This is a genomic window from Streptomyces sp. NPDC001093, assembly GCF_040298985.1.
Lineage (GTDB): Bacteria > Actinomycetota > Actinomycetes > Streptomycetales > Streptomycetaceae > Streptomyces.
This window is the reverse complement of sequence record NZ_JBEPBF010000003.1, coordinates 1-97098: the sequence shown is the minus strand read 5'-3', so window position 1 is coordinate 97098 and position 97098 is coordinate 1. Positions and strand designations below refer to the sequence as shown.

The 97098-nt window shown below is 68.3% G+C and carries 97 protein-coding genes and 19 pseudogenes; 50 read left to right on the top strand and 66 right to left on the bottom strand.

Going from position 1 to position 97098, the window contains the following annotated elements:
* Window positions 1-132: 132 nt before the first annotated feature.
* From ABT288_RS03040 to asnB, 7 genes are all read right to left on the bottom strand, one after another.
* Window positions 133-1170, bottom strand: a complete 1038-nt coding sequence (locus ABT288_RS03040; RefSeq protein WP_351602099.1) for a C-terminal binding protein — start codon at window positions 1168-1170, stop codon at window positions 133-135.
* 33 nt (window positions 1171-1203) lie between these two features.
* On the bottom strand, window positions 1204-2421 hold the full coding sequence (locus ABT288_RS03035) for a phosphonoacetaldehyde reductase (protein WP_351602096.1): 1218 nt from the start codon (window positions 2419-2421) through the stop codon (window positions 1204-1206).
* Complete coding sequence (gene aepY, locus ABT288_RS03030) at window positions 2421-3545, bottom strand: phosphonopyruvate decarboxylase (protein WP_351602093.1); 1125 nt, start codon at window positions 3543-3545, stop codon at window positions 2421-2423. The genes ABT288_RS03035 and aepY overlap by 1 nt, the downstream gene beginning before the upstream one ends.
* A complete protein-coding gene (locus tag ABT288_RS03025; protein WP_351602090.1) occupies window positions 3542-4435 on the bottom strand; it encodes an isocitrate lyase/phosphoenolpyruvate mutase family protein in 894 nt (297 codons plus the stop codon). Before ABT288_RS03025 ends, aepY begins: the two co-directional genes overlap by 4 nt.
* A gap of 11 nt (window positions 4436-4446) precedes the next feature.
* Window positions 4447-5805: a hypothetical protein gene (locus ABT288_RS03020; protein ID WP_351602087.1), complete on the bottom strand. Its 1359-nt coding sequence runs from the start codon at window positions 5803-5805 to the stop codon at window positions 4447-4449.
* Window positions 5806-6270: 465 nt separating this feature from the next.
* Complete coding sequence (locus ABT288_RS03015) at window positions 6271-7263, bottom strand: diiron oxygenase (RefSeq protein WP_351602084.1); 993 nt, start codon at window positions 7261-7263, stop codon at window positions 6271-6273.
* On the bottom strand, window positions 7263-9434 hold the full coding sequence (gene asnB, locus ABT288_RS03010; RefSeq protein WP_351602081.1) for an asparagine synthase (glutamine-hydrolyzing): 2172 nt from the start codon (window positions 9432-9434) through the stop codon (window positions 7263-7265). Before asnB ends, ABT288_RS03015 begins: the two co-directional genes overlap by 1 nt.
* 410 nt (window positions 9435-9844) lie before the next feature.
* On the opposite strand from asnB, the gene ABT288_RS03005 reads away from it, so the two are divergent.
* From ABT288_RS03005 to ABT288_RS02995, 3 genes are read left to right on the top strand one after another with little or no spacing between them, the layout of a single operon-like run.
* Window positions 9845-10633: a nucleotidyltransferase domain-containing protein gene (locus ABT288_RS03005; RefSeq protein ID WP_351602078.1), complete on the top strand. Its 789-nt coding sequence runs from the start codon at window positions 9845-9847 to the stop codon at window positions 10631-10633.
* A complete protein-coding gene (locus ABT288_RS03000; RefSeq protein ID WP_351602075.1) occupies window positions 10630-10911 on the top strand; it encodes a PqqD family protein in 282 nt (93 codons plus the stop codon). Before ABT288_RS03005 ends, ABT288_RS03000 begins: the two co-directional genes overlap by 4 nt.
* A gap of 28 nt (window positions 10912-10939) precedes the next feature.
* The gene (locus ABT288_RS02995) at window positions 10940-11854 is read left to right on the top strand and encodes an ArsR/SmtB family transcription factor (RefSeq protein ID WP_351602072.1); all 915 of its coding nucleotides are present in this window, start codon (window positions 10940-10942) and stop codon (window positions 11852-11854) included.
* A gap of 64 nt (window positions 11855-11918) precedes the next feature.
* Here the strand turns inward: ABT288_RS02995 and ABT288_RS02990 are convergent, their stop codons facing one another.
* From ABT288_RS02990 to panB, 10 genes are all read right to left on the bottom strand, one after another.
* Window positions 11919-12845 carry an NAD(P)-dependent oxidoreductase gene (locus ABT288_RS02990; RefSeq protein WP_351602069.1) on the bottom strand — a complete coding sequence of 309 codons (927 nt, stop codon included), beginning with the start codon at window positions 12843-12845 and terminating at the stop codon, window positions 11919-11921.
* Window positions 12832-13869, bottom strand: coding sequence for a TauD/TfdA family dioxygenase (locus ABT288_RS02985; protein WP_351602066.1), 1038 nt, complete (start codon window positions 13867-13869; stop codon window positions 12832-12834). The genes ABT288_RS02990 and ABT288_RS02985 overlap by 14 nt, the downstream gene beginning before the upstream one ends.
* Window positions 13856-14614, bottom strand: a complete 759-nt coding sequence (locus tag ABT288_RS02980; protein ID WP_351602063.1) for a hypothetical protein — start codon at window positions 14612-14614, stop codon at window positions 13856-13858. The genes ABT288_RS02985 and ABT288_RS02980 overlap by 14 nt, the downstream gene beginning before the upstream one ends.
* On the bottom strand, window positions 14614-15960 hold the full coding sequence (locus ABT288_RS02975) for an aminotransferase family protein (RefSeq protein ID WP_351602060.1): 1347 nt from the start codon (window positions 15958-15960) through the stop codon (window positions 14614-14616). The genes ABT288_RS02980 and ABT288_RS02975 overlap by 1 nt, the downstream gene beginning before the upstream one ends.
* Window positions 15953-16822 carry a pantoate--beta-alanine ligase gene (gene panC / locus ABT288_RS02970; RefSeq protein WP_351602057.1) on the bottom strand — a complete coding sequence of 290 codons (870 nt, stop codon included), beginning with the start codon at window positions 16820-16822 and terminating at the stop codon, window positions 15953-15955. The genes ABT288_RS02975 and panC overlap by 8 nt, the downstream gene beginning before the upstream one ends.
* A 2-nt stretch (window positions 16823-16824) precedes the next feature.
* Window positions 16825-17442: a dTMP kinase gene (locus ABT288_RS02965; RefSeq protein ID WP_351602055.1), complete on the bottom strand. Its 618-nt coding sequence runs from the start codon at window positions 17440-17442 to the stop codon at window positions 16825-16827.
* The gene (locus ABT288_RS02960; protein WP_351602337.1) at window positions 17439-18572 is read right to left on the bottom strand and encodes a serine hydrolase domain-containing protein; all 1134 of its coding nucleotides are present in this window, start codon (window positions 18570-18572) and stop codon (window positions 17439-17441) included. Before ABT288_RS02960 ends, ABT288_RS02965 begins: the two co-directional genes overlap by 4 nt.
* Entirely contained in the window at window positions 18572-19645 is a 1074-nt protein-coding gene (locus ABT288_RS02955; RefSeq protein WP_351602052.1) for an alcohol dehydrogenase catalytic domain-containing protein, read from the bottom strand. Before ABT288_RS02955 ends, ABT288_RS02960 begins: the two co-directional genes overlap by 1 nt.
* On the bottom strand, window positions 19642-21126 hold the full coding sequence (locus ABT288_RS02950) for an aldehyde dehydrogenase family protein (RefSeq protein ID WP_351602049.1): 1485 nt from the start codon (window positions 21124-21126) through the stop codon (window positions 19642-19644). Before ABT288_RS02950 ends, ABT288_RS02955 begins: the two co-directional genes overlap by 4 nt.
* A gap of 137 nt (window positions 21127-21263) precedes the next feature.
* A complete protein-coding gene (gene panB / locus ABT288_RS02945; RefSeq protein ID WP_351602046.1) occupies window positions 21264-22112 on the bottom strand; it encodes a 3-methyl-2-oxobutanoate hydroxymethyltransferase in 849 nt (282 codons plus the stop codon).
* A 602-nt stretch (window positions 22113-22714) separates the two neighbouring features.
* On the opposite strand from panB, the gene ABT288_RS02940 reads away from it, so the two are divergent.
* The 4 genes from ABT288_RS02940 (at window position 22715) to ABT288_RS02925 (ending at window position 24832) form a co-directional block, all read left to right on the top strand.
* Entirely contained in the window at window positions 22715-23908 is a 1194-nt protein-coding gene (locus tag ABT288_RS02940; protein ID WP_351602043.1) for an MFS transporter, read from the top strand.
* 135 nt (window positions 23909-24043) lie between these two features.
* Window positions 24044-24382, top strand: coding sequence for a type 1 periplasmic-binding domain-containing protein (locus ABT288_RS02935; protein WP_351602040.1), 339 nt, complete (start codon window positions 24044-24046; stop codon window positions 24380-24382).
* Entirely contained in the window at window positions 24339-24605 is a 267-nt protein-coding gene (locus ABT288_RS02930) for a hypothetical protein (RefSeq protein WP_351602037.1), read from the top strand. Before ABT288_RS02935 ends, ABT288_RS02930 begins: the two co-directional genes overlap by 44 nt.
* Window positions 24602-24832 (top strand): hypothetical protein, encoded by a 231-nt coding sequence (locus ABT288_RS02925; RefSeq protein ID WP_351602034.1) that lies wholly within the window; start codon window positions 24602-24604, stop codon window positions 24830-24832. Before ABT288_RS02930 ends, ABT288_RS02925 begins: the two co-directional genes overlap by 4 nt.
* A gap of 93 nt (window positions 24833-24925) precedes the next feature.
* Here ABT288_RS02925 and ABT288_RS02920 read toward each other — a convergent pair whose 3' ends face one another.
* Window positions 24926-25834, bottom strand: coding sequence for a LysR family transcriptional regulator (locus ABT288_RS02920; RefSeq protein ID WP_351602032.1), 909 nt, complete (start codon window positions 25832-25834; stop codon window positions 24926-24928).
* A gap of 125 nt (window positions 25835-25959) precedes the next feature.
* Here ABT288_RS02920 and ABT288_RS02915 point away from each other — a divergent pair, with 125 nt between their 5' ends.
* Window positions 25960-26769, top strand: coding sequence for an inositol monophosphatase family protein (locus ABT288_RS02915; protein WP_351602030.1), 810 nt, complete (start codon window positions 25960-25962; stop codon window positions 26767-26769).
* Between the two features lie 41 nt (window positions 26770-26810).
* The gene (locus ABT288_RS02910; protein WP_351602027.1) at window positions 26811-27407 is read left to right on the top strand and encodes an NADPH-dependent F420 reductase; all 597 of its coding nucleotides are present in this window, start codon (window positions 26811-26813) and stop codon (window positions 27405-27407) included.
* Window positions 27408-27443: 36 nt separating this feature from the next.
* Here ABT288_RS02910 and ABT288_RS02905 read toward each other — a convergent pair whose 3' ends face one another.
* On the bottom strand, window positions 27444-28046 hold the full coding sequence (locus ABT288_RS02905) for a hypothetical protein (protein ID WP_351602024.1): 603 nt from the start codon (window positions 28044-28046) through the stop codon (window positions 27444-27446).
* 169 nt (window positions 28047-28215) lie between these two features.
* On the opposite strand from ABT288_RS02905, the pseudogene ABT288_RS02900 reads away from it, so the two are divergent.
* Both ABT288_RS02900 and ABT288_RS02895 read left to right on the top strand, forming a co-directional pair.
* Window positions 28216-28503, top strand: a pseudogene (locus tag ABT288_RS02900) (transposase); the annotation flags it as partial.
* 47 nt (window positions 28504-28550) lie between these two features.
* Window positions 28551-29234, top strand: coding sequence for a GNAT family N-acetyltransferase (locus ABT288_RS02895; RefSeq protein WP_351602021.1), 684 nt, complete (start codon window positions 28551-28553; stop codon window positions 29232-29234).
* A 257-nt stretch (window positions 29235-29491) separates the two neighbouring features.
* On the opposite strand, the gene ABT288_RS02890 is transcribed toward ABT288_RS02895, so the two are convergent.
* On the bottom strand, window positions 29492-30253 hold the full coding sequence (locus tag ABT288_RS02890) for a DUF1648 domain-containing protein (RefSeq protein WP_351602018.1): 762 nt from the start codon (window positions 30251-30253) through the stop codon (window positions 29492-29494).
* A gap of 309 nt (window positions 30254-30562) precedes the next feature.
* On the opposite strand from ABT288_RS02890, the gene ABT288_RS02885 reads away from it, so the two are divergent.
* A complete protein-coding gene (locus ABT288_RS02885; RefSeq protein ID WP_351602015.1) occupies window positions 30563-30889 on the top strand; it encodes a hypothetical protein in 327 nt (108 codons plus the stop codon).
* A 125-nt stretch (window positions 30890-31014) separates the two neighbouring features.
* Here ABT288_RS02885 and ABT288_RS02880 read toward each other — a convergent pair whose 3' ends face one another.
* The 8 genes and pseudogenes from ABT288_RS02880 to ABT288_RS02845 form a co-directional block, all read right to left on the bottom strand.
* The gene (locus ABT288_RS02880) at window positions 31015-31497 is read right to left on the bottom strand and encodes a DDE-type integrase/transposase/recombinase (RefSeq protein WP_351602335.1); all 483 of its coding nucleotides are present in this window, start codon (window positions 31495-31497) and stop codon (window positions 31015-31017) included.
* A 51-nt stretch (window positions 31498-31548) separates the two neighbouring features.
* Window positions 31549-32669, bottom strand: a pseudogene (locus ABT288_RS02875) (IS3 family transposase).
* A gap of 164 nt (window positions 32670-32833) precedes the next feature.
* Window positions 32834-33142 (bottom strand): annotated as a pseudogene (locus ABT288_RS02870) (helix-turn-helix domain-containing protein); the annotation flags it as partial.
* Window positions 33143-33185: 43 nt separating this feature from the next.
* Window positions 33186-33521, bottom strand: coding sequence for a hypothetical protein (locus ABT288_RS02865; protein WP_351602014.1), 336 nt, complete (start codon window positions 33519-33521; stop codon window positions 33186-33188).
* A 125-nt stretch (window positions 33522-33646) separates the two neighbouring features.
* Window positions 33647-34093: an IS3 family transposase gene (locus ABT288_RS02860; protein WP_351602012.1), complete on the bottom strand. Its 447-nt coding sequence runs from the start codon at window positions 34091-34093 to the stop codon at window positions 33647-33649.
* Window positions 34030-34404: a transposase gene (locus tag ABT288_RS02855; RefSeq protein ID WP_351602010.1), complete on the bottom strand. Its 375-nt coding sequence runs from the start codon at window positions 34402-34404 to the stop codon at window positions 34030-34032. Before ABT288_RS02855 ends, ABT288_RS02860 begins: the two co-directional genes overlap by 64 nt.
* Window positions 34405-34472: 68 nt before the next feature.
* Entirely contained in the window at window positions 34473-35318 is an 846-nt protein-coding gene (locus tag ABT288_RS02850) for an SDR family oxidoreductase (RefSeq protein WP_351602007.1), read from the bottom strand.
* A 109-nt stretch (window positions 35319-35427) separates the two neighbouring features.
* Window positions 35428-35621 (bottom strand): annotated as a pseudogene (locus ABT288_RS02845) (IS630 family transposase); the annotation flags it as partial.
* Window positions 35622-35690: 69 nt separating this feature from the next.
* Between ABT288_RS02845 and ABT288_RS02840 the strand changes: the two are divergent.
* Both ABT288_RS02840 and ABT288_RS02835 read left to right on the top strand, forming a co-directional pair.
* Window positions 35691-35873: a transposase gene (locus ABT288_RS02840; protein WP_351602004.1), complete on the top strand. Its 183-nt coding sequence runs from the start codon at window positions 35691-35693 to the stop codon at window positions 35871-35873.
* Between the two features lie 116 nt (window positions 35874-35989).
* Entirely contained in the window at window positions 35990-36448 is a 459-nt protein-coding gene (locus ABT288_RS02835) for a hypothetical protein (RefSeq protein WP_351602001.1), read from the top strand.
* A gap of 15 nt (window positions 36449-36463) precedes the next feature.
* On the opposite strand, the gene ABT288_RS02830 is transcribed toward ABT288_RS02835, so the two are convergent.
* Both ABT288_RS02830 and ABT288_RS02825 read right to left on the bottom strand, forming a co-directional pair.
* Window positions 36464-37150: a GAF and ANTAR domain-containing protein gene (locus ABT288_RS02830; protein WP_351601998.1), complete on the bottom strand. Its 687-nt coding sequence runs from the start codon at window positions 37148-37150 to the stop codon at window positions 36464-36466.
* A 39-nt stretch (window positions 37151-37189) separates the two neighbouring features.
* Complete coding sequence (locus tag ABT288_RS02825) at window positions 37190-37339, bottom strand: hypothetical protein (protein WP_351601996.1); 150 nt, start codon at window positions 37337-37339, stop codon at window positions 37190-37192.
* A 306-nt stretch (window positions 37340-37645) separates the two neighbouring features.
* Between ABT288_RS02825 and ABT288_RS02820 the strand changes: the two genes are divergently transcribed.
* Window positions 37646-38578, top strand: coding sequence for a hypothetical protein (locus tag ABT288_RS02820; protein ID WP_351601993.1), 933 nt, complete (start codon window positions 37646-37648; stop codon window positions 38576-38578).
* A 449-nt stretch (window positions 38579-39027) separates the two neighbouring features.
* The gene (locus ABT288_RS02815; protein ID WP_351601990.1) at window positions 39028-39270 is read left to right on the top strand and encodes a DUF5133 domain-containing protein; all 243 of its coding nucleotides are present in this window, start codon (window positions 39028-39030) and stop codon (window positions 39268-39270) included.
* An 88-nt stretch (window positions 39271-39358) separates the two neighbouring features.
* On the opposite strand, the pseudogene ABT288_RS02810 reads toward ABT288_RS02815, so the two are convergent.
* Window positions 39359-39550: pseudogene (locus tag ABT288_RS02810) on the bottom strand (hypothetical protein); the annotation flags it as partial.
* Window positions 39551-40160: 610 nt separating this feature from the next.
* The gene (locus ABT288_RS02800) at window positions 40161-40370 is read right to left on the bottom strand and encodes a hypothetical protein (protein WP_351602348.1); all 210 of its coding nucleotides are present in this window, start codon (window positions 40368-40370) and stop codon (window positions 40161-40163) included.
* A gap of 722 nt (window positions 40371-41092) precedes the next feature.
* Here ABT288_RS02800 and ABT288_RS02795 point away from each other — a divergent pair.
* From ABT288_RS02795 to ABT288_RS02785, 3 genes are all read left to right on the top strand, one after another.
* A complete protein-coding gene (locus tag ABT288_RS02795; RefSeq protein WP_055705189.1) occupies window positions 41093-41263 on the top strand; it encodes a DUF5670 family protein in 171 nt (56 codons plus the stop codon).
* A 506-nt stretch (window positions 41264-41769) separates the two neighbouring features.
* Window positions 41770-42096, top strand: coding sequence for a plasmid stabilization protein (locus ABT288_RS02790; RefSeq protein ID WP_351601987.1), 327 nt, complete (start codon window positions 41770-41772; stop codon window positions 42094-42096).
* Between the two features lie 105 nt (window positions 42097-42201).
* Window positions 42202-42882: a diguanylate cyclase gene (locus ABT288_RS02785; protein ID WP_351601984.1), complete on the top strand. Its 681-nt coding sequence runs from the start codon at window positions 42202-42204 to the stop codon at window positions 42880-42882.
* 116 nt (window positions 42883-42998) lie between these two features.
* Here the strand turns inward: ABT288_RS02785 and ABT288_RS02780 are convergent, their stop codons facing one another.
* On the bottom strand, window positions 42999-43445 hold the full coding sequence (locus ABT288_RS02780) for a transposase (RefSeq protein ID WP_351601981.1): 447 nt from the start codon (window positions 43443-43445) through the stop codon (window positions 42999-43001).
* Between the two features lie 215 nt (window positions 43446-43660).
* Here ABT288_RS02780 and ABT288_RS02775 point away from each other — a divergent pair, with 215 nt between their 5' ends.
* Entirely contained in the window at window positions 43661-43969 is a 309-nt protein-coding gene (locus ABT288_RS02775; RefSeq protein ID WP_351601978.1) for a hypothetical protein, read from the top strand.
* Between the two features lie 234 nt (window positions 43970-44203).
* On the opposite strand, the gene ABT288_RS02770 is transcribed toward ABT288_RS02775, so the two are convergent.
* Complete coding sequence (locus ABT288_RS02770; protein WP_351601975.1) at window positions 44204-44587, bottom strand: helix-turn-helix transcriptional regulator; 384 nt, start codon at window positions 44585-44587, stop codon at window positions 44204-44206.
* Window positions 44588-44779: 192 nt separating this feature from the next.
* Here ABT288_RS02770 and ABT288_RS02765 point away from each other — a divergent pair, with 192 nt between their 5' ends.
* Together ABT288_RS02765 and ABT288_RS02760 are read left to right on the top strand one after the other, a co-directional pair.
* Complete coding sequence (locus ABT288_RS02765; protein ID WP_351601972.1) at window positions 44780-45139, top strand: STAS domain-containing protein; 360 nt, start codon at window positions 44780-44782, stop codon at window positions 45137-45139.
* Window positions 45140-45152: 13 nt separating this feature from the next.
* Window positions 45153-45461: an ANTAR domain-containing protein gene (locus ABT288_RS02760; protein ID WP_351601970.1), complete on the top strand. Its 309-nt coding sequence runs from the start codon at window positions 45153-45155 to the stop codon at window positions 45459-45461.
* 232 nt (window positions 45462-45693) lie between these two features.
* On the opposite strand, the gene ABT288_RS02755 is transcribed toward ABT288_RS02760, so the two are convergent.
* Both ABT288_RS02755 and ABT288_RS02750 read right to left on the bottom strand, forming a co-directional pair.
* Window positions 45694-45945 carry a replication-relaxation family protein gene (locus ABT288_RS02755; protein ID WP_351602333.1) on the bottom strand — a complete coding sequence of 84 codons (252 nt, stop codon included), beginning with the start codon at window positions 45943-45945 and terminating at the stop codon, window positions 45694-45696.
* Window positions 45925-46323: pseudogene (locus tag ABT288_RS02750) on the bottom strand (IS701 family transposase); the annotation flags it as partial. The gene ABT288_RS02755 and the pseudogene ABT288_RS02750, both read right to left, overlap by 21 nt.
* A 53-nt stretch (window positions 46324-46376) precedes the next feature.
* Here ABT288_RS02750 and ABT288_RS02745 point away from each other — a divergent pair.
* Window positions 46377-46805 carry a DoxX family membrane protein gene (locus ABT288_RS02745; protein ID WP_450864188.1) on the top strand — a complete coding sequence of 143 codons (429 nt, stop codon included), beginning with the start codon at window positions 46377-46379 and terminating at the stop codon, window positions 46803-46805.
* 356 nt (window positions 46806-47161) lie between these two features.
* On the opposite strand, the gene ABT288_RS02740 is transcribed toward ABT288_RS02745, so the two are convergent.
* Window positions 47162-47419, bottom strand: coding sequence for a hypothetical protein (locus ABT288_RS02740; protein ID WP_351601967.1), 258 nt, complete (start codon window positions 47417-47419; stop codon window positions 47162-47164).
* A gap of 1462 nt (window positions 47420-48881) precedes the next feature.
* Between ABT288_RS02740 and ABT288_RS02735 the strand changes: the two are divergent.
* Window positions 48882-49184 (top strand): annotated as a pseudogene (locus tag ABT288_RS02735) (DUF6417 family protein); the annotation flags it as partial.
* On the opposite strand, the gene ABT288_RS02730 reads toward ABT288_RS02735, so the two are convergent.
* Complete coding sequence (locus ABT288_RS02730) at window positions 49107-49553, bottom strand: SsgA family sporulation/cell division regulator (protein ID WP_351601961.1); 447 nt, start codon at window positions 49551-49553, stop codon at window positions 49107-49109. The pseudogene ABT288_RS02735 and the gene ABT288_RS02730 sit on opposite strands and share 78 nt — an antisense overlap.
* A 692-nt stretch (window positions 49554-50245) precedes the next feature.
* On the opposite strand from ABT288_RS02730, the gene ABT288_RS02725 reads away from it, so the two are divergent.
* The 3 genes from ABT288_RS02725 to ABT288_RS02715 all read left to right on the top strand — a co-directional run bounded on the left by ABT288_RS02725 (window position 50246) and on the right by ABT288_RS02715 (window position 51677).
* Complete coding sequence (locus ABT288_RS02725) at window positions 50246-50542, top strand: hypothetical protein (RefSeq protein ID WP_351601958.1); 297 nt, start codon at window positions 50246-50248, stop codon at window positions 50540-50542.
* Between the two features lie 214 nt (window positions 50543-50756).
* Window positions 50757-51179: a hypothetical protein gene (locus tag ABT288_RS02720; RefSeq protein ID WP_351601955.1), complete on the top strand. Its 423-nt coding sequence runs from the start codon at window positions 50757-50759 to the stop codon at window positions 51177-51179.
* 27 nt (window positions 51180-51206) lie between these two features.
* On the top strand, window positions 51207-51677 hold the full coding sequence (locus ABT288_RS02715; protein WP_351601952.1) for a hypothetical protein: 471 nt from the start codon (window positions 51207-51209) through the stop codon (window positions 51675-51677).
* Between the two features lie 122 nt (window positions 51678-51799).
* Here the strand turns inward: ABT288_RS02715 and ABT288_RS02710 are convergent, their stop codons facing one another.
* Window positions 51800-51979 (bottom strand): hypothetical protein, encoded by a 180-nt coding sequence (locus ABT288_RS02710; protein WP_351601949.1) that lies wholly within the window; start codon window positions 51977-51979, stop codon window positions 51800-51802.
* 996 nt (window positions 51980-52975) lie between these two features.
* On the opposite strand from ABT288_RS02710, the gene ABT288_RS02705 reads away from it, so the two are divergent.
* Window positions 52976-53572 (top strand): SMI1/KNR4 family protein, encoded by a 597-nt coding sequence (locus ABT288_RS02705; protein WP_351601946.1) that lies wholly within the window; start codon window positions 52976-52978, stop codon window positions 53570-53572.
* Between the two features lie 28 nt (window positions 53573-53600).
* Here ABT288_RS02705 and ABT288_RS02700 read toward each other — a convergent pair whose 3' ends face one another.
* Window positions 53601-53978: a transposase gene (locus tag ABT288_RS02700; protein WP_351601943.1), complete on the bottom strand. Its 378-nt coding sequence runs from the start codon at window positions 53976-53978 to the stop codon at window positions 53601-53603.
* Window positions 53979-54017: 39 nt separating this feature from the next.
* Between ABT288_RS02700 and ABT288_RS02695 the strand changes: the two are divergent.
* Window positions 54018-54477 (top strand): annotated as a pseudogene (locus tag ABT288_RS02695) (DDE-type integrase/transposase/recombinase); the annotation flags it as partial.
* Between the two features lie 389 nt (window positions 54478-54866).
* On the opposite strand, the gene ABT288_RS02690 reads toward ABT288_RS02695, so the two are convergent.
* Window positions 54867-55640 carry a bestrophin-like domain gene (locus ABT288_RS02690; RefSeq protein WP_351601940.1) on the bottom strand — a complete coding sequence of 258 codons (774 nt, stop codon included), beginning with the start codon at window positions 55638-55640 and terminating at the stop codon, window positions 54867-54869.
* 941 nt (window positions 55641-56581) lie between these two features.
* Window positions 56582-58375 carry a flavin monoamine oxidase family protein gene (locus ABT288_RS02685; RefSeq protein WP_351601937.1) on the bottom strand — a complete coding sequence of 598 codons (1794 nt, stop codon included), beginning with the start codon at window positions 58373-58375 and terminating at the stop codon, window positions 56582-56584.
* A 365-nt stretch (window positions 58376-58740) separates the two neighbouring features.
* Between ABT288_RS02685 and ABT288_RS02680 the strand changes: the two are divergent.
* A pseudogene (locus tag ABT288_RS02680) lies at window positions 58741-58944 on the top strand (transposase); the annotation flags it as partial.
* 17 nt (window positions 58945-58961) lie between these two features.
* Here ABT288_RS02680 and ABT288_RS02675 read toward each other — a convergent pair.
* Window positions 58962-59351, bottom strand: a pseudogene (locus tag ABT288_RS02675) (transposase); the annotation flags it as partial.
* A 111-nt stretch (window positions 59352-59462) separates the two neighbouring features.
* Between ABT288_RS02675 and ABT288_RS02670 the strand changes: the two are divergent.
* The 3 genes and pseudogenes from ABT288_RS02670 to ABT288_RS02660 all read left to right on the top strand — a co-directional run.
* Window positions 59463-59855: pseudogene (locus ABT288_RS02670) on the top strand (DUF2267 domain-containing protein); the annotation flags it as partial.
* A 72-nt stretch (window positions 59856-59927) separates the two neighbouring features.
* On the top strand, window positions 59928-60299 hold the full coding sequence (locus tag ABT288_RS02665) for a DUF2267 domain-containing protein (protein WP_351602329.1): 372 nt from the start codon (window positions 59928-59930) through the stop codon (window positions 60297-60299).
* A gap of 117 nt (window positions 60300-60416) precedes the next feature.
* Complete coding sequence (locus tag ABT288_RS02660; protein WP_351601934.1) at window positions 60417-60683, top strand: hypothetical protein; 267 nt, start codon at window positions 60417-60419, stop codon at window positions 60681-60683.
* A 256-nt stretch (window positions 60684-60939) separates the two neighbouring features.
* On the opposite strand, the gene ABT288_RS02655 is transcribed toward ABT288_RS02660, so the two are convergent.
* Entirely contained in the window at window positions 60940-61203 is a 264-nt protein-coding gene (locus ABT288_RS02655; RefSeq protein ID WP_351601931.1) for a hypothetical protein, read from the bottom strand.
* Between the two features lie 218 nt (window positions 61204-61421).
* On the opposite strand from ABT288_RS02655, the gene ABT288_RS02650 reads away from it, so the two are divergent.
* Together ABT288_RS02650 and ABT288_RS02645 are read left to right on the top strand one after the other, a co-directional pair.
* Window positions 61422-61979: a hypothetical protein gene (locus ABT288_RS02650; protein WP_351601928.1), complete on the top strand. Its 558-nt coding sequence runs from the start codon at window positions 61422-61424 to the stop codon at window positions 61977-61979.
* 58 nt (window positions 61980-62037) lie between these two features.
* Window positions 62038-62502, top strand: a complete 465-nt coding sequence (locus ABT288_RS02645; RefSeq protein WP_351601926.1) for a hypothetical protein — start codon at window positions 62038-62040, stop codon at window positions 62500-62502.
* A 282-nt stretch (window positions 62503-62784) separates the two neighbouring features.
* Here the strand turns inward: ABT288_RS02645 and ABT288_RS02640 are convergent, their stop codons facing one another.
* Together ABT288_RS02640 and ABT288_RS02635 are read right to left on the bottom strand one after the other, a co-directional pair.
* Window positions 62785-62997, bottom strand: coding sequence for a Helicase associated domain protein (locus ABT288_RS02640; RefSeq protein ID WP_502972717.1), 213 nt, complete (start codon window positions 62995-62997; stop codon window positions 62785-62787).
* 147 nt (window positions 62998-63144) lie between these two features.
* Window positions 63145-63588, bottom strand: coding sequence for a hypothetical protein (locus ABT288_RS02635; protein ID WP_351601923.1), 444 nt, complete (start codon window positions 63586-63588; stop codon window positions 63145-63147).
* 387 nt (window positions 63589-63975) lie between these two features.
* Here ABT288_RS02635 and ABT288_RS02630 point away from each other — a divergent pair.
* The 3 genes and pseudogenes from ABT288_RS02630 to ABT288_RS02620 all read left to right on the top strand — a co-directional run bounded on the left by ABT288_RS02630 (window position 63976) and on the right by ABT288_RS02620 (window position 66318).
* A protein-coding gene (locus tag ABT288_RS02630; protein ID WP_351601920.1) for an IS5 family transposase occupies window positions 63976-64793 on the top strand; the annotation gives its coding sequence in 2 pieces (ribosomal slippage) (window positions 63976-64318 and window positions 64318-64793; 819 coding nt in all).
* Between the two features lie 82 nt (window positions 64794-64875).
* A pseudogene (locus ABT288_RS02625) lies at window positions 64876-65477 on the top strand (transposase family protein); the annotation flags it as partial.
* Window positions 65478-65925: 448 nt separating this feature from the next.
* Window positions 65926-66318, top strand: coding sequence for a hypothetical protein (locus ABT288_RS02620; protein ID WP_351601917.1), 393 nt, complete (start codon window positions 65926-65928; stop codon window positions 66316-66318).
* Between the two features lie 718 nt (window positions 66319-67036).
* Here the strand turns inward: ABT288_RS02620 and ABT288_RS02615 are convergent.
* Complete coding sequence (locus ABT288_RS02615) at window positions 67037-67597, bottom strand: hypothetical protein (protein ID WP_351601915.1); 561 nt, start codon at window positions 67595-67597, stop codon at window positions 67037-67039.
* A gap of 216 nt (window positions 67598-67813) precedes the next feature.
* Here ABT288_RS02615 and ABT288_RS02610 point away from each other — a divergent pair, with 216 nt between their 5' ends.
* Window positions 67814-68329 carry an EF-hand domain-containing protein gene (locus tag ABT288_RS02610; RefSeq protein WP_351601912.1) on the top strand — a complete coding sequence of 172 codons (516 nt, stop codon included), beginning with the start codon at window positions 67814-67816 and terminating at the stop codon, window positions 68327-68329.
* A 187-nt stretch (window positions 68330-68516) separates the two neighbouring features.
* Here ABT288_RS02610 and ABT288_RS02605 read toward each other — a convergent pair whose 3' ends face one another.
* From ABT288_RS02605 to ABT288_RS02550, 12 genes are all read right to left on the bottom strand, one after another.
* Window positions 68517-68942: a DUF3052 domain-containing protein gene (locus tag ABT288_RS02605; RefSeq protein ID WP_351601909.1), complete on the bottom strand. Its 426-nt coding sequence runs from the start codon at window positions 68940-68942 to the stop codon at window positions 68517-68519.
* Window positions 68939-69289: a VOC family protein gene (locus ABT288_RS02600; protein WP_351601906.1), complete on the bottom strand. Its 351-nt coding sequence runs from the start codon at window positions 69287-69289 to the stop codon at window positions 68939-68941. Before ABT288_RS02600 ends, ABT288_RS02605 begins: the two co-directional genes overlap by 4 nt.
* The gene (locus ABT288_RS02595) at window positions 69286-69612 is read right to left on the bottom strand and encodes an ArsR/SmtB family transcription factor (protein ID WP_351601903.1); all 327 of its coding nucleotides are present in this window, start codon (window positions 69610-69612) and stop codon (window positions 69286-69288) included. Before ABT288_RS02595 ends, ABT288_RS02600 begins: the two co-directional genes overlap by 4 nt.
* A gap of 101 nt (window positions 69613-69713) precedes the next feature.
* Window positions 69714-69896, bottom strand: coding sequence for a DUF8839 family protein (locus ABT288_RS02590; RefSeq protein WP_351601900.1), 183 nt, complete (start codon window positions 69894-69896; stop codon window positions 69714-69716).
* 29 nt (window positions 69897-69925) lie between these two features.
* Complete coding sequence (locus tag ABT288_RS02585; RefSeq protein WP_351601897.1) at window positions 69926-70504, bottom strand: hypothetical protein; 579 nt, start codon at window positions 70502-70504, stop codon at window positions 69926-69928.
* A 370-nt stretch (window positions 70505-70874) separates the two neighbouring features.
* A complete protein-coding gene (locus tag ABT288_RS02580; RefSeq protein WP_351601894.1) occupies window positions 70875-71837 on the bottom strand; it encodes a PDR/VanB family oxidoreductase in 963 nt (320 codons plus the stop codon).
* A 56-nt stretch (window positions 71838-71893) separates the two neighbouring features.
* Window positions 71894-73243, bottom strand: coding sequence for an SCP2 sterol-binding domain-containing protein (locus tag ABT288_RS02575; RefSeq protein ID WP_351601891.1), 1350 nt, complete (start codon window positions 73241-73243; stop codon window positions 71894-71896).
* A gap of 19 nt (window positions 73244-73262) precedes the next feature.
* Window positions 73263-73931, bottom strand: coding sequence for a lipoyl(octanoyl) transferase LipB (gene lipB, locus ABT288_RS02570; RefSeq protein ID WP_351601888.1), 669 nt, complete (start codon window positions 73929-73931; stop codon window positions 73263-73265).
* Between the two features lie 14 nt (window positions 73932-73945).
* Window positions 73946-74968, bottom strand: coding sequence for an NmrA family NAD(P)-binding protein (locus tag ABT288_RS02565; RefSeq protein WP_351601885.1), 1023 nt, complete (start codon window positions 74966-74968; stop codon window positions 73946-73948).
* Between the two features lie 276 nt (window positions 74969-75244).
* On the bottom strand, window positions 75245-76276 hold the full coding sequence (locus ABT288_RS02560) for an alpha/beta fold hydrolase (RefSeq protein ID WP_351601882.1): 1032 nt from the start codon (window positions 76274-76276) through the stop codon (window positions 75245-75247).
* Between the two features lie 30 nt (window positions 76277-76306).
* A complete protein-coding gene (locus ABT288_RS02555; protein WP_351601880.1) occupies window positions 76307-77008 on the bottom strand; it encodes an SDR family oxidoreductase in 702 nt (233 codons plus the stop codon).
* A gap of 719 nt (window positions 77009-77727) precedes the next feature.
* A complete protein-coding gene (locus tag ABT288_RS02550; protein ID WP_351601877.1) occupies window positions 77728-78360 on the bottom strand; it encodes an alpha/beta fold hydrolase in 633 nt (210 codons plus the stop codon).
* On the opposite strand from ABT288_RS02550, the pseudogene ABT288_RS02545 reads away from it, so the two are divergent.
* From ABT288_RS02545 to ABT288_RS02530, 4 genes and pseudogenes are all read left to right on the top strand, one after another.
* Window positions 78320-79199: pseudogene (locus ABT288_RS02545) on the top strand (IS5 family transposase). The gene ABT288_RS02550 and the pseudogene ABT288_RS02545 sit on opposite strands and share 41 nt — an antisense overlap.
* A complete protein-coding gene (locus ABT288_RS02540) occupies window positions 79153-79773 on the top strand; it encodes a CocE/NonD family hydrolase (protein WP_502972716.1) in 621 nt (206 codons plus the stop codon). Before ABT288_RS02545 ends, ABT288_RS02540 begins: the two are co-directional and overlap by 47 nt.
* Before the next feature lie 364 nt (window positions 79774-80137).
* Window positions 80138-80833 (top strand): SDR family oxidoreductase, encoded by a 696-nt coding sequence (locus ABT288_RS02535; protein ID WP_351601875.1) that lies wholly within the window; start codon window positions 80138-80140, stop codon window positions 80831-80833.
* A gap of 53 nt (window positions 80834-80886) precedes the next feature.
* Window positions 80887-83349 carry a SpoIIE family protein phosphatase gene (locus ABT288_RS02530; protein ID WP_351601873.1) on the top strand — a complete coding sequence of 821 codons (2463 nt, stop codon included), beginning with the start codon at window positions 80887-80889 and terminating at the stop codon, window positions 83347-83349.
* 139 nt (window positions 83350-83488) lie between these two features.
* On the opposite strand, the pseudogene ABT288_RS02525 reads toward ABT288_RS02530, so the two are convergent.
* From ABT288_RS02525 to ABT288_RS02515, 3 genes and pseudogenes are all read right to left on the bottom strand, one after another.
* Window positions 83489-84207, bottom strand: a pseudogene (locus tag ABT288_RS02525) (TrmB family transcriptional regulator); the annotation flags it as partial.
* A gap of 158 nt (window positions 84208-84365) precedes the next feature.
* On the bottom strand, window positions 84366-86573 hold the full coding sequence (locus ABT288_RS02520) for a SpoIIE family protein phosphatase (RefSeq protein WP_351601871.1): 2208 nt from the start codon (window positions 86571-86573) through the stop codon (window positions 84366-84368).
* Between the two features lie 128 nt (window positions 86574-86701).
* Window positions 86702-87371: pseudogene (locus tag ABT288_RS02515) on the bottom strand (enoyl-CoA hydratase-related protein).
* 255 nt (window positions 87372-87626) lie between these two features.
* On the opposite strand from ABT288_RS02515, the gene ABT288_RS02510 reads away from it, so the two are divergent.
* From ABT288_RS02510 to ABT288_RS02500, 3 genes are all read left to right on the top strand, one after another.
* Window positions 87627-87938, top strand: coding sequence for a hypothetical protein (locus ABT288_RS02510; RefSeq protein ID WP_502972715.1), 312 nt, complete (start codon window positions 87627-87629; stop codon window positions 87936-87938).
* Window positions 87939-88090: 152 nt separating this feature from the next.
* A complete protein-coding gene (locus tag ABT288_RS02505; protein WP_351601868.1) occupies window positions 88091-89389 on the top strand; it encodes an SNG1 family protein in 1299 nt (432 codons plus the stop codon).
* Between the two features lie 203 nt (window positions 89390-89592).
* Window positions 89593-90162 (top strand): TetR/AcrR family transcriptional regulator, encoded by a 570-nt coding sequence (locus tag ABT288_RS02500; protein WP_351601865.1) that lies wholly within the window; start codon window positions 89593-89595, stop codon window positions 90160-90162.
* Between the two features lie 81 nt (window positions 90163-90243).
* Here ABT288_RS02500 and ABT288_RS02495 read toward each other — a convergent pair.
* Both ABT288_RS02495 and ABT288_RS50070 read right to left on the bottom strand, forming a co-directional pair.
* A pseudogene (locus tag ABT288_RS02495) lies at window positions 90244-90775 on the bottom strand (TetR/AcrR family transcriptional regulator).
* 421 nt (window positions 90776-91196) lie between these two features.
* A pseudogene (locus ABT288_RS50070) lies at window positions 91197-91466 on the bottom strand (DUF3631 domain-containing protein); the annotation flags it as partial.
* Between ABT288_RS50070 and mptB the strand changes: the two are divergent.
* Window positions 91435-92889, top strand: a pseudogene (gene mptB, locus ABT288_RS02490) (polyprenol phosphomannose-dependent alpha 1,6 mannosyltransferase MptB); the annotation flags it as partial. The pseudogenes ABT288_RS50070 and mptB sit on opposite strands and share 32 nt — an antisense overlap.
* 10 nt (window positions 92890-92899) lie before the next feature.
* Here mptB and ABT288_RS02485 read toward each other — a convergent pair.
* Both ABT288_RS02485 and ABT288_RS02480 read right to left on the bottom strand, forming a co-directional pair.
* Window positions 92900-93961 carry a lysylphosphatidylglycerol synthase transmembrane domain-containing protein gene (locus ABT288_RS02485; protein WP_351601862.1) on the bottom strand — a complete coding sequence of 354 codons (1062 nt, stop codon included), beginning with the start codon at window positions 93959-93961 and terminating at the stop codon, window positions 92900-92902.
* A complete protein-coding gene (locus ABT288_RS02480; RefSeq protein WP_351601859.1) occupies window positions 93955-94758 on the bottom strand; it encodes a PIG-L family deacetylase in 804 nt (267 codons plus the stop codon). The genes ABT288_RS02485 and ABT288_RS02480 overlap by 7 nt, the downstream gene beginning before the upstream one ends.
* Between ABT288_RS02480 and ABT288_RS02475 the strand changes: the two genes are divergently transcribed.
* The 3 genes and pseudogenes from ABT288_RS02475 (at window position 94741) to ABT288_RS02465 (ending at window position 96983) form a co-directional block, all read left to right on the top strand.
* Window positions 94741-95937, top strand: a complete 1197-nt coding sequence (locus ABT288_RS02475) for a glycosyltransferase family 4 protein (RefSeq protein WP_351601856.1) — start codon at window positions 94741-94743, stop codon at window positions 95935-95937. The genes ABT288_RS02480 and ABT288_RS02475 overlap by 18 nt on opposite strands.
* A gap of 55 nt (window positions 95938-95992) precedes the next feature.
* Window positions 95993-96187, top strand: a pseudogene (locus ABT288_RS02470) (IS5 family transposase); the annotation flags it as partial.
* A 199-nt stretch (window positions 96188-96386) separates the two neighbouring features.
* Window positions 96387-96983: an alpha/beta hydrolase gene (locus ABT288_RS02465; protein ID WP_351601853.1), complete on the top strand. Its 597-nt coding sequence runs from the start codon at window positions 96387-96389 to the stop codon at window positions 96981-96983.
* Window positions 96984-97098 lie beyond the last annotated feature (115 nt).

Genomic DNA, 97098 nt, shown 5'->3' with positions numbered 1-97098 from the left:
TCGCTGGCGGGGTCTGGGCCCGGGGGTTGTGGCTCCAGCCGTCGACCGTGCGGGGGGTGATGTGTTGTGGGGTGTCGTGTGCCCCGTCGGTGGGGCGGGGCCCGCCGTTGTGGGCCCGGCACAACACTGCGGTCACCGGCCTGATTCCGGTGCGGTCACCCTTCCGACCAGTCCGTGAGTGCGCCCGTCCAGGGCGGCGCCGACCAGTTCGGCGACTCGGCGCCGACTGCTCGCCTCCGCCTCGGCGGACAGAAACGCCCGGTGGCTCGTGACGACCACCGACGGGTGCGCGAGGACCGGGTGCCAGCGGGGGTCCTGGTGTGGGTTCTCGGGCGAGAAGACGTCCAGGCCGGCTCCGGCGATCCAGCCTTCCCGAAGTGCCCGGTGCAGGCCTTCCGGTTCCACGAGCCGGCCCCGGGCAGCGTTGACCAAGTAGGAGCCGGGCTTCATCCGGCTCAGCGCCGCCTCATCGAGCAGCGCGTCGGTCTCCGGGGTCAGGGGGCAGTGCAAGGTCACCATGTCGGACTGCGCCAGCAGCTCCTCCAGGGTGTCGACGGAGCGTGCGCCGTAGCCCTCGGCAAGGTCGCGGCCCACGTACGGGTCGTAGACCAGGACCTGGCCGTAGAAGGCTCCCAGCCGCCGGGCGACGGCCCGGCCGATCCGGCCGAAGCCGACGATGCCGAGGGTGCGGCCGTTGGTCCGGTGGGGTATGCCACCGGCGTAGATGTCGAACTTCCCGCCGGCGAGGGTACGGTGCTGCGGCACCAGCTGCCGTTCGAGCGCAAGGGCCAGCGCGGATGTGTGGGTCGACACCTCGTCCACGCAGTAGTCGGGGACGTTGTAGGCAGGCAGTCCACGTCGCGCCAGCAGACCGGCGTTGAGGTTGTCGACGCCCACTCCCTGCCTGACCACCACACGCAGGCCCTTGCCCGCCGCGTCGAGCAGTTCCTCGGTGACCTGCGTGCGGTAGACCACGAGGACATCGATCCCGGCCGCCCGCTTCAGCATCTCAGGACTGGTGATCTGGTATTTGCCGTCTTCGTGGGGACCGAAGACCAACTCCACGTCCGGGCCGAGGACTTCTCGCTCCACAGTGGCCAGTGAGGGGTCAAGGTGTCCATCCTCGACGAGCCACGGCGGGTCGGTGTAAAGCACGCGGGGTCGGGTCACAGGGGTTCCTCCTTGGCGGCGGGAACGGTCGGTTCAGACGAGGAATCGAAGAATGTCGTTCTCGGTGAGGGCGCACGGGTTGTTCCACGCCCGCTCCGAGGTGAGTGCCGCGGTCAGTGGCTGCCTCCAGCCGTTCACCGGGAGGGCCAGCTCCCGCAGCCCGACCGGCTGCCCTGCCGCGGCCAGGAGCCGCCGCAGCAACTGCTCCAGGCTCCCGCCGGTGGCCTCTCTGGCGAGGTGCTGGACGGTTTCGACCCGCCGCCACACCCCCAAAGGGCCCTCCGGGTGCCGGCATTCGCTCTCGTCCAGCGCGGCGTGACGAGCCATCAACCAGTCCAGGTGGAGCGCGACCGCGGTGCCGTGGGCCAGACCGAGGCGCGCCGTCAGCTCGTACGACAGTGCGTGTGCCGCGGTGGTCCTGGTGACGTCGATGGCGGCACCGGCCAGCGAAGCCCCGTACGCCATGTCGGCGCGCACGCTCGGGTCCGAAAAGGATCCCGTGCCGGCGGCGCGGGCCAGCGACGGCAGCAGCCGTTCCAGGGCGGCGATGGCCACAGCCCCGGACCCCTCGTCGGCCGAGACCGACCAGTACGACTCGATGGCCTGTGCCAGAGCGTCCAGGCCACCGGCGATGAAATCCGGCTGAGGCAGCGAAGAGGTGAGCTGCGGATCGACGAGCACAAGGTCCGCTCGTGCCTGGGCGAGGTCGAGGGAGTGCTTGCGGCCCTCGACGTACACGGTGGCGAATCTGGTCATCTCGCTGCCGGAGCCGGCGGTGGTGGGCAGCAGCACGAGGGTGGCCGAACGCGGCCGGGTCACCAGTTCCGGCTGCCGGAGACACGCGAGAGGGCCGCTGGACTGCGCGCTGAGCACGGCGACCGCCTTGGCCACGTCCAGGCTGCTGCCGCCGCCGATGCCCACCACCACGTCCGGGCGGAACCGGCGGGCCAGGGCCACGCCGTCCCGGACCTGCTCGATTCGGGGGTTGGGCCGGACGCCGTCGAAGTGCTCGATCCGGTAGCGGCCCGCCCACTGTTCGACCAGCTTTCCGACCCCGGACCGCTGGTAGGACGTACGGCCGTGCACAAGCAGCACCCGTCGGCCGCCGAGCGCCTCGATCACTCCACCCAGCCGGCCGGCCGCGCCCTCTCCCAGATAGGCGGCGGCATGGCCGGGCAGAGGCCGCAGACCTGCGCACAGCGCATGCGGGATCCCGGCTCGGTCGTGGACGGCGGGCAGCGACTCGTACATCAGTACTCTTCCCGGCCCCCGGTGAGCTCGCGGCGGAACCGGGTGGCTATGTCGGTCACGGAGAGCGCGCTGGACGCGCGCTCCCCGGCGGTGCCTCCGGCACGACCGTTCACCACCAGCAGTGCCGGACCTCTGGCTTCCAGGGCCGCGCGAACGGCACTGCGCAGCCCTCCCACCGAAGAGACCCGGTCGACGTAGAAGTAGCCCGTGGCCCGGGCCACCTCGTCGAAGCGGACCGCGGGTGAGCTGGTCGGCTGACCGCCTGTCGAGTCGTAGACGCCATTGTCGAAGATGACGTGGACCAGGTTCTCGGGAGCGTGGTGGCCGACCGTGGCCAGAGTGCCCATGTGCATCAGCACGGCGCCGTCCCCGTCCAGCACCACGAACTTCTCCGTCGGCCGGCTCAGCGCGGCGCCGAGCGCGATACCGGACACGTGGCCCATCGAGCCCTGCATATAGAAGTTGCGCGCCCGATCGCCGCGGTTGTACAGGGCGCGGGAGAGATAGCCGGTGGTCGACAGCACGTACTCGCCTCGCAGTTCGGCGAGCACGGCATCCACCAGGTCGTCGCGGTCGGGTCCGATCCGGTCGCCCAGGGCATCCGCCTCGGCCGTGGGGGAGTCGTCCGTCAAGGCTCCCTTCGCGACCAGGACGAAGGCTGGGCGCCCCGATTCCAGAACCGGGCGGGTCTCCTGGAGCACGGTCTCCAGTGCAGGTCCGCCGGGCCGCAGCATCCGGTGCGGCAGCTCCAGAGAATCGAGCCACTGGGGCACGACCTTGCCCATCCAGTGGTGCTGGGGCTCCCCGGCATCCGGCACGGGCCAGCCACGCATGCTCACGAGCACCAGTACCGGAATCCGGTAGGGAAGCACCAACGAGGTGAGCGGATTGACCAGATTGCCGAAGCCCGAGTTCTGAGCGAGCACGGCGCTCGGTTCGCCCGCCAGTCGCGCCCCGGCGGCAACGGCCAGTGCGGCACCCTCGTTCGCCGCGGGGACGTAGCGGATGCGAGGGTGGTCCTGAAGCAGCCTGATCGGCCCCGCGAAGTACGAACAGGGCACCCCGGAAACCAGCCGTACCCCCGCACGCTCCAGCTCCGACACGACGGCGGATGCCGACGTCATGGCGTCGTCCGGTAACCCGAGGGCATGCCCTGGAGCGCGAACACTTCGGACATGCTCGCGATGCGCTCGTCGACGGACCGGGCGGCACCGGCGGCGTTCAGCTCGCGGAGTACCTCTTGCACGCCTCGGACAGCCGCGCGCAGCCCCTGGTTGGCATAGATCACCAGGCGGAACCCGGCCTCGTACAGTTCCTGCTCGCTCACCGTTCCATAGGTGGTGGGCACCGCCACCAGCGGCACGTCCACGTCCCACCGGGCCGCGAACTCCAGCACTTCGTCGGGCCGGCGGCTCTTGCTGTGCACCAGCACGGCGTCCGCACCCGCGGCGGCGTACAGACGACCGCGGTCCAGGGCGTCCTCGATGTCGCGCCCGGCGATCAACGACTCGGTGCGGGCGATCAGTACCATGTCGCGGATACCCAGCGCCTCCCGGGCAGCCTTGATCTTCAGAGCGAAATCCTCTGCGGGAAGCAGGTCCTGTGCGACGTCCGCGAAGCTGTTGGTCTTCGGGAACAGCTTGTCCTCGATGCACATGGCGGCGATGCCGATCCGCGCGTAGCGCTGCACCGCGTACGCCACGTTCATCGGCCCGCCGAAGCCGGTGTCGCAGTCCGCTATGACCGGGATGTCGGTCACCGAGTCCATCGCGGTGGCCGCGTCCAGGTACTGGGTCATGGTGATGAGGCTGGCGTCCGGCAGGCCGTGGCTGGCGGAGATCTCGAAGCTCGAAGCCCATACGGCGTCAAAGCCGGCCTGCTGCACCAGCTTGGCGGTGAGCCCGTCATGGGCTCCGACCGCGCGAACCGGCGACGGCCCGGTCAACAAGTCGCGCAACCGACCGACCTTGGACGTCGGCAGCGCGGGTTCGCCCTTCGAAGGACGCTCCGACATGAGTTCCTCTCCTAGCTGTACCAAAGCCGGTCCTCGGCCACATACCGGTCGATGCCGCCGGCCGCCATGGTGCCCACCGCGTACCGCACCTCCGGGGTGACCGCCCCGGAGATACGAAGCAGCAGCACCCGCGGCCGGCCTCCCCGAGCCGCCGCGAAGGTGATCGGTACCTGTGGACGCACGTATGCCGAATCACCCGGTCCGAGTGTGTACTCGAAGCGTTCACCCGCGAACTCCCACCGGAGACCGACCGGGTCGTCACCGAGCACGTACAGGTACTGGTGCTGGTAGGTGGTCAGTGGCGCCGCCTGCTCGACGTCATCGAGCAGGACATCGACCTGGAGTGCGGACGTGTGGGGGTGGAGAGGGTCGCCGGCCAATCTGGTGATCCGGTAGGCCGTCGCGCCGTCTCCGGGCCACACCCAGCTCCGCGCGTCCCGAGCATGCTGGACGGACACCCCGTCGACCGTTCCGCTTCGCGGCAGCAGCAGGTCGCGCACCGAGACCCCCAGCCCGGTTGCCAGCAGGGCCAGCTCCTTCGCGTCCGGGCTGACGGAACCGCCGGCCAGTTCCTCGGTGCGGCGCGGCGAGATGCCGGTACGGTCGGCGAGTTCGGCCACGGTGACCGCCCCCGCGTCCATGAACGATCGGATCGCCGCACCCGGAAGCCGCGCTCCTTCGGCCAGCGGGACCGCCAGGGCCTGGGTCGCGGCGTTGCCCAGGACGGCCAGTTCGCGCTGTGCGTCTCCGACCAGGGAGCCGCCGTAGGTCAGTGCGAGGATGCAGGCCGGCTCGGCAGAGGTGCGCGCCGCGAACGAGTGCGGCGCAAAGGGCAGGCCCCACACCGAGTCACCGGTCTCCATGGGAACGCAGTGCGAGACCCCGTCCCACCGGTAGTAGTAGTTGACCGGGCCGATGAAGTACGTGAACTGGTACAGCAGATGGCCACGGTTCCACTGGACGAGAGGGTTCTCCGGCTCGTTGTCGTCCACCACCCGCAACATGCGGATCCATTCGGGACGGTAGGACGCGATGCGGGACATGGCGGTGTCCCGGTACTCGTAGTAGGGCTCGCCTGCCCGGCTGAGCACCCGGGAGCTGGCCCGGGACTCCTCCTGCCGCATGATGCGCACACCGGCCGGGCTGTCGTCATGGAGGGGCAGCAGGTCTCGCTCGTTGAGCGGCCAGGTCTGGGCGGCGCGGCGCATCAACTCCCAGTCGACCGGCCGCCTCCCGTCGGCGTACTGGGCGAACGTTCCCTTCTCCAGCCCGAGTTCGCGCTCGGCGTTCTCGTCGTCACGCTTGAGATCGTTGGCGGCGGCACGCAGCAGCGCACCGGCCCGCCGCGCGAAACCTTCCTCTGGTCGCACGCGGTGCCCCCTGTCCCTCTTCGGTCGGTCGAATAGCGCCCCGGATGCCGTCCGAAAGGAGGGTCGCGCACCCGGCCCCCTGCCGGCTGCCAAGGGCAATTGGCGGGCAGCATGAAGCGACTTCATGTATCCGTTCGTCGCCACACGCGAGGAATTGACCGATCACGTGAGCCAAAGCAACACAAGGGCCGTCAAATGAACACACATACAGTCCCGGCACGAATGGGCAACCCCACTTGCCGCCTCAATGTTTGCTCACCAGCCAGTCATGCCCACATGGCCCTCTGACGCAACATCACTTCAATATGTGATCACGCCCGTGCGTAATCTGTCAAGATCGACAATCGCGCCCGCGAGCGACGGGCCGCCTGTCCGGCGGTCTCACCGGAGGACGAAACCACCAATCACCGCAATGGGGATCTTCCGTCGGCTTCCTGGGAATTCGGCTTCGGTTTCCCCGTTCTGTCAGTCGCGGCCGAGGAGCCCGGCCTCCTCGAAGGCATTCCGGGTGCCCGGGTCGTCGAGAGCCCCCACCTCGGCGAAATAGCGGACGAGTGGACGAGAAGCCTCGGACACGTCGCGCACGACCCGCTCCTCCGGCCAGGACTCCTCAACGACCTGTTCGACGCTTCGCTCCGGCAGTCCCAGCATCCGCAGGTCCTCGATCGCCCGAGCGTAGTCGGGGGCGAGGAACGCGTAGATCGCCGCCGGAACATGCGGCCCCACGGCTCTGCGTTCCTTCGGCGTCAGAGCGGCCCACAGATGACGGAGCACGGCACGGAAGTAGACGTGGTGGCGTCCCTCGTCCTCGGCATGGTCCCGCACGTGGTCCCGGAGCGACCTAGGCAGTCGCTCGTCCCGGGGAATCTCCGAAAGGATCCCGGATATCAGGGTCTCGCTCACGATCGCGAAGACGATCGCCTCCACCCCTCTGATCTCGTGGGGAAGCCGGTCACGGATGACGTCCAGCCGTTCCGTGAACGCGGGAGGGCCGCTGTGCGGCCTGCCGACGGGCACTGCGGACGCCCGCTGCACCTGGTGCGCGAAATCGTAGGAGGCCTGCGCGTGCCACGCCTCATCCGTGACGATCTTGAAGGCGTCCGCCCGCATGCCCTCCGGCAGATGCAAGCCCGACCTCCCCCTGCTGATCGCGGTAACGACCGGTATGACCGCGAGCGATTCGAGCTCGGTGGTGAAGTCCAGGTAGTCGTGGAGCCGGCGCAGCAGCAACCACTCCACCTGCTCCGCCCCGCGGCGCGTGACCACCGGATGCGTGGCGACGGGGTGGAGTTCGGGAGGGAAGTAGAGAGATCCCGAGGCCGTGAACGACCGTTGGGTCCGGGTACGAACGCCGGCGAGGCGGTCCCAGCGGCCGAAGCTACTGGTGTAGGCGCCGACGCCCGCTCGCCCCGCTGCCCGCGCCGCGACGAGCGGTTCGGTCGCTCTTTCCCGGTACATCACTCGGCCCACACCAGAAACCCGAGGTCCAGCAGGTTGCACAGGTCGGCGTGCGCTTCCTCCTGCCCTTCGGTGCCCACAGGGGCCAGGACGTCGGCCAGCGGGCTCTTGCCGTCGACTGCCTGCAGTACCGCCAGTGTCGGCGTGCCTGCCTGCAGTACGAACTCGATCTCTCCGTCCTTGACCAGGTACCAGTCCGACCCGGCCGGATCGGTGAGCAGGAGCACGCTCTCCGCGAACGCGGGCACGGCCGCGCCGTTCAACTCACGCGTGCGGAAGTCGGCTACGGCCTCGGACGGTGCACTACAATCACCGGCGATCTCCCGAAGAACCGGGCCGGCCGAGGTGTCCTCGAGACGCGGCGTGTTCGAGGCCAGCTCCGCGAGCAGACCCATGTTCAGGACACGCAGCAGCATCTCCACGGACGAGGCTTCGGTCCTTCCCTCGCCGATCCCGGCAAGGTGACCCCGCACGCGCTCGGCGTCGATGAAGTCCGCCGCTCCGGGGGCGGCGAGGGCCCGCTCGACGAGGGCGTGCGAATCCGCGCGCATGAGACGTACCAGCATGCGGTACGAGTGGTGCGTTCCGGAGCCGTAGAAGAAGGGGCCCTTGGGCCGTTCGGCGATCCGCTCGGGCAGGTGGGACCTGACCGCCTTACGAAGTATCCGCTTGTTCCACAGGAGTTCAGGGCGCAGCCGGTCCGGTATCCGCGCACACAGGTCGACCAGGCGGTGGTCCAGGAACGGCACACGTGCCTCGATACCGCTGCCGGCCGCTGTGCGGTCCTCGTGCCAGACGTTGTACTGCTGAACCTGCAGGTACTCGGACTTGAGATAGGCGCGGTAGATGCTGTCGCTGGCGGATTCCGGGCCACCGAGGGCCTTCTCGGAGATGAAGGACGGCTCCTCCGCCCACCAGTGCCTCAGAACCGGACGCCGCCCGATCCGGGTGTTGCGGTCGATGAGGGCGAGAATCTCCATGAAGGACGGCCAGTCCTCCGCGCCCAGCTCCCGCGCGTAGCCTCCGTTGAACTCGTCGCTGGCCGCGCCGAGAAGCATGCCCCGCAGGCCGGGGCGGGCCTGACGTGCGAATCGGTGGAGTTCGTGCTTGTAGTACACCTCGGGACCGCACATCGGAGTCTCGGTGAGCCACAAAAGCCGGAGCCACTCCTCCGGGGTGGGCACGTGGTCCGGTGGGAAGACGACCTGGTGGTTGGGTACGCCCAGCTCCCGCGCGATCCAAGCGGCGTTTTCGGCGTCGCCGTTGTCGAAAGTGCCGCCGGTGAGCGCTGTGAACGTATGCATGCCACCGCGCTTGTCGCCGGCCAGTGCGAGGACGGCGGACGAGTCGACGCCACCCGAGAGGAACAGTCCCAGCTCGGTATCGGCCGTGACGCAGTCCCGGACGGAGTCCTCCAGGAGTTCGGCGTACCGCCGGATGAGGTCCTGGGCGTCCGCGGACTCGTCGGCCTCGCCGGGCAGCTGCCAGTACCGGTGTTCCGTGGTACCGCCGTTGTGGAGGTCGACGCGCAGAATCGTGGCCGCCGGGACCAGTTCGACTCCCTCGAACCACGTGGTCACCGGTGCGTCGTTGAAGCTGCTCGCGGCGGCCAGCAGGGGGCTGGCAAGGGCCCGCTCCCAGTCGAAGCGTCGAGGTGTGGAACGATCGGCGAAGAGACCCTTGATTTCCGAAGAGAGCACGATGCGCTCGTCGTTGCGGTGGTAGTAGAGGGGTTTGATGCCGAAGCGGTCCCGGGCGAGTACGAGCTTGTTGTCGACTCGATCCCACAGGATGAGGGCGAACATGCCTCGGACATCACGCAGGAACTCAAGCCCGTACTGGCGGTAGAGGTAGAGCAGGACCTCGCAGTCCGATCCGGTACGGAGCCGCACGTCGCCGGGCAGCGAGGCAGCGAGCTCCCGATGGTTGTAGATCTCGCCGTTGGCGACGAGCACCAGCGAGCCGTCATCGCTGACCAGTGGTTGACTACCGTCCTCCGGGTTGACAAGCGACAACCTGGTGAAAGCCAGTCCCACCCCACCATCGCGGAGAACGTCCCGCTCGTCCGGTCCTCGATGGTCAAGGATGTCGGCCAGGTGGTCGAGGACGGCGTCCGCTTCAACGCCGAGCGTACGGTTGTCCAGACGAGCAATTCCCGCTATTCCACACATCTCTTATTCCTCAGCCACCGCCGTGTGCCGCGTAAGAGCCGGGCGAAGGTGAGGGCTTCGACCGGCGAAGCCCTCACCGGCTCTTCCTACTTCAGACAACCTTCTTCAAACAGGCGGCCTGGGTAACGGTCTTCGCCGTCGGCTTGCTGTATTTCTGCATTCTGACCCACCTCCATCGAGTAACTCGGCGTGTTCACCGGAGAATCAGCGGGAAGCGATGGCCTTCATCAGGCCGCTCCCGTCCGGCTGGCGCTCACATTAGCCGAGTGGAGCTGAGGGACCTACAGATTCGGTTTCTGCCGAACGCACAGGATCAGAGCCCGTGGGACAGCCGACCGAGCTGAGACGATGATCTATGATCACCGGGCTCCCAGATCTGGGGCCGGCAACGGAAATCGAGGGGTGCTCAGGTGAACGAAATCGACTCTGCCCATTGGCTGCGGACCCTCCAAGAGCGACAGCTGATTCCCCCGGACTGCCTCGCGGTCGCTCTCGTCGGCTCTGTGGCGCACGGCTGGCACAACGACCAGAGTGACTTCGACTTCTACGTCGTCACGTCGGAAGAGCCGGACTCCGTCGGTCGGTCGGGCATCACGATGCCGCTCAATCCACCTCGTGTGCGCACCGAGATGTTCTACGTGGGGGACCGGCGCTGGGAGCTGACGTACTGGCTCGACAGCCACTACGACCAGATGCTCGCCAAGGTCTCGCGGGACGAGTACAACCGGGATGTCGCGCCGGCCCGGGTGCTGGCCCCTCGGGAGGAGCTGGCCCTGGGCCGCCTGGACGGCTGTGTGGTCCTCCACGGCGCGCAGTGGTTCGAGGCCCGGCGCAGGCAACTGGCCGAGTCGGCCTTCCGCTCGTTCATGGTCGCCCGCTCACTCGGTGCCTCCGACGACTGTGTCGAGGACGCACTCGGACAGATGAAGTCGGGCAACCTGGAGAGCGCCACGCTCTCCGCACGCGCCGCCCTGGGATTCAGCGTCGACGCACTCCTCGAAGGACACGGGCAGTTCGGCAGTCAGGCGCCGAAGTGGCGGCCCCAGCGGTTCAGGGCCGTCCGTCCGTCCGCCCTCTCCTTCGAGGACTACTGGGCTCTGGAGACCATGCGGGACTACGACCCCGAGGACCCACGCCCCTGGATCAACAAGGTATTGACGATATGCCAGGACATCGCAATGCGCGTGGAGGTCTCGTGAGCGCCTTGCCGTCGCCCGGCCCCTTTGATGTGCCCCGAAGGACCCTCGGCATCCGGATACGCCGGGTCGCGGACGGCTTACTGCTCGGATTCCGGGACCAGGCACTTCTGCTGTCCGGCCCTGCGGAGTTGATCTACCGTCTGGCCGACGGGTCTCGGACGGTCACGGCCGTCGCCGAGGCGGTCGCCACGGAGTACGGCATCGATCAGGCGGAGGCGCTCGTTGATGTCGTCGAGTTCCTCGCGGATCAGGACGACAACAGGATCTTCACATGGTGACGCACACCACTGTCCTCCTCGTGTCGTCATGATTCGCCTGGACCTCGACGACGAGAGCCTGCGCTCGATCAGGCTGGCACTCAGCCCGCTGTGGGAGACGCTCGGCAGTCTGGCGCTCCTCGCGCGATATCGGGGGGCCGTTCCATCGCCGTACGCGGGCTGGGTACGGCAAGCCCGGCGCTCGGTACCCCCGAAGCTGATGGATACGGTCGTGCATCTGGTCCACCGGCAGGAGACGCCGTTCCTCCGCCACGCTCACGCATATGTTCCCGACCCCTCACGAGCCTCGCTGCAGGACGAACTCGACTTCCTGCGGCAGCAGAGCGACGACGGGGAGGACGAGCGTGCGGCCACTCTGATCGAGAGTTACTGGAACCGGGCGATAAGCCCCTACTGGGCGTCCATACGCGCCTCTTTGGAGGAGGAGGTCCTCTTCCGGGGACGGACACTGGCCGTCAACGGACCGGAGGCGATGCTGGCGGAACTGGAGGGTCGTGTGCTGTGGCAGCAGCCCCGGCTGACCGCCCCCTACCACCTTGACCTCACCCGTACCGTCCACCGGTCCAGGCTGGTGTTCGTCCCCAGTATGTTTTCCGCCGTGACGCGCATCTTCACTTCGAACGAGCACGTCACAGCCATGTCCTATCAGGCCAGGGCGACCGGGTTTCTCCACACCGTCGAGAACGAGAAACCCGCCGAGCCGGGCACCGACCGCCTGGCCCTGCTGATCGGCGGCGGTCGCGCGAAGGTCATCAGGGCCCTTCAGGTTCCGAAAACTACCACCGTGGTCGCCCAGTCCCTCGGCCTTGCGAAGAGCACGGTCTCCCAGCACCTGGCGGTGCTGACGGAGGCGGGCGTGGTGTGGCGGCAACGCCTCGGCGGTCAGGTCTTCTACCAGCTCGACCGCAGTGGCTTCGCCCTGCTGGAACAGCTGGGCGACTGACCGGCGGCCCCGGGCCGGCGCTCTGGGGCCGCCGCCCGTCCGAGCGGATCCGGCACGGGGCCGTTCACTCCTGCAGAGCCCGGCCCATCCGTCTCAGGACCGTGGCCGTCATGCTCCGGCGAGCCACCGTGGTGGCGCTGCCGATGTGCGGAGTGAGCACCGTCCGCGGACTACGACGCAGTTCGGCCGGGACGAACGGCTCGTCCTCGAAGACGTCGAGCGCGGCCCCGCCGAGATGGCCGGCCTCCAGCAGTTCGATGAGCGCCGCCTGATCCACCACCCGGCCACGCGAGGTGTTCACCACCACCGCCCCGGGTGGCATTTCCACGAGCATCGACTTGTCGATCATCCGCTCGGTCCGGGACGTGAGCGGCACATGGATGGTCAGGAAGTCGCTCACCCGCATCAGGTCGACCAGTTCCCGATGAGGTATCACGCCGGGTGGAAGCGCGCCGGGACGGTGCAGGAGGCCGTGCACCTCCATGCCGAAGGCCTGTGCCCGTGCGGCCACCTCCGCACCGATGGCGCCCAGCCCCAGCACACCGAGCCGCCGGCCGTGGAGCTGCGTACCGAGGAAGGCGTCGGCTTCCCAGCGCCAGGCCGCGCCGGATCTGACGAACCGGTCCGCCTCGACGATCCGGCGGGCGCAGGACAGCAGGGCGCCGAGCGTGTACTCCGCGACAGCCGGTGCGAGGGCACCCGCCGCGGTGACGACCCGTACCCCGGCGCGCCGGCACGCCTCCACCGCGATGTGGTCCACTCCTGTGGAGTAGGTACCCACCACACGCAGGTCCGGGCCCGCCGCCCGGAGCAGGGCCTCGTCGACCGGCTCGTTGGCGGTCACCAGCAACGCGGTGCTGCCGGCCGCAGCCCGCAAGAGGCTGTCGCGGTCCCCGCCGGGCCACAGGGCCAGGGTCAGACCCGCAGGCGGGACGGCCGGGAGCCCGGGGAGATCGGCGGTGATCAGCAGACGGTGCTCAACCGCGGTCATCGGGCTTCCTCCGCATCCCGTAGCGGTGGCGGCACAGCGTCGTCGGGAACTGCCGGCCTCCGTCGAGATTGACCCACTGCCGCAGCAGCAGCCGCTTCCGGCCACTGGCGGCGGCGTCGCTGAACGACCGGCGTGCGTGGACCACGACGTTGTTGTTGACCAGTTGGAGATCGCCGGCGCGCAGCGCGTACTCGGTGGCGGCCCCGGGCCTCGCCGCGAGCGCTTCGAACAGGTCGAGGGCGTGGCGCTCCAGGTCGCTCACGGGGACGGACGTCTTGGTCCAGGCCGAGTCGACGTAGTCCCGCAGGAAGTACCGGCAGGTCAGCTGCCCGTGGTAGTAGCCGAAGACGGCATTGCGGTAGGCCGGGGGTTCCTCTTCGTCGCGGTTCTCGTAGACGAACCCGTTGTAGTAGAGGCCCAGCAGGTGCGGTGCCCGCCGCAGTAGTTCGTTGTAGATCGTCATGGCGCTGGCGATCAGAGAGGTGCCGCCGTTCTCCGCGGGCCGTACGCAGAGCAGAAGGGCGAGGTCGCCGTCGTCCGAGTGGAACCGCAGTGCGGCGGTGGTCTGGTGACCTCGCACGTCGCTGTTGTCCAGGCCACCGTTGCCGTAATCGCGGACGTCGGCTATGAACTCGCCTCGGGTGTTCTGCGACACGGCGGTTCCCATCACGGCGCCGAGAGCGCGGTAGAGGCTGCGGATCTCGTCCGGCGAGAGTTCGTCCACCGGCAGTCCGCGGATCACCGCCGTACCGATGTGGGTCTCGGTACGGTGGGCCGCCGCGTGCGCCAGCCCGGACAGCTCGGGCATGGTCTCGTGCGCCAGGGAGCGCCAGTGGGCGCGTTCCGCCTCGCGTGGGAGTGGCGCCGCGCGCAGTGCCCTTCCGAAAACGGCTATCTCGTCAAGGTGCGACGGCGTGAGCTCGTGCACCACTCCTTCGGGGACCGGCAGATCCGCGGCCATCCATACCGTGTGGTCGGTGACCGGCTCGGCAAGGATCGACTGCGGCATGTCAGGCAGTGCCATGGTGCTCCACTTTCTTGAAGATGACGAGCGCGGTACCGTCCGCGGCCTCGATGAGGTCCTCGCAGTCCAGACCTCCCAAGTCGGCCACTGTCCGCAGCAGTTCGTCCTTGCTGAACCGGGCTTCGCGCCCTCTGCCGCGGATGTGGTCGCGCATCACCTGGCCGGAGATCCCTCCCCAGGTGGGAAGGGGGATGTCCCGGTCGGGCAGCGCCGCATAATCGACCTCGCCCACCTCGGGCCGCCAGAACAGTTCCTGCTCGGCAGGGGAGAGGGCGTCGTGGATCTGCAGGTCCCGCTCGTACCAGCCGAACCGGACGGTGAGGGCGAGCGTCCCGCCCGAAGCCACCAGATCGCGCAAGCCGCGCAGACCACCGGGCAGGTCGGCTGCGCTGAATCGGTTCACGAGGCGATCGCCGAGGGCGAGTGCGTACCTGCCTCGCAGATGCTCGGGTATCGGGCGGGTGACGTCGACGAGGTACCGCCGGTCCTCGGCCAGCCCGAGCCACTCGCCCGCTTCCCGCAGGATGCCGGGGGCGAAGTCGAGGACATGGAGATCCGAGCCGGCCTCCTGGGCCGCCTTGGAGAGCGAGACGGTGCTGGCGCCGACCACGGCGGTCCGGGCGCCGGCGCGCAGCAACCGCCTGAACACCGGCCCGTGTTCGGGTGCGGGTCCGCCGTAGTATCCCGAGTTCCAGTAGCTGCCGCGGACGAGATCCCAGGCCTGGGCCTTGGTCGGGACTTCCATCAGGCCTTCTCCTCCAGGGTGGCCGTAATGGCCTTGTGCAGCCTCGAGACGATCTCGCTGACCTCGCTCACACTGGTGATCAGCGGGGGGCAGAGGGCCAACACGTCCCCCAGATCCCGGACGATCAGGCCGAATTCGCGGGCCCGGGCCGCGACCCTCCGGCCGATGCGGCGCTCCGGGTCGAAGGGGCGCCGGGCGGCTCCGTCCGCCATCAGCTCCACCGCGGCGAGACCGCCGACGCACCGCACTTCCCCGACAACGGGCAGGTCCAGCAGACTCTCCAGCGACGCGCGCAGCGACGCCTCCAGCTCGGCCACGCGGTGCTGGGTGCCGCGCTCATGGAAGGCACGCAGATTGGCGCGGGCGACGGCCGCGGCGACCGGGTGACCGCCGTAGGTCGAGCCGTGTCCGAGGACGCCGTACTTCTCGGCGGCAGCGGCGACGGAGTCGGTGAGGTCCGCACCGAGAAGGACCGCACCGAGGGGGGCGTATCCCGCGGTGATGCCCTTGGCCACGGTCACCGCTGCGGGTCGGAGGCCGAAGCGCTGGTAGCCGAAAAGGTGGCCGAGCCGGCCGAACCCACAGACGACTTCGTCGGACACCAGGGGAATCCCGAGGTCGTCCAGCAGCCGGGCCATCGCGGGCCAGTATCCGTCGGGGGGCACCAGTACGCCGCCTGCTGCCATGACCGGTTCGGCGACCATGGCGGCCACGTTCTCCGGGCCCGCCGCCACGATACGCCTGCGTGTGGTCCGGAGGATCCGGTCGATGTACTCGTCCTCCGTCTCGCCGTCGAGGTGATCGCGGTAGAAGTGCACCCGGGGCACCCGGACGGTGAAGGGGAGCGGCAGATCGAATCCGGCGTGCTGGTTCGTGATGCCGGCCAGTGAGGCGGCGCCGAGGGTGGTGCCGTGGAAGCCGGAGTCCCTGGTGACGACCAGCTTCCTGGACGGAGTTCCGTTCGCGTTGCTCGCCAGCCAGAGGAACTTGAGCACGGACTCGACCGCCTCGGATCCCGAGGCAGCGAAGTACACGGAGGTGAAATGCCCTCCGGAAGCGGCGAGTAACTCATGGGCGAGAGACTCCGACTCGGCGCTGCTTCGCCCCAAGGCGCAGGCGAACGCCGGGAGTCGCGCGTAGGCCGAAGTGGCGGCCTCGATCAGCTCCGCATCGGAGAAGCCGAGGTTGGCGTGCCACAGGCCGGACAGTGCGTCGATGTACTCCTTCCCGGCGGTGTCTCGTATCCGAATGCCGTCGCCCTCGGCGATGACCAGCGGTGACTCCCGCCGGTACACGCGGTGATCGGTGAAGGAGTAGACGAGCGGTGCGGTCGCCAGGTCAGCCATGGTTCGCCTCGGTCACACGGATGTTGTCGAGCAGCCGGACGCCGTCGAGCCGCGCGGCGGCGAACAGCCGCACCGCGACCGGGCCGTCCAGTGTCGGCACCTCGGTCAGCGACTCCTCTTCGCAGGCCACCAGGTATTCGACGGCGAAGCCCAGGGAGGTGAGCTCCTCCCGGGCGGCTGCCAGCACCGCCGGCAACGGTTCGCCGGACAGAGTCCTGATCCGCGCGTCCTTGAGGACCCTTTGAAGGTTGGGGCTCACCACCCGTGCCTCGGGGCTGAGGTTCTTGTTGCGGGACGACATCGCGAGGCCGTCTTCCTCGCGCTTGGTGGCGCCCCGGACCACGGTCACCGGCAGACGCATGTCGCGGACCAGCGTCTCGATGATGCGCAGCTGCTGGAAGTCCTTCTCCCCCCAGTACGTGCGGTCGGGCCGTACGAGGTGCAGGAAGAGCAGGCTCTCGGTGACCATGCCGTCGAAGTGGCCCTCGCGGGACCGGCCGCACAACTGGTGGCTCAGCCGGGGTACCGAGACGTGCGTTCCGAAGTCCTGAAGGACGCGTTCGCGGCCGGGGAAGATCTCCGTCCAGCTCGGCAGGAACGTGACGTCGGTGTCCCGGGCTCTGAGGAGACTCAGGTCGCGCTCCACGGGCCTGGGGTAGGACTCGAAGTCCTCCTCGAGGCCGAACTGGAGCGGGTTGACGAAGATACTGCAGATGACCAGATCGCACTCCTCGCGGGCGAGGTCGACCAGGCTCAGGTGTCCTTCGTGCAGGGCTCCCATGGTCGGTACGTAGCCGATGACGGCGCCCGCCCGGCGTCCGGCCTCCCACTCGGCGGCCAGTTCCCGGGCTGTGGTGACCACCTTCACCGGAGTTCACCCAGCTTCGCCTCGACCGCCGCGACAACGCGACGGTGTACCTCCTCGACCGTCGCGTCCGCGTCGATCCATGCCCACTCCGATGCCTGCGGCAGCGCGGCGTAGGCAGCCCGCATCCGGGTGAGGAAGGCGTGGTCGATCCATTCCTCCGGGTCCCGGGCCTTGACCCGGGCCACGGAGATGGACGGGTCGAGGTCCATGAACAGCGTGAGCGTCGGCTCCGGCAGCCCGCTGAACATGCCCTCGATCAGCCACCGGTTACTGGCGCCCAGTGCGTCGGCGGCCGCGATCTGGCAGTACGCGTAGCGGTCGGCGATGATGAGGTCCGTACCCTCGGGCGCGGTGCCGAGGGAGGACATGGCCATCCACTTCACCGCCGCGGTCATGACCTTGTGGGTGTCGGGTCCGAGCATGGCGAACCGGTCGGCGTATCCGTTCTCGACGGCCACCTTGTCGAGGCGGGCCGAGAGTCCTTGCAGGCTCGGGTTGGGGTGGACGAACACCGAGAGCCCACGAGCCTCGTAGGCAACCTTCAGCAGCTCGATCTGTGTGCTCTTTCCGGCGCCGTCCAGCCCGATGAACGCGACGATGGGTGGTGTCTTCATCGGGTGCTCGCCACCTGCGGCAGGTGCCTGTCCGCGAGGTCCGCGAACATGGCTTGCAGAATTCTCGTCCGCCCGTACGAGGGCGCAGCGAAGAGCAGGATCAACTTTTTCTCCAGATCAACGATGAAACTGGTGCCCGCTCGACCGAGCCAGGCGAGGCGGCGAGCGTCATCGGGTCCGCAGTGCCTCGGCGAGATGCCGAAATTCAGGCTGAATCCCCAGTCGGGGCCGGGAATGTAGTCGGGTCCGGTGTCGTGCAGCCCGGCTATCTGGTCCGAGAGCAACTCCGCGCGTGCGGACTCGCTGAGGAGGCCGGAGTCCGGTTCGGGAAAGAACACGGCTTGGAGGAAGGTCAGGTAGTCCCGCAGGCTCGCCAGCCCACCGCTGCCCGCGGAACGGAATCCGCACGTGCGATCGAGGCGGGTCAGCCGCTCGCCGGTCGGTGGATCGACCGGCGGCTGGAGCACCAGGTCAGGTGCGAGGCCCGGCGGAAGGCAGAATCCGCTCGACGTCATCCCGAGCGGCTCGAAGAGATACCGGCTGAAGAGCACGTCGAGCGGTGTGCCGAGGTAGTGCTGGATCAGCAGGCCGGCCGCGTCGGCCGAGCGCCCGTACTCCCACTGGGTGCCCGGTGCGGCGGACAGCTCACAGGCGAAGAGGCGGCGCAGGAAGTCGGTCTCGTCCGTGTCGTATCCGCGGTCGGTGTAGTCGAACGGCAGGACACCGGCCGCCCGGTACACCTGTTGCATGCGCTCGTGTTCCTTCGATCCGGCCAGGCCGGAGGACATGGTCAGGAGGTGGCGCAGCGTCATCGCGGCAGGGACCTGTAATCCCTGGACACCGAGCGCGAGCTCCGCCACCGGCATGTCGAGGCCGGGGAGCCGGCCGGTGTCGATCAGACGCAACGTCAGAGTCGCGAGCATCGGCTTGGTCATCGAATACAAGCGGACAATGCTGTCCAGGGACACCGGAGGACCAGCCGGCGCATTTCGTCCCACGAACACTGTCCGCTGCCCGCCGGACGCGATGTCGCGCATACAGGCTGCACCCCCGCCGATGCGACCGGCCTCGATCTCAGCGGTCAGAGCGGCTTCACAGTCCCGTGCCAGGCCCTCCAACGCTTCGCCCATCAACGGAGTTCTCCGTTCATGCCCGGTACGAGGCTCACTCGCCCGCTCTCACAGCGCTCGGCCGCGGCCAGGGCGTCCGCGACCGAATCCAGCCCGAATTCGGCCAACGGGAGCAGTCTCAGCGGGGTCGGCCCGCACAGGAGGTCGACGGCGGCGAGGAGTTGGCGCTGGTCGTAGCGGATCACGCTGGAGACGGTGACCCCCTTGCGTGTCAACACCCCCGGCCGGATGGACACGACGTCGGTGGGACGGGTGTTGATGATGCCCATCATCACGATCTGGCCGCCCGGACGTACCTGCTCCAGGGCGGTCTCGAACGCCTCGGGCGTTCCGGCCGCGACCACGACGACGTCGTAGGCACCGTCGAGCGTTCCCGTCACCGAGGGCAGCGTGTCGATGGCGCGGGCGGTCGGGAACAGCTCCGCATTCGCTCGTCGTGCGGCAACGCGGTCGTAGACGTCCCAGACCGTTCCGGCAGGTGCACCCGCGAGAACCGACAGGCCCAGCGCACCGGCACCGATGACCAGGCACGGACCCGCCAGCAGGTCGGGGTTGATCGTGTCGACGACCGCGATCCCCTGTGCCAGTGCGCAGTTGGCCAGGGCCGCGAGCGCGCTGGGCACCTCGGCCGGCACCTTGACCCTGAACTGCTCCTGATGCAGGTGATAGTGGCTCGCGAACGCGCCGCGGAAGTGCGGCTGCTCAAGGCTGGAGCGGCCCCAGGAGTCGTAGGCGCGCTCACACAGGCGGGTACGGCCCGCCAGGCACATCACGCAGTTACCGCACACCCGGAAATAGGAGCAGACGAGCCGGTCCCCTTCGACAAGCCGTTCGCCCCGCGCGTCGTACAGCGGTACACCCCCCGTGTCGACGATCCGTCCCACGAACTCGTGCCCGAGCACGCAGTCGTGCAGGGTCGGGTGCCCGCCGCGCCAGAGGTGGACATCGCTGCCGCACACGTTCGCCCGCTCGATGGCGAGCAGCGCACCACCCTGCCGAGGAGGCAGTAAGGGATGCTCTCGCCGCTCAAGACCGCCGTCGGGGAGCAGGTTGACGGTGACACCGGTGGTCATCGAAGTCCTTCGGTCGGGGCGGGAAAGACGATCGTCTTCGAGAAACACATGTTGCGTGCGGACGCCAGCACGCTCTCTCGTCCGTGACCGCTGTGCCCCACTCCTCCGAACGGGGCCAGAGGATGGTCGTACTGGGGGCCGTCGTTGACGACCACCGTCCCGACCGGCAATCTCTGCGCGAGGTTCATGGCACGCTGGAGGTCGCGGGTGAAGACGCCGACCTGGAGGCCGCCGGAGTAGGTGTCGGGCAGTTCGTCGAGAGAACGGTCCGGCAAAGGGATCAAGGGGGCCAGCGGCGCAAGGAACTCCTCGGTGACCAGCTGGGCACCGGGATCGACACCGGCGAGGACGGTGGGCCAGTACTGCGCCCCCCGCTGTTCGCCGCCGGCCACGACGCAGGCGCCGCCGAGGACCGCCGCCTCCACGGCCGAATGCACCCGCTCCACTGCGGCCGCGTCGATGAGCGTGCCGATCCGGGTGGTGCGCGCGGCGGGGTCGCCCACCCGCCAGGCGGCGGTCTCGTCGACGAGCAGCCGGCCGAATTCGTCGGCCACGCTGTCCGCGACCAGGATGCGCTTGACCCCGCGGCAGGACTGGCCGGCATTGCTGAAGGCGCCTTGTGCGGCCGTGCGTGCGGCGGCCGCCAGATCGGCGTCCTCGCAGACGATCAGGGCTCCCACGTCACCCAGTTCGTAACAGCCGGGCCGCGGCCCGGCCGCCGCGGCGACGGCCCACGCGCTCCGCGCGCTGCCGGTGAACGCCACGAAGTCCACTCCGGTGTCGGTGAGTAATGCCTGGGCCACCTCCGGCCCGCCGGTCCAGAGCGAGATGTACTCGGGCGGGTATCCGGATTCGAGCAGTACCTCGACCGCGAGCACCGCGCTGGCACTCGCCCGTTCCGACGGCTTGAGGATGATCGGCGTGCCTGCCAACATGGCCGGAGCCACCTTGACGATCAGCTGGGCCAGCGGACGGTTGTACGGCGTGATCGCCATGACTCGGCGGAACGGCTGCGGCGTGGTCACCGACAGCCGGTCGCCGTCGGGGCCGGACAGCACCGTCGAGGTGCCATTGAAATGATGTACGGCTTCTGCCGCCAGGTTGAGCCAGCGGACCGACCGGTCGACCTCCTTCTCGGCATCGGTCACCGGCATTCCGATCTCGGCGGAGACGCACGCGGCGACGTCCGGCCTTCGGGCCTCGAACCCTGCGGCACAGGCGCGCAGAATGCGCGCGCGGTCGGCGGCGGCAAGACCCCGCACCGGCCTCCGCCCGCGCGGCACCTCACTCGCCGAAGCATGGCTCACCACGGCCATGAGACGGCCGTCGTAGGGGCTGTGCACCTCGTGGGCCAGCTCCCCGTGCCGCCATGTACCGTCCTCGAAGACACCCGGCCGGACCGGTTGGGATTCCTCCGCCGGTACCGGACTGCGACGGCAGGCCCGAGGCTGCTCGTTGGGGGGATGGGCGACTACGGACATGATGTTCCTCGAATCATCTGTGCGTCGCACGGCTGGCCGGCCCGTCACGGGCGGGGCCTCGCGACGTGAGTTCGCCGCGCCGTGCCCTCCCTCGCCTGTGACGTTGTTCGCCGGCGCCTGCTCGGCGAATCCGCCGGTCATTCGAACGAGTGCTCCGGCCCTGGGAAAGCCCCGTCATGGACGTCGGCAGCGAACCCTCGCACCGCACGGTCGAGAGTCCCGGCCATGTCGGCGTACCGCTTCACAAACCTGAGCGGCCGCCCTGTCCGAAGGCCGGCCATGTCCTGCCAGATCGCGACCTGCGCATCGCAATGGGCGCCCGCGCCGATGCCAATGGTGGGGACCGGCAGCTCGGCGGTCAGCTGTTTGGCCAGCTGTGCGGGCACCATTTCCAGCACCACCGCGAACGCCCCTGCCTCGACGACGGCCTGAGCGTCAGTCAGCAGGGCTTCGGCACCGTCGCCACGCCCCTGGACCCTGTAGCCCCCCAACTGGTGCTCGCTCTGCGGAGTGAACCCGATGTGTGCCATCACGGGGATGCCCGAGCGTACGAGTTGCGCGATCTGCGGCGCCATGTCGCGTCCGCCCTCCAGCTTCACGGCCTGACAGCCGCCCTCCTTGAGGAAGCGGACGGCCGTGCGCAGTGCCTGCTTCCTGCCTCCCTCGTAGGAGCCGAAGGGCAGATCGGCCACCACCAGGGAACGCTGAGCGGAGCGTGTCACCGCCCGGACGAACGGCAGCATTTCATCCACCGTCACCGGTATCGTCGTGTCGTGGCCAAGCACATTGTTGGCTGCCGAGTCGCCGACCAGCAGCACGGGGATGCCCGCGGAATCGAAGAGGGCGGCGGTGTACTGGTCGTAGCTGGTGAGCATGGCCCAGCGGTGGCCGGCCGCCTTGGCCGCGAGCAGGTGTGTGGTTCTGACCCGACTGCGGGTCGGCCACGCGAATGCGGCGGGCGATTCGCTCGTCGGCCCTTCAGACATGTCACTCCCCCTTGTGAACGTCGTCCCGGCCCGACTCGAGCAGAGCACCGTTTCCCGGCGAAAGCCCCGAGAGTCAGATGCCCTGCCAATCCAGACCAAGATCGTTGATCAGTCCTTGAGCATAACGGCGGCATTCTTGGGCTACAACCATCAATCCGCTCGAGGCACGTAACCACCATGCTTTACCGCCCGATACAACCCGCTTCTGGGGCCGTTGCGGTGGAAATGCCGGTTGCCTGACTCGATGTCACCTGTTCGAGCCGCATGAAAGGTGATCAACCGGGCGTTCCGCTGAAGAGTGTGACGCGCGTTACTGCACTTCAAGCGCGGGATCTGATCCACTACGGCCTGCGTGCTCGGGACCAACTCAACCCCGACAGTTGAGTCCGATCCAACCCGAGTGCGCCTCTGCAAGTAAAATCCGCCGCAGGCCGGTTGGCTATTCTCGCCTGCAACCGCGTGCCCACCGAGGCCGGGAGGTCCGGAGCGGGCCTACCCCTGTCACGGCAGCTCTAATTTCCCAGTCGCGTCGTCCAGAGGTGGCAATGGCTCACACCGGCTTAAGCAGAGAAACAGGGTCCCGCGAAACAAGAAATGTGGGCGTGTTCTGGCGCTACTGGACCGCATCGACAGCCAGCAGCGTCGGTGACGCCGTCACCACCGTCGCGCTGCCCCTGGTCGCCATCGAGACGCTCCACGCCACCGCCTTCGAGGTCAGTCTGCTGCCGGCCGCACGCTTTCTCGCCTGGCTGCTGATCGGACTGCCCGCCGGCGTCATCGTCCAGCGGCTCCCGTTGCGCGGGACCCAGATTGCCATGGATCTGATCCGGGCGGTGGCCATGGCATGGGTACCGCTCTCCGCGGTACTCGGGATTCTTCACCTGTGGCAGCTCATCGCCGTCAGCTTGGTGACCGGCCTGGCCGGTGTCGTGTTCGACGTCGGAAACTCCAGTTTCCTCCCCGCGATCGTGAGCAAGGAGGAACTGACAGCCCGCAACAGTCTGTTGTCGGGCTCCAGCGCGGTGACCGAGCTCGGCGGTCCGTCGCTCGGCGGCGTGCTCGTCCGGTTCTGCGGCGCCGCGTCCAGCCTTCTGGTCGACGCTGTCAGCTACCTCGTGTCAGCAGCCATTCTGTGGACCATGCCGCGCCCGAAGGACAGCCGAGCCGTGGGAACCGCCGGCTCCCCGTGGTTGCAGATAAAGGAAGGATGGCGCTACGTCACCCGGCACAGTGTGATCGGACCGTGCGTCATCGCCGCCACGCTGGTGAACTTCGTGTGTGGTGCGCTGATTGCCCTGACACCGCTCTTCCTGGTGCGCACGCTCGGCACTCCCGTCAGCCTGGTCGGCGTAGTGATGGCCACTGACGGCCTGGGGAGTCTGCTCGGAGCCGCGCTGACACCGCGACTCGCCAACCGGTTCGGCAGCGCCTGTGCGATCCGTTGGGCGACGCTCACCGCAGCGGCGGCCCTCGTGCTGCTGCCGCTGAGCTTCGGGGGCCCGGGACTACTCCTGTTCGGCTTGGGGAACACGGTCTTCACCATGGGCGTCGTCGTGCTGAGCATCCTGACCCGCACGCACCGCCAGAGCGTGACACCACCGGAACTCCTTCCCAGGGTGATGGCCACGGTGCGCTTCATCTCCTGGGGCGCGGTGCCGGTCGGTTCCCTCGTCGCCGGCGGCGTGGCCGCATGGGCAGGCACCCGCGACGCGCTCTGGCTGATCGGCGCTGTCGCCATTCTGCCACCGCTGGCACTGTGGACGAGTTCCATCCGGAAGATGCGTACGCTTGCCTGACCGCGTCGGGACGGCTCATCCGCGGTCGGGGATCGAGAAACCCGGAAACCCTCCTCCAGCCGCACCCCGGTCTGCGGCGGCGATGCCCACCGCCGGGGCGGAGCCAGGATCGGCAGTGCCCCGGATTTCCGGGGCGTGTGGTTCCCGGAGGATCCGCGGCAGCACGGCCTGAAGCTGTCTGCGGGCACCGCCGTCGAGTCCGAGGAGGACGCGGGCAGCGTGGCCAGGGTCGCCACCTTCGGCCTGGACGAGCAGGTCGTCGCCGCCGTCAAGGACGGCAACCTCCGGTTCGCCGTCGGCCGGCAGCCGTGTCCGCAGGGCTGTCTGGCAGTCGACAGCCTGTCGCTCCACCGCTTCAACGGCAACTACAACGGCGGCGGTACGGAACCAGTTCTCACCGGCTCGGCGTTCGTCGGCGAGCCCAACAGCCATGAGCGTCACGCTAATCGTCTCATCGTGGGCGCGGGGCGCTGAAGCCCTTCTCGACGAGGATGACTTCGCCGGCATCGGGGACCGCGGCGAGCGCCACCTGATCCAGCTGTGGCCCGCCCAGCCCACCGACCCTGTACACCCGCCCATCAGCGACGAAGACCTCCAGGCACGCACCGAGTACGCCACCGCCATGGCACGCCAGGCTGAGGAGTACGGGGTCGACTACACGGTGCATCTGAGGGGCGACGACCTGGGCGGCTCTTGAAACGGGTCAACGGTCAGTGCGCCGGCGAAGTCATCGCCACACACCCCGACGACATCGAAGCCGACCTTGCGGAGTACGAGCAGGCTCTCTTTTCCCGCAGCGCCCGGTTCGCCGCCGAATCCGACAAGAACCACCAGCTCATCTTCGGCGACAACGCCCACTTGCTCAACCTGCTCACCGGCCAAGAGCCGACCGAGCGAGCAGAGCCCACAGGTCCGCGATCGTGAGCCGCAGGCGTCGGTCTGGCCGCCCTCACGGCCAGCACCCGCACGGACAGCCGCTGCTGACGTTGAAGGGGTGAAGCGGCCGGACGGCGTCGACTACGACGACGCTCCGCCCATGGCCAGCGCGGTTCGCGCCAGCCCGCGCAGCCAGGCGTGGGCGTGGTCGGTGTCGTAGCGCTGATGCCATGACAGGTATATCGGTGCCGACGGCAGTTCGAGCGGGAGGGGGAGCACGACCAGGCCGAGGTCGGCGACCGCTGACCGTGTGGTGGCTTCGGGGACGCTGATCAGGAGATCGGAGCCGCGCGCGAACTCCAGCGCGGCCGCTTCTGTGGGCGCGGTCGCCACCACGCGGCGGGTGAGGCCGAGCCGCGCGAGGGCGTCGTCGAGGGCGTTGCTGAGGTTTCCACGTCGCGAGACGGTGACGTGCTCAGCGGCGGCGTACTGCTTTGCGGTGACGGTCCTGACGCGAGTGAGGGGGTGCCCCTGCCTCACGACGATGACGAGACGGGTCTCGCCCACGTTCTCGGCACGGATGTCCGGTGCGCTCGGGCGGTGGGCGTTCGCCTCCAGGTCGACATCGCCGCGCCGCAACTCGGGGGTGTCGATGCTGGATTCCGCGATGAAGCGCAATCGCACGCCCGGCGCCTCTTCACGCACGGCCGAGAGCAGTGTGGGGCCGCTCAAGGCGACCAGGGAATCGTGCCAGCGGAGTGTGAAGGTGCGCTCCAGCGTTGCCAGATCGAGTTCACGGCTCGGTGCCAGCACCCCTTGGACCTGGTGCAGCAGCTCGTGCACCTGTTCCCGGACGGCGATCGCGTACGGCGTCGGGGTCATCGTGCGGCCGGTGCGCACCAGGATCTGATCCCCGGTCGTGCGCCGGATTCGGCCCAGGCTCCGGCTCATCGCGGGGGCGGTGACATGCAGACGTGCGGCCGCCCCGGCCACACTGCCCTCCTCCAGCAGCGCGTCGAGCGCGGCCAGCAGGTTCAAATCCAATTGCATGTGAGTAATCCTAGCCGTGCTTTACATGCATTTGAAGTTAATCAAGGGGCTGTATACCTTCGAGACCAGGGCGCACGGTTCGGCTCGAACGGCCCCATCACCTCCTTCTCAAAAGGGAGTTCACCATGTCCGAAACCACTGACGTCGCCGCCGCAAACGCCGACCTGCTCGGCCAGACCGCGATCGCCGTGCGCGCGGCCGGTTCGGCGCTGCGCGAGCGCTTCGGCGAGGTGGTCCGCTACCAGACCCGCGAAGAGCTGATGCGCGCGCTCGCCGCCAACGACGAGATGGCCCTCGACATCCTGCGCCCCCGCCTCACGCGCCTGCGCCCGGACGCCGGCTGGGTGGAGGACGAACTGGACGGCGGGGCGCTGCCGGCCGGCGAATGGTGGGTCGTGGATCCGGCCGAAGGCAACGTCAACCACCTGCACGCCCTGCCGGAGTGGGCGGTGACCGCGACCCTCGTGCGTGAGAACCAGCCGGTGCTCACCGCGGTGCACCTGCCGTTGACCGGCGAGACCTACACCGCGCTCACCGGCGCGGGCGCCCACCTCGACGGCCGGCCGCTGCACGTCTCCCAGACCGGGGACCTCGGCCTGAGCATCGTGGCCACCAGCCAGGCCCGGCCGGACGAGGACGAGAAGGTCGTGCGGCGCGTCGGCTCCTCGATCACCGCGATGCTCTTCGACGCGCTCGTCGTCCGCACCGCCGTGCCCGCGACCCTGCACCTGCTGAACGTGGCCGCCGGCCGGATCGACGCCTTCTGGCAGTTCGCCGGCGCCCGCGCGGACCTGCTGCCCGGGGCGCTGCTCGTCACCGAGGCCGGTGGACAGATCTCCGACGCCGAGGGCCGCCCCTGGACCCCGCAGAGCGAGAGCCTCCTGGCCGCCGCGCCCGGCGTCCACGCCGAGGCCGTCGCCACGCTCTCACGCTGACCGCGCACCACAACCTGCACGCACGGAAGGACCAGATCAGCATGACCACGATCGCAGTTCTCGGAAACGGCCGCGTCGGCGGCAACCTGGCCACAGCCCTCACCCGGGCAGGGCATGAGGTGACCGTGGCGGACCGCGCGCCGGGCTCCGCCGCCGACGCTGCCCGGACAGCCCGCATCGTCATCAACGCCACCCCGGGAGCCGGCTCGCTGGACCGGCTCGCAGCTCTGCGCGAGGAACTGCGCGACAAGATCCTCGTCGACGTCTCCAACGCCACCGTCGACGGACCGGACGGACTGCCCGCCGACCTGATCTACCCCGGCTCGAGCCTCGCCGAGCAACTCCAAGAAGCGCTCCCCGAAACGCGCGTCGTCAAAACACTCAACACCATGCTCTTCCCGGTGATGACCGCACCGGCCACGCTCACCCAGGCGCCCGACGCCTTCCTCTCCGGCGACGACCCGCAGGCCAAGCAGACCGTCCGTGAACTGCTCATCAACCTCGGCTGGCACAAGGAGTGGATCACTGATCTCGGCGGGATCCAGACCGCCCGCGCCACGGAGGCCGCGATACTGTTCGTCCCGCACGTGATTCGGTCCAGGGGATTCGCGCCCTTCGCGATCTCGATCGCCCGCTGATCCGCACACAGTGCACCGCCCCCGCCGGGCCCACATCTAGAACAGATACGCCGCCGACCGCCGGCCATCGAGCGACCGGCCCGGGCTCTGCTCAGCCCGGTAGGCGGCGTGATGACCGAGAACCCGCAGTTCAGCGGCGTCGACCTGGCCCACGTTGCCCTGCGCTGCCAAGGTGGCGGCGCAAAGAACGGCGGCGGCCGTGCCGCGACGGCGCAGCCGAAGCCGCGCACGGCCCAGGTGGTCCGGCGTGGCCGCGAGCCGATGGGGCTCGGTGCCGCGATCGGCGCCATGTTCGGGATGCTGTCCGTACTGGCAGAGCTCCAGCGCGAGCTGATCGTGGCGAACACCAATGACGGGCTGGCCTCCGCACCGCGCCGCCAGCCGGACGGTGAAACGACGCAGACTGCCGCCGTCACACGGCTCGTCGCATGTTGTTCGGTGCACTTCCCATGGCTTGTCTGCAGTCGCGGCAGATGCCGTCGGGGTGCGCCGGACCAACCATGGGCCTACCGCAGTCGTGACATTCAGGCCGTCGTTTTCTCTTGCCCTGGCGAGTGGCAGCACTCGGTTGGGCGGCGGCTCCGGTGCGGTGATCGCGTCGGTGTTCGACGCAGCGGGGGCATGACTGATTGGTGTCAATGATGACTCCGTCTTCGCACCGTGGGTCAGGGCATTCGCGGCCGCGCTTGCCGATGGGACATCGGTGGGAGGCCATGAGCCGTACCGCAACGCCGACGGGGTGGGCCAGTCCTGCTCCGCCGGCGGTTGGGGGCGAGGACTCGCGCGCCAGGCGCGCAGTGCCTCTGCCGCTGGGTCCCTCTGTAACGCCGAATACGGGCAGGTCAGCGACGAAAGAGTCAACCACCGCAACGGATATCGCCCGCGCGAGTGGGACACCCGCGCCGGCACCGTCGAACTCGCCATCCCCAAGCTCAGGTCCGGCAGTTACTTCCCGCACTGGCTACTGGAACGACGACGCCGGGCCGAGCAGGCCCTGGTCTCGGTGGTCGCCACCGCCTACCTGCTCGGTGTCTCAACCCGCCGCGTCGAGAAACTTGCCGAGTCCCTCGGCGTCACGCAGCTGTCGAAGTCCCAGGCGATTGTTCGCCGGCCCACCGGTTGCGGTCATGCTCTAATCGCCGGATGAGGAAGATCGAATCAGGGCTAATACGACGTTGGCTGGACGGCTGGACCGTCGCCCGCTCTCTGCCCGAGGCCGAGCCGGTCGAGCCCGCCGGGGACGGCCTGCGGTTCAAGTGCGACCAACCCGGCCGCGAGGTAGAGGTGTTCGCGCTGCGTGCGGACGAGGAGTCCGAGTCCGTGGCACGGCTGGCGGCAGCCGTCGCCGCCGCACGGCAGATCACCTGGCTCACTGTGCCTACGCTGCGCCCAGGCACAGTCGAAGCCATCGTCGGCGCCGCCGGACTGGAGTTGCTCAAGCGGTCAGAGTGGTTCATGACGACCGATCTGACCGGGCACCCGCAGCACGCGCCTGCCGCGCCGTACGAGCGCGAGGTGCGCACGGAGGGACCAGTCACGGTCGTCTCCCTTCATGCCCCCTCCGGGGAGGTGGCAGCGCGCGGCTCCATTGCCGTGGTCGGCGGTGATGCGATCGCCGATCGCATCGAGACGGACGGAGCGCACCGCCGACGCGGCCTGGGCCGCGCGATGATGAGCGCTCTGGCGCAGGCGGCCGTGTCCCAGGGCGCCCGTACTGGTCTTCTCATTGCCAGCGAGGAAGGACAGCGTCTCTATTCCTCCCTCGGCTGGCACCACAAAGCTGACGTCCTGATCGCCCGGGGGCCGGTGGTTCCCTCCACCTGGTAGAACTGCTGGAGAACTGCTGGAGAGCGATGACACTGGCTCGTCGGCCGGAGCCGCTTCCCGCACGGCGGGACGCCGGGAAAAAAGTTCGGGCTCCCCTCCCGCGTGGCGGGACGTACCGGTGATCGGCCTTTTCTTGCAGGTCAGAGCGGTGTGGCGTGGTCTCCATGACAGTGGATATCAGGGTCATCCGAGCCGGTCAGGTGTGCCGCTACGGTCGAGGAACAAGTAGTACTTCTCGCCTACACCCCCAGGGCCGATCAGGCCGTCCCCACAGTGATGCCTGTGGTGATGGGCCCAGTAGTCCTGGTCCTGGTGGTCGTGCCGCGCAGCGTCCGGGTGAGGAAGAGGCGGTGCTGCTCGGCTGTTGTGTGGGGACGTGCGGCCTCGAGTTCGGGGCGGCCCTGTACGGACGGCAGGGTCAGCAACAGAACGACGACGGTGACGCCGGCCTGGACGAACACGGTCTGGAAGGCTGTGCCCACTGAGGTGGGATCGGTGCGGTCGGCGCCCGAGGTGCCGTAGTGGGTGGTCAGGCGTGCGGGCAGGTGGGGGTAGCGCAGGATGCCGACGACGGCGGTGAGAGCCAGGATGCCCAGGGCCGGAGCGAGCCACCGCGCGCGCAGGCGCACGGGGTCGGTGCGCAAGGAGGTGTCGGCGACGACGCTCTGGGTGCGCTCGGCGTACCAGCCGCCTTCTTCCTTGATTCTGCTCAGCGCGCTGTGGGAGCGGTAGTAGCGGCCGGCGAGCACGGCGAGCACGGCGATGGTGGACACAGTGACGGCCAGGGGCGTCCTCAGCAGGAGCGTGAGGGCGATCCCCAGGACAGCGACGGTTCCTCCACCGGCCAGGACGCTGCGCTGGGAGCGGTGCGTCTCCAGCAGGACGACAGGGTCCTCTCCGCGGCTGTGGGGGATGTGTACGCCAAGGGGCAGGGTGGGCTTGACGGCCCGGGGCATCCACCAGGCCAGGGCGACCAGGAGGATCGACACTGCGGACTGGATCGCGGTTAAGGCACCCATTTCAGGTCCTTGTCAGTTCTCGGTCGGAGTGTGGGGGCTGAGGGCCGCCAGGGCGGCCTCGCAGTGGCCGGTGCTGTCCTTGGTGGGCACCCCTGGGCCAGCGCCTCTGCAAGATGCGTTATCAGCCGGGCTGTCCAGCCGGGAAGGAAGTCCGCCTCCGGCAGGCCCGGAGGTCGGATCGCGGGCGATGGCGGTGCCGCTGCGCCGGGTGACGTGCACCAGGCTTGGACCCGGAGAAGGTCATAGAAGCCATCCGCATTCCGGGCGTGAGCGGGTGTGGTGGTTGGGCTGCGTTGCTACGATCAACTCATGAATGGTAACGGGGCAGTTTTGGCGGTGACGGTCAAACCGTCCTTGTCAGCCGCGTGGTTCCATCATCTGCTGATCCGGCCTGTTGTCGAGGTGGACGGGCGTGAGTTCCCTGCCCGCTGGGGGACCGTTGACGTGCCGATCGGCAGCGGCGAGCACCGTGTGGCTGTGTTCTTCCGCTACCGGTGGCAGCAGGATGCACGGCTTGCCGAGTCGAGTGTCGAGTTCAGCGCAGATGCGCAGGCGCGTCGTGTGGCTCTCGCTGCCCGGCTCGGCGCGCGCAATGGCAGCCGGTTCCGTGTCGGGGCGCCGTTGGTCGCCAGCTGAACGACGGCAACGGACAACGCCCTTGCCGAACGGGCGTTGTCCGTTGCCGGTCCCTCGGTTGTCACGGCTCAGGCCGTCGTTACCAGCGGCTCTGAAGTTTCCCCATGATCTTGGACACTTGATGCTTACGCCGCGAGGGCGTGTCCTTGCTCGTGACGCTGCCGGATCTCCAGTGGGGTGAGGTAGCCCCAGAGTGGATGCTTCCGCAATCGCCGTCGGTTGTAGAAGGTCTCGATGAAGGCGAAGATCTCTGCTCGGGCACTCGCCCGGTCCGGCCTGCAGCGAGTGCCGATCTCTTCCTTCAGTAGTGCGAAGAACGACTCGGCGGCGGCGTTGTCGAAGCATGAGCCGGTGCGTCCCATGCTCTGCCGCAGTCCCAACCGCCTTATTTCGCGGCGGAGTTCGTCGGAGGTGTATTCGCTGCCGCGGTCCGAATGCGCGATGCAGCCGGGCTGGAGCCAGCCGCGTCCGGCAGCCATGGCCAGCGCGTCGACGACCAGGGAGGCGCGGTGGTGGTCAGCCATGGAGTAGCCGATGATCTCGCGGGTCGCCAGATCGAGCCAGGTGGCCAGGTGGAGCCAGCCCTCGTCGGTGGGGGTCTGCTGCAGGTTTGGGTGACAGGTTGACCTGCCCCACGGTTTGGGTTCCAGCTGCGGTGGCTAACTGGCGGCGGGGATGATGTCTTGCTCGGAGAGTAGTTCGTACTCGATCGGGGTGCGGTAGCCCAGTGCTGAGTGGCGCCGCTGTCGGTTGTGGAAGACCTCGATGTACTCGAAGATCGCGTTCGCCAACTCGACCCGGGTCTTCCACCGTTTGCGGTTCAACAGCTCGATCTGCATCGAGGACCAGAACGACTCCATCATCGCGTTGTCCAGGCCGTCGCCGACCGTGCCGAACGATGGCAGCAGCCCGGCGGAGCGGATCCTTTCCCCGAAGACCCAGGAGGCGAACTGGGTGCCGTGATCGGCGTGCACTATCCCGCCCGGTTCGGGGCGCCGGTTACGGAGGGCCATGTCTAACTCGTTGACCACGAGGGTGGAGTCCTGTCTGGAGTCGATCGACCAGCCCACGATCTTGCGGCTGAACGCGTCCAGGACCGCCGCGCAGTACACCCACCCTTCTCTGGTGCGGTGTTGCGTGATGTCGGTGACCCACAGCTCGTTGGGACGCAGCCGATGGAACTTCCGGTTGACCAGGTCATCGGCGGTGACGACACCCCGCAGGCGCTTGATCCGCACCGGTCCGGGCAGTCCGTAGATCCCGGCCTGCGTCATCAGTACCGACACGGTCCTCGAGCACACCTGGATGCCCATGCCCAGGGTGAGCTCGGCGTGGACGCGGCGGTAGCCGTAGGTGCCGCGTGAGGCGACGTGGACCTCCCGGATCAGCCCGGTCAGCCACTCCCGTCGCAGCTGCCGCGGTGTGGTCGGGGTGCGCTTGTGTTTGTAGTAGTTCTGCCGGGCGACCCCGAGGATCCGGCAGCATCGGTCGACCGGTGCCCCGGCATCGACGAGACGGTCGATCACCGGGTAGAGCCTTTTGGGGCCGGCTTGTCCTCGCCGAGGAACTTGGCGGCCTTGCGGACGATCTCGAGCTCGGTTTCCAGCTCGCGGATCCGTCGCGGCGCTGCACGCAGCTCTGCGGACTCCTCCGGGACCCTGCCAGGGCGCCGGCCGTTGTCGATGTCGTCCTGGCGCAACCACTTCGACAACGTGACCGGATGGATGCCGAGGTCAACGGCCGTCTGCTTCTGTTCTTTTCCTGCCCGCACCAACGCGATGGCGCGGGCGCGGAACTCAGCGGGATAGGCGCGGGCATGTCCGGCAGCCTTTCGTGAAGGCCGTCAGTTAAGGGCTGTCCCGTAATTGATCTTTGAGGGGTCGGTGTTGCCGAGGTTCGGGGCGGCGTGAGAGGGCTACGCGGCCTGGAGCAGGTTGTGCATGCAGTGCCGCGACGGAACCGCTGGCGCTGGTGTAGTGCCAGCAGCGGCCCTGTGTGGTCGATGATCCGATCCGCCGCCGACTTGGAGACTCCGAACAGTGGCGCAAGCTGTCGCAGAGTCAGGTTGGTGCGCCAGTACGCGGCGACGAGCAGCACCCGGTCCTCAAACGGCAGCGACCACGGCCGCCCAGGACGTGCCGCATCGGCCCCCTCGCGTCGTAGCTGGGTGAGCAGCTTTCCGAATGCTCGCGGGCTCAGCCCGGTGAACGGGGCTATCCAGGAGGATTCCGACGCTGAGATCACACCAGCCACAGCAAGATCGTCCCAGACGCAGCACGAGACCCTTGTGCCGGCCTCAGGGGATGATGCTGTCCGCGGAAAGCACTGGTTCCGCCCATGCAGCGAAGCCGAAGATCGGTCGCTGAGTAAGTCTTCCACCGCTGTCGTCATAGAGAGTCCGACGCACCCTTCGGCCCCGCCGCACCAGGTATCGAAGGCCTTCTACGTCGACGATCCCGCACTCGCCAGCGTCCAGGTCGACGGAAGCCTCGTCGACGCGGCTGACATCCCAACCGGCCTTCGTGGCGAGATGCATCCACACCTGGATCGCTCGCTCGGGCTGCTCCGCGGAGAAGCCCGTCCCCACTCTCGCGATGATCTGCACCGGGTCAGGTCGCTCGTCGATGGCCATCACAGCCCCTCTCATCGACAGGCGATCATGGCAGAGCCCTCGCCCGGGCGACACGTCGGGTCTCCGGGAAGACTTTGCGGGACAGGCCTTAGCCAGCAGAACTGGAACCTGAGAGGTGGGGCAGGTCAGGTCACCCGATCGTGCAGCAGACCCGTGGCGATGAAGGTGATGTCACCGACGAGCTTCATCCCGGGAGCCGGGGCGGTGAAGTTTCGCCCGAGCAGGTCCGTCGCGGGCACGGCTTTCTTGGCCGGCCGCGTCAGCGACCGCCGCCTGCGCCGGGTCGCGCCGACGATGCCACGCTCGCGCATGACGCGCTCGATGCGTTTACGGTTGATCCGGTGCCCGAGCCGGCGCAGCTCAGCATGGATCCGCGGCACCCCGTAGGCGCCGCGGGAAGCAACGTGCAGCACGGTGATCTCGTGCGCCAGGGCGTCGTCTGCGGCCCGCTTCGCCCGCCGGGTCTTCTCGCCGGCCAGCCACGCATAGAAAGAGGAGCGGGCCACCTTCAGCAGCCGGCGCAACAGAGCAACGTTGTGGGTGGTCTTCTCCGCCTCGATGAACGCGTACACCTCGCTCGTCGATCACTCTCCTTCGCGAAGAAGACCGCCGCTTTTCGCAGTACCTCGATAGTCTCCGCCTGCTCGGTGGCCAGCCTCCGCAGTCGACGCAGTTCTTCACGCTCGGCCGTCGTCAGCTCTCCCGGAGTCCCCTGCCCGCGGTCGATCGCAACCTGCTTGACCCAGTTCCGCAGTCCCTCGGCGCTGACCCCGAGCTGGCGGGCCACCTCGGTGACGGTCTTCCCGGAGGAGTGCACGAGCGCGACCGCGTCCCGTTTGAACTCTTCCGTGTACCGCCTGCTGCGATTGCTCTTGCTTCCCACCTGGCACTACTTCCTCTGGAACCTCACGTCCCAGTCTCCAGGTGTCCGCGATCAAGGGGAAGCTTCACTCAATCGAAGAAGTTGAGGTTCTGGCGCACGAAATCGGCAAAGCCGAGGGCTGCACGGCCCGTGATGTCGGCCACCGTTGAAGTGACGGTTTCGGCACCGCCGTCCCGGTATGCGCGGGCAACTCCTATCAGGGCATCGACGTGGAACTCTGGCATCCCGCGGCTCAGCATTGCCACGCGCGCTTCGTCGTCCGGCAGGCCCACGTAGCGCACTGGCTTGCCGAGGACGTCGGACAACTCCTCGGCGGCTTCGGCGTAGGTCAGCGCCTTCGGTCCGGTGAGGTCATAGACGCAGCCGTCGTGGCCATCAGTGGTGAGAACCCGCGCTGCAACACGGGCGATGTCGTCGATGTCGACGAAGCTTATGGGGGCGGTGATCAGTGGGAGACTGAACTCCCCAGCCTCACGGATGGACGGCTGGCGCAGGAAGTTCTGCAGATAGAAGTTGGGGCGCAGGATCGTCCAAGGCAAACCGGACGTAACCAGCGACTGTTCGACAGGCTGATGCAGCCGGGCGATCGGTGTGAGTCCTTCGTCGGCCCGCCAGACCGACAGCTTGACCACCCGAACACCCGCCGCACGGGCGGCTTCCAGCATGTTGAGTTCGTGTGTCGTTTGGGCAGGGCTCGTCGCGCCGAGAAGGAATACGGCCTCGATGCCGTCGAGTGCAGGACCGATCGTGTCCGGCATGGTCAGATCGAGCGTCACCGCCTGGCCGCCCGACTCGATCACCTGAGCCGTGGTGTGCGGATCACGGTAGGCCGCCCGCGCGTCCACGCCATCGGCATGAAGACGAGTGAGGAGGGCCGTTCCGACGTTGCCGCTCGCACCAGTAACCAGAATCATCGTCACATCCTCCAGGCGAAAGCAGTGAGTATGCCAAGAATCGGAGCACATCATCCTGGGATGGACGCGAGGCAGGCCAGTAGTGATCTCCGGCTGCGGCGTTCGGCGGACGTCCGCCCCAGCGGATGCCCTTCTCACTACGGATGCGGGCGCGCTCGCGCCGTTGGGCGGCTTGCACGTCGGGATGGCGGGCGTTCTTGTTCCGCCAGCGCAGGTAGGCGTGCGGGCCCGGGCCTGGACGGTGTGGTTGCGATGGTTGGAGTTGGCGACGGTGAACTGCCGCAGCGGCCCGAAGTGGGCCTCGTGAAGCTTCCCCTTGATCGTGGACACCTGGAGACTGGGATCTTGAGGTTCCAGAGGAAGTAGCACCAGGTGGGAAGCAAGTACACGAAGCGGTACACCGAGGAGTTCAAGCGGGACGCGATCGCGCTCGTCGATTCCTCGGGCAAGACGGTCACCGCCGTCGCCCGGGAGCTCGCTCGGTATCAGCTCGGAGTCCCTGCGCGGCTGGTACCGCCGGGCCAAAGCAGGCCGGGGCGAGAGCGAGTCCGGTGAGCTGACCAGCGCCGAACGCGAGGAGCTCAAGCGGTTGCGCAAGGAGGTCCGTGAACAGCAGCAGACGATCGAGATCCTGAAAGAGCGACGGCCTTCTTCGTGAAGGAGAACGACCGGTGAGCGAGCTGTACCGGTTGATCCATGCGGAGACGGCGGCCTACCCGATCGTCCTGCTGTGCCGGGTACTGATGGTCGCCCGCTCCTCCTACTACGCCTGGTGCGAGGGCGAGGTCGCCCGCTGCGCTCGTCAGGCCGCCGACGACGCGCTCGCGCACGAGATCACCGTGCTGCACATCGCCTCCCGCCACACCCGCGGCGACGGCCCGCCGCCCAGTGGGCTGCCGTGCCACAGATACGTCGTCTGTCACTGCGGCATGTCTTGCAAGCGGGCGGGTGGCGTGGAGCGCTCTGCGTGGGGTCTGCCCTGTGCCGCACCTTGGCGACCGCAGGAGCGCCTGATTCCTGAGCGACGATTTCCTCCACTTCCCAGGCGCAGGCACCCTGGTGTGGTCCCAGTGGTGGTGGGTGCACGCCGACCGCCGGGCGGCGGGCAGCCCTGCCCGAGCCGCTCCTGAAGCGGTGCCCGGGTATTACGGGCTGCCCTGTTCGCAAACCCTGCGGGCGACCTCGCGGAGTTTGATGTTGTTCTCCTGGGAGACGCGGCGCAGGACGTCGAAGGCCTGTTCTTCGGTGAGGTGGTGGGCGCCCATGAGGATGCCCATGGCTTCGCCGATGATGTGGCGGGTGGCGACGGCTTGTTCCATCTGGGCGTGGGTGCGGGCGCTGGAGAAGGCGACGGCGGCGTGGGAGGCCAGCAGCCAGCCGGCCGTCTCGCTGACATCGGTGAACGCGCCGGGGCGGCGGGAGTAGAGGTTGAGTGCGCCGAGTTCTTCGTCGTCGGTGTACAGCAGGAATCCCATCATGCTGCCCACACCGAGCGCGTGGGCTTCGGGGGCGTAGGCGGGCCAGCGCTGGTGCTCGACGGTGAGGTCGGCGATGCGCAAGACCCGCTCCTTCACGCCACTGCGGGCGGCATCGAAACACGGCCCCTCACCCAGGCGCTCCTGGAGCTGGTCGCTGTCGACGACCAGACGGTGAGTGGGGGCGAGCGTCTGCACCTGCCTGCCGTGCAGCACGAGAATGCCGGCCGCGTCACAGCCGGACACCAGCTCGGTGGCCGAAGCGGTGATCCTCTCCAGCGTGGCACCGACCGAATCCTGTGCCAGCAGGTCACGCGCCATCGACGCCATCTGCTGCGCGAACCGACTCCAGTCCACTGTTACGCCTCCGCTGCACTCGTACTGTCCGGACACACCTCATACCCGCTTTTCCAGCGCCAGGTAGCGCGGGCGAGTGAGCCGGGCCGGCAGGGAGGCAAGGGGCAAGGCTTCTTCCATGGCCATCTGCTGGCCCCTCTCCGGGTCGAGCGGGTTCTTGCCGACCGCCGGGCTCGCGATGTCGATCAAGAACCTGCGTTCCTCGGCGAAGTCCCAAAAATGGGTCAGCTCTCCCAGCCAGAGCCCAGCCCTCAGCGGTCGCCATTTTGGAAGTGCTGGTCAGGCGTCTTCTGTCCAGGCGGGCGCCGAAGCCGCCGGGCCGGCTCGCCAGGTTCTGGCGGCGGCCGGTAGGTGCTCCCGGACCAGGATCAGGTGTGGGTTGGTGGGGCTGCCCGGACGTCGGACCAGGTAGGCGGATTGATCGGCGGGTCGTGAACTTGGTGCAACAACTGCAGGACACCGGAGGCGAGTTCGGTGTGGCACTACGCTCTCGGCATGCAGCGCAGCGATGTCACGCGGGAGGACGGCACGTGGGTGGGTCTGTCCCTGGACGTACAGGACCGCCGGCAGCCGGGGCTGTGCGTTTTGACAGCCGGGCCGCGACTGCTGGTCTCCCAGCTTTCGCGGCCTGTGCTGCTCGCCGCTGTCGACGAGCACCTCCAGGGCGTGGACTTCTGGCGCACCGACGAGTACCACTCCTTCGTCCCACCGCTACGCGCCGATGTGGGGCATGCTCTGGCGGGCAGCCCCCAGCGGTGGGCTCACCGCTTTGCGCAGTACCTCATCGACTCGCCGGACAGCCCGTTGCACGAGGGCCGGTGGCTGCTCTCGCGCGAGAGTCCGCTCCGGCGCCGGCGCCACGCTGATACTTCGTACGCCGAGTACTGGAGCTCGATGCTCGTCGACGGCCATCCGGACGGATACATCGACTGGTTCGTCCATTCCGGTTCGTGGGAGGTCCTTGCGCTGCGGCCGATGCCCGATGCCGTCGACAGCCGGGTCAAGGCGTACCGCAAGCAGGCCCGCGAAGGAACACTGCCACCCGTCCTGTTGTGGTGGGTCAGCGGCCTGGACTGTCATCTGATCATGGACGGTCACGCGCGGGTCGCCGCGGCGATCGCCGAGTCCGTCGAGCCTCCGCTACTGCAGTTGCACCGCACGGTGCCGCGCGATGACCTGGCCGCGCGCATCGATGAGGCCGTGGGCTGCTACGAGTACGAACTGGCACGCTTCGCCGAACTCCGCGCCGTCCACGGCCCCACCGTCCCAGACGGCGCCGCCACCGCTGGCCCACAGCTCGTCCGCCTGCTTCACGACCTGAACACAGCGGAACAGCTGACCTGGGCCTGGCCGCTGCCCGGGGGAGAGGCCCAGTGGCGTCGTATCGCACGCGAGGTGACCGCCAGCCAGGACTGGCCCCGTATCTGAGTCCTGCCGAATCCGTCCCGCGTCACGTCCGGTCGTACCGCCAGGGGCGCGCACACGGCGATCAAGGGCCGCTTCTGCCTGGCACGAGCCCTCGCGCGTACACAGGCTCTGACGCAAGCCGCCCTCAGCAGGCGTCCGCGGCCGGGTTGGTCCGCTCCGGTCCAGGTCGAGGTTGTCAGTGTCGGGGATCGCAACGCCCCGGCACGACGGGTGCCGGCACACTCGGCAGGGCGGGCGAAGCGCCCGACGGTCTGACGTCCGCCTCCGTCGGCCCGCTGGCTCCCACGTCTCGGGGATCGGCGGAGGGTCCAGGCTCTGCCTCCGGCTGAGTCCGCGCTGGCTTGGAGCTCAAGCCGCGTGGCTGGACATCGGGGGAATGGTGTCCGGGAGGCGGGGCACATGGATCGGTGTCAGGTGCATGCGATTGGTGGCTGCAAGGGAGGCTTGTGATGCTCATGGCGCATCCCGCGGTGCTGAAGAACTTGGTCGAGCAGTACGAGACCCTGCGTGTTTTGCAGGCGGAAGAGGGGCATGAGGAGGTGCGCCGGCGGATGGACGACATTGCTTACACGCTGTGTGTGTCGACTGGTACCAGCGATATTGACGCGGCCCTCATCGCGGCCCGGCACCGGCTGCCCGGTGCCCGTGTCGAGGACGACTCCCTCCTTGCAACCCGACTGCTTCGTTGGTAGATCACCGATAACCGCTGAGCTGCCGGCTGTCGCCAGCCACCGGTTTGGCGCAGCCCTCAAGTTACGGAAGGGCATAGCGTTCAACGATTCACCGGCTGGCTCCTTCGGGCCATAGCACCCGCACCGGTACGCCGGTCCGTTTGGCGTACGCCACCACGTCCGCGGTGCCTCCGTATCCCCGCGCCGGTTTCCCGTCCCACACGGCGATCAGCTCGTCCACCAGGCCGACGAGGATCTCGGATCCGGCCTGATGGGCTTGGGAGGTCGACTCGGCGATGCCGCTGTCGTCGACGTCGCCCTGGCGGCCGTCGACGTCACCGCGACGGTGTTCGTGATGAGCGGCGGCGGCTGGTTCCACCGCCGGCACCTGCTGGCCGAAGCCCGCCGTCGCCTCGCTCTCGTCCTGCGCGGCCGTCGCCGCGAGCCGGCCTGGACGAGAAAATCGTGGACGCCGCGCTCGCCGCGTGCTGTCTGGACATCAGCGAGCCGAAGACGCTGCGCGGCCTGCTGCCCGCCTACCATCTCTACAGCGCCCGCTGGTCGCTGGCCGACCTGGAACCCGACTGCCGCCCGCCGACCACCCTCCCGGACCCGGACCGGCAGCCCCCGGCCGACCCGGGCACACCGGCCGCGCCCCGGCCTTCGGACTGGAGCCGGGGGAGTGGGAGATACCCCGCGTTCCGTTGCAGTATGAGCGGGCCGTCCTCGCCGGCGCGGTGGTCCGCGAGAAGCTGCGCACCACCGCCGCCACGCAAGGCCGGGCGTACGACGTCGTCGCGCACCAGCAGGCGGCGATGCCCCAGCAGCTGCTCGCGCCCCCGGCCGTCGGCTCCGAGCACGGCGACCAGGAGCCGGAGGCCAGGCGCCGGCAGGCGATCGACCTGTCGGCGCTACGGGCCTTGCGGGAATCCCGCACGGACGTGGAAGCCCTCGATCTCACAGTCGAACGGCTGCGCCACCTCCAGGAAGCCTTCACCACGGCGGCCGCCGACTCGCGTGCCCGCGCGGACCGCTACGCCGAACAGGACGATGCCGACGCAGTGCACCCGGTGCGTGAGGAAGACCAGCGGGTGCACCGCCCGCAGCTGCAGGGACCGCACCGCGGCCGGGGTCCGGCCGCTGAGTGCACCCGATGCCGCGGGTGCGCACCGACGATGCCCGGCATCCACTCCACGGAGTGGAGTCCACCGGCCGGGAGTGAGCCTCCGCCAACTTGTAGCCGCAGGTCAAAAGGCTGGTGTGACGGTCGTCCGGAGTGCTCACGCTGGTCGCGGGCGGCGGGCTGTGTGAGTCACCCTGGGCCGCGGGTGCCGTGGCCAGTGCACTGCGGCGGTCGCCGGGTTCATTCGGATGGCGGGTGGGGGTTCACCGGAGAAACGAACCGCCCATGGTCCGCCACTGCTTCAGGCGACTGCTCGCCCGTGGGGAGCAACGGCATCACTCACTTCCGGGAACGTGATTGATTCACAGCGATTCGCTGGTCTCATGGGTATCGCCCATGGCCTTGCCTGTGCGGGCCTGCCGATGGCGTGCCGTTCGGCCTGAGCTCGGACTTCTCGAGTGCGGTCGTGCGGCTGAGCCCCCTCGGTTGCCAGTCTCGGGTGTCGGCTGTACGCGCGAGCCCGTCATGGTCCGGCAGATCCCAGGCCACGGCATCGCTTTGAGTGAAACGCGCTGCGTGTCTGCGGTGCGTTGGGTGTGAGTGAAGGGGAACCGTACGGCATGCGGCGCGCTTATGCCCCTCATTCCTTGGAAGTAACTCATATTTTGTGTGCTTATAGGGCTGAAGTAAGGGAATTCGGTGGCCAGGAGGTTGATGACGATGGTTCCCCTGCTTCTCGTTCTTCTGCTGGCTCTGATCCTCTTCGGTGCGGGCTTCGCGCTGAAGGCACTGTGGTGGATCGCGGTGATCGTGCTCATCGTGTGGCTGCTCGGCTTCGTCGTCCGGTCTGCGGACAGCGGCGGCCGTAGGGGCCGCTGGTACCGCTGGTAGGCGAAAGGCACCCGGCGCGAGGAGCGCGCCCTACGCCTGAGCAATGAGTGGGCCCGGCCGCTACGGCCGGGCCCACTGGCGTGTAAAAGACGCTTCTTTGCGGCGATTGGGAGGGATCGGGCTTATCGGACGCACCGCAGGGTACGTGGGCCATGCACCGGCTCCGCAGACTCAGCAGTGGAACCCTGCTCCTCCTGTCTGCGGGGCCGGTGCGTATCGCGCTTGCGTCTGGTTCGGTCGGGTGGTCAGGCCGCGCGGCTCAGTCTCGGCGCAGGTGACCTTGCCGGCATGCCTCCGCGCGGTCCTCGTTGCTGCCCAGCCGGGGCACGTCGGCGGCCCGGTTGCGGATGGCTCTGCGACGCCGCCACCGCTCGATCGGCCTTGCTGTCGCGGCCCGTCCCGCCGTCAGGTGCAGTGGAGGTGCGTTTCCTGCGGTGTGGGTTTCACAGGGGCGGGAACGCGTTCTTTCGGAGAGTGGACCGCCCTTCTTAGCTGTGGGAGTTGTCATGCCGAGAGGATCCAGTTCCAAGCGTGAGCGTCAGTACGAGCACATCAAGGAGGGCGCGCAGAAGCGCGGTGCTTCTGCGGGGCGGGCGAAGGAAATCGCCGCGCGGACGGTCAACAAGGAGCGTGCGAGGTCGGGGGAGTCGAAGATGGCGAGCAAGACCTCCACTGGCGACAAGAAGTCCGCGTCGCAGCGTGGTGGCGAGCGCTCCCGCGGCGGTGCGCAGGGCCCCACGAGGGACCAGCTCTACGAAGAGGCCAAGAAGAAGAACATCGAGGGCCGCTCCTCGATGAACAAGGACCAGCTGCGTAAGGCAGTCGGGCGCTGACTCTCGGCGGCCGCTGGCGTCCCGATGGGCGGAGCCTTCACCGGAGCTCGTCCTAGCAGTCCGGCGTCCGCGAAGGGCAGATGAGCGATCGGGAACCTGCACCGCATGCGTCACCGACGAAAGGCATTCATGCGTATTGTTCGCCGTTCCGCGTTCACTCGCTGGCAACGCTGGCGCTCCGGTCCCACCCTGCGCATCCCGCGGGGTGCCGACGACGTCGAGAACACCAACCGCAGGTTCCTGCTGTACGGCATCATGCCCTTGTGGTTCGTGCCGGCTGTCGCCGATTGGGTGATGCACCGCCGGTCCGATATCGAGCACACGAGCGGTGTGCGCGAATCAGCGGTTCACGCCCTGATGATGACCGAGGCCGGCCTGCCGGTGGTCGCGGGCCTGACCGCCAAGGTGAATCCGCTGGTGCTGTCGCTCATGGGCGGCGCCGCTCTCGCGCATGGGGGCACAGCGCTGTGGGATGTGTCGCTGGCCACCGACAAGCGTGAAGTCTCGCCCGTTGAGCAGCACATCCACAGCTTCCTCGAAGTCTTGCCGCTGACGGCCGCAGCCTTCACCACCTGCCTGCACTGGGACCAGGTCCGCAAAGCCCTCAAGGGCGGCCGCCGCGCCGACGACTGGAAGCTTCTTCCCAAGGAGCGCCCGCTGTCCGCCGGCTACCTCGGCGCCATCGTCGCCGGAGTCGGCCTCTGCGTCGTCCTGCCGTACGCGGAAGAGATGATCCGCTGCGTACGGGCTCGCCGCGACGATAGGATCGATGACGCCGATAACTGAAGCAGCCTCCCCGTCAAGTCGGCGACTTGGGCTTGTACGACGCTCTGCTGCTTCGATGCTGCTGTCCCCGTCTCGTACGGTGCCTGACTCATTGTCAGCGTGGGGGTCGGGACCCATCAGACTGGACGAGTTCGCCGCTGGCGGGAACGACGGTGAATCACCCCAACAGAGCGCCTGGTTGGAACACGTCGAAATGCCTGGTGAAGTGCGCGGAGAGGTCCTTGGAGAGATCCGCTGGACATGCCCGGCACCGGATCGAGGAGTTGCTTCTCCTTCGCGAAGAAGACCGCCGCTTTTCGCAGCACCTCGATCGTCTCCGCCTGCTCGGCGGCCAGCCTCCGCAGCCGGCGCAGTTCTTCGCGCTCAGCCGTCGTCAACTCTCCCGGCGCCCCCTGCCCGCGGTCGACCGCATCTTGCTTGACCCAGTTCCGCAGTCCCTCAGCACTGACCCCGAGCTGGCGGGCCACCTCGGTGACGGTCTTCCCGGAGGAGCGCACGAGCGCGACCGCGTCCCGTTTGAACTCCTCCGTGTACCGCCTGCTGCGGTTGCTCTTACTTCCCACCTGGCACTACTTCCTCTGGAACCTCGTGTCCCAGTCTCCAGGTGTCCACGATCAAGGGGAAGGTTCAACATCCTTCAGTGGCCACCGTCATGCGACTGCTGCACCACGAGGAACCGGTCGACTGAGCGGTGAGTAGCTGATCATCTCTCTACTTTGCACTGTGGGTCACGGATAGGAGTCCGGAGCCATCTTGGGGCCTTGCGAGAGGTTCAAAGATGGCTTCTGAGCATCGCGTGCGAATCTTGCGGGCCAGTCAGGAGTTCTGGGATGAGGACGACGGTCAGGCGGCGTGCGAGGCTGACGCAAACCTGCGGGCCTACCTGGACGCCCTGATCGCAGCCCTTACGGCACGCTGGGGCGAGCCGCTCGTCACTGACCTGTTGCCGTATCTGCGGGCCGCCCTCGAGGGGGAGGCGGTGCCCGAGCCGATGAACTGCCTGAGCCAGCTGACTGGAAGCATGCAAGCGTGGCCGCACCGGGATCCCGGTCGCTGGCTCGGGCTCGCCATTGGACAGGGGGGATAAGGAGTTGCCGCTCGAACTGCTCGCGGCGGTTGGCCAGACCCTTGCGCTTGAACCGAGCGGGTCCGGTCGGTCATGAGCGGAGCCAGATGATCGCGGTTGCCGCAGTGACCGTTCCAAGGAAGCGCGGACACCCGCGGCGTCGACGGTGAGGTCGAATTCCACCGGCTCCCCCCGCGTTTAACGTCCCCTCCCCGGGCCCCCGAACCGCTTACCGGCTTCGTCTTGAAGGGGCGGTTACCTCTCGCCCTCGTACGAGGGCCCTCCGGTGGCTGAGACCGCGGTCTGCGGCGACTCCAGGTGCCTGCTCCGCTGTGAGTCGTGGCTGGCGAGTATGGACAGCAGGGTGGCCACCGTCACTCCGGCTTCGGCCTCGACCGGGTGCCGCAACGGGACATCGGATGCGATGCGGTAGGTGTTGGAGCGCCCGTGCCGGATGCGCGACAGATAGCCCGCTTCCTCCAGGTCCGCGATGATCTTCTGTACGGCGCGCTCGGTGAGCCGGCAATGCGCGGCGAGGTCGCGGATGCGCGTGTGGGGATCGTCGGCGATCGCCGCCAGCACGCGTGCGTGATTGGTCAAGAAGGTCCAGCCTGTGTGCGACTCCGGCACTCCACCCATGCGCCCCAGGATAGGAGAGAAGGTTCACGAAAACAAAAGGGCGAAAGATTTTTCATGTAACCCTTGACGGGTATGAAGGGCGGTGCCGAAGCTGGACCGGGAGTGCACAAGGTGAGGGGAGCGGCGGTCATGCCTGAACCCGCAGGGACAGGACGGCTCGGGGCGGGTTCAGCTGGCCCCACCCGAGCAGTGGTGCGGCTGACCGGGCACCACCCGCAACTGTCCCTTCAGGCCGAGACGTACTCCGAGGGCGAGCGGCTGCTCACCCGGGTGGCCGGGGAGGTGGACCTTGACAGCAGCGCATGGCTTGGCCCTGTCCTACAGGACGCCCTTGCCCTGTCACTGACCGGCGTGGACCTTGACCTGGGTGGCGTGCAGTTCTGCGACTGCTCCGGCCTCAACATGTTGCTGCGCCTGCGGCAACATGCACTGCACGACGGCAAGACCGTCACCGTCCGGCAGTCCAGTCCGGCTGTGACGAGACTGCTGACGCTCACCGGCACACTGCCCCTGTTCCCCTCCGACTCCCCCTGCCATCGCCATGACCCATGACGCCGAAGACGCCTTGACCGACGATGCCGGACCGGACGCTCGCACTGAGGTCATCCAACTGCGCCGGGCCATGGAGACCCGGCCGGTCATCGACCTCGCCCGCGGAGTGCTGATGGCCTCCTTCAACCTGACCCCCGAGGAAGCCTGGACCGTCCTGGTCATGGTCTCCCAGCACACGAACACCAAGCTGCACCGCCTCGCCCAGGACATCGTCGACGCGGTCAAGGGCCCGTCGCTGACCGCGCACATTCAACATCAGCTGACCGCAGCGGTCACTCAACTCGCCATCACACCTGGCACAACTCCCGCTCAGGGAGAGTGAGCACCCCGGTGGCGGCACCGGCGCAGCCGGCGACCCAGCTCGCCGCGTTCCTACGCACGGCCGGGCGCCTTCACCGAGTCGACACCGGCCGCTCCGGTGCCGTCCAGGACGAACAGGACGCGGGGGAACAGCGGTAGCGCCGCCGCCACGCCTCCAGGCCTGGCTCCTGGAGGGTCGGCCGGCGTCCCGGGACCGCGGGTACGTAGCGGTGGAGGCGCTCGTATGCGGGCAGCTAGGCGGCGAGGCGTTCGGGGCCCATAGTGGCCCGGTCGACTTCCACGAACGCCCGGAGCATCGACCCGCTTTCGCCGTCGGCGGGGCCACGCCGGTAGGACAGGAGCGCGTCAGGGATGACGGCCTCGCCGCTCTCGATCGGGTGGTGGACTTCGGGGATCCAGTCCAGCGGCCCGCACAGCTCGCCGCGGCGGCGGGGTCCTCGAGCAAGACGAGAGCGGTCTCGGTCGTGGGCGCAGTCGCCCGTCACCCAGGCGATCGGCAGGGGCGAAGCCAGGGCCCGCAGGATCATCGCGCGGGCCAGCTCACCCTTGGTCGCGAAGACGCGGTTGTCAGGGACCTTCGCGGCTCGGCGCCGGACCGCATCTGAGGTCCAGGACTTGGGAAGTTACAGTTTCCGGTCCACCAGCGTCCTGCCCTTGACCGAGGCGTAGGCGGCGGAGACTCCGATCTGGCAGGTTTCCGTGCGACCGGCCGTACCGGAGTACTGCCTCTGCACGCCGGCGGATGTGGTGCCTTTCTTGAGGAAGCCGATGTCATCCACGATCAGGACCCCGTCCGGGGTTCCGAGGCTCTCGGCGACGTAGTGCTGCACGTCGTCCCGGACTACGTCAGCGTCCCAGGCCGCACTCCGCCGCGGACTGCGGCCTGCTGCTCATCCGGCTGACCTTCGGCTTGTTGATGGCCGCCCACGGCGCCCAGAAAGTCTTCGGGCTCTTCGGAGGCCGGGGGCTGACGGCGACCGGCAAGGGATTCGCGGCCCTGGGGTATCACCCGGGCAAGCTCTTCGCCGCGATTGGGGGTCTGTCCGAGCTCCTCGGAGGCCTCGGACTGGCCCTCGGTCTGCTGACACCGCTGGCGGCTGCCGCCCTGATCGGCATCATGATCAATGTCATGGTCACTGTCACCGGCGCCCACGGCCTGTGGGAGACCGCCGGCGGCGTGGAATACAGCGTGTGCATCGCCGTCGTCGCCCTCGCCGTTGCGGCCATTGGCCCGGGACGGCTGGCCGCCGACCGTTACTTCCCCTGGGGTGTGGGCGGCTGGAAACAGGCAGCCTTCGCCCTCGGCCTCGGCGGCCTTGCCGCTGCGATCACATTGAGTCTGTGAACGGCGACCCCGCCCGCGCCCTCTTCGAGGCCGATGCTGGGGTGCTGAAAAACCAACTGTAGGACCGCGTTGCGGTCCTACAGTTCATGGGCCGTCAGCCCCATCCGGGGCCCCAACCGGGTGGACAGGTGTGCTTGGGAGGGCAGGGCTTGGGGGACACGGCGGCGGTGCTGTTCGGTGCGTGGTGGTCAGCCGCAGCCGCGCTGATGGCTCCCGCGCCGGCCGCTAGGGCGATGAGGGGAGCGGTACAGATGGCGGCAGCCACGCGTCTGACCGTGGAGATGTTTGCACGCATGGCAACTTCTCCTTTCGGGGTTGAGCACTGGATCTCAGGTGGCGATCAGTTCTGCCGGCACTCAGTCACCCCAGCCCCAGCCGTGGCTGTGGTGTCCTCCGCCCCAGCCCCAGCCCCAGCCGTGGCTGTGGTGTCCTCCACCCCAGCCCCAACCGCCACCGCCGCCCCAGCCCCAGCCGTTGTCCTGGTGGAAAGAGACGACGTGCTCGGGTGCGGTGGTGGCGGCTGCGTGGGCGGCGCCGGCTCCGGCGGCGATGGCCAGGATCGGTGCTGCCGCGACCGCGATGGCCGCTCGCTTGATACGGGTGTGTGCGCGCATGGTGAGCCCCTCTCTGAGGGTGTGCTTGATTTTCCGGCGGCCTCGGAGCCGTCCCCGGCGCTTGAGAGCCTGCGCGTAGCTCTGTGCGCCGGTCGCCGCCCGCGAAGCGCATTCAGGCGGCGGACCATCACCTCCGATATCGACCATGAGCGATTGCGAACTTCTCGGTTGATGTTGTTGTGGAGAAGGATTTGCTTCCTGTTACTTCATACGGAGATGACGTTCGTCGGGATTGCTCCGCCGAACTCACGATGCTACGGATTCTGATTCCGCCGAGCAGCCGGCGGACTGAGGGGGCCGAGCAGGGCCCCGGGCCCGGAGGGGGATCCCACCGGCAGTGGTGGGGCGTCCGCATGCCAGGTGCTCGGACGGGTCTGCCGGGCTCCAGGGCGCACTCGACGCGGAGGTCGTGGCTCCGGAAGAGGGAGGTGGTGACGCGGGCCTGGACGGAGTGCGGACCCAGTGCGTCGGTCATCCGAAGCGACTGGGGACGAAGCATGACGACACCGGATTACTCGGTGTCGAAGTCGGTGGCCGGGCGTGCTCGCCCTGCTGCCGCTGCCGCTGCCGCTGCCGCTGCCGCTGCCGTTGCCGCCCGCGCCGCTCCTCGTTGGCGATCCCACTGATCGATAGATTGGGGCGGTGGGCAACCGTCCCAGCATCGCATCCCATGCACACGGCACATTCTTGGCGTGTCATTCAGACCGGGCGTGGCCAGCGTGGTCGCCAGGATTTCTCGTACGTCGTCTGGCTGCCGGAGGGCGATGACACTGGTTCGTCGGCCGGAGCCGCTTCCCGCCTGGCACACGGACCGCGCCGACTACGCCCACCGCAACGACACTCACTGGACCCGCAGCGACAGCCTCCCGGCCTGTCGCCAGGACCGGTGACCTGCGCGTGGTCTCCGGTTTTCGTGCCCTGGAGTTCTGGCGCTGCGACCTTCACGCCGTCCACCCATGCCCCCACGGCGTACGACGCTGCGGCAAGGCCCACGCCACGCCCAAGCCACGCGACGTCCTCTTCGACGACCTGGTCCGGGGCACGGGTGCTGGACGTCGGCACCGGCAGCGGTGCCTCCAACTTGACGCGCCCTCGGCGAATGGATGAACGATAGGTCCGGGCAGAGGGTTTGCCTGCCGGCAGCAGGAACCGCAGGTTGCTCGGGTGTGCGGATGAGGAGGGCGACGTCGTCGTGTCCGGGTGGGTAGACGCGGTCCCGGAAGCACCTGTCCCTCGCGGCCCGGATGGAGATCCCGCCCGCATCCGACTGGCGCCAGAGCGTCTGCGTTCCCTTTGTCCGCCGGGCCCTCATTCTCGGACGGGGGCCTGTTGGATGCCCGCCACAGACGGTGCAAGGGGAGGCACGGCCTTGCCTGCTCGCCCTGAGCGGGACTTGGTCGCGCCCGACCTTACCGGCCAGTGACGGTCGCCGGGAAGGCGAGGTGCCTGAGCGCCGGCGGAGGGCCTGGCGGGGCGGATGCGCTCGGCGCGTCAGATCGGCAACTGCTGGTCGCTGTATCTGACTTCGGAGCAGATCGAGTCGGTTGCCTATGCTTTCTATCTGCGCTTCATGGGCGGTTCTGCCGCCGAGGCCAACCGGTTCGCCAGGGAGTACGGCGTTGTCTTCCACTCCCGACCGGTTGGCAGCTGGCCTGCGGCTGGCCCGACTGCGGGGCCTGGGTGCCGTTCAGTACTGCCGGAGCAATTCCCGCACGACGTCGTCCCAGTACAGGTAATCCTGCTCCGTGCCGGCGGGTACGACTGAGAAGGTCTTTGTCAGCCATTTCTCGAACGGGACGGCCGGCACGCGCAGCACGGCCGTCCCCTCCGTGCCGGTCAGCAGGATCCGGATCGACCCGGGGCCGTGTCGGCGGCGGTCCGGCCAGACGCGCACGTGGCCGACGCCGGACGGCCCGTGCAGGCCCGCGTGTAGCAGGTCACGGGCGAACACCCAGGGGGCGAGAGCGTCGGCGCAGCCGGTGAAGTCCATGCGCACGGCGAGCGGATCGGCGGCGTCATAGGTGAAAAGGACCTCGACCGGCAGAGCCTGGGTGGCGCTGACGACCAGGTGGATGGTCTGGTCGAGATACAGGCGTCCGGAACGTGGATGGGGACGCTCGTCGGTCGCGGGCATGGTGCCTCCAGGTCGGGTGCGAAGTCGGCCGTGCAGGACGAGGTGGGTGCTGCGGCCTGCTCGGGGCTCGGCCACGGCACGCACCTCCCGGAACACCACGGACGGAACGCGCCCGGGGTCAGGTCGGCGGTTGCCCGGGAAACGCAGCTGTATGCCGGGCCGTACGGGTGATCACCACGTCGGTCTTCGCCCGGCGCGTCCGTCAGTGAGGCGGTGCGGTTGGGTGACGGTTCGAGGCTGGAGGACTCGTGTTGAGGAGTTCTGGAAACGCGTCTGTCGGTACTTGCGTCTGACTCATGAAGGTTGTCCCAGAAGTCATGGGGTGGAGCAGGTGCCGAGCGCCCTGGCCAGTCGCTGGCTTTGGTCTCGAGTGATGCCCATGGTGAGGCGGACTCCGCACCGCGGGCTGCCGGGCTTGTCGCAGTACAGGATGCCGGGAGCGGGGTCCCAGCTTCCGGAGAGCGGGGAGGCCGAGGACAGCGACCATCGTGCCGGCTCCCACAAGGGGTGATCGTGAAGGAGGGCATTCGCGAGCGAGGGAGCGTTGCCAGCGGTTACGCCCGCCCTGGCAAGCGCGTCGCCGACCAACGGGGCGCGAGCCGACGCTGGCGTCCCACCCGCTCCAGTTCTGGCCGGCCGTCTGCGGCCGGCCGGCACAGATACCCGCCCAGCACCCCCGAAAGAGGTCCCTCATGTCCACTCGTTCCAACGTCCAGACGGCCGACGGCACCCCTCGGCCCGCCCGCTCCGCACCGGCGGTCGACTCAGCCCGCGCCACCCGCTGCACCGAGGCGCTCTGCGACATCACAGAGGACTGCACCGTGGTCTCCGAAACCTTGCTGCTCAGCGCGTACCGGGTGGGCACGCCGAACACCGATCTCCTTCAGCTTCTCGTCAGCCTCCGGGACGTGGTGGACGAGGCGATCGGGGTCGTCGTCGTCCGCCAGCGCGCCCAGGGCGAGCCGCTCGCAGACCTCGAGCCATCGTGAGGCGCACCGAGGACCGGCTGCGCAAGAAATACGACCCGTCCTCCGTCGACCGTGACCTGGCCGCCCGCTAACGGCCCAAGCCGGTCACCCCCGCCCATCCCACGGCAGCCGCCGCTGGCACGCCGATCCTGCGCCCCCCGGGTCAGCTCTTGGCTTGCGCCCTCACCCGAATGAAGGAAGGCTCCGGCCGCCGTCGGCGGGAACTCGCGAACCGATGGGCGTCCACGAGTCCTACGTCTCGCGCATGCTCTCCGACCAACGCGAAGTCTCCTGGAGGTACGTCAATGTCATCTGCGATGTATGCGGGGGTGACCCCGAGCTGATGAAGCCGCTGTGGGAAGCGGCCGCTGCCGTCCAGCCCTCGAATGCCGACGACCCGGTCCGGTATCTGCACACCTATATGCAGGGCCTGCACTATGCGCTCGCCTCACCAAACCCTGGGGTCATTCTCGCCGCCGCTCAGCACACGATCAGCGCCGATGACCTCGACCGCGCGCTGTACGGCCCCGGCGTCCCCGACTGGCCGGTGATCGACCGACTCACCGTCCTCCTGCAGAGCCTGCCCAACATCACCCGGCCTCTGTGGCGCCGCGCTCAGGCAGCCGCTGAAAACGGCCCCACCGCCACCTTCAGCTGATCTGCTCGCCCATCAGGGGAAAGGACCATGAAGCCCGTACCGCCCGCTGCGTCCGTTCTCACAACCGCCTTCTATGCCTTCTACGACCTGCACCGCCCGGCCTACCAGGCCTACGCGACCGCGCGCCTCCCACAAGAGGAAGCCCAGCTCAGCGTTACCCAGCTCTTCGACCTCGTCGCCAGCAACTGGACCTGGCTCATGACCGAGCAGTGCCCCTCCGCCTGGGCCTGGGAAGAACACACCCGAGCCGTTGCCCGTCGTGCCGGCCGCACCCCTTCACCGGCTGAGGACACCGTGCTCCTCCACGACGACCTCTGCTTGAGCATCGACCGCATTGCCACCATCACTGGTACCGACACTGCGCGGGTCACCGCACTCCTCGCTGCCGCCCGCCGCACCCCCGCAATCGAACGCATCGCGCCGGACAGATGGAGTCCCGAAGGGGTGGTCGGCCCAGGTGAGCCGACCACCCGCTTACGTTCGCAGCGTTGGGAGTGAGGGTCAGATCCAGGTGGCGTAGCTGACGGAGTCATCGAGGCGTGAGAGCTGTCGTTCGTTTCCCGGCCATGGTGGTCGAGCTCCGTGAGTGTTTCCTCGGTGGGCAGGCCTTCGCCCTGGGCTCACAGGTGTTCGCGGGCCCAGGCGGTGAGCCAGCCGGCGAGGACGGTGCCGATAGCGGTGGCGGTGCCGCGGACGAGTCCGCTGAGTGCGGTGCGAGACAGCCTGCGGGACAACTGGCGCCGGCGCGGTGCCGCGTGGTGTGTGCGTTCCTGGCCGCGGGTGGAAGGTGCCGTGGTCATGGTCGGCCGCCAGTCGGGTCGGTTCGAGGGAGATGTCTCGCGGCGGGCACGGGTGGGATGGATCCCCGGTCCCGGGCCGCTGACGTCTGAGAGCATGCGCAGGTCGGGAGTTTGTGCGAAAGCCGCACCAACGGCTCTGAGCAGCGATTTCGAGGATTTTCTTGATGGCGTTACCGCACGAAGAGCAGGGGGAGCGCAGACGTGGTCGGCCCCGTAGGAAGCCGCCTGCCGAGGCACTGGAGACGGCGGTGGGCAAGTGGGCCGGGTACGCCCGGGAGGCTGTGGATGGAACCTGGCCGTTGCGCCGGGATGCCGAGCAGGCCTTGGGGACGGAGCACGCGCGGTTGTCGCGGCTGCTGCCGGGTGAGGGCCTGCCGCCCAAGGAGTGGCTGGACGCCCTCCACGAAGCCCGTGAAGCCGCGACCGCAGGGTGCCACAGCAGGAACGCGACAGTGCCTACGAGTTCTACATCGCCGCGTTGGAGACCGAGGAGGCCCCGGAACGCGGCGACCGGGAACGGCCCAGAGCCATCGGGTGGAGGCCGCGGCGGGCCTCGGTGCGGTACGAGCTGGAGCGGCAACTGGAGCAGGCCCGTCAGCAGGAAATGGGAGGCGACGTACCAGCTTCGGCAGGCCGAGCAACAGTTGGTAGTCCAGGAAACGCAAGTGGAAGAGATCTGGACAGGATCACTGCGGCAGTCTCCATTCCCGACCCGCCGCGTGCGGCAACTGCCGCTGAACTTCGCGGTTTGCAGAGGCAGCTGACGTCCCGTCGACGCCAGCGCTCGTCTACCCTGGCCCGGCTGCAACGCCGCGACCCGCATCCTCGGGCTCGTCGGCTCGGTCGTTTGTCAACAGCCATTTCCTTCTGGCTCTTCAGCACTTTCCGTGAACGCCGGTGTCCTGTGACAGCGAAGGCTGAGCGTTGTCACCGAGGTTGATGGCCACTAGGTTCGTGCCACCGAAGGTTGAGTGACTGGGGGCTTGGGAGCGGTACGTGTCCTCGTTGGATGAGTTGCGGGCCCTGCTGGGCAAGCCAGTTCACCGGCAGTCCAACCCGGATGACTGGATCGAAGTGGAGCGATATGTAGGGTCCGCTCTGCCCAGTGACTTCAAGGCGTTTCTCAACGCCTACGGCACCGGGGTCATCTCCGGCGAACTCGTTGTCTTCCACCCTCGTGGAAGCAGCCCGCTGTTGGAGCGCATGCGCAAGACCAATGAGGTTTTCGCTGAGCGCCGAGCCAGGGCCCTCGGCAGCGGCGACTCCGAGCACATCCCGTACCCCTTCCACCCCGAATCCGGTGGGCTCATCTCGTGGGGATACGACTACAGCGGCGACGAGCACTTCTTCCTGCCCTGCGACCCCGACCCGAACCGATGGAAGATCGTCACGATGGCCCATGAAGAGGGCTGCCGCACCTTCGACGGCCCGTTCTCAAGCTTCGCCCTCTCGTTCGTGCGACGGCTGCTCGACGTCGACCGGTACCACGGCCTTGAACCGGAGGCCCTGGAGTTCCTGGAGCCGGAAGACCTGGAGGAACTGGCTGCCGCTGGTGAGATCGGCCCAGTCCAACCGAGCTTCGAGTCGGCCTGACCCGCGGCGAACCGACACGCCGAACCAGTCAATTGGCGAGCAGGATGCGACGCATGAGGAGGTCGAATCCGGCTCGACCGTAGTGTTGGCGCTTGATCATCTTGATCCGGTTCACGTGCTCCTCGACCGCGCCGGAGTTCCCGGCCATGGTGAGACCGGCGGTGACGGCGGCGAGGTCCTGGCGCAAGCCCTTCGCGAAGGAGTGGAGTTCGGTGATCTCGCTGGCCGCGGCCTCGGCGAGCCAGTCCTGAAGGCGGTGGCCGTCGCGGTGCCTCAGAAGCGAGGCGAAGCTGCGGGCGAGTCGGCAGGTCACAGCAATGTCAGCGCAGCGCGTGCAGAGGTCCTTGAGCTGCTGGCCGGCTGACTCACTCTGGCTCTCAGGGCGCCCGACGATCCAGCGCGCCACGTCCGGGACAGCAGGTGCTGGCGTCGGCTGGCGGGCGCGGAGTTCCTCTATGTCGCGACCGTCCTGGACTGCTTCAGTCGCAGAGCCGTCGGCTGGTCCATCGCCGACCACATGCGCACCAGCCCGGGTGTCGGATGCCTTGCAGATGGCGGCCGCGACCCGCGGCGGGCTGGACGGGTCGCTCTTCCACTCCGACCACGGGGCGCAACACGGCTCCAGGGCCTTCACCGACCTCTGCGACCAGCTCGGGGTCACCCGGTCGATGGGCGTTGTCGGCACCAGTGCCGACAACGCGGCCTGCGAAAGTTTCCACGCCTCCCTGAAACGCGAGACCCTTCAGGGCGCCCACGACTACGGCGACGCCGACACCTGCAGAAGAGCGGTCTTCGCCTGGCTGACCGGCTCCAACACCCGACGTCGGCACTCCGCCGACGGCCACCTCAGCCCCAACGAATACGAACGCCGACACCACACCGCTAAGCTCACGCTCGCCGCGTGATCAAAGACGCGTGTCCACCATCACGGGTGAAGGCCCAGCACCCTCTGAAAGAGCCCCTACAAACCGTCCGGCGCTAACCGCTCGACAAGCCCGCTCGCCACACAAGCCGGCATCTCGCAAGATCACATCGAACGAATTGGCCTGGTAGTAGGCGGATTCGGACAGCTCCAGTACCCAGCAGACGAACCCGGCCCCGAGGCCCACGCCCTTGAGGTGCTCGATCACTTGGTCGGCCTCGTCCGGAGACGGCCGAGTTCGGCCGCAAAATGCGCCCAGATCATAGACCTGGCTTCAAGGACTCCTCGGAACCGGGGCAGCTCACGCCCATCTCCCCGCGGGCGGCGAGCAGGACGGGGGGTCGGGCCGGGAATCGGCGAACTCGCAAAACCTCAGTAGCCGTCCATCTGGCGGAAGCGTGTCTCCGCGAAGGTGAATGCTGCCGGGCGGACGCCGAAGGGCTGGCGGAAGGCGTGGTTGAGCTGAGAGGTGAAGCAAATGGCGAAGGCGACCGCGACGCCGACGAAGCAGAGGGCGACGAGGTGGCGGGGGGACGGAATGAGGCCGAGCAACGCAGGGAAGGCGATCAGGAACGCGCCCGCGACCAGCAGCGCGATCCAGGCGATCAGTGGCATCCCCGCCTTGACCTGCGCCGCCCGGTCGGCGCGTGTCTGATAGACCGTGGCGAGCGCGGACTGCGCGGCGGCCTTGGCCGCCTGCTGGTCCGGTCGGGTGGCCGCCGCGGCGTTGATCGCGCCGCGCACCGCGTCGAGTTTGCTCCACGCCTGCGGGGCGGTGTGCCCGCGCGCAAGATCGTGGAACTCCACGGTGCGCGCCTCCTCCGTGTACTGCCGCAGCAGCGCGCGGACCGCCACCCGGTCGCTGACCGGCAGCCCGCCCGCCGCCCAGTACGTATCGGTGAGGGCGCGTGCCTCGTCGTAGGTACGCGACCGCGCGGTGGTCAGCTGCGACCAGCTCCCCGCCACCTGGAAGCCCGTCAGGAGGATGAAGGAACTGAGCAGTACACCCCCGATGAGCGAAACGGCCGAGCTGCTGAAGTCGGACGAGTCGCCGCCCGGCCTGACCCTGCCCAGCACGCGGCCGAGCAGAAAGGCGAAGACGCCGCCGCCGACGGTGGACAGGAACGAGATGACGTACATGGACATGGCGGCCCCAGGGAGCTAGCGGAGGGGAGAGCGTGGAGATGCGGTGTCGTCACCGGCGGCGGTCGCCCGGCCGGGGCAGGCAGGAGACGAGCGTGGACGGCAGCAGGACGCCCCCCATCGACAGCAACCACCACCGCGCCGCGTCGTCTTGCGCCGAGGACGGTGGTGCGTTCCCGTCCGGCACCGCCAGCACCGCCGCCGCGCTCGGCCTGGCCGGCCGGGGTGCGGGCCGGGATGACGGCTGGTGCTCCTGTGGCGCCCCGGCCGACCACGGCGCCACTGGCCTGGGCCTCGCCGCCGGGGCGGGTGGCGTGGGCGGTTTCGGCCGTACGGGCGGTGCCAGGCTCGGAGGAACCGTCCACGGAGGCGGGGGAGTCGGTCCTGGGCGCGGCGAAGAGGGAGGAGACGGACGCGGGGAAGGAGACGGTGGGGAATGCGGGGGTGGCGGGGAAGGTGGTGGCGGTGGGCACGGACAGCACGCCCCACCGAGTGCGATCGCGACCAGCCCGCCGCCCAGGAGCGGTCCGCCTGCCGAAGGCAGCCTGTCGCCCGCGGACGCGTCATCGCCCGGGATGGGTCTGTCGTGCCCGTCCTGCACGCGGATTCCGTTGCCGTCCAGCCGTACCCGAACGCCGGGTGTGCGTGCCTCCAGCACGTCCCCGTCGCCCGCGCACACCCAGACGCCGCCTGTGCCAGCCCCGGGCAACGCTCCCGGGCGCGACGCGGCCAGGGCCGGTCCCACGAGGACACCGCCCGCGACCACCCCAGCCGCGACCGCGACGGCGACCACGGTGCTGGTGAGCGGCGTCCCGCGCGCCCACCCCCGCCGCGCCAACCGCGCCGCACGACGGTGCTGAGCGGCACCGTGAGCACCGGCCGCCCGCTCCTCGGCACTCACCACACTCACCTCCACCACCGATATCCCTAATCAGAGAAGCCCGTCAGCGAGAGTTGACCTCCAGGCTCGCCCGTACAGCGCTTTCCAGAGCGCCCTCGATCCAGGCGGGTTTGAGGCTGGTGTGCTCGCCGGCGAAGTGGACACGGCCTTCCACGGTTCTGGTGGCCGCGTGGTGCTCGTGCAACTGGCCCGGGGTGAAGATCGCTGCCTCACCCAGGGCGTACCGCGCCCGGGCCCACGACTGGGTGGCTCCGTGGCCGGTGAACTCGTCGTAGACCACGCGCCCGAAGAGGCGAGCCATGTTGTCCAGTGCGAAGGCATACCGCTCGCCCGGGGTGAGCGAGTCCCACCGCATGGCGTCGTCGGACCAGGTGTACGAGGCGAGCACAACGCCGCCTCTGGACCCCTCGACCAACGAGGGGAAGTAGGTGAACCGATTGGGGCTGTCGGTACAGCACCCGCCGCCGGTGAAGCCGCCCAAGCCCTTCTCCCAAAAGCGGGTCCTGAACTCCAGCAGCACCTTCGTCGCGGAGTCGTAGTGCAGTTCGGTGATGGCTCGCCGCTTGGAGTACGAGAGCATGGGCTCGAAGTGGCAGAACCGCAGCGCGGAGAACGGCACGGTGACGATGGCGTAGTCGCCCTCGAAGACCTCTCGTGGCGGTTCGGGCCGCCCGTCGCAGGAGTCCTCACCGCCAGACTCCGCGGTCGTCTCGATCCGCACGCCACCCGCCGTGCGCGTCAGTTTGGTCATGCGCCGGCCGAACTTGATGACTTCGCGCAGCCGTTCGGTGAGCCGGTCGGTGAGGGTGGCGGTGCCGCCCTCCAGCTCCCAGTAGCGGGACTGCGGATTGATGAGCGCGCGGTCGATGAGGGCGGGGACGAGGGAGTAGTGCAGCCGGGAGGTCATGTTCTCCAGCGTTCCGGCGGCCTGGACGTCGGCGAGGCTCCATCCGCCCTGCTCGATGAGGTAGCGGTGGGTGGAGTAATTGTCGTAGGTGGCGATGACGCGAGCCCAGCGGTCGAGTTGCTCACCGATGGGGAGCGTGCTGGGCACGGTGATGGGCTGAAACGTCCTGTCCACCGCGGCGGCCATGGTGGTGGTCACGCGGCTGCCGAACGTGCCGTTGACCGAAGCAGGCATGGCATTGTACTGACGGCGCGTCATCCGGTCGCCGTTCACCTGGACGAGGGTGCGGAGCGTGGGTTCGGGCGGGGTGAATCGCGTCTGCTCGCCGTTGGACCAGCGCTCACCGGTGAAGGACTGATGGACCACGGGCGGCACCGTCCCGCGGGCCCGTGCCCCCGGAGCCACGTCCACGTTGTAGAACAGGTGGCGCCGCACGCCGAGTTTGTCGGCGAGGGCCAGGACGAGTGGATGGACATCCGGCAGGCGCATCGCCCCTGCCTCAGCGTGGAGGGTTTCGTCCTCGAATATCCCGCGGAAGGTCTTGATGCGGCCGCCGGTGCGGTTGCCGTTCGCCTCAAGAATGGTGACCTCGTGTCCGGCGGCCCGCAGCAGCAGCGCCGAAGCGAGCCCCGCGATGCCCGCGCCGACGATGAGGATCCGGCGGGGCCGGGCGGGCCGGGGCAGGCCGTGGTCGATCAGGACGCGCAGGTACTCGAGTTTCAAGTCCTCCCCACGCTGGCCGACGAGCAGCATCATGCGGGCGAGGTCGTAACTGGTGTCGGAGACCACCGCGGCGGGCGCGGCATCGGCGCCTGGCGCGAAGGCCCGAGCGGGGGTGGGAACGGCGACGGCGGCGGTTCCCGCTGCGACGGCGGCAGCGGCGCCGAGGAACCCCCGGCGGCCGAGCGCTTCCTGTGGTTGTGCTGTCACGGCCGCCAAGATAGGAGAGAAATGTAATTCCCGTCACTATGGTAAGTGAGGATTGGCGGGAAATCGGCGACTGCGTGAAATGCTGTCGTCCTATAGTCCTACTGTTTATTCGATTAGGAATTACAGGCTCCCGGTCGTCGACGCGCGATGCCACCGAACGATGCAAAAACGGTGCCACCGACGACTGTTCCGGAGGTAAGACCTGTCTTTCGGTGGGAAGGCCCGCTGCATTCTCCCGGCGGCCGATCGAACGCCGGATAGGCGAAAGGGTAAACCCGCGTCCCGGCCGCGTACGGCACTGTGCCCAGCAGAGGCGCGTTTTCACCTCTGCACCAGGGCACGGATGCCACCACGCCTCGCGCACCGTCCTGGTCAGCGGTTGTGCCTGGCGAGCCCTGCCACCCTGCTTCGGCATCTCGAAGTCGACCGCCCACCGCCGGTTCCTGATCTGGTCAAGGGCCGGCGTCTGCGGCCGGCTACACGAAGCGGTCCTGCACCGGCTCGACGATGCGGGCCTTGTCGACGTCTCCCGTGTGGTCCTCGACTCCGCCCATGGCAGGGCGAAAAAGTGCCTCTATGGCTTTCGTCAAGCTGTGGTGGGAGTCGGGGGCTCGTAGAAGGTGCCGTCTCTGAGCATGGCGAGGAGCACGTCGATGCTTCGTCGGGCGAGGGCGATCAGGGCTGCGCCGTGGTGCTTCCCTTCGCGGCGCTTCCTGTCGTAGTAGGTGCGTGACTCTGGTTGTGAGAGCGAGGCGAACGCGGCGAGGTAGAAGGCGCGTTTGAGCTGTTTGTTGCCTCGCCGGGCGGGGTGTTCACCGCGGATGGAGGAGCCGGAGGCACGGGTGACCGGGGCCAGGCCGGCGTAGGCGGACAGGTGTCCGGCCGTTGCGAGGGCGCTGCCGTCGCCGACGCTGATGAGGATGCGGGCTGCGGTCCTGACCCCGACGCCGGGCATGGAGGTCAGGACCGGGGAGATCTCCGGCTGAGCCGGACCGACGAGGGCTGACGGCGGCGGAGGACGGGCACCCGATCTCCCCCTCGCCCGTCCCCCGCCCCCCCCGTGGGCCGAGGAAAGGTGGCGGCCGACGTGACTGTGCGACGCGAAGCGTTCCTCGACCATGTGAAGGAACGCGGCGAACACGGCTCCCTGCAGGAGGCCGAACGCGCGGCCCGCGTGGTGCTCGCCCTGCTGGGCGCACACCTGGTCGGCGAGGTGCGCGCCCGGCTGGCGGCGCGTCTGCCGGAAGACTTCGCCCTGATCCTCCTCAACCCGCTGCAGAGCGCCGATCCGCTGCCCCCGGAGCGGTTCGTGCGGGCGGCCGCGGCCTGGATCGAGACGACCACCGAACAGACCGCGGCCTGGGACGTCAGCGCCGTCCTCTCTACGGTCGCCGACGCCGCGGGCCACGACCTCCTCAAGGAGATCCTGGTCCAGCTGTCCGCGGGCTACGACCTCCTCTTCGGCCGCCCCCAGCCCACCTGGCCAGCTACACCCCCTGGTGGTCCCACACCGGCCACCACAGACCCTGGTGACAGAAAGGCAACCACCACCGTGATGTCCGACGGGCGCGCGCCACTCCAGCAGCCCTACGGGAGGGCGTACGAGCACATGCTGGAGAAGGTCCGCTACGAAGGTGCCTACCCCACCCGTGAGAAGGCTGAGGAAGCCGCCCGCCTCCCCCTCGAAGCTGCCTGCCTCCGCGCCGCCCAAATCCTCGACACCCAGCCGCTGGGTGGCTGGGCGTTCGGCAAGGAGCTCGCCGCTCGCACCGGCGCCTCCCTGGCCACCCGCTGGGACACCGGATCGGTCTTCTCCGCCGTCACGGTCTACGCCGGCCCCGACCTCATCACCCGCATCCTGCGCCAGCTTCCCTCCGACTACGCGCTGCTGTTCGGTCGCGCCGAACTCACCCCGGCCGCATAGAGAGGGTGTGCGTGCTCGGTGCGCGCGAGGCGACCGCCGTCGCCCGCTCAGCGGCCCGCATCGACGCACCGGCACGCGCGGTCGGACGCCTGGGGGCAGCCTGTCAGGAGGACCAAGATGACAGAGCACGGTCACGATGATGCTTCACAGTTCGACGCCGACCACCTTGGGCCGGAAGAGCTTGCTCGAAAGATCAGCCAGTTGCAGAGGGAAATCGGCCAGCTTCAGGAAGCGGTGATTTCGCACGCGGTGATTAACCAGGCAACGAACATCAAACTGCGGAAGATAGCCGGACAAATTGTCGGCTGGCCCGCCAGCAGAGAGCTGTCCGCAGACATCCGGCAGGCCTTGGAGGCGGCTCTGTCCCAGACGGGCTCTGCCTGAACACGTACACGAGCCGGGTTCGGCAGCGGATCTTCAGGACCAGAGCCCGCTCAGGTCTCGTCAGGAGTTTCGACAGCTCCGCCAGTTCTCTGTTCCGTTCCTTCCGGAACCCCAACTTCGCAGGCGATCAAGGGGTCAGAAACAGGCACTCAAGCGTGCTTGGACAAGTTGGCCGAGCCTGCTTGGACAACCATGCCGTCCGTGACACAGGAAGGGCGCCGCACCCGGGCGCGGCGCCGTGTGTCGGTCGGGTGGGTCAGGCGACGCGCAGCTTCTTGCGGCGCTCGCGGGCGAGTTGGTCGCGGTAGTCCTCGACGGCCTGGTGGTAGCGGGCGACGAAGTGCGGGTCGTCCAGTCGGCCGGCAGGGTCAATGGCGTCGATGGCAGCCCGGGCGGCCGTCGGCCTCTCGTAGGCGGCCAGCATCGGGTTGATGCGGTAGATGCCGTTGCGCTGCTTCTTGACGAGGCGGGCGAGTATCAGCTCGCGCAGGCCGGAGGTGACGCTGGGGGAGTCCCCCAAAGCAACGACCAGCTGCGACTTCGCTCGTCACTGCCCGATCGGGCACGCAGAGGGGTGCGAGCCAGCGCCTGCAACGCTGTCCGGCTCCCACTTCAGAGGACCGAGAAAGCCCCCCGCTGCCGCTGTGGGGATGCGCGCCGTACCCGTTTTGGCCGCAATGCGCGGGGCACATAGGTACTAAATAGTGCATAACGGGCAAAACAAGGGAGCTCGGCCGCATGTCAACAGGGACACTTCTAGAGATCATCATCCCCGTCGTAGTGGTGATCGCTCTCATCGCGACGGCGACCATCTTGCTCATGCGCCGCCGCCACCTGCGTGAACGCTTCGGCCCCGAGTACGAACGAACAGTCGAAGGCGCCGACAACAGGCTGGCCGCCGAGCGCGAGCTCAGCGCACGTGAGAGGCGCCATGACTCTCTCGACATCAAGCCGCTGCCCAGCAGCGTGCGGGAACGGTATGTCCGGGACTGGACCAGCGTGCAGGACGAATTCGTGGACCGGCCCGACGACGCCGTGCATGACGCCGATCGTCTGGTCACTTCTTTGATGCACGAGCGCGGCTACCCCACCGGGGAGTACGAGCAGCGCGTGAAGGATCTTTCAGTTGAGCACGGCCGCACCCTCGAGCACTATCGGGCCGCCCACGAGATCGACACACTCAGCACCCAGCACAAGGCCACGACCGAGCAATTGCGCGGCGCCATGGTGCACTACCGTGAGCTCTTCGAAGAGCTGCTCTCCGACGGTGGTCAGCCCCGCCACGCCCGGGCCTGAACCCGCTTACCACCGCGATTGCCGACAGATCCTGAAGGACGAAGGGACGGAGGAGACAATGGAACGCGAACACGTACCGGACCCCACCGAGAGGGCACTGTCCACCGAAGACCTGGCCCAACCCCGCGCCAGCACCGGAGGTGAACCGCGGGCGCAGTCCGAGGCGCCTGTCTACCCCGGCGAGGGCACAGCCCCGTCTCAAAACACTGCCGAAGGGCAGGAGCGCGAGGCTGCCGCAGCACCGGGCGACGAGACTCTTCACCTCCTCGCGCCGGAGGAAGAGGAGCATCTCCGCGAGCGGTGGCAGGAGATCCAAAACGAGTTCGTCGACGACCCCCAGGACGCCGTACACACAGCCGACTCCCTGGTCGCCGACGTCATGCAGCAGCTGGCCGAGACGTTCGCCGAGCAGAAGCACGAGCTGGAAGGCCAGTGGAACCGGGGCGAGCAGGCGAACACCGAAGATCTGCGCAGGGCCCTGCAGCACTACCGTTCGTTCTTCAACCGCCTGCTCACCGCATGACGGGACGCCGGCCCACGGCGAGGCCGGGCGAAGACCCGCGAGGATGAAGAAGGAAGCCGACCATGCGCCACCCATCAGTGAGAACGGTGTACCGCGCCCAAGAGAGGTTGGTTGTCCCCGGACTACGGGCAGCGTTCGCTCCAGGGCCCTCGATGGTGATGTCGACCGTGTAGTCCAGGTCCGTGAAGACGACGTTCGCCGCCGAGCGTGCGACCCCACCCCAGCGGGCGGAGGGCCGCCACCGTACTTGGCGGTGGGGCCCTCCGGCATCGCACCCGCCTTCTACGCCCAGCGCATGCCGATGCTGGAGAGCTGCTCCACGCGTTCCGGGGACAGCGTCGCGGCCCTGCTCCGCTGGTGCCCGGTCCATGCCCCGATCCGGAGCTGCCGCTCCTCTGGTCCTTGCCGACGATCGTCTCGACGTGCTTGCGCGGTACCTGAAGGTGTCCCTCGCGTTGGTAGTACTGCTTGGCGACCGCGTAGTTGACGGCCCATTTGTCGGCCTGGCTCCGGCGCGGGGGCGGCTTCTCGTTTTCGGCCGCGGGCTCGGTCCCGAGGACCTGCTCGGACAGCCACTGCTGCACGGTGTTGAGCTTGTCCCAGCTGGCCGTTTCGCTAGTCGCGGGCTGAAAGGCCCGCCGGTCAGGCGATCTTCTGGCGCTGGGGCGTCTTGCGCATCTTCACCCCGCCGACGATGAGCGCCAGCCCCGCGGCGACGATGCCGAGGTAAGTGGTGGACGGAAGGTCGACCGCTTTGTGCATCCAGCCCCACTCCGTGCCGAAGAGGGTCTGCGAAGCGAAGCTGACAAGCCCCTGGGCTCCTACGGCGTAGCCGTCTTCGGATAGCGGTTCCCGGAGTTGAGCGCTTGCGGGATCATGAGGGATGAGCCCGGATGACATCTGCGTGCTGCCGGGTGCGGGCAGCGGCTGGTGCTGGTACTGGAACTTCAGCGTCAGCACCGTGCCGTAGCCCCGGTCGGCGGCGGCCAGAAGTTTCTGCATGCCCGGCTGGTCCGCGACGCTGCCCTGGTCGGCCCCACTCATGATGTAGAAGCCGCGCAGCCAGCTGGCCGAGGCAGCCTGCAACTGGGCGAAGTCGATGAGGTCGAAATCCTGGTTGTAGTTGGCGGCCAGGGCCCTGGCGAGCCGTCAAGAACTGACCCTGGCCGACCTGGAGGGCGAGCCGCTCCTGGACACCCCGACCCGCCGCCGCACCACCTCCGCGGAGGAGAAGTTCGAGCTGATCGCCCCCGGCCACGGCATCGCCCTGGTCCCACTGAGCGTCGCCCGCACCTACTCCCGCCCCCGACCTGACCCATATCCCGGTCACCGACCTACCCTCCGAGGAAACCTGCCTCGTGCCCCCCACCACGACCCGCGAACCACGGGTCCTGGCCTTCCTGCACATCGCCACCACCGCGCTCCGCAGCGCTTAGACGGTGTCCTATGTGGTGATCGCTCGTTGGGCTGTCTATGGGGCGGGGTACGTGGAGTTGGATTGTTCCGGACGGGTTGTGGGAGATCGCGAAGCCGCTGATCCCGCCGTCGAAGGTGCGGCCGCAGGGCGGCGGAACGCAGGACACGCCTGATGAGACGCTATTTACGGCGATCATCTATGTGCTGGTCAGTGGTTGTGCCTGGCGGGCTCTGCCGCCGTGTTTCGGGATATCGAAGTCGACCGCGCACCGCCGGTTCCTGATCTGGTCGCGGGCCGGGGTGTGGGGCCGGCTGCATGAGGCGGTGCTGCACCGACTCGATAACGCCGGCCTCATCGACGTCTCGCGGGTGGTCCTCGACTCCGCTCACGTGCGGGCTAAAAAGGGGGCGAACTCACAGGTCCGAGCCCCGTGGACCGGGGCAAGCCGGGTTCCAAGATGCACGTCCTGTCGGACGCGAACGGACTGCCCCTGGTCGTCGGCGTCTCGGCCGCCAACACCCACGACAGCGAGGCGCTGAAGCCCATGGTCGAGGGTCACCAAACGAGACACGACCCCCGCCGCGGCCGCCACTTCAAGCCCCAACGCTTGCACGCTGACAAGGCGTATGACATCCCCCACCTGCGAAAATGGTTACGCGGCAAGCGCATCGGCGTGCGCATCGCCCGTAAAGGCATCGAGTCCAGCGAACGGCTGGGCCGCCGAGGGTGGGTGATCGAGCGGACCATCTCGTGGCTGTCCGGCCACCGCCGACTCAGCCCCCGCTACGAACGCCACCCCCGCAACTACCTCGCCTTTCTCGCCCTCGCCGCAGCACTGTGCTGCTACAAGCGACTCCTCCGCCTCACCACATAGGACACCGTCTTAGAAGGCTCATGAAGATCTTGGGGTTCTGGCCCCGCCGCGTGAGCGGCGGGGCCAGACTCGTTTCGTGGTGATGGGGGAATGGGCCGGGGAGACGGTCGGGCCGGATGTGTGGGAGACCTGCCGGGAGTTGATTCCGGCGGGGAGTGTGTTCGCGTTTCTGGCCGAGCACCGTGGTGCTCTGTTCCCGGCGGAGATGTTCGCGGACATGTACCCGTCGGCGAACGGGCGCCGAGCATGCCGCCGCAGCTCCTGGCCGCAGCGATCACGCTGCAGGCCCTGCACGGGCTGTCGGACTTCGAGACGGTCCAGGAACTGCAGTGTGACCTGCGATGGAAGGCCGCCTGCGGGATCGGTTTGCATGACATGGCGTCCGATCCGTCGTTGCCGGCCTACTTCCGGCGCCGGCTATCCCGTTCGGCCCGGCCCAACCGGGTGTTCGAGGCGGTGCGGGAGGTGGTGAAGGCCACCGGCGTGCTGAAGGGCAAGCACCGGCGGGCACTGGACTCCACCGTGCTGGACGACGCGGTCGCCACCCAGGACACCGTCACGCAGCTGATCGCCGCCGTCCGCGCGGTGATCCGCGAGGTCCCCGGGGTCGGCGAGGTGGCCGCGGTGCAGTGCACCGCGTACGACTACAACGACCCGGGCAAGCCGAGGATCGCCTGGAACGACGGACTGGGGGCGGGACCGGAAGCGCGAGAAGGCCGAGGCAGACCTCGAGGAAGTCCTGGCCACGTTCGCCGGGTTCGACAACGGACTGATCCTCACCGAGGCAGCCGCCGCCGTCCGCCGCTGGTGAGGCGACGAGGCGGCAGGGGGAATGACCTCAGCTCAAGCCGGGCGGTGCGGCCTTGTCACGGCCGTTGTCCGGCTCCTCACCCGGGCAAACCGTTTCTTCCGCTCCCCGCCGCGGCGACTTCTTCCTCACAGCCATCGCAGCAGCCGCACGAGCCAACTGCGCTTGCACCTGCTCGAATGCTCGCGACCCTGACCGCTTCCGCTTATGACTTCCGCTCATACACGTTCAACGTCCCATCGCATTGTCCGTAACCGCAATACCGCCAAATGGGGCACTGTTCCCCCTGCTCCAACTCGCCGGCGGGGCAGGATCCCGGCCAACGTGGTCCTCGGCATCATGGCCCAGGAGTCCAACCTGTGGCAGGCCGAGGGCGGATCGATCCCCGGGCAGATGGGCAACCCGCTGGCCGCCGTCGACGGCTACTACGGCCACAAAGCCAACCCCAGCGACCCGGCCGCCTACTGGCAGATCAACTGGGACGAGTCCGACTGCGGCTACGGCGTCGGCCAGGTGACCGACGGCATGCGGCTGGCCGGTCACGAAAAGCCGGGCGAGACCAGCCTGGATCCGCGCCTGCAGAAGCTCGTCGCGATCGACTACGCGACGAACGTCGCGGCCTCCCTGAAGATCCTTGCCGACAAGTGGAACGAGGTCCACCAGGACGGCCAGAAGATCACGGTCAACAACGACGACTCGTCCAGGGTGGAGAACTGATTCACCGCCGTGTGGAACTACAACCTCAGTTTCACCCCTCCGTCGCAGGCCGGCAGCCATTCCGGGCACTGGGGCCTGGGCTGGTACAACTGCGCCCTGTACGAACGACACGGAGACGGGGGCTCCAGCCGCTACCGACACCTGGCCGACCTGCTCTTGATCAGCCAGCAGGAGAGGGTCGACGCCCCCACGGCCTACCAGGCTGTACATCGGGAAGCCGAACTCCGCGCGCCCTGGTCAGCCGGGCACGTCAAAGCCGTGTACGCAGTGAGGCCGTCCGTCGAAGCCGAAGGCTGCCCGAGCGCATTGCCGATTTCCGGGCATCGCCTGAATGCACCGCATCGCGGCCGGTCGGGCGATAGAGTTGAAAGGTGCGTTGATCTTCCGGGTGGCAGCTACGTACAGCCGCAGACGGTGCAGGGTGCCTCATAACAACGCCGTTTCTCGGCAGCCGTTCTCGGAACTCGACAACATTCTGGATCCGCTTGATCAACATCTGTTGCCTTAACTCGGCATCAACCGTTCTCGCGTCACATCGACGAAGCCAGAGGATCCCTAGAAACTGCCGTCGGCAGGGAGTTCGCGCATTCGCCCAGCGGTAGACATCTGTGAGCCTGACCGAAGCGGCATCAGGGTGCGAGGCGCACGCCGATCGGCTACCGCCTGTTGACCCTTCGCCTGACAATCAGGGCTCGTGCGACGGCCCATGACTGGAGCGTTATGGCTGGATCTCAAGCTGAACTACGTTGCTGCCGCCTCGGAGGCCGGACGTGAGGCAATCGGTGGGTAGTTCCTCGGGCAGCCCGGCGACGGTCCGCTGAACGGGATGGCCTTGGCCTCGTCCTTGGATGACGTGGCCCCGCTGGATGACGACCAGGACGCCCGCGACGCGGACTGTGCTGGCACTGTCGTACACGATCAGCGACCTGCTGCCGTCGGCGTATCGGACCGTTTCCTGCCCACTTCCGCCGGACACGGCGACGCAGGAAGCCGCCGGTGCGTCTGAGGAGAAGGACCCGGTGGCGGCAGCGATACGGCCGGGGCTGACCGTGCAGGTGTACGTGATGTCCGCGTACACATGGGTCGGCCGGGGCAGGAGGGCGAGCGGTGGGTCGTAACGGCTGACACTGTGGCCCGTGCAGCCGACGCTGCCCCCTTCGCGCGTTGTGGCCTGACCAGCCGGCGCCCACGCCAATGACGACGCCGCCAGCACCAATGAACACAGTGTCACCGGCATGCCACGCTTACCGAACATATTCCCCTCCAGCACGTCCTGCACCGCTAATGACCCTGGTCTACCCAGGGGAACACCCCCTGCCCCAGCGCCTGGAAGTGCACAGCCCGCGCACGAACCGCTCGGCGCGCGGTCGCGCGCGCCTGGCCTCCCGCTGGATTCCATCCGGTCGGCTCCGGCCGCATCGGACCTGGCACACAGCGGGTAGCAAGTGCCGGACGAGTCCTCGTCGAGCAGGAAACGAGCAGGAGGAGATCTCCCGTGGGCCGTACCACCCTCACCGTCGCTACCCTCGCCCGCAGGCGTATCTTCGCCATGATGGACCCGGACGGGGACGGGATCATCTCGGCGCACGACTACCTCTCCCGGGTCGACCGTGCCGTCCATGCCACGGGACGTACGGAGGACGACCCGCTCGTCGTCGCGGCCCGCGAGGAAGCCCACAAGGCGTGGGGGGCAATGGATGCGAACGGCGACGGGCAGCTGACCTTCAACGAGTACGACGCATGGGTCGGCGCCGACAAGTTCGACAACATCTGCCGGTTCGCCCTCGGCTCACTGTTCGACCTCGCCGACGCCGACGGGGACGGTGCCCTGGACAAGGCCCAATTCACGGCTCTGCGCACCGCGCTGAACAATGCGCCCGGAAACACTGGTGCCGCGTTCGAGGCGCTGGACGCCGATGGCGACGGACGAGTCGGCCGTGACGAGTACCTGGCGGCGATCCGTGCCTACGTCATCGGCGACGCCTCCCCGATGGGCGAGGCCCTGTACTAGGCACTGCCTGGTGCGTTACGCGCTGAGAAGCGGTTGGCGGTCTTCATGTCGGCGGCTGGGGTCCGGGCATCGTCGCTAACCGTGTGCGGGCTGCCCAGGGTGAGACTTGCCCGACAGCCTGCCCACAGCATTGGCTCAGGAACCGTTTGCATCAACTCGGCACTGTCTGGATTCACGTCACGCGGAGTCAGGACCGCCGTCGGTTTTCCTTGCGCCAGACGAACTTGAGTCCTGACCAGTCCTCACCGAGCGCGGCAACCTTCACATCGACGATACCGAAGGGAAGGAAAAGGTCGCGCAGGGCGCTTTCGGTGATGTCGCTGTGGTGACCGGCTGCGCGGCGGGGCCAGGCGATCCACAGCATCGCCTGATCGGCCAGGGCCTCGACCAGTCCGGAAGCCTCGGCGGACAGCTCGCTGAAGGACCGGTAGAAGGCGATAGTGGCATCGGCACCGGCGGGGCCGCCGTCGGTAACCGTGCAGCGTTCGGGGAGACCGGGAATCTCCCAGGGGATCGGCCCATGGAACAGGCGAACCTTGTAGCCCGGCTTGATACCGATCTTCTGGGCAAGAGGCGTGCTGGAGTAGCCACCACTCGCCATGGCAGCGCTCATGTCTGGATAAGGGTGAGAACGTTGCCGGCAGGGTCTTTGACCTGCGCCTTGGTCACCCAACCGTTATCGGTCGGCGGCATCACGACGACAGCTCCCAGCTTCCTGGCGTGAGCGACGACCTGCTCGAGGTCGGGGACCGCCACGCCAAGGACGACACTCGCGTGTTCGGCTTCCACGATTGCCCCGCCAAACCCGCCGGGCGTGTGGACCAGCGCATAGCCCGGGCCCTTGCGATCGATCCGCCAGTCCAGCAGATCGCCGTAGAAACGGTTCAGCTCTTCGTCGTTGGGTCCGCTGATGTCGAAGTGCACCACCGCGCTCGCTGGGCGCGGACTCTGCTCACTCATGTCAGGTTCTCTTCCTGGTGGGGCGCGTTGCTGTCCTGGGTCTGGATGGCGGCCGGGAAGGCTTCCATGAGCATCTCGGCGAGCTGGTGCAGCCGTTCGGGACAGGCCCGGTATAGCCGGTACGTGCGGTCGATCCTCATCGTGACCAAGCCGGTCTTGCGCAGCGATTTCAGGTGCTCCGACACGGTGGCCGGGGCCAGGCCGAGTTGTTCGGTCACCTCACCCGCTTCCCGCTCGTGCTCCCACACCTCGAAGAGGATCCGCCGCCGGTGCCTGCTTGCGACCGCGCGCAAGAGCTCATCGAGATCATCTGGCTCAACCACAAGGATGACGCTACTTCGGAATAATCCGAAATACAACCCTCAATCCGCGCGGAGCGCCGCACCCGGCCAGGAAGGGCCCGGCGCGGCGCTCCAGGACGCTGCTACTGGGTGGTGGTTTCGGTGACCACGAGGAACTGGTCGCTTCCGAGGTCCATCACGACCTGGGCGCCCGGCCTGACTTGGACGCGCTGAGCGGCGGCGTACTCTTCCGCCGACCAGGAGCCGCGGGGTCCTCCGGCCGGGAACCGCTCCAGGACGGTGCGCCGGGTCTGGGTTGCCTTCAAGGCCGCCTCCCTCCGGGAGCAGCTGGTGGTCACGGGTCGGTGTCTTCGGGGGCGGGGACGTCGCCGAACATGTCGTCCATCGCCTGTGTGACGGCGGGCCGCTTCTCGGGCCGGGTCGCGTTGAGGACCGTGTTGGTGAGGCTGATCAGGTCGATGTCCTCGAAGAGCTCGGTGAGGTCCGCGATGGTCTCCGGGTCCAGGACGACGCCGTCGGGGCGTTCGCTGTCCAGGTAGCAGCTCATGGCGTCGACGTAGTCGGCGAGCCGGTGGGCCATGGCCGGGGTGACGTCGAAGCTGCGGCAATGCTCCAGGCACGGACCGAGGGCCCCGGTCGGGCTGATGTGGATGCGGATGCTCTGCCCGGAGCCTGGGGCGGCCTGTCCGAAGCCGGTGAGCGCTTCAGCGAGAGCCGTGATGGCACTGTTGCGGTCCGCGTCCGCATCTGCGGTCGCAGTTCCTGCGTCATCCCGCTCCGCGTCCAGCAACGGCGCTTCCCAGAGCACTTCGACCGTTTCGGCGCGCAGCCGCATGAACTCGTCGGCGGTGTCCGGGAGCGTGAGGTGGCCGATGACACGCAGCAGGTCGCCGGGCTGCCGCTCGGTGAGCATGCGTGCGCGGTTTCCGATTCCATGGTGGTGCAGGGAATGACCTTCCCTGTCAAGTCAGTGTGTTCAGGCTCGGTGGAGGAACTGGCACGGTAGTCCACCTGCCTCGTCCCACCGAGGGGTACAGGCGCTGCCTTCAGTGGATGCTCAGCCCAGTGCATTCAGGAAGACAGCGCCGTGTCCTGGTTAGGAAAATCTCCGCTTCCGGAGGCTCGCCACTGTTCGATGCGGCGGATCAGTCCACAGGGAGCGGGCTCGCGCCCCGTGCCTGCCCTCCGGTGGCGACTGCCCAAGGGGGCTGACGCCCTGGCGTAGCGGCCTTCAACGATCGGAGAAGCAGCTGACGCAGCATCCGGAATGGTTCTCCAGTGGATCAGAGGTCGAGGACCAGGCGGTCGCCTTTGGCTCGGGAGACGCAGATCATCATGGTGTCGCCTGCGGCGCGCTCCTGGTCGTCCAGGACCGAGTCGCGGTGGTCGATCTGTCCGGACAGCACCTTCGTCTCGCAGGTTCCGCAGATTCCCTCCTCGCAGGAGGTCATCACCGGCACACCGGCAGCTTCGACGGCCTCAAGAATGGACATGTCCTCAGAGACGAGCAGTTTCTTGCCGGACTGGGCCAGCTCGACCTCGAAGCTGCCCTGCGGCCCGGCCGTGACATCCTGTTTCGGGGCGAAGCGCTCCAGGTGCAGAGATCCGCTCGGCCACTTCTCGCAGCCGGCTTCGACCGCCGCGAGCAGCGGGTCCGGGCCGCAGCTGTAGACGGCTGTCTTCCGTTGCGGCTTGCCGAGCAGCGAGGGAAGGTCCAGCAGCCCGTATTCGTCCTGGGGCCGCAGGCTGATCCGGTCTCCGTAGGCCCGCTGCAAAGTCTCACCGAATGCCATCGACGCTCGGGTGCGGCCCCCGTAGACGAGGCGCCAGTCGGCGCGGGTGGCGTTGACGGCTGCGACCATGGGCAGGATGGGGGTGATGCCGATTCCGCCTGCGATGAACAGGTAGTTTTTGGCTTTCACGAGCGGAAAGTGGTTGCGTGGCCCGCGGATTCGTACCGACTCACCTTCGGTGAGCACGTCGTGCACGTAGCTCGACCCGCCGCGACTTTCCGGTTCACGCAGCACCGCGACCTGAAGACAGGTCCGGTCCCCCGGGTCCCCGCACAGTGAATACTGCCGGACCAGGTCGGCTCGCAGTACCAGATCGATGTGGGCTCCCGGCTGCCATTCCGGCAGTGGACGTCCCTGCGGGTCGCGCAAGGTCAGCAGCACGACACCTTCGGCTATCGTTTCCTTACGTTCCGACACGAGGTCGAGTTCGGCTTCGGTGCTAAGTGTGCTCATGATCGGCCTTCCATTTCTTGCGGTGATGATTCGGTGATGCGTCCTTTTCTGAGCGATCAGGACGGGAAGCAGCGGCCGAAGTCGCGCAGGAGTCGGGGTGAGCCCTGCAGCTTGATCTGCCGGCGCACCAGTGCCCACGCCAGCAGTGATGGCTTGCTGAGGAATCGCAGCCAGGTGCGCGTGTCGGCGGTGACCCTGAGATCCGGCTCACCGTGGTGTCCGTCGGTGACATCGAGTTCGCGGTCGCGGATGGTCACGGTGATCTGCCTGGACTCGTCGCCGGTGAAGGTGAAGTGATAGGTGGCGGACATGTCCTTGGCCTGTTCGCGCTGAAAGATCAGCGGCAGGCCTTCCACCAGACCGTCGATGCTGTTCGCGCGCAGGCTCATCGCGACATGCTTCGTGCGCTTGTTGGGGAACCGGTCGGCCACGTGCTGCTCGGCGTCGGAACCCGGGACGACGTAGACGGTCTCTTCTTTGTCCAGCAGTGGGCGTACGACCTGGGTCAGATGTGCCTTGCGATCGTCCAGCCAGGGGCCGATGACGTCCTCGCCGGCCGGGCAGACTGACATGCAGTAGGCGGCTTTGTAATTGGCGCCGAAGGAGAGGCTTTGCCACATGGACGCGCTCTCGCTGTCGCTCACTCGCGAACGGTAGTCGTGGGCGTTACGGCTTTCGGCGACCTGTTCGGCCCAGTCGCCGAAGCCACCCATGAACTCGCGGTAGTTGTGTGTGTAGCAGGCGGAGAAGTTGAAGTGACCGTCGGAGGCGATCGCCCCGGTCGGGCAGGCCGTCACGCACAGCTTGCATTCCAGGCAGGGGTTGTACTCGATGGGCTGGGTGTATTCGCTGACCTCGGCGTCGATGAGGATGGTGCCCAGCAGGATGAAGTTGCCGAATTTGGGGTGGATGACGTTGCGGTGGATTCCCATCTTGCCGAGCCCGGCAGCCACGGCAACCGGCTTGTGCGAGACGACCCATGTTTTCCTGGGGAACTTGTCCATCTCCATCGGAAAACCCATCGCGGGGTTGAGGGCGCGCACGCCCATCGCCTCCAGCTTGCCCACCACTTGCCGGCCGACCTCGTTGGAGTGGTCGCCGGTGTGATGGAATTCCAGGTTGGCGACCGAGCGCGAGGGAGTGCGGATGTTCTCCCGGTTCATTCGGGTCACGAAGCTGACCAGCACTCGGACACCCGGCAGCGCGGCTTCCAGGTCTGCTCGCTGGTCGGCGACTTCCGGTCGGTCGATCTCGACGAAACCGACGTCGTCCGCACCCGCGTCGAGACAGAGCTGCCGCAGCCAGGACGCGTCCAGTGGCTCGGCGGGCCGGGTGACGCCGCGGTCGTGCTGCTGGCGGACTTTGACGACGGTGGGATGGTCGTCGAGCTTGTTCTTGCTGGCCATCGTGCATCCTTTCCTGTTTCTAACCTGGTGTCAGGTGTGCGGTGACCGCTCGTGCGACGGTGTCGCGCACCTCGGTATGGGTGGGGGTCGGCAGGCCGCGTTCGGCGGCGAGTTCGGCCAGGGAGGTCATCCGGACGCCGGGTAGGGCACAGGCGGTGAAGGTGGTGTAGACGCTCAGGTCGGGGTCGATGTTGAGGGCGAAGCCGTGGCTGGAGACGCTCCCGCTGATGCGCATGCCGATCGAGGCGAGTTTGCGGTGATCGGGGGTCCATACGCCCGCCAGGCTCTCGGACCCCGGCGGCGTCTCGCGGCGGACCGCTGGGAAACCGAGGCTGTCCAGTGCGTCGATCAGTGCCTGCTCGACACGGCGGATCAGGCCACGGGGGCCGAGCTCGCGCACGTTGAGCACGAGGTAGCCGATGAGCTGGCCGGGGCCGTGGTAGGTGGCATGTCCGCCGCGGTCTGTCTGCACCAGGTCGATGGGTGAAGCCGCGTCGGGCAGTTGGTCGTTCGGCGTCCGGGCGGTGTAGGTGATCACCGCAGGGTGCGTGAGCAGGAAGAGCCGGTTGGCGGCGAGTTCCTGTTTGCGTTCCTCAACCCAGCGGGCCATGTCCGTCTGCGCCGCCGCGTAGGGTATTTCTCCCAGGTCGACGCGTTCCAACTGCCGGTGTGACGGTTGTTCACCCACGGATCTCGGCGCCATCACCCCTCGTCCCCTCCCTCATGACCGCGGTTCGACCGCTCGGCGACTCGGCCAGTCGCCAGCTTCTGGATGCGCGGATGGTTCTGCAGCGCCCAGCGCACGGTCTTCGGCGGGCGCCCGAGCAGGGTTTCCAATTGGTCGGTGACGCCGCGGTATCCGCCGCCGCCGATCAGCCGGGCGAGGGTCTTTATGTGCTCCGCGGTGTGCGGAAACTCGGCCAGGGCGGGGTCCACGTAGGTCTCGTTCCAGGTTTCGACCTCTTCGGGCACGGAGGTGACTTGGCGTCCCAGCACGGCCCCGAAGTCCTCCGCGAACCCGTGCATGTCCTTCAGTTCCGGACCGGTGAGCTCGTAGATCTTCGAGATGTGCGGCGCCGGGTCGGCCAGGATCTTCGCGCACGCCTCTGCCACGTCGTAGCCCGCGACGGGCGGGAAGCGGTGGTGGCCGAAGGGCAGGCGCAGTTCACCGTTGCTCAGCGGGGCCAGGGCCAGCCAGGTCATCAAGGGGTTCTCGACGAATATGGCCGCCCGTATGTTGACGGTCGGGAGGCCGGACCACTCCAGCACCCGCTCGGCGACCCAGTGGGCGCGCTGCTGCGGCGACCAGTTGGCGACGAGTCCGCCGAGCCATGCACGCCGTTCCTCGACCGGCGCGGTCATCTTCTCGAACGTCATGAACGACTGCTCGTACTCGGACATGTTGACGAAGACCTCGATGTCGCCCTGGGCCCGCGCCGCCGCGGCCATCAGGCTGACGGCGTCGGTGTAGTACGGCGACAGGCTCATGCTGAAGTAGATGCGCCGGACGCCCTTCAGCGCGGCTGTCACGTCGGCGATGGTGAGCAGGTCTCCGACGAAGACCTCGGCCCCGGCCTGGCGGAGCGACTGCGCGCGTTCGTCGTCCTGCCGTACGAACGCCCGCACCGGATGTCCTTGGTCGAGCAGCATGTCGACGATCGTTCGGCTCACTCCGCCGATATGACCGGCGGCTCCGGTGATCAGGATGGGATGGCGCTCTGACATTGGTGATTCCTCTGTCTGATTGGGGTGTGAGTCAGCTGGATGGGAAGGCCACGAGATGTGGCCGGCGATCGTTTTGGGTCGCTTCGGTCGCCTGGGGCGTCTATGCCGTCGCTCGGCGAGGTGGCGGGCCAGGGTCTCGGTCGGACTCGTGGAGGTGACCGGGCCCGTCGGAAGCGGTCGATGACGGTGAAGCCGCCTGGCTCGATGGCCGCCTCCACGCGTGCCTTGGGCCCTCTGCCCACCGGACTGTGCCGGCCAGGCGGATTCTGCGCAGTGTCATCGGGGTGCGGGGCCGTCGATGTGGGCGAGGAAGTCCAGGAGCGCGGCGTTGGTCTCCGCGGGACGCTCCTGCTGCGTCCAATGCCCACAGCCCTCAAGCACCACCACGTCATGCAGGTGCGGGACAGCGCTCAGCAGGTTGTCCGGCCCGCCCTCGCCTCGGAGAATCTCGCCCATCGAGGGGCCCCCGTCCGGGCTGCGAAACGAGGTGACCATGTCGCGGTCTCCCACCACGTACAGCGCGGGAACGTCGATCCCCCGCCCCCGGAATGCGGCGAGCAGTTCGTTGTTGCGCTCGATGTTCCGGTACCAGTTGAAGGCTCCGGTGAACGCCCGTTCGCCGTGGAGGGCGAAGTCCTCGGCGTACGCCTGGATGTCCTCCTCGGTCAGCCAGTCCGGCAGGTCGGGTGAAGCCGGCATGGTGTCCAGCAGGCCCAGACCGTCGGGTATGACCAGCGGGCGGGGCTTGCTGCCGAGCGGGTTGTCGCCCGAGGCACCGACCAGGAGGCGGCGGAAGGATTCCGGGATGTCCTTGGCGAACTCGGCGTCGGCGACTCCCGGCTGCTGGAAGTAGACCTGGTAGAAGCCCTCGCCGTACTGGGTGCGGGTGATGGAGGGCGGGACCATTCCGCCGGGCAGGATCGGCGGGACACTGAGCCCGGCCACCGCACGGACCTTGTCGGGGCGCAGCATCGCCGCGGTCCAGGCAACCGGTGCGCCCCAGTCGTGTCCCACGACGACCGCCTGTTCCTCGCCGAGTTCCTCGATCAGGGCGATCACGTCGCCGACGAGGTGAAGCAGGGTGTACGAGGTGACGTCCGGCGGCTGCTCACTGCGGGCATAGCCGCGCTGGTCCGGGGCGACGACCCGGTACCCGGCCGCTGCCAGCGCCCCGAACTGGTGACGCCAGGAGTACCAGCTCTCCGGCCAGCCGTGCAGCAGCAGGACCAGCGGCCCCTGCCCCTGCTCGGCGATGTGCAGCCTGATCCCGTTCACGTCGACGAAGCGGTGGGTGAGCGAACTTTCCATGAGAATTTCCTCGGATTCGGTGAGGGCGTGCTACTTGTTCAACTGCGGGTAGAGGGCCTCCAGACCGGCGGACAGCTGCGACTTGACCCAGCGGGTGGTGTCGTCGGCCAGCACCTCGTGCGCCCCCGCCTCGATGCCGTCGAGGGCGGCTACGGCGACGTCGCGGGGGTCGGCCTTGGGAGCGTCGACACCCGAGGTCATGTCGGTGTCCACGTAGGCCACGTGAAGTCCGGTCACCGCGATGCCGCGCGGCTGCAACTTAAGACGCAGGGAGTTGGTCTGCGACCACAGGGCGGCCTTGGAGGCGCCGTAGGGCGTGCCGTCGGCCAGCCAGGACAGGGCGGAATGGACGTTGAGGATGTGCCCCCCGCCATTGCGCTCGATGATCGGCACGAAGGCCCGGGTGACCAGCAGCGGCCCGTAGAAGTTCGTCTCCAAGTCACGGCGCACCTCCTCCATCGGGGAGTCGAGGTACGAGGCGCGGACCGAGGCGCCGGCGTTGTTGATCAGGATGGTGACGTCCTCGGCCTGCTCGGCGGCGGCCGTCACGGATGCGGGGTCGGTGACCTCAAGAGCCAGCGGAACGGCACCGGGGTGCGTCACCGTGCGCGGGTCACGGGCCGTGGCGTAGACCTTTCCGGCCCCGCGCCCGTAGAGCTCCTCGACCAGCATCTTGCCGATGCCCCGGCCGCCCCCGGTGACAAGGACAGTGGCGCCTTCGATTGCTGTCACGACTACCTCCACAAGCTGGAAACCGATCGGTTTCTCTTACCGTAAACCGATCGGTTTCTTCGTGCAAGTCAGGTCATAGTCGTATGAAACGCGTCAGCAGCCATGAGGGAGCGATGACCACACCCGGAGTCCGGCGGAGAGACTGAGGGGTGCCCTGTCGTACGGCTCGGCGTCGCCGGGATGCCCCGCCGGCGGCTTTACGGGCCCACCCGAGTCGGCGATCAGGGGCGACCACCTTCCGGCGGCACAGGGAAATCAGGGGCGGCAGCCACTCGGGCCGCCGTGACGGCCCCGGCAGCGACGGGGACTCACGGCACGAGGTCACGACTGCAGGGATCGGTTCACCGGTTGGCCCACCGCCTCAGGTGACTGATCGGTGAAGTAGCTGCGTGTCCCAGGCCGTCGTCCAGTCCGTACGGGGGCCAACGGCAAGACAGGTACGGACAGGCCCCACCCTCCGTCTGTCTGATCCCGCACCCTGGGAGCTGCTGGGAGACGGTCAGCCCACATGCTGCGGCTCGACGGTGGTAGCCACTCGGTCGCGTCGAGGTCCCCGTGCGGCTCCGTCCACGAAAAAGGCCGCGGCCTGGCGCAGGCCCGTCTGGGTGAGATGACGTCGGCCATGTCGCCCATGGGCCCTTCGGCGCTTGTTACCGGGCCGGAACCACCGGCATCGTCATGTACCTCTCCTTAGGTCGGCCAGACTTGTCTCGGGGCAGTCACGCCACCGCGTTCAACAGGTCGGCCAGTACGTCGGGCCGTTCCAGGGCGATGAAGTAGCCGGCCCTCGGCACCTGCGTGAAGTCGGCGGCCGACAGCAGCTCCTTGTTGGCTTCCCGGTCCGAGGGCCGGGACCAGTCCTTCTCGCCATAGACGAGGCGGACGGGGGCCTTGACCTCGGGATAGCGCGAGCGGGCCGCGATGAGGCTGGGCAGGTTCTGGTACACCGCCGGGCGACGGCTGGGTATCCGGGGCGGCGGCCCACTTGGAGGAGCTCGTCTACGTAGTCCGCCCGCAGCGCGCTCTTGTCGCCGAGGCCGCCCTGACGGATCTTGCTGAGGGCGGTCTTCGGCTCTACCCCGGCGATCACCGGACCGGGCGATTCCACCCCGGAAGTCGTAGGCGTTCACCGCGACGACGCGCCGTACCCGCTCCGGCAGATCGGCTGCGGTGGTCAGGGCGAGCACCGCCCCCATGGACTCACCGACCAACGTCACGTCCTGGAGGTCGAGTTCGGTAAGGACTGGTAGCAGAAAGAAAGTATGGAATGACTGAGCGTCAGCTGGGGTTCCTCTTGCGTTGACTTGGTTGATGCGGGGGTGTGCGACGGCTACTGGGGCGGGTACGCGCAAGCCGTGGGAGATCGAGGACGCGTTGTGGGAGCGGATCGAGCCGCTGCTGCCGGTTGTGGAGCGGCGCTACCGGTATCCCGGTCGTAGGCGGCTTGACCAGCGCAAAGTGCTGTGCGGGATCTTGTTCGTGCTGTACACCGGGATCCGGTGGGAGTTCCTGCCGCAGGAGCTCGGCTTCGGTTCCGGGATGACCTGCTGGTGGCGGCTGCGGGACTGGAACGAGGCCGGAGTGTGGCAGCAACTGCACGAGCTCCTGCTCGCCGAACTGCGCGCCGGCGACGTGCTCGACCTGTCCCGTGCCTTGCTCGATGGCTCCCACCTGCGGGCGTTGAAGGGGCGGGGATGCCACCGGGCGCTCTCCGGTGGACTGGGGTAAGACAGGCAGCAAGCACCACGTCATCGTCGACGCCCACGGCATCCCGCTGGCCGCCACCGTGACCGGCGGCAACCGCAACGACGTCACCCAGCTCCTACCTCTGATCCAGGCTGTGCCGCCTATCAAGGGCAAGCGCGGACGCCCGCGCCGGCGCCCCGACGTGCTTCTGGCCGACCGCGGCTACGACCATGACATCTACCGCCGCTAGGTCCGCGACCTGGGTATCCGCCCGCTCATCGCCCGACGCGGCACCGAGCACGGCAGCGGACTGGGCAAGAACCGCTGGGTCGTGGAAGCCGCCTTCGCCCTGCTCCACTGGTTCCGCCGCCTATGCATCCGCTGGGAGATCCGCGCCGACATCCACCATAGGCATCAACCAGTGGCGCGAGGAGACGGAATGGCCCCTGTCGCGGGCCGTGGACACGGTTTTTCACCTGCGCGCGGACGGACGCCTGACCCTTGAGCCGCCGTCCACCGCCGAACAGGCCGAGGAGTTCACCTACGACCCCATGGATCCGGTACCCACCAGCGGCGGCGCGCTCCTCATGGGCGGTGGGCTCCTCATGACCGACGAGTTCCGCCCCGGGCCGCTCGACCAGGCGGCCGTGGAGGCGCGCGAGGACGTCCTGGTCTTCACCACCGAACCGCTCGCCGAGGACGTCGAGGTGACCGGTCGCATTCGGGCGGTTCTCTTCGCCGCCACGGACGGGCCCTCGACCGACTGGGTGGCGCGCCTGTGCGACGTGGACGAGCACGGCGTCTCCCGCAATGTGGCCGACGGCATCGTGCGGGTGCGGGCGATACCGGGTGAGCCGGCCGAGCGCGTCGTGGACCTGTGGTCGACCAGCATCGTCTTCCGGGCAGGGCACCGCATCCGGGTCCCGGTCACCTCGAGCAACTTCCCCCGCTGGGACCGCAACCTCAACACGGGCGAGCCCGAGCAGAGTGCGACCACGGCCCGAGTGGCCCGGCAGCAGATCTTCCGCGACCCCGACCGGCCGTCCCGCATTGTCCTGCCGGTGGTTCCCGTCCGGTAACAAATGCCGAAGGCCCCATGGGCGACATGGTCGACGTCATCTTGCCCAGACGGGCCTTCCCCAGGCCGCGGCCTCTTTCGTGGACGGAGGGTGCGGCCTGTGCGCATGTCCTGCCCGTTGGCCCCCTGCGGACTGGACGACAGCCTGGGACACACGGCTTCTCCCCTGCGCCGCCCGAAGGCGGGCCGCCCTGAACGCCGATCACGGCTGGGCCCGTAAGTCCGCCGTCGGGCATCCCGGCGACGCCCGAGCCCTCCACATGACTGCTGAGGCGTTTCAAACAACTATGACCTGACTTGCGCAGGAAAACCGATCGGTTTACGGTGGATGAAACCGATCGGTTTCCTAACTCCTGGAGGTAGTGGTGACAGCAATCGAAGGCGCCACTGTCCTTGTCACCGGGGGCGGCCGGGGCATCGGCAAGATGCTGGTCGAGGAGCTCTACGGGCGCGGGGCCGGCAAGGTCTACGCCACGGCCCGCGACCCGCGCAGCGTGACGCTTCCCGACGCCGTTCCAGTGGCGCTGGAGGTCACCGACCCGGTCTCCGTGGCGGCCGCCGCCACGCAGGCCGAAGACGTCACCGTGCTGATCAACAACGCCGGTGCCTCGGTCGGTGCGTCCTTCCTCGACTCCCCGGTCGACGACGTACGCCGGGAGTTCGAGACCAACTTCTACGGCCCGCTGCTTCTCGCCCGGGCGTTCATGCCGGTCATCGAGCGCAATGGCGGGGGGCACATCCTCAACGTGCACTCCGTGCTCTCCTGGCTGGCCCTCGGCGGCTCCTACAGTGCTTCCAAGGCCGCGCTGTGGTCTCAGACGAACTCCCTGCGTCTGGAGCTGCAGCCGCGCGGCATCGCTGTCACCGGCCTGCACGAGGGATACGTGGACACGGACCTCGCGGCCGGCGTCGACGCACCCAAGGCGGACCCCCGAAAGGTCGCCGCACTCGCCCTGGACGGCATCGAGGCCGGAGCGTACGAGGTGCTCGCCGGCGACATCTCAGTGGCTGTCGTGCAGTCCACACCTAGCCTCAGATCAATGATGGGACGCGCGACCTGAGGGTCTCGTCTCGCCTTCAACCCTTTCCTCGAGAACACAAAGAGGTGAGCGCATTGGTTGATATTCTGCGATACGGCCTCAAAGAGGCGCTGGGCCCCAGAGAAGTGCCCGACTCTGCGATTGCGCTGATCGACGACGAGGGGACGGTGGTCGGTTGGACGAACACCGCGCAGAGGCTGTTCGGTTACGCAGCCGGAGAGATGGTGGGCCGGCCAGCCTGGTTCGTGCTGCCGTTTCTCCAGAACGTACTGCACGTATGGGCGGCCAGCGAGCAGCACCATGCCCGCGGCGGCTGGTCCGGCACAGTGACGACCCATCACCGCGACGGCCACACACTCCATGTAAGCCTGCGTCTCTCGCTGTTGTGGGGGCTCGACGGGGCAGTCCACTGGCTCGTCTCGGGCACCGATATCGCCGCGCTCTCCGCGGTGGAGACCTCCGGATCGGTGCGGGAGTCGCTTCTCACCCGCACACCGATCGGCATCGTGGTTCGTGACTTGGAACTGCGCTGCGTCTGGGTCAACGACGTCATCGAACGCCAGGACAGCATCCCTCGTGGCCAGCGGCTCGGACGGCGCCTCGCGGACTCGCTGCCCGGCGCCGAATCCGAGGCGCTGGAAGCGGTGATGCGCCAGGTGCTCAGGAGCGGCAAGACCGCGGTCCATGAATACCGGGCACGGCCGCCGACGGATCGGCGCCGGGAACACGCCTTCGCGGCCTACCATTTCCGACTGAGCGACGCCGACGGCCGACCACTGGGTGTGTGCTCCATCAGCGTGGATGTCACCGGCAACCAACGGACCCGCGAGCGGCTTGCCATCCTCAGCGAGGCCAGCACCCGGATAGGCGGCACCCTGGACGTGATGCAGACCAGCCAGGAAATGGCCGACCTCGTCGTGCCCCTCCTGGCCGACTACGCCGTCGTCGACCTGGCGGAGTTCGTCCCGCTCGGCGGAGAACCTGCCGCCCGCATCGGCCCGACGGGGCAGCGCGGTCAGGCGTTGCGCCGCACCGGCCTGGCCTCGATCCATCCGGGGACTCCCGAGTCGCCCTGGACGCGTGGCGAATCCATTTTCGTCCCGCCGACCTCACCCTGGATCAGTGTGCTGGCTTCGGGCGCCTCTCACCTGGAACCCACCCTGGACACCTCTCCTGGCACGTGGGTCGACAACGACCCCGCGCGGGCGCGGACCATCCGTGAAAACGGGATGCACTCCATGATGCTTGTCCCCATCCGCGCGAGGCACACCACGCTGGGTGTGGCCTTGTTCGTCCGCACTCAGGAACCGATGCCGTTCCAGGAGGACGACCTGCTCCTCGCCGAGGAACTGGTCACCCGGGCCGCACTGTCCCTGGACAACGGTCGCCGATACACCCGCGAGCGCACAGCGGCCCTCGCGCTTCAACGCAACTTGCTTCCGCAGAGCTTGAGGGACAGCGCGGCGATCGAGGTGGCCTCGCGCTACCTGCCGGCCGATGTAGGCAACGGTGTCGGCGGCGACTGGTTCGATGTGATCCCACTGTCCGGTGCCCGGGTGGCGCTTGTCGTCGGAGATGTGGTCGGGCACGGCATCAACGCCGCAGCGACCATGGGAAGTCTCCGAACGGCCGTACGCACGCTGGCGGACATGGACTTGCCCCCCGACGAACTGCTGTCCCACCTCGATGACACGGTCCGGCGCCAGACAGATGAAGACGACGACGGGGACGGCCGCCCCGTGGTCATCGGCGCCACCTGTCTCTACACCGTCTACGATCCGGTCACCCGGCGGTGCACGACGGCGCGGGCCGGGCATCCGCCGCCCGCTGTCGTCGGCCCGCAGGGAAAGGTCACGTTCCCCGACCTCCCCACCGGAGCCCCACTCGGCGTCGGCTCGGTCCCCTTCGAGGCCGTGGAGATGGAAGTGCCCGAGGGGAGCCTGCTCGCCCTCTACACGGACGGCTTGGTCGAGACTCGCGACCGCGACATCGACGTCGGCATGCGGAAACTGGGCGCCACCCTGGCCGCCCACCCCCAACGGCCCCTGGACGATCTCTGCTCCTCGGTGATCGAGGCACTGCCGACCCAGTCACCGTCCGACGACGTCACCCTCCTCCTGGCCCGGACCCGCGCTCTCAGTCCGTGCCAGACCGTGTCTTGGGACCTGCCTCGGGACCCGGCCGTCGTACACGGTGCCCGCAACCTAGTAGCCCAGCAACTGGCCCGGTGGGAGTTGCACAGGCTGATCTCGGACACGGAGGTGATCACCAGCGAGCTGGTCACCAACGCGATCCGGCACGGCGCCGGGCCCGTTTCCCTACGTCTGATCAAGCACCGTCAGCTGACCTGCGAAGTGTCAGACGCCAGCAGGTCCTTCCCACGCCTCTGTCACACCCGCAGCACCGACGAGTACGGCCGCGGCATCCTCCTCGTCTCCCAGCTGTCGCGCAGGTGGGGCTGTCGCTGGACAACGGGCGGCAAGGTCGTCTGGGCCGAGCAAGATCTGCCCGGGCACGATGGAGAGAATCTGGCATGAACCCCGCATCCCACAGGGTGAGCAGCGCCCTAACTCATCGGGGTCGCGCCACGCTCCGTCCCGGGGACGCCGCGGTCTCCTATCGCACGCTCGACCAGGGCAGTGGCCGCATGGCCGACCCGCTCCACGACCGTGGAGTAAGTGCCGCGAGCAGATTGCTGTCCCTGACCAGTGCGGTGGTGGGCTCCTCCGGGCTGCGGTGCGGCCCGCCCGCCACGAGGGGGAAGACGGCGACGGACCGATCGGCGGTCGCGAGGCGCAGCGGCAGGTGCGGCACGGCCCGGGCGACCTCCCCGGCGCGCACGCCCGCCACCACGTTGTCCACGGCCCCTTCGTCGTCGAAGAACGCCTTCTCGTACAGCACCCGGTAGCGCACGCCCCGGGCCAGTGCCTCGAACTCCTCGGCGTTGCTGCCCGACGGCATGGCCACGTACTGGGCCTTGCAGAACCAGAGCATCTCGTCCTGCGCGCAGGTCTGGATCTGCCTCAGGTGCTGGCGCAGGGCCTCCGCCCCGGTGATGACCTCGAGCAACTGGCCGGCGTCGTGCCTGCGCATCGTGTCCTGGTAGGCCTGGATCAGACGAGTGGCCTCGAGCCTGGCCAGCTCCAGCGTGTCGGCGCTGCGCTTGAGCCGGGGAAGCAGCGCCACGTCCGGGGGAGCGGCCCGGAACAACCGGGGTGTGCCGTCCGTATGACTTGCGAGGCCTTTGAGGGCCAGTGAGTCGAGAATGCGCGCCGCGTCCGCGTCGGTCAGACCCGGGCATCGGGCCAGGTCCTCCGTGGTGGCCCGGCGGACGTGACGAGCAGCCGGTAGACGGACTCCTCCTCGTGCGAGACACCGGCGACCTCCAGCACCAACGACGCCTCCCGGTTCCTGGGCTTCAACTGTTGAATACCGGACTACATGGGAGGTGTGGCACAAGGGGCCGTCGATGCGGCCGGCCTGGACGGAACATGCCGCGACGGCGCCGCCCCGCCCCGGCGGGCCCGCGCCGGCGGCCATGAGGCAGCGGGGGCTACGCCGCCTCCACGGTGTCCATCTCGAACCACACCGTCTTCCCCCGGCCGCTCGGCGAGTTCCCCCAGGAGGAAGCCAGGGCGGACACGATCACCAGCCCCCGTCCTCCCTCCGCCTTGTCCTCGTCGGGACCGAGATCCACGAGCATGGCGGGGTGGGAGTCACTGTCCCGTACCTCCACCCGGAGATGGTCCGGGTACCTGCGCAGACACAGGTCGACGTCGCTGTCCCCGTGGACGAGCGCGTTGGTGACGACCTCCGACGCCAGCACCTCGGCGGAATCGGACAGTTCGGCCAGATGCCAGTTGTCCAGGGACGCGGTGAGGAAATGCCGGGCGCGCCGGACGCCCTGGTAGTCGTGGCGGTGCAGGTGCAGCCGTCTGATGTACTCCTTCACCTCCACCGAGGGGCCTTCGTACCGCAGCAGCAGAAGCGCGGCGTCGTCCGCCCGCGGGGTCCCCCCGACACCGGAGCCCATCAGCCGGTCACCGAGCAGTTCCAGCTCGTCCCCGGAGGCCGCGACAGCCGCTTCCAGCGTTTCCCGGGTCAGCTCGCCACCCCTGCCCGACAGCCCGTCCGTGTACAGAACCAGCAGCGTCCCCGGTTCCAGAGTGAGGACGCCGGCCTGGTACGACGGACTCGCCTCGACTCCCAGCGGGACGCCGATGTCGGCGACGGCCGCCGGATACGCGCCGTCAGCGGTTCGGATGACCGGGCGCGGATGACCGGCGCTGACGATCTGGGCCGTGCCGGTGTCGGGGTCGAGCCAGACGCAGCAGCAGGTCGCGAAGTGATCCGTCTCCAAGTCGACCATCAGGCGATTCGCGCGATACAGCACCGTGCTCGGTTCGTGGCCCTCCAGCGCATAGCTGCGTACCGCACTGCTGAGCTGCCCCATCACCACGGCTGCCGCGGTGTTGTGGCCCTCGACGTCGCCGACCACCGCGGCCACGCCGCCGGAAGGGAGCGTGATCAGGTCGTACCAGTCGCCGCCCAGCTCGATCGCGCCACTGGGCGGCTCGTACCGGCTCGTGGTCACCACACCCGCGAGCTGGGGAAGCATCCGAGGCAGCAGGGCCTGCTGCAACTTCTGCGCCAACGCGTGGCCGGCGTCGTACAGCTGGGTGCGTTCGAGTGTCTGGCCGAGCAGCGTCGACAGAGTGGGCAGGGGCGACAGGTGCGTGGCCACCGGGCGCTGCTCCGGTGCGAGCCCGATCGAGCACGTGCCCAGTGCGTGGTCGCCCGCCAGCAGCGGGAGCACGACCCACACGTATTCGTCACGGCCGTCTCCTGTCAGGCGGCCCTGCCCGGACGGCCGGCCCCGCTCTCCGGCCTCGTGGATGATCTGCTGCTTGTGCGCGATGGCCTCGGTTTCCGGGGACTTCGTGCTGACAGAGATTCCGTTGACGGCTTTCAGGTACTCCTTCGAGCAGCCCGACGCGCCCACCACATGGAGCCGATCGCCCTCGATCAGGCTGATGGCCACCGCTCGGGCGCCGAATCCGGACACCAGGCGCTCGATCGTCCGCGCCACCGCGTCCCTCGTATGCACGACCGACATCAGGGAAACGGCCAGCTTGTGCAGGTGAAAGATGAAGGGTGCGCTCCACTCTCCTTCCATCGGGGAGGCCTGGCCGGTCTCCGCAGCGGCACCGCTCTCAGGAGAGACGACCAGCGGAAGCTTCGGAGGAGACAGAGAGACACCGCGGTGGGCAAGGCGGTCCAACTCGAACGAAAGATGTCGGGCTGCTCGGCGCAGGTAGTCCGTCTCCTCCGTCGACGGCTCCTGAACGTCGCGCGGCAAGAACACCACCAGCACACCGAACCGCCGCGCTCCTGCCGCCAGCGGTGCGGCGGCCACGAGGTGCGGAGCAGCCGCGTAGACCCCGAAATCGAGATGCTGTGCCGCTATGTCGTAGGCGCGGTCCGTGCAGATCCGCCCCGTTCGATGGGCCCGGACGGAGGGAAGGGTCAGGTCGTCGAGGGGCAGACGCTCGGGTGCGATCAGGCCCAAGGGCGAGGCGACGACCACCGCGGCCGCCAACACCTGATCCCCGGGCGCCGCGAGATAGACGGAGGCGGCCGACGCGTGCAGGTCGCGCATGCAACGGCGAGCCACCGACACGAACAGGTCGTCGCGGCCCGCCGCGTCGGTTGTGGTGCCGGCGCCGGACGACGGCTGAGAAGGGGATGCCGGAGACCGCATGTCACTCGCCCCAGTGCTTCGCAACACCTTCGTTCACGGTACTACGGGCCACACTGCCGGGCCTGCCGGCGTTGGACAGAGGGTCGAGCGGTGTCCGGTCGAGTCGAGCGGTGTCCGGTCGCGCGGTGTCAGCCGAGCGGGTCGGCCGTGCTGCGCAGTGTGTCGAGGACCGAGGCGTACATGCGTGCTTGATGGTGCCGAGGTTCTCGCCGGCCTTGCTCAGCTGGGACTCGGCGATCTCCACGGCGGTGGAACGTACGGCGTCCTCGTCCACCGCCCGGTCGACGATGCCGGCGGCCGTGGCAGCCGACCCGCCGTAGCGGCGGCCGGTGACCATGGCCTCGTGCGCGGTCCCCGGCGCCAGCCGGGACCGGATCAGGGCGGCCATGCCGGGCGTGAAGGGGATGTTGATGTCGGCCTCGGGCAGACACCAGAAGCCGCGGTCGGCGCGCATGACACGGAAGTCGTATGCGAGGGAGAGCATCGCGCCGGCGGCGAAGGTGTGCCCCTGCAGGGCGGCCACAGTGATCACCGGCTGGGACAGCACGCGGGCGAGAGCTCGTGGACGGAGCCGCGGTAGCTCTGCTGCTGGTCGGCGTGGGCGGACAGCCACTCCAGGTCCAGGCCGTTGGAGAGGAACTTGCCCGTCGCGGCGGTCACCAGGGCCCGCGGCCCCTCCGCCTTCTCCACCTCTTCCAGCGCGGCGTTGACAGACGCGAGCCAGTCGGGATGGAAGCGGTTCTCACCGTCTCCGAGATCGAGCACGAAGACGTTGCCGTGGCGGTCGAGGGCGGGAATGTGCGCTCCTGGGGCTGTGCCGATGTCCCGTCCGGGTCGGACGTCGATGTATCAAGCCTGTGCGGTCGTGGCGGGGAACGGAATGATCGACTGGCTCCCATCGGTATGACCGCAGCGGTCACACCGTCGCGGGCGAGGTCTTCTTGCGGGCGCGGTACGCGGCAGCCTTGATCCTGATCGGCGGCGAACACATCGTGGAACTTGTCCGCCTTGACGTTTGCGCTGGCCTGCGTCGCGCACAGCCACCGTGAGTTCATGAGCGGGCGCACCGACTGGGCACAGACCGTGGCCGACGGCCGGGACGCCGCCGACTACCGCTCCCGGGTCACCGATTCAGAGGGCGCCTCCATGTGGCAGAGCCTGGCCTCTCCTCCCGACTACAAGTCCGGCTACTGCGTGGCCGTCTGCCCTGCCGGCGAGGACGTCCTGGGCCCGTACCTGGACGACCGCAAGACCTTCATGGACACCGTGCTGCGACCGCTCCGGGACATCGAGTTTGAATATGGAAACCGATCGGTTTACGATGAGAATGAAACCGACCGGTTTCCCGTGTCGATGATGCCCTGAACGTGATCTAGGAGCCATCGCCCACGGCAGACGGTCAGGCGCACACCGCCTGAGTCGGCCCTGCGCGCCGAGGTTTCCGAGGGGCGCCGGCCTGCGATGGCACTGTCCGGTCTCCTCTCGATATGGCTGTGCTGTCGAGACCGGAGTAAGTCATGAGTGGCATTCATCCCTTCCGCGTGCTGCGGGCCAAACCTCTGTGGGTCGCCAACGGCGTCGTCACAGGTGCACTCGCGCTGCTGTTCACCGTGTTCTACGTCGGCGCGAACATCGATCCGGTCGATCACCTGACCAAGCTGCCTGCCGGCCTGGTCAACGCCGACAAGGGAGCCGCGGTCGGCGGCAAGCAGGTCAACCTCGGGGCGCAGATCACCAACTCCATCAAGAAGTCGACCGCGGGCGGGGACAAGATCGACTGGAAGCCGATGGACGAGAAGGAAATGAAGGAGGAACTCGGCAAAGGCAAGCTTTACGGCGCGCTCGTCGTGCCCGCCGACTTCACCTCCTCCACCACCGCACTGACCCGCACCGCGCCCACCGGAACCCCGGCCCGCCCGATACTGATGGTGCTCACCAACCAGTCCGCCGGTAGCCTGGGCTCCGGCCTGGCCCGGACGGCGACGACCCAGGCGGCCGAGAACGCCTCGCACCAGGTGGGCAAGGAGCTGACCGCGCAGACCGGCGCCCAGCATGCGAAGCTGCCCGCTGCGGCACGCGTCCTGCTCGCCGACCCGGCCGCCGTCACGGTCGAGGACGGCCATCCGCTCGACTCGCACAGCGGACTGGGCATGACGGCGTTCTACTACGCGCTCACCCTGGTGGTCGTCGGCATTCTCTCCGCCAACGTCATCAGCGGGCAGGTGGACCACGCCCTCGGTTACACCCACAACGACATGGGCCCGCTGCGCCGGCACCGCCCGCTGATCCGGGTCACCCGGGTGCAGACCCTCGCCATCAGCAGCACCCTCATGGTCGGCCTCTCCCTGCTGATGGGCACCCTGGTCACCGTGGGCGCGGTCGGCATCATGGGGATGGCCGCCTCCCACCTGCCGCTGCTGTGGCTGTACTCCGTGTGCGCCATCGCGGTGTCCGGGATCGGCGCGCTCACCCTCCTCGCCGTCTTCGGCACGCCCGGCATGCTGGTGGTGACGCTGGTCTTCATCGGGATGGCGGTGCCAACGGCCGGCGCCACCACCCCCATCGAGGCGCTGCCCGGCTTCTACCGCTTCCTGGCAGAGTTCGAACCGCTGCGGCAGATCACCGGCGGCGTCCGCTCGATCCTCTACTACGACGCCCAGGCCGACGCCGGTCTGACCCGGGGCTGGGTGATGATGGCCGCCGGCCTCATGGCAGCCGCGCTGTTCGGCTTCAGCGTGACGGGCTGGTACGACCGCAGGGGGCTGCACCGCATCCCCGCCGCAACGAAGCCCGAGAAGACCGCCGCCCTGGCGTAGCGGAACTCCAACCCACCCCCGGACGGGGCCACGGTGCGGAGTGGCCCCGGTGTGCGTCACCCTGCGGGACGGCAGGCGCGCACACCATCAGCCTCTGTACGGCCTTCGGGTGTCCACTACGTCGCGTAGGCAGCGCCAGCCGTCCCCGCCAACCCGGAAACCGATCGGTTTATATTTCACCCGACTCGAGTTAACCTCACACTATGAGCACAGAAGTAAAGGCAAGTCCCCGAGAGCGACTCCTGGAAGCGGCGGCCACACTCACCTACCGAGACGGCGTCAGCGTCGGCATCGAGGCGCTGTGCAAGGCAGCGGGGGTGTCGAAACGCTCCATGTACCAGCTGTTCGAGAGCAAGGACGAGCTGCTGGCAGCGAGCCTGGAGGAACGGGCTTCCGCCTTCGTGGCGACACTCCTGCCCGCGGCGGACGATGGCCGTTCACCCCGCGAGCGGATCCTGCACGTCTTCGAGCAGGTGGAACTGCAGGCGGGTGCGCCCGAGTTCCGGGGCTGCCGGTATCTGGCGGTGCAGATCGAGCTCAAGGACCGGAGTCACCCTGCGAGCCGGGTGGCCCACCGGGTCAAGGGAAACCTGAGGGCCTTCTTCCGGGCCGAGGCCGACCAGGGCGGTGCGAGCGATCCGGACCTGCTGGCCCGGCAGCTCAGCCTGGTCTTCGACGGCGCCAGCGCCCGCGCGGGGATCGGAGCCGACAACCTCACCGGACTCATCGCCCCCACGGTGGCCACCCTGCTCGATGCGGCAGGCGTGCGCTGACGCACCACCTTTTCGAGCAGGCGCGGCGGCCGATGCGCAGGGCTGACGCCGGTCTCCGTCAATCCGAGCAACTGTGACGGATTACGGCTTTGCTTCCCGGCGGTCGAGGGGAAGCCCGATGACCGTGAGGGTATTGATCAGCATGCCGTGCGCGAGGAAGGCCGTGGCTTCCTCGGCATCTGCGCCCAGCGGCAGGCGCACGGTTTCCCAGCCTGATCCAGCCGGCCCGGACGAGTTCACCGATCTGGTCATCACCCCGTGCCTCGGCGGCTGCCACGAGGGCGTATCCCTGCATCTGCATCAGCAGCGTTTCCGGGTGCTCGGAGATCAGTGGCGCGTAGGCGTTCGCCATGGCCTGGAGGGCCTGCTCGCTGCCCTCCACCCCTTCGGCGGCGCACTCGAAAGCCAGCCGGGTGTCTTCCATACTCCGCGTCAAGGCGGCGGCGAAGATCGCCCGCTTGCCCGGAAAGAGCCGGAAGAGGTACGGCTGCGCGACACCGGCGCGCTTGGCGATCGACTCGGTGGAGGTGCCGTAGTAGCCCCTGAGGGCGAACTCGGCGACGGCTGCGCGGATGACACTCTGACGTCTCTCCTGCGCGCTGATCCTGCCCATGCCGCCATTCCTGTCTCGCGCCGGTCGGGGGTGCTCCCTGGACTTGCAGCCGGAAACCGATCGGTTTACAGTTGTAGAAACCGATCGGTTTCTCAGTGAGTCGGTAATCCATGATGAGTACACATGCAGCAGGGTGCCGATCGCGGTGCTGAGCTTGTCGAGGGTTTCGGCGAAGACGTCCACACCGGAAGCGAACGCGGCACGTAGGGCGTCCGCCGTGCGTGCCTCCCTGCTTGGCGGCCAGGTAGTCGATGAACCGGTCCGTCCACAGGCGCATCGCCCGGTCCGGCGGGAAGCCGGCCAGCAATTCGGCGTCGTTGTCGCAGACCCCGTGCCAGCATGTTGCGGTCCGGGGGAGGGGCTGGGCCACCGGCGGGGCGGGCTCGGCGGGAGGCTTTGGCCCGGGGCAGTAGCGGGCCCAGGCGTCGAACAACTGGTTGCGGGTGAAGCCCTTGGCCCGAACACCGTCGAGGAAGCGGCGGTTGGCCAAGCGATGCCGTAGTCCGTCAGCGGCAGCCGCGGGCCGCGCGAGGTCAGGCCGTTGGCGTCGTACTCCGCCCACGGCGGCTTCGTGTCCCCGTTGAGGCTCCAGCGGGCCGCTCGTCCGCAGCGTTGCCGGATCGCCGACAGCGGCGAAGGCCCGGCGGACGTCGGTGAGGATGCGGGTGCACGGACAGCACGCGGCATGCATAGGAGCCGATGCCAGAGAGATTAGTGACAAACATGGAGGAAAGGCTGTGAAATCCCCGGCCGATCTTCCGTACCCTCATTCCGTGACGATGAAGGCTCCGGGCTGGCTGCTGCTCGGCACCGCGGGCTCTGCGCTGGTCGCGGCCGGCAGCTGGGGAGCCGGTGCGCTGCCACTGGGGGTTCCTGACGGCGTGTGGGGACAGCCCGGCCAGGTGGAGATGCTGGTGGGCTTCGTCCTCTCGTACGCCGGCCTGGTGCTGCTGGTGACCGGGTGGTGGTGGCTGGGCCGCCTCCTGCTCGACGGGGCCGTGGTGACCCGCAGGCAACAGTGGACCGCCCTCCTGTGCTGGTCACTGCCGCTGCTTCCGTGCCCGCTGCTCTTCAGCAGTGACGCCTACAGCTATGTCGCCGAGGGGGCGCTGGCGGCGCGCGGGTGGGACGCGTACCAGCTGGGCCCGGGTGCGCTGGGCGGGGCGCTGTCGGCCAATGTGCCCGGGATGTGGCATGACACCCCAGCTCCGTACGGGCCGGTTTTCCTTGCCGCCGCACGCGCCGTGGTGACCGTGACGGGCGAGGGCCACGTGGTGGCGGCGACGTTGGGGATGCGGCTGCTGGCGATGGTCGGACTGGCAGCGGCGGTCGTGGCGGTGCTGCGGCTGGCGGCCGACATCGGCGGGACGGGGGCACGCGAAGCGGCGGGGGCGCTATGGGCCACTGCCCTCAGCCCGCTGGTGCTGTTGCACATGGTGGGGGGTGCGCACAACGACGCGCTGATACTGGGCGCGATGATGACGGGGCTCGTGGCGTTCCGCCGGGACCGGTGGGTCGCGGGCGCCGTCCTGCTGACCACGGCGGCGCTGATCAAGGCGCCGGCCGGGGCGGCCCTGCTGTGTGCCGCAGTGGCGGCGGTGGCGGGCCGGACCGGCTGGGTGCGCCGGGCTCGGCTGGCGGCCGGGATCCTCGTGGTGGCCGCTGGTGCAGGTCTGCTGGAAGGGCTCCTGTGCGGACAGGGCTTCGGATGGGTGCGTACACTCGGCACCCCTGCCTCCGTGCGGACGTTGCTCTCGCCGAGCACGGACGTGGGCACGCTTCTGGAGTGGCTGGCTTCGGCGGCTGGCTGGCGGGCCTGGACGGGGACTCTGATGGTTGCCGCTCGGGCGGCGGCTCTGCTGGCCGGTGCGGCTGCCGTCGTCTACTGGGCGCTGCGAGCCCCTCGCAGGGGAGCCGAGTATGCCGCGGGCATGGCACTGCTGACGGTCGTGGTGTGCGCGCCGGTGGTACAGGTGTGGTACCTGCTGTGGGGTCTCGTGCCGCTGGCTGCGGTGGCATGGCGAATGCTGGGGCACCCCGTCGCCAAGGCCGCAACCACGGCGACGTTCCTGGTCGTGATGCCGATCGGAGTGGGCCCCACGTGGCCGTCCGCGCTCGCCGCCGTCACAGGCGGGCTGGCGGCTCTGACGGGTCTCGCGTGGTGGTGGCTGCTGCGGGGCGGCGGGCGCGCCGCCCTTCGCAGAGCAGGAAGAATGCCCCGGCGAGACAGCCCAGAAGGATCTCCAGCAGATAGGTGAAGGCGGTGTACAACAGCATGCTCGAGGCCACGGCGGCGGGCGCCCCGCCGAGGGCGACGAGGGCGAACGCGGCGGCGCTCTCGGTGACCCCGATGCCGCCGGGCGTGATGCCGATCTGGGTGAGCAGCCTGCTGGCCGCGAAGACCGCCACTGCCGGCCCGAGTCCTGTACCGGCACCGGTCACCCTCAGGCAAGTGAGGAAGAGCAGACCTTGCGCGGCCACCGTGCCTGCCATCCCGCCCACCAGGCGCCGCCACGACCGCAGCCACACGGAATGGCAGTCATGGCGGCATCTCCCTGCGAGCCTGCGCATCCGCACTACGACTCCGGGCGCGGGTCCCCGGAACAGCCGTGTCCCGGCGTGGCGCCTGACGGCCCGTCGGAGCGGCCCCCGGAGCAGCCAGAGGCCGCCGCAGGCCAGGCACGCGACCAGCAGCGCGGCGCCGGTGCCGACGGCCCAGCCGGTGCCCGGTGAGGAAAGCCCGGCCAGCACCACCATCCCGGCGATGGAGAGCACCAGCCGGGTCAGGACGTTGCAGACCCCGGTCACGACGATGGACGCGGCCACTGCCCGCGGCGGGTGCCCCCATCGACGCGTCATGGAGTAAGTGACGGCCACTCCGGCCGCGCCCCCAGCGGGCAGGACGTTGCTGACGGCGCTCCCTGTGCAGTTCAGCACCAGCGCCCGGGAGCGGGTCAGGCCGGGCAGCGAGGCGCTGAGGACGTACGTGTAGGCCCACAAGCCCATGCCCGCCAGGGTGGCTAGGATCGCGAGGTGAAAGCCGTCGACCTGCCCGAGGCCGGCCCTGACCGCCGACCACTGTGTGCCCGCGGCCCGCGGCACCGCGAGCACCAGCAGCGCGATCCCCGCAGCCGCCGAGGCGAGGCCCAGCAGCCGCGGCACGAAGAGCCGACGGGGCCTCACCATGCCCGGCACTCATAGCCGTTGAAGGCCGCCAGGGGATGGCTCAGGCGGGTGCCTGGTGGGAGACCCCGCTGGATGTACCACTCCGTGCCCAGTACCTGGCGGAACACCGGAGCGGGCAGACGGTGCAGCGCTGCCAGGGTCCGCACGGAGTCGCCGCCGCCCGCCTGGCTCACGTGCGCGGCCATGCTGGCGCGTTTGGCGACCCAGTGGTGCGCGACCCGCACCCGGTGCGTGATCTGCGCACGAGGTGCGTAGGCGCGGTGGAAGGAGTCGCGATCGAAGCCGGGTGGGAGGCGGCGGGCCCAGGAGGCCCAGCGGAGTCCGCGCAGCAGCAGGTCGCGGTCGACGGTCGCCTCCAGCACCACGGGGGTCCCGGCGAGGCGGGCCGCCCGGTAACCGACCCGATGGACCTGCACATGGTCCGGGTGTCCGTATCCGCCGGCCGGGTCGTAGACCGTCAGGACGGCGGCGCGCTCGGAGGCCAGCAGGTCCGCGAGGCACCCTGCCGCTTCGTCGGCGTCCGCCGCGGCGAACGACCCCTCGGGGGGCGGGGACGTGTGCCCGGAGTCGCGGTAGCCGAGGAAGGCGACCCGGGCACAGCCCAGGAGACGTGCCGAGGCACGGGCCTCCGCGCGGCGCAGGCCGCCCAGTCCCCGGGCCAGGTACTCCGGTGCCGCGAGGCCCCCCTCCCCTGAGGTCGCCAGCACGAGCACCACCCGGTGGCCCTCGGAGGCCAGCGTCGCCATCGTTCCGGCGGTCAGCAGCGCCTCGTCGTCCGGATGGGCGTGAAAGAACACACACGTATGAGTCATCACCAGGCGCTCTCCCACCGAAAGATTTCGGCACATCGGAATATCCCAGGCATGATTCTCCACATTTCGGACTGCTTTGCGCCGCGCACTGGTGGGATCGAGAGCCAGGTCATCGCCTTGGCGGAAGCGCAGTACCGGTCCGGGCAGGACGTTGCGGTGACGACCGCCACTCCAGCCGTCGGCCACAGCCAGGGTTCGTGGCCGTACCCCGTGCACAGGATCACCGCACGCATCCCCTATCAGCTGCCCGTCCATCCGAGGGCGGGGCGGGAGCTGGACCGGCTGCTCACCGGCCTCGCGCCGCGCGTTGTCCACGTGCACGTGGGTGCGGTGTCGCTGTTCGCCTGGTCGGCGCTGGCATGCGTCCGACGCCTGCAGATCCCGGCAGTGGTGACGGTGCACAGCACCTGGGGCTCCGTGGTGCGCACTCTCTACCGCTGCCTGGGGCGGCCGGCCTACGGGCTGTCCGCCCCGGTCGCCGTGACGGCCGTCAGCCGGTCGGCCGCAGGGCTGATCGGCAAGGCCCTGCCGCACCTGACGCCGCTGGTGGTTCCCAACGGCATCGATCCCGTCCTGTGGCGCGGCCCGGCACGAAACGGCCGCGACGACCGCCGCGTCCACGTCGTCTCCGTCGGCCGCCTCGTCCCTCGCAAGCAGCCGATGGAGCTGCTGGCGGCTCTGCGGTCGGCGCAGTCGCGGCTGGCGACCCGCAACGTGGCGTTGCGCGCCACGGTCGCCGGGGACGGGCAGTGCATGGCAGCCATGCGCCGCTACGTGCACCGGCACGACATGGCCGGTTGGGTCCGTCTCGCGGGCCGGATCGACGCGAGCGAGGTGCGGCGGCTGCTGTCCGAGGCAGACCTGTTCGTCAATGCCTCAAACCACGAGGCGTTCGGCATCGCCGCCCTGGAGGCTCGTACCAGCGGGGTGCCGGTCCTGGCGCGCGCCCATACGGGCGTCGCTGACTTCGTCCGGCACAACCGCGAAGGGGCGCTGTGCCGCCCGTCGACGTTCGCGCTCTGCGACGAGCTTGTCTGGCTGGCCCGAACTCCTGGAGCCCGGCGCCGCATGGCGGACCACAACCGCGAGACCCCGCCGACACCCTGCACCTGGCCCGTGGTCACCGACACCTTCGCCCACTGCTACGACGCGGTCGCCCGCTGACGACCGCTGCGGGATGCGGCGGGGAACGCCAGAGCCGCCAAGGTGAGGAGGGCGCAGAACGCGCAAGAAACGCGGCTCGCGCGGCGGCAGGCCGCCGAAGTTCGACCCGCAGGACTACAAGGCTCGGCACGCGGTCGAGTGCGGCATCAATCGCCTCAAGAGGCACCGGGCCGTGGCCACGAGGTACGACAAGCTCGCGGTCCGCTACGAGGCCACTGTCCTCATCGCCGCAATCAACGAATGGTTGTGAACGCCCTGTTGTGAAGACGCATCGGCTACGTCGACGCGAAGCGTTCTGCTGTCAGCCAAGACTGTCGCGCCTCCGAAGGCATGGGCGACAGGATCGTCACATACAGCCGATCTTCGTTCTCGTGCACAGTCCGTCCGTAGGTCCCGCGACCTGGCACCCTGTGGCCGAACACTTGACGGCGGCGGGATACCAGGTGCGGGTGCCGTCCCTGCTGCACGTAGGCGCCGTTGCTCCGCCCTTCTGGCCCCGCATCGTCGACGCCGTCCGCGACGATCTGCGGCAGGTTCCGGCCGGCAACCCCGTCACATTGGTGGCACACAGCAACGCAGGCTTGTTCCTCCCGACCATCCGCTCGGGCATCGACCATCCGGTGACCAGCTCGATCTTCGTCGATGCCGCGCTGCCGGCCCGGACCGGACCGACCTCCGTCGCCACACCCAAACTGCTCGATTTCCTACGCCCGATGGCTGTGAACGGCAGGCTCCCGCGCTGGACCGACTGGTGGGACGAAGCAGACGTCGCACCCATGTTCTCCGATCCGCTGGTGCGGCAGACAGTCGTTGAGGAGCAACCCACCCTGCCACTGTCCTACTACGAGCAGCACATCCCAGTCCCCGACGGCTGGGACGACCATCCCTGCTCCTACTTGCTGTTCGGTCTTCCGTATGACGACCTTGCCGCCGAGGCGCGCGAACGCGGCTGGGCCGTGGCACACCTGCCCGGCGCACACCTCCATCAGATCATCGATCCTGCTGGCACCGCCCAGCACCTCGTCGAACTCGCCACCACGACTTGATCCACTTCCGATACACGCCCTAGCTTGAGCTTTAACCTCCGACGTCGAATGGTGCGTCGAACTTGATCACTCGGTCTGGTATCCGCCGTACGTGAAGGCGGCCTTCGCCTGAACA

Bases quoted from the DNA above. Each gene is read 5' to 3' on its own strand.
- ABT288_RS02485 (WP_351601862.1), bottom strand. From the start codon at position 93,961: ATGGTGAGGCCCCGTCGGCTCTTCGTGCCGCGGCTGCTGGGCCTCGCC.
- ABT288_RS02690 (WP_351601940.1), bottom strand. From the start codon at position 55,640: ATGTCCATGTACGTCATCTCGTTCCTGTCCACCGTCGGCGGCGGCGTC.
- ABT288_RS03035 (WP_351602096.1), bottom strand. From the start codon at position 2,421: ATGTACGAGTCGCTGCCCGCCGTCCACGACCGAGCCGGGATCCCGCAT.
- panB (WP_351602046.1), bottom strand. From the start codon at position 22,112: ATGTCTGAAGGGCCGACGAGCGAATCGCCCGCCGCATTCGCGTGGCCG.
- ABT288_RS03015 (WP_351602084.1), bottom strand. From the start codon at position 7,263: ATGTACCGGGAAAGAGCGACCGAACCGCTCGTCGCGGCGCGGGCAGCG.
- aepY (WP_351602093.1), bottom strand. From the start codon at position 3,545: ATGACGTCGGCATCCGCCGTCGTGTCGGAGCTGGAGCGTGCGGGGGTA.
- ABT288_RS02520 (WP_351601871.1), bottom strand. From the start codon at position 86,573: ATGCGGTCTCCGGCATCCCCTTCTCAGCCGTCGTCCGGCGCCGGCACC.
- ABT288_RS02505 (WP_351601868.1), top strand. From the start codon at position 88,091: ATGAGTGGCATTCATCCCTTCCGCGTGCTGCGGGCCAAACCTCTGTGG.
- ABT288_RS02920 (WP_351602032.1), bottom strand. From the start codon at position 25,834: ATGCAATTGGATTTGAACCTGCTGGCCGCGCTCGACGCGCTGCTGGAG.
- ABT288_RS02820 (WP_351601993.1), top strand. From the start codon at position 37,646: ATGCAGCGCAGCGATGTCACGCGGGAGGACGGCACGTGGGTGGGTCTG.
- ABT288_RS02915 (WP_351602030.1), top strand. From the start codon at position 25,960: ATGTCCGAAACCACTGACGTCGCCGCCGCAAACGCCGACCTGCTCGGC.
- ABT288_RS02890 (WP_351602018.1), bottom strand. From the start codon at position 30,253: ATGGGTGCCTTAACCGCGATCCAGTCCGCAGTGTCGATCCTCCTGGTC.
- ABT288_RS02725 (WP_351601958.1), top strand. From the start codon at position 50,246: ATGTCCACTCGTTCCAACGTCCAGACGGCCGACGGCACCCCTCGGCCC.
- ABT288_RS02850 (WP_351602007.1), bottom strand. From the start codon at position 35,318: ATGATTCTGGTTACTGGTGCGAGCGGCAACGTCGGAACGGCCCTCCTC.
- ABT288_RS02775 (WP_351601978.1), top strand. From the start codon at position 43,661: ATGGCTTCTGAGCATCGCGTGCGAATCTTGCGGGCCAGTCAGGAGTTC.
- ABT288_RS02510 (WP_502972715.1), top strand. From the start codon at position 87,627: ATGAGCGGGCGCACCGACTGGGCACAGACCGTGGCCGACGGCCGGGAC.
- ABT288_RS02565 (WP_351601885.1), bottom strand. From the start codon at position 74,968: ATGTCAGAGCGCCATCCCATCCTGATCACCGGAGCCGCCGGTCATATC.
- ABT288_RS02955 (WP_351602052.1), bottom strand. From the start codon at position 19,645: ATGACCACCGGTGTCACCGTCAACCTGCTCCCCGACGGCGGTCTTGAG.
- ABT288_RS02975 (WP_351602060.1), bottom strand. From the start codon at position 15,960: ATGGCTGACCTGGCGACCGCACCGCTCGTCTACTCCTTCACCGATCAC.
- ABT288_RS02770 (WP_351601975.1), bottom strand. From the start codon at position 44,587: ATGGGTGGAGTGCCGGAGTCGCACACAGGCTGGACCTTCTTGACCAAT.
- ABT288_RS02645 (WP_351601926.1), top strand. From the start codon at position 62,038: ATGGAACGCGAACACGTACCGGACCCCACCGAGAGGGCACTGTCCACC.
- ABT288_RS02660 (WP_351601934.1), top strand. From the start codon at position 60,417: ATGACAGAGCACGGTCACGATGATGCTTCACAGTTCGACGCCGACCAC.
- ABT288_RS02745 (WP_450864188.1), top strand. From the start codon at position 46,377: ATGGCCGCCCACGGCGCCCAGAAAGTCTTCGGGCTCTTCGGAGGCCGG.
- ABT288_RS02965 (WP_351602055.1), bottom strand. From the start codon at position 17,442: ATGAAGACACCACCCATCGTCGCGTTCATCGGGCTGGACGGCGCCGGA.
- ABT288_RS02475 (WP_351601856.1), top strand. From the start codon at position 94,741: ATGGGCGTGAAAGAACACACACGTATGAGTCATCACCAGGCGCTCTCC.
- ABT288_RS02990 (WP_351602069.1), bottom strand. From the start codon at position 12,845: ATGACCGCGGTTGAGCACCGTCTGCTGATCACCGCCGATCTCCCCGGG.
- ABT288_RS02580 (WP_351601894.1), bottom strand. From the start codon at position 71,837: ATGAGCACACTTAGCACCGAAGCCGAACTCGACCTCGTGTCGGAACGT.
- ABT288_RS02930 (WP_351602037.1), top strand. From the start codon at position 24,339: ATGAGCGTCACGCTAATCGTCTCATCGTGGGCGCGGGGCGCTGAAGCC.
- ABT288_RS02575 (WP_351601891.1), bottom strand. From the start codon at position 73,243: ATGGCCAGCAAGAACAAGCTCGACGACCATCCCACCGTCGTCAAAGTC.
- ABT288_RS02710 (WP_351601949.1), bottom strand. From the start codon at position 51,979: ATGACCACGGCACCTTCCACCCGCGGCCAGGAACGCACACACCACGCG.
- ABT288_RS02865 (WP_351602014.1), bottom strand. From the start codon at position 33,521: ATGGCCATCGACGAGCGACCTGACCCGGTGCAGATCATCGCGAGAGTG.
- ABT288_RS02960 (WP_351602337.1), bottom strand. From the start codon at position 18,572: ATGGGCGAAGCGTTGGAGGGCCTGGCACGGGACTGTGAAGCCGCTCTG.
- ABT288_RS02795 (WP_055705189.1), top strand. From the start codon at position 41,093: ATGGTTCCCCTGCTTCTCGTTCTTCTGCTGGCTCTGATCCTCTTCGGT.
- ABT288_RS02585 (WP_351601897.1), bottom strand. From the start codon at position 70,504: ATGCTCACCGAGCGGCAGCCCGGCGACCTGCTGCGTGTCATCGGCCAC.
- ABT288_RS02815 (WP_351601990.1), top strand. From the start codon at position 39,028: ATGCTCATGGCGCATCCCGCGGTGCTGAAGAACTTGGTCGAGCAGTAC.
- ABT288_RS02720 (WP_351601955.1), top strand. From the start codon at position 50,757: ATGGGCGTCCACGAGTCCTACGTCTCGCGCATGCTCTCCGACCAACGC.
- ABT288_RS02995 (WP_351602072.1), top strand. From the start codon at position 10,940: ATGATTCGCCTGGACCTCGACGACGAGAGCCTGCGCTCGATCAGGCTG.
- ABT288_RS02895 (WP_351602021.1), top strand. From the start codon at position 28,551: ATGAGGAAGATCGAATCAGGGCTAATACGACGTTGGCTGGACGGCTGG.
- ABT288_RS02980 (WP_351602063.1), bottom strand. From the start codon at position 14,614: ATGGAAGTCCCGACCAAGGCCCAGGCCTGGGATCTCGTCCGCGGCAGC.
- ABT288_RS02730 (WP_351601961.1), bottom strand. From the start codon at position 49,553: ATGCCCGCGACCGACGAGCGTCCCCATCCACGTTCCGGACGCCTGTAT.
- asnB (WP_351602081.1), bottom strand. From the start codon at position 9,434: ATGTGTGGAATAGCGGGAATTGCTCGTCTGGACAACCGTACGCTCGGC.
- ABT288_RS02785 (WP_351601984.1), top strand. From the start codon at position 42,202: ATGCGTCACCGACGAAAGGCATTCATGCGTATTGTTCGCCGTTCCGCG.
- ABT288_RS02910 (WP_351602027.1), top strand. From the start codon at position 26,811: ATGACCACGATCGCAGTTCTCGGAAACGGCCGCGTCGGCGGCAACCTG.
- ABT288_RS02985 (WP_351602066.1), bottom strand. From the start codon at position 13,869: ATGGCACTGCCTGACATGCCGCAGTCGATCCTTGCCGAGCCGGTCACC.
- ABT288_RS03025 (WP_351602090.1), bottom strand. From the start codon at position 4,435: ATGTCGGAGCGTCCTTCGAAGGGCGAACCCGCGCTGCCGACGTCCAAG.
- ABT288_RS02950 (WP_351602049.1), bottom strand. From the start codon at position 21,126: ATGTCCGTAGTCGCCCATCCCCCCAACGAGCAGCCTCGGGCCTGCCGT.
- ABT288_RS02790 (WP_351601987.1), top strand. From the start codon at position 41,770: ATGCCGAGAGGATCCAGTTCCAAGCGTGAGCGTCAGTACGAGCACATC.
- ABT288_RS02640 (WP_502972717.1), bottom strand. From the start codon at position 62,997: ATGGGCCGTCAACTACGCGGTCGCCAAGCAGTACTACCAACGCGAGGG.
- ABT288_RS02605 (WP_351601909.1), bottom strand. From the start codon at position 68,942: ATGAGCGCTGCCATGGCGAGTGGTGGCTACTCCAGCACGCCTCTTGCC.
- ABT288_RS02500 (WP_351601865.1), top strand. From the start codon at position 89,593: ATGAGCACAGAAGTAAAGGCAAGTCCCCGAGAGCGACTCCTGGAAGCG.
- ABT288_RS02885 (WP_351602015.1), top strand. From the start codon at position 30,563: ATGAATGGTAACGGGGCAGTTTTGGCGGTGACGGTCAAACCGTCCTTG.
- ABT288_RS02740 (WP_351601967.1), bottom strand. From the start codon at position 47,419: ATGCGCGCACACACCCGTATCAAGCGAGCGGCCATCGCGGTCGCGGCA.
- ABT288_RS02715 (WP_351601952.1), top strand. From the start codon at position 51,207: ATGAAGCCCGTACCGCCCGCTGCGTCCGTTCTCACAACCGCCTTCTAT.
- ABT288_RS02600 (WP_351601906.1), bottom strand. From the start codon at position 69,289: ATGAGTGAGCAGAGTCCGCGCCCAGCGAGCGCGGTGGTGCACTTCGAC.
- ABT288_RS02650 (WP_351601928.1), top strand. From the start codon at position 61,422: ATGTCAACAGGGACACTTCTAGAGATCATCATCCCCGTCGTAGTGGTG.
- ABT288_RS02560 (WP_351601882.1), bottom strand. From the start codon at position 76,276: ATGGAAAGTTCGCTCACCCACCGCTTCGTCGACGTGAACGGGATCAGG.